This is a genomic window from Amycolatopsis sp. N2S4-7 (assembly GCF_058119595.1).
In genome coordinates this window covers 279,807-395,149 of record NZ_CP172299.1, presented here as the reverse complement: position 1 = coordinate 395,149, position 115,343 = coordinate 279,807, and the positions used below count along the sequence as shown (strand labels likewise).

Here is a 115,343-nt window from a genome sequence, read left to right as displayed (position 1 = left end):
TCGATCCTCGGCGGCCGGTTCGTGCACCGCTTCGGCCCGGGCCCGGTGGTCGCGCTCGGCGGGGTGTCCTTCGGGGCGGGCGTGCTGGTCTGGTTGCTGCGCATGGGTCCGGCGCCCGACTACCCGGCGTCGATGCTGCCGGGCCAGCTGCTGACGGGCATCGGGGTCGGGCTGATCCTGCCGAGCCTGTCGGGCGTCGTGGGCACGGTCCTCCCGGCGGCCCGCTGGGGCGCGGGTTCGTCGATGGTCAACACGATGCGCCAGATCGGCACGGTCCTCGGCACGGCGGTGCTGGTCGCGGTCTTCGCGGGAACCCCGGACCTGGCCGACTTCCGGCGGGGCTGGGCGGTGGTGCTGGCGACGGCGGTGGCGACCTCCGCCGGCGGCCTCCTGATCGCGGCGCGGCGCCGCACGGACCACTACGTGGAGCCCCAGGCCTCGTCCAGCGCCGCGAGCCCGGCGTCGATGCTCGTCAACGGGATCGAGCCGTAACCGAGGACCAGGCCCGGCCTTGGGGATCCGCCGCACAGGTCGGCCAGCGTCTGGACCGCCGCGCCGGCCGCGGCTGCCCGGGCCGCGACGGCTTCGAGGTCCGGGCCCTCCTCCGCCAGCGCGCACAGGTGCAGGCCGGCCGCCGAGGGCACCTGGTCCAGACGGCCGGCGAAAACCCTTTCCAGGGTCGCCGTGATGCGCTCGTGGCGTTCCGCGTACACCTTCGTCGCGCGGCGGATGTGGCGGGCGAACAGGCCTTCGTCGACGAACCGGGCCAGCGCCGCCTGGGCCGGCAGGTCGCCGTGCCAGTCCGACAGCTGCCGCGCGTGGCGCAAGGCGTCCCGCAGTGACGCCGGGGCGATCAGGAACCCCAGGCGCAGCATGGGAAGCAGCGTCTTCGAGAACGACCCGACGTACGCCACCCGCCCGCCGCGGTCCAGGCTCTGCAACGGCTCCAGCGGACGGTCGGAGAACCGGAACTCGCTGTCGTAGTCGTCTTCGACAACCACGGCGTCCGCGCGCGACGCCCACGCCAGCAGCGCGGTGCGCCGCGCCAGGGACATCGGCGTGCCGAGCGGGAACTGGTGGGACGGCGTGACGTACACCAGTTTCGTCCGCGGCGGCAGCGCGGCGACGTCGAGACCTTCGCCGTCCACCGGCACTCCGACGACTTCGGCGCCGTGGGACGCGAAGAGCAGCTTCGCCAGCCGGTAGCCGGGTTCTTCGACGGCCACCCGGTCGCCCGGCTCGAGCAGGACGCGGCAGAGCAGGTCGAGCGCCTGCTGCGCCCCCTGCGTGACGAGCACGTCGCCGGCGTCGGCGCGCACCGAGCGGGAGACGCCGACGTGCCGGGCGATCGCCGCGCGCAGGCCCGCGTGCCCGCCCGGGTCCCCGTAGTGCGTGAACCCCACGGCGTCCCGGAGTTCCCGCGAGAGCAGCCGCCGCCATGTCTCGAGGGGGAACAACCCGGCGTCGGGGATGCCGACGCGGAAGTCGTACACCGGCTCCTCCGCGGGCGCGGCGACGGCCGGCGGCAACGAGCGCCAGATCGCCTTGGGCCGCGGGCCCCGCGCCGAAGGAGCCTTGCGCGGCTTGGGCGCGGGCAACTCGGCGCAGACGTACGTGCCGGCGCCGACGCGCCCGGTGAGGAAGCCGTCGGCGGTGAGCCGGTCGTAGGCCACCGCGACGGTGTTGCGCGAAACGGCCAGGCGCCGCGCCAGCTCCCGCGTCGGCGGCAGCCGCTCCCCCGCCCGGAGCCTGCCGTCCAGCACGGCGTCACGCAGCTGCCGGTAGATCCGGACGCTGAGGTCGCCACGCCCGGCCAGGCTGACGTGGAAGTCCATCCCGTGAGCCTACATTGGCCCAATCCACAGAGTCATAATTGGATCTGGGATCGGGCCAAGTGCCGCCCTAACGTAGCTCGCATGACGGTGACGCTCGAACGCCCGAAGCCCCCGGCGAACCGGCGCCCCGGCCGCCTGCTCGCCGCCGCCCAGCTGACCGGCTCGCTCGGCGACGGCGCGTTCCTGACGTGCTCGGTGCTGTTCTTCACCCGGATCGTCGGGCTGACCCCGGCGCAGGTCGGGCTGGGTCTCACGCTCGGCTGGGCGGTCGGCTCCGTCGCCGGCGTGCCGCTCGGCCACCTCGCCGACCGCCACGGCGCGCGCGGCTCGGCCGTCGTGCTGGCCCTGGCGACGGGCGGGTCGATCCTGGCGTTCCTCTCCGTCCGCTCGCCGTTGCTGTTCGTCCTCGCCGCCTGCCTCTACGGCAGCTGCCAGACCGGGCTCGCCGCCGTCCGCCAGGCACTGCTGGCCGCGCTGGCCGATCCCGGGCGGCGGACGCGCGTCCGGGCGCACCTGCAGTCGGCGGGCAACGCCGGGCTCGCCGTCGGCGCCGGGCTGGGCGGGCTCGCGCTCTCGGCCGACACGGCTTCGGCGTACCTGACGGTCTTCGTGCTCGACGCGGCCGGTTTCGTCGTCACGGCGGCGCTGCTGCACGGTCTCCCGGCGGTCCCGCGGGCGGCGTCCCCGCGCACCGGCGAGCCGAAGCTGGCGGTGCTGCGCGACCGGCCGTACGCGCTGGTGACGCTGCTCAACGCGATCCTGTTGCTGCGCATGCCGCTGCTGAGCGTCGCGATCCCGCTGTGGATCGTCGAACGGACGGCCGCGCCGGGCTGGACGGTGTCCGCCCTGTTCGTGCTCAACACGGTCGTGGTGGTGCTGCTCCAGGTCCGCGTCGCGGGCCGGCTCGCGAGCATCGGCGCGGCGGCGCGGATGGTCCGCCGGTCCGGCGTGCTGCTGCTCGCCTCCTGCGTGGCCTTCGCGTTCGCGGCGTCGGGGACCTCGCCGTGGGTGGCGTTCGGGGTGCTCGTCGCCGGCGCGCTGGTGCAGGTGCTCGGCGAGATGCTGCAGTCGGCGGGATCGTGGGAGATCGGCTTCGCCCTCGCCCCGGCCGACCGGCAGGGGCAGTACCAGGGCTTCTTCGGCACGGGGACCTCGGTGGCGCGCGCGATCGGCCCGGTCCTGCTGAGCACGGTGGTCATCGGCTGGGGCCTGCCGGGCTGGCTCCTCATGGGCGCGCTCTTCGCGGCCGCGGGCTGGGCGATGGGCCCGGCGGTCCGCTGGGCCGCGGCGACGCGCTGAGGGCCTTCGGCGGTCCGCTGGGCCGGGACCGCCCGCGGCGGGCCCGGCTGCGCGCCGGGCCGCGACCGCCCGCTCAGGCCCGGCGGTGCGCCGGGCCACCGCCACCCGCTCAGCGCCCCACGGTGCCCTGCGCCCCGGCTGCCCGCTCAGCGCTCCGCGGCGCGCCGGGCCGCCGCCACCCGCTCAGCGCCCCAGGGTGCGCTGCGCCCCGGCTGCCTCCGCAACGCTCCACAGCGCGCCGGGCCACCGCCACCCGCTCAGCGCCCCACGGTGCGCCGCGCCCCGGCTGCCTCCTCAACGCTCCACGGCGCGCCGGGCCACCGCCACCCGCTCAGCGCCCCAGGGTGCGCTGCGCCCCGGCTGCCCGCTGAGCCCCATGTGGCGCGTTCGAGCCGGGCCGTTACTCGCTGGGCTGCGCCGCCGGGGCCTGGTGCAGCGTGAGGTCCGGTCCCGCGGCCGGGTCGGGGGCCCAGGCTCCGGACTCCGCCGTCCACGTCCGGCCGGCGAAGCTCACCTTGTCCACGCCCAGCGCCTCCGCCCGGCCCACCAGCCAGCTCGCGTACGTCCACCCCTGCGCCGCCGGGTGGGGGCCGCTCAGGCTCGTCGTGCCGAGTTCGCCGGACGCCGTCGTCGCCAGGTCGCCCGGTGCGGCCAGCGTCAGGTTGCGGCAGGTCAACGCGGCCGGGAACTGGCCGTTGAACGCCGCCGCCATGGCGCGGGACTGCGGCTCCCACTGCGCGTACGCGTCCGGGACGCCGGAGCGCTGGATCGCCTGCGCCGCCTCGGTGATCGGCAGGGTGTCCCAGTTCGGCAGCTTCTCCAGCTTCTCGTAGAACGCCGTCGCCGCGTAGACCGGGTCGCGCAGCTGCGCCACCGTCCCCCAGCCCTGGCTGGGCCGCTGCTGGAACAGCCCGACCGAGTCGCGGTCGCCGCCTTCGAGGTTGCGCAGCTTCGACTCCTGCAACGCCGTGGCCAGCGCGACCGTGGCCGCGTGCGGCGGCAGCCCCAGTTTCGTCCCGACGGCCGAGATCGTCGCGGCGTTGTTCATCTGCTCCGGGGTGAACGTGTACGCGGCCGCGTTCTCGCCCGGCAGCGCCACGGTGCAGCCCGGCGTCCGGACCGGGCTGCGCGTCAGCACCACCACCACGACGATCCCCGCCGTCAGCACGACGACCGCCCCCAGGAAGATGGCCACCTTCAGGCCACAACCACGCACCCTGTCTCCCGTCACCCGTTCGCACCAGTCTGCCCGAAACAGGGACGCGGCGGACCGGGCCGGGGTTCAGCGGCCGGCGCCGAGGAAGATCGGGTTGGTCATCGCCACCATCGCGTTCGGCACCGTCGTGTTCGGACCGCCGGACGGGCGCCGGACCTCGACCCGGACCCAGCGGCTGTAGCGGGGGTAGGTCGTCCACGTGACGGTCGCCGCGCCGGAGTCGCCGACGGTCTCGGTGTGCTCGGGGCCGAGCTGGTCGAGGAACGTGACCGTGGTGCCCGGCACGCCGCCGACGACGGCCCGCACGGTCACCGGGGTGCCGGTGCCCGCCGGGAGCCGGTCGCCGATGCCCGCGGTGGCGCCACCGCCGGAGACGGTGAAGTCGAGCTGCACGGCCGACGACTCGGCCAGCCACGACCGTCCCGCCTTCAGCCCGGCCAGGAGCTCCTGGCGGCGCAGCCGGTCGGCGAGGACGACGGTGTGCGGCAGCGCGACCCGCTGGTCCGGGTTGTGCGCGTCGGAGTCGCCGATCGCCGGGATGAACCGGCCGCCGCGCAGCAGGCCGTCCCAGTGGATGACGCTCGCTTCGTCGTCCTGGGTCCACGGGCCGTTCCACACCTCGACCAGGTCGGCGATCTCGTACGCGAACTCGTAGGTGCAGCCGAAGCAGTTGGCGAACGGGTGCGCGGCGGTGACCAGGCCGCCGGCCCGGTGCACCTGGTCGGTGAACCGGCGGAAGTCCCGCGGGTCGGCCGCGCGGTAGCGCCAGTCGATCCAGGTCCCGGCGGGCAGGCCGATGGCGGGCCAGTGCCCGGACCGCGTCGTCACCTCTTCGCCGTTGAGGATCAGCAGGTCGTCGGTCGCGTAGTCACCCCAGACGAGCTGCGAGCTCGACGTGTTGTGGTCGGTGGAGACGATGAAGTCGAGGCCGGCCGCGCGGGCGTCGGCGACCAGCTGCTCCGGGGTGCGGCGGCCGTCGGAGTGCACGGTGTGGAGGTGGCTGTCGCCGCGGTACCAGGCCCGGCCCTTTTCGCGGGCGGGCGCGGTCTCCGGCGCCGGGTTCGGCTGGAACGGCGCGCCGTCCGGGCCGAAGGTGAGCGTGATGTCCACCCGGTAGTTCAGGCCCTGCGGCGCGACGGTGTACGGGCCGAGAACGACGTGCCACCGGCCGGGCTTGATCGGCCCGGCGAGGTAGCCGGGCGTGGCCTCGGACGCGCTGATCGAGAACCGGTCGCGGAAGCCGCCGGACCAGCCGCGGAAGCCGCGGGCGTTGCCCAGGTCGTGGCCCTCGGGCCCGAACATGCCGATGTCGCAGGCGTTCCCGCGGGTGCCGGCGGGGACGGGCGGCTTGTCGTAGGAGTAGACGACGTCGATGCGGCGCACCCCGCGCGGGACGTCGACGGGCAGGTAGTACCAGTCCGGGACGTCCGGCCGGAACGTGCCGGAGACGGTCCGGGTCTGGCTGCCGGTGCCGCCCGGCTGGTCGGCGAACGCGACGCCGGGCAGCGTCCCCAAGGCCGCCCCAGCCGCCCCGGCCGCCGCCACCCCGCCCGCGCGCAGCAGCGTCCGCCGGCTGAAGTCCCCAGAACTCATGCGTACCTCCGCATCGAAAGACGACCCGACGCTAGGTCAGCAACGCGAACGCGGACAAGAACCGGCGGTGAACTTTCGACGGATCCTGATCAGGCCCTGGTCCGCAGCACCTTGGCGAGGGCGACGACGGCGACGGCGGCGGCCAGCCCGAGCCGCGTGACGTCGGTGGCGGGCACCCAGGCCACCCCGCCGTCCCGGAGGACGAAGGCGCCGGCGGGCCGGGCGAATACCCCGAACCCGGCGCCCTCCCGCACCGGCAGCGCGTCCGAGTCGCCGCCACCGCCACCACCGAACACGGCAGCGGCCGGGATGACGACGACGCCGTCGCGTTCCACCGGTTCGCCGTAGACGAGTTTCGCGGAGAAGAGCTCCCGCGCGGCCGCCGCCAAGTCCCCGAGCTTCATCGGGCCATCATGACCGCGCACCGGAGTCCGCGGCACCTCATGAACGGCGCACCCGGTTTTGTCGGTGGCCACCGGTAGCGTGGAAACCGGGGGCGGCGCCCATCGACCCCGGCGCCGGGTGTCCACAGTGGCCGGTTCCGGCTGACCGGTTCCCCACCCCGTCCGGGAATGGTTCACGGAATCGGTGCAGCCCTGAAAAAATTGCGCTGAAGGTGTGGCAAAAAGATGTATCCGAAAGTTTTCCCCACCTCGGCGCGTAGCGTCGAATCGCTCGAACAGGACATCCACGGGGAGGAACCATGGCACTGCTCAAGAACGGCGCGGTGACCGCACCACCGGGCGCACCGGCCGCGGCGCGGCCGTTGACCTCGGACGATCCGTTCGCTGCCGGCGGGATCGCCGCCGATCGCGGGGCGAACCGGTACGGCGTCTGTTCCATCGAGGACTTCCCGCCGGGAATCACCGACCTCTCCGCCACCCACGAGGACGCGGGCGGTTTCTACAATTACGTCAAACAGTTCGCGGCGCCGAACTTCTGGTACCAGGACGGCGGCGTGCTGTCCTGGATCTACGGCGAGCAGTACGACGACTGGCAGGGCACCTACGGCTTCGACGCCTGCGTCGCCGAGTACCACTCCGGCCACGGGACGATGGACGGCAACGGCGTCTTCTGGATGCCGATGGGCGGCACCTGGAGCGGGGCGGCGTGGGCGAGCTCCCCCGACATGCGGCTGGGCAACGAGGTCGCGCGCTACCTGTTCTTCTCCACCTGCCTGTCCCTGCGCATCGGCGACGGCAACAGCCCCATCCGCACGTGGGACGCGGCGAACCTGGGCCTGCGGATGATCTTCGGCTTCGAGACCACCAGCGTCGACAGCCCGCACTACGGCGCCTACTTCTTCACCAAGTGGAACGCCAACGGCCACAAGTTCAGCAAGGCGTGGCTGGACGCGTCGTGGGACATCGACCACCACCAGGCGCCGTCGGCCGTCGCGTGCGGGGCGACGCAGGCCGAGGCCCAGGACCGGCTGTGGAACGAAGGCACCTTCTCGACCGCCGCCGCGTCGAAGAACTACTGGTGGTGGACCTGGTACGACGCCGCCAAGAGCATCAGCCCGCCGCGGCTGGAGCTGCCGGACTCGCCGCGGACGGCCCGGTTCGCCCCGCACCGGCTCTCGCCGGCCCGCCTGAGCGAGCTGGCCGGGCACTACGGCGTCCGGCTCGACGGCGGGCTGCCCGAGGACGCTTTGGGCCCGCACGGCGTCGTGCTGGGGGCCGAACAGGGCGGGCCGCGGCTGAGCATCGACTCCCGCGGCGTCCGCGAGATCACCTTCGCCGACGCGGACGGCACCGGCCGGGACGCGCCGAGCGCCGCCGAAGCGGTCCGGATCGCCCAGGACGCCGTCGAGACGTTCGGCCTGGCCGACCGCGTCGACCTGGTCGCGGACAAGGTGCGCCACCAGTACCACGCGGGCGGCACGGCCGGCGAGGTCGCCGACCCGCGGGTGCGCGAGACCCACGTGGTGTTCACGCAGCTGGTCGACGGGCACCCGGTCGTCACGCCCGGCCTGGGCGAGGTCCGGGTGGGCATCGACGGCGCGGGCACGGTGACGACGATCGTCGACGCCACCCGCGAGGTCGAGCGGCTGACCGAGAGCGCGCCCACCGCACCGCCCTCGGCCCGCGAGGCCACCCGCTCGCCGTCCACTGTGGACGAAGCACTGGACGCGCCGCTGCAGCGTCTGCTGCGCCGGCTGGCCGCCGGCGGCCGCGTGCCCGCCGCAGTCCGCACGATCCCGGACTCGACGGCCGTCGGCTACGCGCTGCGCGGCGACGACGGGACGCACGTCGTCCGCCGGACCGTCGAGGTGGACTGCGGCGCGGGGCTCGCGAAGCGGTACGTCGTCGAGGCGCCCCTGCGCTGACGCGAGCCGGAACGGGCCGGCACCTCGTCGGGGGGGTACCGGCCCGTTCCCCGTCCCGCTCATCGACACATTCATCCGATGTATTCCCCTGTTTCCGCAGCAAATCGCCTGTCTAAGCCAGAAGTGCGCGTTGACATCTGATGTATGAGGTGTCAGCGTCGCCGTCATGGACTTCGGACGACGGGGCGCGGCCCTCGGCACCGCACTGCTCCTGCTGGGCGTCACCGTCGCCGCGCCCGCGGACGCCGCTCCCGGCCGGACTCTCGTCGTGGCCCCGGACGGCCACGGCGCCGCCTGCTCGGCACCCCGGCCGTGCGCGCTGGAAAGCGCTTCCCAGCGGCTCGCGAAAGAACGCGGCGACGTCACGGTCCTCCTGCGCGGCGGCACCTACCGCCTGACCAGGACCCTCGACCTGCCCCCGACCACGGCGAAGGTCGCGTTCCGCGCGGCCCCGGGCGAGACGCCCGTCCTCACCGGCGCCCGCCGCGTCACCGGGTTCACCCGCACCGACGCCGCGCGGAACGTCTACACGGCGAGCGTGCCCGCGGGCACCGACACCCGGCAGCTGTTCGTCGACGGCGTCCGCGCCGAACGCGCCCGCACCGCGCTCGACCCCGCGGCCTTCACGGTCACGGCGACCGGCTTCACCACCCCGGACCCGTCCTTCGCCGCACTGACGAACCAGCAGGACGTCGAGGTGGTGCGGGAGAACAAGTGGAAGCACCTGCGCTGCCCGCTGACGTCGATCACCCGCGACGGCACCGGATCCGCGCTCACCGTGCGGCCGGACTGCTGGCTCAACAACAACACCGCCGTCGTCAACCGGCAGTTCCCCTTCAACGGCAACGGGCTCCCGAAGCTCGACGGCGTCAGCTGGATCGAAAACGCGCCCGAGCTCCTCACCCGGCCCGGGCAGTGGTACCTCGACCGCGCGGCCGGGCGCCTGTCCTACATCCCGCTGCCCGGCCAGGACCCGGCGAAGGCCGACGTCGAGCTGCCCCTGCTGGAGACGCTCGTGAAAGCCGAGGGCACCCCCGGCCACCTGGCACCGGCCGACGACGACACGGCGGTCTACCACGGCGGCTGGACGACGTCCGCGAACCGTCGGCTGGGCGACTACCAGGACGGCGTGCACGTCACGAAGACCGCGGGCGCTTCGGTCAGCTACACCTTCACCGGCACCGGCCTCGACGTGCTGGCCGAGACGAACACCGACCAAGGCGCGTTCACCGCGACCGTCGACGGCGCGCCGGATCCGCGGCCGCTCACCGAAGCCGGGACCGTGCGGCTCGCGCAACAGGTCGTCTACGCGGTCAAGGACCTGCCGAAGGGCAGGCACACGGTGACGCTGACCAGCCGGAGCGACCGGTTCTTCCAGGTCGACGCCTTCGTCGTCGTCCCGGACGCGGTGCGGCCGGCGCACGACCTGAGCTTCAGCGGGCTCACGTTCACCGGGACGACGTGGACGCTGCCCTCCCGCGACGGCTACCTCGACAACCAGGCGGGCGTCCAGTGGGCGGCCGCCGCTCCGCACGCGCCGATCCGGCCACCCGCCGCCCTCGAAATCCACCGCGGCCGGGACGTCACGATCAGCGGCAGCACCTTCCGGCAGCTCGGCGGCGCCGGGCTCGCGCTCGCCGACGGCACGCAGAACGCCCGGGTCACGCGCAACACCGTCACCGACACCTCCGCGGGCGGCGTCGCGATCGGCGAGGTCGACGACTACTACCTCACCGACCCCGCCCGCATGACGCTGGACACGACCGTCGCGGACAACACGATCACGCGGGTCGGGCAGGACTACCACGACGCCGTCGGCATCTGGGCCGGACACGGCAGGCGCACCACCCTGGCGCACAACGAAATCGCCGAAACGCCCTATTCGGGCCTCTCGCTCGGGTGGGGCTGGGGCTGGGCGTCGCGGTGCGAACTGCAGGCCAAGCAGGGCCTGACCGCCTGCCGGCGCGGCACGATCTACTCCGGCGGCAACCGCATCCTCGGCAACGACATCCACGACGTGATGCGCACGCTGCTCGACGGCGGCCCCATCTACACCCTCGGCGGCCAGGACGGCGCCGCCGGATCGGTCACCGCGGGCAACTGGGTCCACGACGCACCCCACAACAACAACATGCTCTACCACGACGAAGGCAGTGCGTACTGGGACACCCACGACAACGTGGTGAGCAACCCGACCGGCCGCTGGGTGGGCATGTGGACGCCGACCATCCACGACATCACCGTCCACGGCAACTTCACCGACAACACCGTCGTGAAGAACCTCGGCACGAACGTCGTCATCAGCGACACGACCGTCGTGACCGGCGGAAACTGGCCCGACGCGGCGAAATCCGTGATGGCCGCGGCCGGGCCCCGCTGACCTCTTCGCCACGATCGGGTGTAAACCCGAGGTATCCGGGGCATCACCAAGGACCACTTGTGCTTCGAGGGGTAGTGCCCGTACCGAGGGGAGACCGCGATGACTTTCGACTTCGTCAGCCGCTGGCTGGGCCGGCATCGCGAACGCCCCGGCGTCACCGTGGACCTCTCCTGCGGCGGCCGCGTCACGCTGCGCGAGATCGACGGGCGGTCCGTGCTGGCCGTCACCACCGCGCCCGGCCCCGACGGCCGGTGCAGCGTCGCCGCCGTCCCGTTGTCGGAAGCCGAACGCCGCGAACTGGGTCAGGTGCTGGAGTCCGACGTCCTGCTGGCCTCCTGACCACTTCCCCGTCACCGGATGTTTCCCAGGCCGTAGGCTGCGCGGTGTGCTTTGTGGCAGACCTCGCGCGAAACCGGGCCCCGGCAGTGTGGCGCGGGTCGCTTTTTGTGGGGTTCCCACAACGCAGCCGCCTCGGCATGCGCCATGGCGGACATTGGTCTACCCGGCGGTAATCCAGCAGGGTGTAGACAGGTGCAGGCGACGCTCCGGACCAGGTGCGTCGCCTTCTGTGCGTGGGTACTTGGGAGGCTCAGCCGGTGTTCAGTCGTGTCGCCATCGTCAACCGCGGAGAGGCCGCGATGCGGCTCATCCACGCCGTCCGGGACCTGTCGGCGGAAACCGGGACGCGGATCGAGACGGTCGCCCTCTACACCGACGCGGACCGCACGGCGACCTTCGTCCGTGAGGCCGACCTGGCCTACGACCTGGGCCCGGCTTCGGCGCGCCCCTACCTCGACCTGGCCAAGCTGGAGCAGGCGCTGGTCGAGACGAAGGCCGACGCCGCGTGGGTCGGCTGGGGCTTCGTCGCCGAGGACCCGGCCTTCGCCGAGCTGTGCGAGAAGGTCGGCGTCACCTTCGTCGGGCCGAGCGCCGACGCCATGCGCAAGCTCGGCGACAAGATCGGCGCGAAGCTGATCGCCGAAGAGGTCGGCGTGCCGGTCGCGCCGTGGAGCCGCGGCGAGGTCGCCACCCTCGAAGACGCGCTGAGCGCCGGCGAGCGGATCGGCTACCCGCTGATGCTCAAGGCGACCGCGGGCGGCGGCGGGCGCGGCATCCGCAAGGTCTCCTCCGCCGGCGAGCTGGCCGACGCCTACGAGCGCACCAGCCAGGAGGCGCTGCGCGCGTTCGGCTCCGGCGTCGTGTTCCTGGAGCGCCTGGTCACCGGCGCCCGGCACGTCGAGGTCCAGGTGATCTCCGACGGCGCGACGGCGTGGGCGCTCGGCGTCCGCGACTGCTCGGTGCAGCGGCGCAACCAGAAGATCATCGAGGAGTCCGCCTCCCCCGTCCTGTCGCCGGCGCAGACCGCCGAGCTGAAGGCGTCGGCCGAGCGGCTCGCGGTGGCCGTCGGCTACCGCGGCGCGTGCACCGTCGAGTTCCTGTACCACCCCGGCGAGAAGCTCTTCGCCTTCCTCGAGGTCAACACCCGGCTGCAGGTCGAGCACCCGATCACCGAGATCACCACCGGCACCGACCTGGTCAAGCTGCAGCTGCACGTCGCCGGCGGCGGCAAGCTCGAAGGCGAGCAGCCGCTCGAGAGCGGCCACGCCGTCGAGGCGCGGCTCAACGCCGAAGACCCCGACCGCGACTTCGCCCCCTCCCCCGGCCGCATCGCGCGGCTGGCCCTGCCCGCCGGCCCCGGCATCCGCGTCGACACCGGCGTCAGCGAGGGCGACACGATCCCCGCCGACTTCGACTCGATGATCGCCAAGGTCATCGCCTACGGCCGCGACCGCGACGAGGCGCTGGGCCGGCTGCGCCGCGCGATGGCCGAGACCACCGTGATCATCGAAGGCGGCGCGACCAACAAGAGCTTCGTGCTCGACCTGCTCGCCCAGCCCGAGGTGATCGACGCGAGCGCCGACACCGGCTGGATCGACCGCGTCCGCGGCGAGGGCCGCCTGGTCACCCACCGGCACTCCGCGATCGCGCTCGCCGCGGCCGCCATCGAGGCCTACCAGGACGAGGAGGAGGTCTCCGTCCAGCGGCTGCTGGCCACCGCGCACGGCGGGCGCCCGCAGGTCCAGCACGAGACCCTCCGCCCGCTCGACCTCAAGCTCCGCGGCGTCGGCTACCGCGTCAGCGTGGCCCGCGCGGGCCGGACGCGCTTCCGCGTCGGCATCTCGGCCGGCGGCTCGGACGTGCACCACGCCGACGTCGAGATCGACCGGTTCGACGCCCACAGCGGCCGGATCCTGGTCAACGGGCGGCGCTTCCGCCTGATCTCGGCCACCCACGGCCCCATCCACCTCGTCGAGGTCGACGGTGTCACCCACCGCGTCAGCCGTGACGAGGGCGGCGTCGTCCGCTCCCCCGCGCCCGCGCTGGTGGTCGCGACGCCGCTGTCCGTCGGCGACGAGGTCGAGGCGAACGCGCCGATCCTCGTGCTGGAGAGCATGAAGATGGAGACGGTGCTGCGCGCGCCGTTCCGCGCCCGCGTCCGCGAATGCCCGGTTTCGGTCGGCAGCCAGGTCGAGACCGGCGCGCCGCTGATGCGTCTCGAACCGCTGGCCGACGGCGCCGAGGAAGAGGCCGCCGACAGCGGCGAGACGGTCGAGATCGACCTGCCGGCCGCGCCGGCCGGCGTGTCCGCGGCCGACCGCGTCGAACGCGGCCTCCAGGACCTGCGGAGCCTGCTGCTCGGCTTCGACGTCGACCCGGCCGAGCGCAAGCGGCTCCTGGCGGCCTACCTCGAGGCGCGGGCCGAGCTGGGCAACCGTGCGGTCGAAGGCGAGCGGGAACTGCTCACCGTCTTCGCCGACCTGTCCGAGCTGAGCCGGAACACCCCGGGCGGCGAGCTCGACGCCGAGCCGGAGGGCCCGGTGCACAGCCCGCGCGAGTTCTTCCACAGCTACCTGCAGAGCCTCGACGTCGAGCGCGCCGGCGTCACCGAGGGCTTCCAGGCGAAGCTGCGCCGCGTGCTCGCGCACTACGGGGTCGCCGACCTCGACCGCACGCCCGAGCTGGAGTCCGCGGTCTTCCGGATCTTCCTCGCGCAGCAGCGGATGACGGCCGACGTCGCCGTCGTCTCGGAGCTGCTGCGGCAGTGGCTGGCCGGGGCCCCGCCGGCGGAGTCGCTCGGCGAGCGCGCCGGGCTCACCTTGGAGCACCTGGTCGAGGCCACGCAGGTGCGCTTCCCCGCGGTGTCCGACCTGGCCCGCGGCGTCGTGTTCCGCTGGTTCGCCCAGCCGCTGCTGCGCCGCCACCGCGCCGAGGTCTACGCCGCCGTCCGCACCGAGCTGCGGTACCTCGACCAGAACCCGGACGCGCCGGACCGCGCGGACCGGATCCAGGCCATGATCACCGGCTCGCAGCCCCTGGTCCGGCTGATCGGGCAGCGGATCGGGCGGCCCGGCCGCGACCACGCGCCGCTGCTGGAGGTGCTGACCCGCCGGTACTACGGCAACCGACGGCTGTCCGGGGTCGCCGTGCGCGACGCCGGTGGCCACCGGTGGCTGACCGCCGGGCTGGACACCCCCGAAGGCGTGCTGCCGCTGGTCACCACCGCCGTCGACATCGCCGCCCTGCCCGGCGCCCTCCGCGCGCTCGGCGAAGTGGCCACCGAAGGCGTGGTCGCCGACCTGTACCTGCGCTGGGAGGACCAGCCGGACGTCGACGCGACCGCGGCGCGGCTCGCCACGCTGCTGGCCGAGCACCCGCTGCCGGAGAGCGTCCACCGGGTCGTGGTCACCGTGGCCGGCACCGGCGGCGCGGTGATGCACCACCACTTCACCTTCCGGCGCGACGGCGCGGGCTTCGCGGAGGACCGGCTGATCCGCGGCCTGCACCCGCAGATCGCACGGCGGCTGCAGCTGCAGCGGCTGCGCGAGTTCGACCTCACCCGGCTGCCGTCGGCGGACGAGGAGATCTACCTGTTCAAGGCCGTGGCGAAGTCCAACCCGGCCGACGAGCGGCTGATCGCGATGGGCCAGGTCCGCGACCTGACGCCGCTGCGCGAGGCCGACGGCCGGCTGGTGGCCCTGCCCGCCCTCGAGGACGCGGTCACCGCCTGCCTCGACGCGATCCGGAACATCCAGGCGCAGCGGCCGCAGAACAAGCGGTTCGACACCAACCGGATCATGATGTACGTCTGGCCGTCGACGGACCTGACCACCGAGGAACTGAACACGCTCGTCCACCGCATCCTGCCGACCTCGGTGGGTGCCGGGCTCGAGGAGGTCCAGTTCCTGGCCCGCCGGCGCACCGACGCGGACAAGCCGACCGAGCTCGCCGTCCGGATCACCTTCGACGCCGGGCACGGCGCGCGGCTGCACGTCGGAGCGCCCTCGACCGAGCCCGTGCAGCCCCTCGACGAGTACCGCCTGAAGGTGCTGCGCGCGGCCCGGCGCGGCACCGTCTACCCGTACGAGCTGACCGGCCTGCTGGCCGGGCCGGACGGCTCCTTCGTCGAACACGACCTGGACGAGTCCGGCGTGCTGGTCCCGGTGGACCGGCCGAAGGGCAAGAACACCGCGGCGATCGTCGCCGGCGTCGTGACGACGCGGACCGAGCGGCACCCCGAAGGCGTCACCCGCGTCGCGCTGCTCGGCGACCCGACGAAGGCGCTGGGCGCGCTGTCGGAGCCGGAGTGCTCGCGCGTGATCGCGGCGCTCGACCTGGCCGAGCGGATGCGGGTGCCGCTGGAGTGGTTCGCGGTGTCGGCGGGCGCGCGGATCTCGATGTCCTCGGGCACCGAGAACATGGACTGGGTCGCCGCGGCGCTCAAGCGGATCGTCACGTTCACCCAGGACGGCGGCGAGATCAACATCGTGGTCGGCGGGATCAACGTCGGCGCCCAGCCGTACTGGAACGCCGAAGCCACGATGCTCATGCACACCAAGGGCATCCTGGTGATGACGCCGGACTCGGCGATGGTGCTCACCGGCAAGCAGGCGCTGGACTTCTCCGGCGGCGTGTCGGCCGAGGACAACTTCGGCATCGGCGGCTACGACCGCGTCATGGGCCCCAACGGCCAGGCGCAGTACTGGGCGCCGAACCTCCCGGCCGCCCGCGACGTGCTGATGGCGCACTACGACCACACCTACGTCGTCCCGGGCGAGACCGGGCCGCGGAAGGCGGCCACGACCGACCCGGCCGGCCGCGACGTCTCGTCGTACCCGCACGCGATCGCCGGCAGCGACTTCACCACCGTCGGCGAGATCTTCTCGGCCGAGCACAACCCGGACCGCAAGAAGCCGTTCGACATCCGCACGGTGATGCGCGCGGTGTCCGACCAGGACCACCCGGTACTGGAACGCTGGGCGGGCATGGCCGACGCGGACACGTCGGCGGTCCAGGACGTGCACATCGGCGGGTGGCCGGTCTGCCTCGTCGGCATCGAGTCGCGCTCGGTGCCCCGCCGCGGCTTCCCGCCCACCGACGGGCCGGACACCTACACGGCGGGCACGCTGTTCCCGCGGTCGTCCAAGAAGACGGCGCGGGCGATCAACGCGGCGTCGGGCAACCGGCCGCTGGTCGTGCTCGCGAACCTCTCCGGCTTCGACGGGTCGCCGGAGTCGCTGCGGAAGCTGCAGCTGGAGTACGGCGCGGAGATCGGCCGGGCGATCGTCAACTTCGAGGGCCCGATCGTGTTCTGCGTGATCTCCCGCTACCACGGCGGCGCGTTCGTGGTGTTCTCCAAGGCGCTCAACCCGAACATGACGGTGCTGGCGCTGGAGGGCTCGTTCGCCTCGGTGCTGGGCGGCGCCCCGGCGGCGGCGGTGGTGTTCTCCGGCGAGGTGAACAACCGCACGGCCAACGACCCGCGGGTGACCGAGCTGCAGGCCCGGGTCGCGGCGGCCGGCGGCGCCGACCGTGCGGCGCTGAACGCCCGGCTCGCGGAGGTCCAGTCGTCGGTCCGGGCGGAGAAGGTCGGCGAGGTGGCCGCGGAGTTCGACCGGGTGCACAGCATCCAGCGCGCGGTCGAGGTGGGTTCGGTGGACGCGATCATCAGCGCGGCGGAGCTGCGGCCGCGGATCATCGAGGCCATCGAACACGGCCTGAAGAAGTAGTTCGCGACGGAAAACCGGGGCCGGTCACCGAGTGACCGGCCCCGGTCGTGTGCGCGCCACCTCCGGTCGTGCGAGCCCCGGGTACCCGATGCGGTGGCGCGGGGTGGTTTCGCGACTTTCGGGGGTGTGCCGGGTTTGTCCCGGGCCGACACACTGTGCGTGCCGGTTCGGTGACCGTGGGCTCGCGGTCCGCGCCGGTCGTCCATCCGTGCGGCCGTGAGGAGATCCCCCGATGGCGTCAAGGTCCCTGTCCCGGCTCGCGTGCGCGGCCACCGGTGTCCTGCTCACCACCGTGCTCGGCGGCACCGCCACCGCGCAGGCGGCGGACACGCCCGTGTTCTGGCGCGTGCCGGCCACCGCCGCGCAGGCGCAGGCGCTGACCGAAGCCGGCTACGACGTCGAAGAGGGCGACGCCGGCACCGTCAACGTCGTCGGCGGGCAGGCCGTCGCCGCGAAGCTGCGGGCGCTGGGTTACCGGCCGTCGTTCTTCGACACCGTCTACAAGGAACTCCCGGCCGCGCAGCCCAGCGCCGTCGCCGCCGACACCTTCTACGGCGGGTACCGCACCGTCACCGCGCACGAGAACCACCTCGCGCAGGTCGCCTCCGCGCACCCCGACCTGGCCACGAAGTACACGATCGGCCAGTCGTGGAAGAAGACGAAGGGCCAGGGCGGGCACGACATCCAGGCCATCTGCCTGACGAAGAAGCAGGCCGGCGACTGCACGCTGTCGACGACGTCGCCGAAGCCGAAGTTCTTCATCATGGGCCAGATCCACGCGCGCGAACTGTCCACCGGCGAGCTCGCCTGGCGCTGGATCGACTACCTCGCCGACGGCTACGCCACCGACGCCACCGCGAAGTCCATTCTGGACACCACCGAAGTGTGGGTGGTGCCGATCGCCAACCCCGACGGCGTCGACATCGTCGCCTCCGGCGGCAACTCGCCCAAGCTGCAGCGCAAGAACGCCGACAACTCCCGCGGCAGCTGCACCGGGACGAACATCGGCGTCGACCTCAACCGCAATTCCACCTTCAAGTGGGGCGGGGACTCCAACTCCGCCTGCTCCGAGACCTACCAGGGCGTGAGCGCCGGTTCCGAGCCCGAGGTCCAGGCGCTGGAGAAGCTCGCCCGCGCGATCTTCCCGGACCAGCGCGGCACCGGCGACAACGACCCGGCGCCGTCGACCGCCAAGGGCACGATGATCACGCTGCACAGCTACGGCAACGACATCATCATCCCGTGGGGCTTCACGCAGGCGACCTCGCCGAACGACGCCCAGTACCGCAGGCTCGGCGCGAAGTACTCGGCGTCGAACGGCTACCTCGTGGGCACGAACGAGGAGACCGTCGGCTACGACACGACCGGCACCACCGACGACTTCACCTACGGCGTGCTCGGCGTCGCCAGCGTGACGTTCGAGGTCGGCAGCTCGAGCGGCACCTGCGGCGGGTTCCTCCCGAAGTACACCTGCGTCGACAGCACCTTCTGGCCGAAGAACAAGGGTGCGTTCATCACCGCCGCCAAGGCCGCGGCGGCGCCGTACCAGCAGTGACCCGTCAGGGCCGGCAGGCGTAGATGCAGTTCTGCGGACGCGGGGAACCGAGCACGTCGACGTGCCGGAACCCCGCGTCCGCCAGCATTTCCGTCGCCTTTTCGGTGCCCCACACCGCCCCGAGGGCGGCGCCGCCCTCGGCGAGGGACGTCGTCGTGCAGTACATCAGGCTGATCGAGTAGCCCAGCGCGGCCAGCGGGTTGCCGACGTTCTTCTCCACGTGGCTGGAGAAGTTGGTGTCCACCATGAAGAACAGGCCGTCCGGCGCCAGCGCGCCGCGGATCCGGCGCAGCACGACGCCGGGGCGGTCCTGGTCGTGGATCGCGTCGAACGCGGTGATGACGTCGTACGGCGGGTCGGCGGTCAGCTCGGCGGCGTCCCCGACGGTGAACTCGGCGTTCGGCAGCCCGGCCGTGGTCTCCCGCGCCTGCTCGACGACGCTCGGGGTGATGTCCAGGCCGGTGAACCGCGACGCGGGGAACGCCCGGGCGGCGACCGCGATGGCGTTCCCGGTGCCGCAGCCCAGGTCGAGCACGCGCGCCCCGGCCGTCAGCCGCTCGTTGAGGCCGGGGACCGCGCCGAAGAAGCCGTCCACCAGGTGCTCGCGGTAGATGTGCTTCCAGCTGTCGCCGGTCTTCGCGCCCAGTGTCTCGAGGTGGGGCCCGTACGCCGACCTCGGGACGCCGCCGCCTTCGGCGAACGCGCGTTCCAGGTCGGGCAGGATGCCGGTGAACGCCGACAGCGTCAGCAGCGACGGCATCAGGTTCGACGCCGTCTCGCCGAGCAGGAACTTCGCGTGTTCCGGCGGGAAGGTGTACTCGCCCGCGTCGTAGGTGAAGACGCCACCGGTGACCATCGCACCCAGCCATTCGCGGACGTAACGCTCTTCGAGCCCGGCCCGTCCGGCGAGCCCGGCGCTGGTCGCGGGACCGCGGGCGGCGGCCGCGAAGAGCCCGGTGCGGTGCCCGACCCCGATCAGCATGGTGAGGGCGCTGCCGGTCATGGTCGCCGTCAGGTGCGCGGCGAAGTCCTTCTCTTCCATGCGATCCGACCTTACCGGCCGGTGCGGGCGGGCCGTCCGAAGTGGACGGCCCGCCCGCCGGGCGTCAGGCGTCCTCGTCCTCCAGGCCCGCGTCGGCGAGCACCGCGTAGACGCGGCGGCGGGCGTCGGCGAGGATCTTCTTCACCTCGGCGACCTGCGCTTCGGTACCGCTGTGGCCGACCTGGGCGGCGGCGCCGGACAGCTCCCCGAGTGCGTGCCAGAGTGCCGCGAACCGGTCGGCGCCGGGCTCCTCTTCCGGCTCGGCCCACAGCGCGGCGAATTCGGCCTCGCGGCCGGCGACGTGCTCGCGGCCCGCGTCGGTGAGCTCGGCGACCCGGCGGCCGCCCGTCTCGACCGTGTGGACCAGGCCCTCGTCCTCCAGCTGCTGCAGGATCGGGTAGACCGAGCCGGGGCTGGGCCGCCACCGGTCGTGGGTGCGGCGCCGGATCTCCTGCATCAGCTGGTAGCCGTGCCTCGGCTCCTCGGCCAGCAGGGCGAGCACGGCCGGGCGCACCGGACGGGCCGCGGGCCGCCCGCCGCGGAACTCGCGGACCCGCTGCCACGGTCCGCCGCCGCCCCAGCCGCCGGGGCCGCCGAACGATCCCGGGCCACCCGGGAAGCCGGGAAACCCGGGGAAGCCCCCGGGCCCACCCGGAACACCGGGGCCGCCCGGTGGCTGCGGCGGGTGGGGCGGGGGCGGCGGGAACCCGCCCGGCGGGCCGCCGCGCGCCAGCTCCGGGCCGCCGTCCCAGTCCTCGGAGCCGGGGAACCCGTGGTCATGACCCGGGTGGTGCCCGGCGGACCCGTGCCCGGGAAAACCCTGGTTGTGGCCCAGGTGGTCGTGCCCGGCGGACCCGTACCCGGGAAAACCCTGGTCGTGGCCCAGGTGGTCGTGTCCGGCGCGCCCGTGGTCGTGGCCCGGGTGGTGCCCCGCGGGCCCGTGGCCGAAGGGACCGCCGCCCCCGAATCCGGCGAACATCCGTCCTGCTCCCGCGCTCATCTCCATGCTCGGCTCCTTCACGTAGTCGTATCGGCGACATTCCCACGATATATCGCCGTTGGATCGACGGCAAGGCGGGGCCGTTCGCTGCCCCGCCTCAGCCGGACTTGACCGCCAAGGTCAGCAGCTCGGCGGCCGGACCCGCGAGCCGTCGCCCCGCCGGCCACACCGCCCGCAGCACCCGTCCCAGGTCGACGCCGTCCACGGCCACCGGCACCAGGCGGCGGCCCGCCACCTCCCGCACGACGTCGAGGTCGCTGATCACCGCGGGCCCGGCCCCGGCGATCACCGCGTTCCGCACCGCCGACGCCGAACCCAGCTCGAGCAGCGGCCGCACCGGCCCCGCGCCGGCCCGGCGCAACGCCGCCTCGACCGTCTCGCGGGTCCCCGACCCGGGCTCCCGCACGACGAGCGGCGTCGCGGCCAGCTCGGCGGCGGTGAGCGGACGGCGGCGCCGCGCCCAGGGGTGCCCGGGCGGCACCACGACGACGAGCCGGTCCACCGCCACGCGGCGGGTCGCCAGGCCCGGCCACGGCCCCGGCGACTCGACGAAGCCGAGGTCCACGCGGCCACGCGTGACGAGGTCGGCGACGTGCTCGGAGTTCACCACCTCGAGCCCGACGTAGGTGTCCGGCCCGGTCCGCTTGACCTCGCCGATCCAGGCTGGGACGAAGTGCTCGGCCAGCGTCATGCTCGCCGCGACCCGCAACTGCGCGCCGCGCTGGGTGCGCAGGGCCTCCGCCCCTGTGCGCAGGCCGTCCACTTCGGTCAGCACGCGGTGCGCCCAGCCGGCGATCACCCGGCCGTCCGGGGTCAGCGCGGAGCCGCGCCGGGTCCGGTCCACCAGGGACAGTCCCAGCTGACGTTCCAAAGTGGACAAGCGCTTGCTCGCCGACGGCTGCGCGATCCCGAGCGCCGCGGCCGCTTGGCCGATGCTGCCGAGGTCGTCGACCAATACCAGCAGGCGCAGCGAGTCGAGATCGGGTCCGGTCATAGCCTCAGTCTATGACCTCCGCCGTCATCGGCGGCTACCGGAAACCCCCGTCCGCGGCGACGCTGGAAGCATGGCACTGACGACGGTGAAACCCCTCCTCCCCGGCCTGGCGCTCACCGGGCTCGGGGTCGCCGCGGCCTACGCGCTGAGCTCGGCGTGGCCGGTGGCGGGCGCGCTGACCGTCGCCGTCGTGCTGGGCATCGTCGCCGGGAGCACGCCGTTCCTCGGCGACGAGCACCGCCGTGCCGTCGCGCGCGTGACGAAACGCCTGCTCCGCGCGGGTGTCGTCCTGCTCGGGCTCCAGCTCGCCCTGCCGGCGGTGCTCGCGCTCGGCCCCGGCACGCTCGCCGCCGTGGTGCTCACGGTGGCGGTCACCTTCCTCGGCACGCTCGGCCTCGGCCGGCTGGTCCGCGTGCCGCGCGGGCTCGCCGTGCTGGTCGCCACCGGGTTCTCGATCTGCGGCGCGTCGGCGATCGCGGCGATGGAGGGCGTCGTCGACCGCGAGGACTCCGACGTGGCGACCGCCGTCGCGCTCGTCACCTGCTACGGCAGTCTCGCCCTCGCCGTGCTCCCGCTGACCGCGCGGTGGCTCGGCCTCGACGCCGTGCGGACCGGCAGCTGGGCGGGGATCTCGGTGCACGAGGTCGCCCAGGTCGTCGCGGCCGCCGGCCCCGCGGGCGCCGCCGCGGTCGGGGTCGCGATCGTCGTGAAGCTCAGCCGCGTCGTCCTGCTCGCGCCGGTGGTCGCGCTCGTCGGCGCCACCGAACGCACCCGCCGCGGCGGGTGCACGCCGCTCGTGCCGCTGTTCGTCCTCGGCTTCCTCGCGATGGTCGCGCTCCGCAGCACGGGTCTGGTCCCGGCGTTCGTGCTCGACGTCGCGAAGACCGCATCGACCCTGCTGCTCGCCGGTGCGCTGTTCGGACTCGGCTGCGCCGTCCGGCTCGGCACGCTGCTGCGCGGCGGCGGCCGCGCGCTGCTCCTGGGTCTCCTGTCCACGCTTCTGGTGCTGGCGACGGGGTTCGGCACCCTGGCCGCGTTCACCTGAAATTCGCCTCCCGGCAAGGTATAGGTTGTTATACGCCGGGTTGTACGGGTCTTGTACGGGCCGGGTCGACGCTACTGCCGAGACGTAGGACGTAGAACGACCCGAGGGAGAATCGTGGAGATCACCCGGATCACCAGAAGCCTGCTGGCCGGGCTGCTGGGGTGCGCCGCCCTGGCCGTGCCCGCGGTAACCGGCGCCGCGACGGCGCAGGCCGACGTCGCCAGCACGTTGGTGTTCACCAAGAACACCGAAGGCCACGACTGTTACCGCATCCCCACCGTCGTCAAGGCCAACGACGGCGCGCTGCTCGCCTTCGCCGAAGGCCGCAACGGGGGCGCCAGTACCTGCAACGATCTCGGCGAGATCGACCTGGTGCTGAAGCGGTCGACCGACGGCGGCAAGACGTGGGGCGCCCTGCAGACCGTCATCAAGGCGAACGGCGACACGAAGGGGAACCCGGCGCCGATCGTCATCCCGGGCAGCAACCGGGTGGTGCTGCTGTCGACGATGCAGTGCTACACCAATCCCGACTGCGGCCGGATCCCGCGCGTGTCGATCAGCGAGGACAACGGGAAGACGTGGGGTGCGCCGAAGGTGCTGACCACGGAGCTCGGTTTCGCGAGCGCACCGGGCTGGCTGGCGACAGGGCCGTCGCACGGGATCGTGCTCACCCGCGGCGCCCACGCCGGGCGGCTCGTGGCCGGCATGAGCTACTCGAACGTCGGCGCGCTGGTCTACAGCGATGACAAGGGCACGACCTGGCACCGCGGGGCCACCGACCAGCCGGCGTCGAGCGCGATGAACCCGCAGGAGATCAGCGTCACCGAGCTGAAGGACGGGCGGATCTACGCCGCCGCCCGCAACCAGGCGAACGACGGCAACAAGTGCCTCGAAGGCGGCACGCGCAACCGCGCCTTCGCGATCAGCTCCGACGGCGGCGCGACGTTCAGCTCGAAGTTCGCCTTCGCCACCGACCTCGTCGCCCCGACCGTCGAGGGCTCGACGGCCCGGATGAGCGCCACGGACACCGGCGGCAAGTACAACCGGATCCTGTTCGCGGCACCGTCCACTTGCGACCGCCGCAAGGAGCTGCGGGTGCACTCGTCGTTCGACGAAGGCGCCAACTGGACGGGCACCGCGGGCAGCCTGCTCGTGTGGGACCAGGACGCGGCGTACTCCGACATGGTGCAGCTGTCCCAGTCGTCGGTCGGCGTGCTGTTCGAGGCGGGACCGGAGTTCCACGCGAACGACACGATCCGCTACGCGACGGTGACCGAAGCGGCCCTGGGCGCCCCGGCCTGCGGCGGCGGCTACAGCGTCATCGACTCGGCCCCGCTCGGCACGGCGGGCACGGTGTACTTGTCGTACAACGCCTCGAACGGCAAGAACTGCGTCAGCACGATGAAGAGCACCTCGGCCGGCACGGCCACGTCGACCTCGGCGTACCTGGAGGTCCAGGGCTCCGCGCGCACCACGGACTCGGGCTCGTTCTCGTACTTCGCGGGCCCGGTCACCGCGGCGGCCGCGGACAAGTGCGTCAAGTGGGGCGGCACCACCGGCACCGACGCGTACAACAGCGAGTTCGAGCACTGCAGCTGAATTGCGGGTCGTCACCTCCGCGGTGGCCGGGTCCCGGCCACCGCGGAGGTCGACTTCGTATTCCCGGGTGGCCGGCAGTTCCGCCGAGTCACCGATCCACGTCGCCGCGCAGGACCGCCCGGCCCGATGCCGGGCAGCGCTCCGTCGGCGAACGCAGCGACGCGGAACGGCCACGGCCGCTCGTCCCGTCCTTGGACCAGCCCACGGTGATGAGGACCCGACGCGCCTCCAGGGGCTCGATCAGTCCCGCGCCTCATCCACCGAATCTCGAGTCGTCGTTGCCGCCACCCCGATCGCACGGCTGACGTCCCAGTCCCGGCGCACTCCGGGGGTCCGTGGCGGCACCATGACCTCGCCGACACGGTTCGGGCCCCTCGGCCGGGCAGCGGACGACCGGTCCTCACCACCGGCGAGCCGGGCATCGGCAAGACGCGGCTCACTCTCTCGCAAATTCCTCGATGGCCCGCGCCACCGACACCGGAGTCGACTCGTCGCCAGGATCATCCATTCCGAGCAACGGGAGATCCAGCGCCACACTGGCCGATTCTCCGAACTCATCTCTCACCACCCTGAGAGACTGAAGAACGGCATGGTAAGCAGGGCTTACCTGCTCGAAGTCATCCCTGATCGACACTCCGCCACCCCGCTCGGTGACCGGACGGAAGGGTGGCACGACAATCCATGCCGGCAAGCCATCACCTCTCGAGTTGGGCAGGACCTGCGCCGCCTCCCTGTCCGGACGGCCACCGTAGCGGTCGAACGCCCAGACTCCGGACATCACGAGCACGTCGGCGCCGAGCGAGCGGCTGCTTCCGTTGACGAACTCGATCTCTTTCGAAGCGGGCAGCAACCTCGACCAGAGGTCCAGCGTCGACTGCCGGAGGGATGACACGTAAATCTTCATCTGCTTCCCTGCGGGATCGGCATGGAAGGAAGGATTCGCACTCGGCCGATCGTACTCATGGCATTTTCCCAGAGCGCGAATGCGTCGATTCCACCACCACCATCAGCCAGGTGCTCAATCCTGCTCTCCACCGGAATACGATCAGAACTGATCACGCCGCGCACCACCGTGTAAGGACCTTCCTCGGGGAAGGTCGCATGGGCGGTTCTACCATAGAGAGCCGCACCCTCCGGCGTTGAAGAGAAGTACTTCGACTCGATTCCGGGCGGATTCTGGAAACGCCGGGTGTCCATGATCTGCTTCAGCTCATCATCCTTCACGGCGCGGTAGACGTACTGCTCACCGTCTTTGAGCTTGCTTTCACCGCAGTTGTGGACCAGGACCGGCGTCTCTCCGGCCAACACATAGTACGTGTGCAGCTCGTCGATCGTCAGGTCGTACGTGACCTCCGTCGAGTGGTACGGCGTCACCTCCTCGACCGTCGCTTCGCCGCCGTCCGCGGTCTGCAGGTGGTCGCCCACCTGCAGATCCACCGCTTCGACGAACTTTCCCCGCGTCACGTCGTAGAACGGGTGGTGGTACGTCGTCGTCAGCGCCTCCGCCGATGCCGAGGCCGGCGCCGCACTCCCCGCCACCGCCGCCGCGGCGAGGGCCAGACCCGCGACAGCCCGGCGCACCCGGCTGGGCTTCACCTTCAGGTCCACGAAGTCGTGGTCCGTCTCCGTCACGATCGCCCGGTCGACCGGATGCGTCTCCAGCCCGGCCTTGCCCGGCTGCGAGTTCGCGACCCGGTCCCCCACCTTCACCGAAGAAATCGGCTTCGCGGAACCGTCCGCCAGCAGCACCTTCGTCCCGGCGGTGAAACTGTGGATCGGACACGCCGCCGGCTCCTCCGAGGAGCTGCGCCCCCGGGCCCGCAGACCACCCAACGCCCCGAACGCCGCTCCCCCGGCACCACCGGCCGCGGCACCCGCTCCGGCCGCCGACAGCGCGCCGCCCACCGAACAATCCCGGCCGCAGTTCAGCCCGTACCCGGCCAGCGCCGTCACGCCGCCGGTGACCGCTCCCGAACCCGCGCCGACCAACCCCTGCGTCGCCACCTCCGGCAGCACGCCGTTCAGCGCGTCCGACACCAGCTTGCCGCCCAGCGGGCCCGCCAGCCCCGCACCCAGCGCGCCACCCAGCGCACCCAGGCCCACCGCCTCCACGGCGCCACCCGCCGAGCAGTTGTGCGCCTTCGAGCAGTCCATCCCGTACGACACCGCGCCACCGACCGCGCCGCCGATGGCCGCGCAGCCGACCGCGCCGATGCCCAGCGTCGCCGCCGTGCAGGCCGCGCCGACCACCACGCCCGCCGCGATGCCCGCGATCGTCGACGCGTGGTCCTTCACGAACGTCGCCACGTGCGAGGCCGCCGACGCCGCCGCGTGGCCGACCGCCACCGCCGCCGACGCCACCGCGTGACCCACCGTCTTCGCCGCCGACACCGCCGCGTGCGCCACCGCCTTCGCCGCGTGCACCACCGCGTGGGCCGCCGTCTTCACGGCTTTCGCGACGACGTGGTACGCGGTTTTCACCACGTGGACCGCCGCGTGGTAGACGTGCTTCACGAACCGGACCGTGCGGTGGTAGGCGTTCTTCACCACCCGCACCGCCGCGTGGTAACCGTCCCGCACCACGTGGTAGGTCGCCACCGCCGCGTGCACCAGCGGCTGCACCACGTACGTGTTGAGCGCGTGCGCGGCCGGCTGGATCACCTGGTGGTAGACGAACGACGCCGCCGGGGCCACGACGTGACTGGTGAAGGCCGACCACGCGTCGCCCAGCCAGCCGTGCCCGGACGGGTCGGTGCCCGTCATCGGGTTGTCGTCGACGTAGACGAACTTGTTCGCCTCCATCGGGTTCGGCACCGGGCTGTTCGACACCGTGTCGCGGTTCATGAACTGCCCGACGGCCGGGTTGTACCAGCGCGCCGCCATGTTCACGTTCCCGGTCGGCTGGTCCGTCCAGCCCGACTGGTACCCCAGCTGACCCTTCGGGTTCGAAGAGGCCAGCACGTTCCCGAACGGGTCGTAGGACGTCGAGCCGGCCAGCGCCGGCCCGGTCGCGGTGAACGTGCCCACCACGTCGGTGTGCTGGTCCACGAAGGCGAACGCCCCCGTGCCGCCGGAGGCGATCCCGACCAGCCCGCCGCCCGGGTCGCGGCTGTAGGTCGACGTGCCGTCCGAGGCGATCGCGTTGCCCATGCCCGAGAAGGAGAACGTCGTCGCCGCGCCGGACGTGATCGTCGTGTCGGTCAGGTTCCGGCCCAGCGCGTCGTAGCCGAAGGCCTGCGTCCCCTGGACGGCCATCTGCCCGAAGGCGTCCGAAGAGGACACCAGCGTGCCGGTCGACGACGCCCGCTCCCGCAGCGTCCCCCGCGCGCTGTAGCTGTAGGTGTTCGCCCCGTCGGACGTCAGCTCGTTGCGCTCGTCGTAGGTGTAGGTCGACGAACCCACCCGGGTCCGGTTGCCCGCGGCGTCGTAGCCGTAGGCCACGGTGCTCGTGCCGTTGTTCCACGACGCCAGCCGGTCGGCCAGGTCGTAGGTGTAGGTGTTGGCCGCCGACCCGGCGAAGCCCGCGGTCGTCTTCGAGGTGAGGTTGCTGTTGCCGTCGTAGCCGTAGGTGACCGACGCGATCGCCGCTCCCCCGGCCGTCTTGAGCGCGTCGCCGGTCAGCCGGTGCAGGCCGTCGTAGGAGAACGTGCGGGCGTTGCCGGTGCCGTACTTCACCCCGCCGACCTGGTTGAGCGGGGTGTAGCTCAGGGTCTGCGTGCCGCCGGTGGCCGCGTCGGTGATGGTCGAGAGCCGGTCGGCGTTGTCGTAGCCGTAGGACGTGGTGCCCGCCGCGTCGGTGCGCGAGGTCATCAGCCCGTCGGTGTTGTAGGCGAACGACGACGAGCCCGCCGAGCCGCTCGCGGTGAGCAGCTCGCCGCGGTCGTTGTAGCCGAAGGTTTCGCTGGACGCCGCCTGGTGGTCCGAATGCCCCGCGGTCCCGGCTTCGGTGGTGGCGGCCGAGGTCAGCCGGCCACCGGGGTCGTAGCCGAAGGTCCGGGTCGCGGTCGCCGCGTCGGCGCCGCCACCGGACTGGCTGACGAAGTTCCCGTCGTCGTCGTAGCCCGCCGACACGGTCACCCCGCCCGGCTGGGTCTGCGTGACCGGGCGCCCCGCCGCGTCGTAGGCCGAGGTGTAGGTCCGGTCGGCGTCGGCGGTGTAGGCGGCCGTGGCCGGTTCGACCAGGGCCTCCGGCAGGTTCCACGGGTTGTAGCGGGTGATCGTCCGGCTGCCGCGGCCGTCGGTGAACCGGGTCCGGTTGCCCGCCGCGTCGTACCCGAACGTCGTGGTGATCGACGACGTCGCGGAGACGGGCTGGATCTCGCCGGCCAGCCGGTTCGCCGCGTCGTAGGTGAACGTCCGCGCGGTGCCGCGTCCGTCCACACTGGACGCCAGGCGCCCGCCGGCGTCGTAGGTCGCCGACGTCTGCTGGAGCACCGCGCCGGTCGCGTCCTTCCGGGTGACCTGCACCGGACGGCTCGACTGGTCGTAGGCCGTCACCGTCGAGGTGTTGTCGGCGGCGGTGACCGACGCCTTCTCGCCGAGGTAGCTGTACCCGTACCGGGTGGTGTTGCCCGCCGCGTCGGTGACCGACGTGGTCTCCCCGAGCGCGTTGTACCCGAAGGAGGTCACCGCGCCGCCCGGCGTCGTGGTGGACGCGAGGCGGGCGCCGCCCGGGTTGGTGGCGGAGGCGGCGTAGGAGTTCGTCGTGGTCGCGGTGAGCGTGCTCGGGTAGCGCTCGTAGACGGTCGAGGTCAGCGGCCGGGACAGGAAGTCGTAGGTCGCCTCCGTCCGGGCGCCGTTCGCGTCGACGACCGAGAGCCGGTCGCCGTTGGTGTCGAAGGTCGACACGGTCTTGGCACCGGACGGCTTGGTCACCTGGACCAGGTCGCCGAGCTGGTCGTAGCCGAGCCCCGTGACGTGGCCGAGCGGGTCCTTCTCCGAGACGACCTGGCCGATCTTGTCGTAGGTGCGCACGGTGGTCGCGGTGATCGGCGAGCCGCCGCCCGGCGGGGTGTAGTTCGGGTTGGTGACCGAGACGGGCTGTCCCGCCGCGTCGTAGACCGTCGTCACCTGGTTGCCGTCGGGGTCGACGGCCTCGACCGGTTCGCCGAAGGTGTTGTACCCGGTGGTGGTGACGGGGTGCACCGCGGTGGCCGGTCCGCCGTCGGTCTCGGTGTTCACCGTCGGCGCGGTGGTCACCGACGGCTGCCCGGCCTCGTCGCTGGCGTAGGACGTCGTGTTGCCGTTCGCGTCGGTCATCGACGTCGGCAGCCCGCGCTGGTCGACGGTCCAGGTCGTCGTCTCCGCCGGGGACGAGGCGGCGGTCCCGCCGTTGCGGCCGCCGTTGTAGACCGCCGCGATGTCGGCGGCCGGCAGCGCGCGCGAGTAGGCCTGGACGCTGTCGACCTGGCCGGTGGCGTAGTTGCCGTTGGCGCCGAGGTACCAGCCGTGGCCGATCGCCAGCGGGCCGCCCGAGGCCATCGGCGACGGGTCGGTCGTGCTCCCGGTCGCCGCGCCGTTGACGTACAGCGTCATGGCACCGGTGCCCGAGTCGTACACCCCCGCCAGGTGCGTCCACACCCCGGCCTGCGCGTCGGCCGACGACTCCGCGCGGTAGGCGGTCGCGTTGGACGCGTCGGTGCCGAACCGGGAGAACGACCACTTGTGGGTGCTCGGGTCGTACTCGAGGTAGAGGCCGCTCATCACGGCCCCCTTCTGGACCACGTACGTCTGGAACGCCGAGCCGAGCGTCGCCGGCTTGACCCAGGCGGACACGGTGTAGCTCGCCGCGGTGTTGAGCACGGGGCCGTTGGTCGCGATCTGCGAGCTGGTCCCGTCGAGGGTCGCGGCTCCTCCCGACCACGTGACGGCCGACGCCGAGGCCGTGTTGCCGGTCCCGGAGGAGTCGGTGACCGTGGTGCCGGAGGTCTGGTCCAGCCTCCACCAGCCGACCGGGTGCCCCGTGCCGTCGGCGGCGATGGACCGCGCGGTGAGCACGCCCATCGGGTCGTACGACGCGCTCACCGTGCGGCTGCGCCCCGAGGGGTCCGACTGGGTGCTCGTCGCGACCTTGTCGTCCGGTGTGTAGGACACCGAGGTGGTGCGCGCCGCGCCGCCCGGGTCGTCGACCGTCCGCGAGATCCGGCCCGCGGCGTCCACAGTGGACGAGGAGGTGTTCGCGCCGTTGCCGCTGACCGTGCCGACCAGGTCCCCGGCCGCGTCGTAGGTGCTCGACTCGGCGACGAAGGACTGCTGCCCGGTGGGGTCCTTCCGGGTCACCGTCGCGGTCAGCCCGTTGTCGGTGTAGGTGTAGGCGGTGACGTTGCCCATCGAGTCCGTTTCGGACGCGAGGCGCCCGGCCGGGTCGTAGGCGTTGGACTTCTGGGTCAGGAACTTCGCGGGCTGCGGGTCGGCGGGGCTGCCGGTGTACCAGACGCCCTGGGTGAGCAGCCGGCCCTCGCCGTCGTAGGTCCAGTCGGTCTCGGTGCCGGCCGGGTCGGTCTCGCTCTTCTTGTTGCCGTAGACGTCGTAGGTGTAGGTCGTGACGTAGCCGTTCGCGTCCGTGGTCGACGCGACCTGGCCCTTGTCGTTGTAGGTCGAGCTGGTCGTCCGGGCGGCGTCGCCGCCGGTGCCGTCCGCGACGGTCTGCGAAGTGAGGCCGCCGTCGGCGTCGTAGACGCTGGTCGTGACGGCGGTGTGCACCGCACCGGTGACCCGGTCGGTCACCGCCGGGTCGGTCTGCGAGACGATCTGGTCGTTCCCGTCGTAGCCGTACGACGTCACCAGCCCCGCCGGGAAGCTGTCGGAGACCGCCGTCTTCGTCAGCACCCGCCCGAGCGGGTCGTAGGTGAACCGCGTGAGCAGGCCGTCGGCGTTCGTCGTGCTCTCGACGTCACCGTTGTGCCGGTAGGAGATCCGGTTGACCGCGCCGCCGGGCGAGGTCGTCTTCACCGGCAGCCCGGCGGGCACGTTCCCCGAATCCGCCGCGGGGAACGCGGAAGTGCCGTCGCTGTAGGCGATCGTCGTGGTGCGCCCGTTCGGGAAGCCCGGGACCGGGGGCGTCGTCACCGTCGTGCGGTTGCCGGCCGCGTCGTAGCCGAAGGTCGTCAGGAAGGCGGGATCGGTAGCGCTCGAGGAGCGCGGATCCCGCGAGGTCAGCATCAGGTCGTTGCGCGCGTCGGCCGTCGTCAGCTGCGCGGTGGTGTCGTCCGGGAAGTACGTCGAGTACGACGTCGAGCACTTCTCGGCGGCCTGGTTCTGGCACGAGGTCTGCGAAACGACGTTGCCGCGCACGTCGTGCCCGACCGTGACCACGTTGCCGTTGGGGTCGGTGGTGGTGTGCAGGAAGCCCGAAGTGTCGTAGCCGTAGGTGGTCCGCTTCCCGTTCGTGTCCGTTTCGGACACCTTGTGGTTGCCCGCGGCCGGGTCGTACTGCTGGGACGCGGTCTTGCCCGCCGGGTCGGTGATGGTCGCCGTGGTGATCGGCGCCAGGCCCTGCGAGTTGCCCGCGGCGAGGAAGTGCTGCGCGACCTGGGCGGCGGTCAGGGCCGACCGGTAGTAGGCGACCTCGCCGAGGGACCCGCTGAAGTAGTTCCAGGTGGTCCCGGACGGCGCGGCCGGCCACCCGTTGCTGTTGAAGACCCCCGCGCCGGCGAAGTTCAGGGGGTCGTAGTTGCCGATCTGGCCGGACAGCGTGCCGACCTGCAGGCCGTCCAGGTAGAGCACCTGGCTGGTGTTCGCGCCGGACAGCACCACGTGGTGCCACTTGCCGTCGTTGACCTTGCCCGGTGAGGCCATGCCGGCGACGGTGGTGTCCCAGAAGTGCCCGTGCAGCTTGCCGTCCGTGCCGACGTACAGCACCGGCATCGCGTTGCCCGACGGGTTCGCGGCGCCGAGGGCCGAGGTCCCGGTCGAGAACAGCGTGCCGGCGGCGGTGGACGTCGTGGAGAACCACAGTTCCACCGACGCCGTGGCCGACGCGCTCACGAGGTGGTCGGGCAGCGTGACCCCGGCGACCGTGCCGGGGAACTTCGCCGCGGTCGAGTCGGTGAACGGGCCGGTCACCCCGAGCGTCGCGTTCGTGTAGGCCGACGGCCGGTAGTTCACTTCGCCCGCGGGCGAGGCCGTGCCGGGCGCGTCGCCGAACCGCTGGTAGAGCTCGGGTTGCGAGCCGAGCACGGCACCGCGGTAGACCTGGCTCGATCCGCTGGCCGCCAGCGGCGCGTATTTCCACGTGCCGCCGTTCTCGTCGCCGATCTGCGTGACCGCCTGGGAGACCGGGTCGTAGGAGACGGTCGTGTGCACCGCGCCGGACGGGCGGGTGATCGAGGTGAGCAGGCTCGCCTGCTGCTTGCCCGCCTGGTAGAGCGGCATCTCCTGGACGCCGGGCACGGACTTGTCCCAGATGCCGACGTCGGCGATCTGGCCGTTGAAGAACGTCGCGGTGCCGGGCTTGCCCTGGTTGACCTCGTCGGGCCACTGGTTGCCGAGGAAACCCGCGCCGATGAAGCGGTTCTGCGGACCCATCGGCACGATCGCGCCGATCGACGACCCGACGAACTGGCCGTCGAGGTACAGGCCCTGGCTGGTCGAGGAGTGCGTGAAGACGACGTGGTGCCACGCGTTGTCGTTGACCGGGTTGGCCGTGGTGATCGTCTTGTCCGTGGCACCGGTCCAGTACTCGCCGACCAGCTTGCCGTCGTTGCCGACGTACAGCGCCGGCGTGTACTGCGACGCCGGGCTCGTCGTCTCCGTCAGCGGCATGGTGCTGTAGGAGAACAGGACGCCGTTGGTGGCGGCGGTCTTGAACCACATCGACACCGACATCGTGTTCGGCGCGGCCGCGTCGGCCCGCGGCAGCTGCACGTACGACGACGTGCCGTTGAACCCGGCCGCCGTCGCCGCCGAGCCGGCGAGCGGTCCGGCCTGCCCGAGCGCGACGTCGTGGTAGGTGGCCGCGTCGGTGCCTTCGTTGGTCAGGACAGCGCTCGCGGCGGTCGTCCCGGTGGTCTCCGCCAGCGGCCAGAACGAGTGCGCGCCGAGGTCGAGGACGCTGGTGCGGTACGGCGAACCGGACGTGTAGCCGTAGCGGGTGCAGGCGGTCGTCGTGCCCGGCGGGCAGACGGCGGTGAGCTGGTCGCCGGTGTAGGCGTAGGTCCAGGTCAGCGGCGCGCCCGCGCTGAGGTCGTCGGTCGAGACCGACGCGACGTGCGGGCTCGTCGCGCCCGCCGGCGTGGTCCAGGTCAGGTGCAGGGCCCGCCCGGACACCGTGGACGTCAGCGCGGTGGCGTGCCCGCCCGACGCGGTGAGCGTCGCCGTCCGGCCGCTCGCGTCCGCGATGGACGAGAGCTGGTAGACGCCGGAGCCGAGCGCCTGCGTGAACGAGTAGACGGTGTCGTTCTTGTCCGTGAGGCTGTACCCGCCGGTGACCGACTTGAAGGTGGCGAACCGGCCGGACGGCGGCGAGAACGTGCCGTCGGCGTTCTTGCCGTACCCGACTTCGGAGCCGTCCGGGTAGGTCACCAGCACGCTCACGACCGCGCCGGAGCCGTCGAAGTCGTACTGCTCGGTCGCGCGCGCGTCGACCACGCTCGACCAGCCCGCGCCGAACGCCCCGGTGGAGCGCGGGTCGCGGGAGTTGTAGTTGCGCACCACCGAAAGCGCCGGCCCGACGGTGTGCACCTCCGCGTCGGTCGCCGACGTCGTGTAGTTGCCGATGCTCGGCTCGACCCCGTGCACGCCGGTGTTCTGCGACAGCGACGAGGTCACCAGCGGCTGGTCGACCGCGACGGTGAGCGGGTTCCACGGCGGGTCGGCCGAATAGGACGCGCCGTCGTAGGCCTGGACCGCCCAGTAGTAGGTCTGGTTGTACTTCAGCTTCCCGGCCGGCACCCGCCAGGTGCCCTCGTTGACCAGGCCGGAGTCGGCGAGGGTCGTGCCCGCCGCGTCGGCGACCTGGTAGCGGTACTTCAGCGCGCCGGGGCCGGCGTCGATGTCGTGGGCGGTGGCGAACAGGAACGGCACGAGGCTCGTGGTCGTCCCGCCGGCCCCGGGGAAGGCCGAGTCGACCACCGGCGGCACGTTCCCGCTCGTCGTCAGCGACAGCACCGGCTGGTAGCCGGCGTTCATCAGCCAGGAGTCGAACTGCTTCCAGTGCAGGGTGTCGTTCGTCGCCGCGTAGACCGCCAGGCCGTAGTCGGACGCCGATCCGTTGGCCCAGCCGGTGAACGTCGCCGTCGACAGCGGGACGCTCACCCAGTCGCCCACCGTCCGGTCGCCCGCGCGGTTGGCGCAGGCGTTGGGCACCGACGGGGTGACGTTGCCGATGCTCGCGCCGTAGGACGGCCCCGGGTAGGCGCTCACGCCGGACGGCGTCCACGCCTGCGTCACCGGGGCGACGTCGAAGCGTTCCGGGGTGCACGTCGACGCCCAGGTGTCGTACAGCTTCAGCGTCGCGGCGCTGACCGTGACCTGGGAGCCGTCGAGGTCCTTCGGGAACTGCAGGAACGTGTTCGCCGAGTCGGCGCCGGAGTTGTACGACCCGATCTTGACCGTCTTCTCCATCGAGTGGTCGCCGGGCGCGCCGATCTCGGCGTAGGTCGAGGACGGGGTGTCGGTGAAGGTCGGGTCGACGGTCACCGGGAACACCCGGGCCGGGTCGGCCAGCCACTTCGGGTCCAGGGTGACCTTCAGCGCCGGCTTGCCCGCCGCGGTGGTCAGCTCGTACCCGACGGCGTAGGTGGTGGCGGGGACCCCGGAGACCGGATCGACCTTCGCGTCGAAGGCGTAGCCGCGCGGGATGCGCTGCCGCATCGCGCCGGCGCCGTCGAGCAGGCTCACCGAGCCGTCGGTCTCGATCCGCGGGGTCAGCCCGTCGAGCGTCAGCGGGAACACCCACGAGCCGGGCGCCGCCGCCGAACGCAGGACGAGGGATTCCTTCAGCCCGGTGGTGGTGGGCTCGAGCGTGACGTCGGTGCCGGGGAGCGCGCCGGGGTAGGTCGCGGTGTGGCCGTCGACCCGGGGCGGGACCGCGCGGGCGCCTTCGAGCCCGTACGAGATCGTGTGCCCGCTGTCGACGGCCAGCTTGGCGAGGGCCGGGTCGGCCGCGTTGCCGGCGAAGTCGACGGAGAGGGAGTTGGCGGTTTCGTGCAGGCGGCCGTCCTGGCCGCCGCGCACGGACGTGTCGATCGGGCGCCAGCCCCAGGGGCCGTCCGCGAAGTTGACCGGGCCCCGCGTGTAGTCGCGGGTGACCGAGCCGTCGGCGTTGGTGAAGTAGTTCATCGTGGCCGTGGACTTCGCCGCGTCGCGGCGGCTCGTCGCGGGGTCGAAGCCCCGCGACGAGCCGCCGCTCGGCCGCTCGTCGCGGGGTCGAAGCCCCGCGACGAGCCGCCGCTCGGCCCCGGAGTCACCTTCGTGCGGTGACCGCCCTCGGCGGCCAGCTCCCCGGGTCCGGTGTCCGGGGCGTCCCCGGTGCCGCCGGTGGCACGGGTCGACGCGGTGCTCGCGTCGTGCCCCTTGCCGTCCGCGGTCCCGGTCGTCTGCCGCGGGGTCGCGCCCCAGTGCGGGGACCCGGAAACCAGCGAACCGAGCCACGAGCCCAGTTCCGCGAGCGGAAGGTGCCCCGGGGCGAGCTGAGCCGCGTCCGCCTGGCCGCTGCCGAGCGAAAGCCCCAGTCCCAAAAGGATGGAGGCAGCACAAATTCTCGCGGCGCGACGACGCACGGGTCCCCCTCGATGTCCATCCCCGACGAACGGCGGATGAGTTCACCACACCGCCGGTGGTCCGGAAAAGACTGCGAATCGACGAACTTTTGAGAGCTGGGGCACGGCAGATCCGTCGAAAAGCCGCCGAAAAGGACAAAGGAGGAGCAATTTTTCAGTGTCCGGCGGCGTGCGCGGCCTCCCGCACCGCTGCGGCGACGTCCTCGCGGACGTGACCGGTCACCCCCACGGGGGAGATGTTCGCCGCCGGACGGCCGGTCCCGCCGACGGTGACGAACCGGGTGGCGGGGTGCGCGCCCGCCTGCGCGAGCGCCACGGCGGTGCCCGGCTCCCCGACCGTGAGGATCACGTCACAGCGTCGCTGGACCAAGGAGTTCAGGTACGGGAGGAAGTTCGCCTCGGTCGCCGGCCCGGCCGCGGCGAGGTAGGAGACCTTGGTCCCGGTGTCGCCGGACGCGTCCTGCAGCCCCGCCCAGACCGGCGCGACGCCCGGCGCCGCCAAGCCCTGGCCCGCGGTGAGCAGGCACGCCGAGAAGTCGGCGTACACCCGCGCCCGGGCGGGCGGCAGGCCCGGCTCGTCGCCCGACGGCCACCACACCACGAGCGCGACCACACCCGCGACGGCGACCCCTGCCGCCGCGATCACCCACCCACGCCGCACGAGACCCCTCGTTCCCGCGCCCGGCTCCGGGCGCACCCCGGTTAGTGTGCCGGGAACCGGCCGGACGGCACGAGGGCGGGATGGCGGGTACGTCGGGTGAGGCTGCCCGCGAGCCCGGCCGGACAGCACGAGGTCCGGCTGTCCGCGGGCCCGGCCGGACAGCACGGGTCCAGCCGGCGCGCAGGCCCGGCACGACAGCGCAAGGTCCGGCTGTCCGCGGGCCCGGCCGGACAGCACGGGTCCGGCCGGCGCGCAGGCCCGGCACGAGGTCCGGCCGGCGCGCCGCCTCCCCCGAGGCGCGCGGCGAGGGGAACTCCGGTGGCACGCGCGCCTCCGAGCCGCGCAGGCCCCCACGCCAGGGCACCCGCGATCACCATCCCGATCCCCTGTGGACACCGGGGATTCCCGCCGTGGCAACAGAGCGCGTTACTTCGTGGCCGCCGGGGCCGTCGTCACCGCCGACTCGCCGAACCTGATTCCCTTGGCCTCCTTGCCGAGTGCGGTCAGGACCGCGACCGCGATCAGTCCCGGCACGACCGTCCACACGAGAGCCGAGGTGTAGCCGTGGGACTCCGCGATCGCCTGCTGGATCGGCAGGTTCAGCGCCGCCAGCAGGTTGCCCAGCTGGTAGGTCACGCCCGGGTAGAAGCCGCGGATGGCGTCCGGGGACATCTCCGTCAGGTGGGCCGGGATCACGCCCCACGCGCCCTGCACCATGATCTGCATCAGGAACGAGCCCAGCGCCAGCATCCCGGCGCCGTGGTCGAAGGCGAAGATCGGGATCACCGGCAGGCCGAGCACCGCCGCCGTCACGATCGTGCGGCGGCGGCCCAGCCGTTCGGACAGCGTGCCGAAGGTCAGGCCGCCGATGATGGCGCCGACGTTGTACAGCACCGCGATCCACGTGCTCGTCGACGCGCTGAGCCCGGCACCGCCGTTCTCGTGGGCCTTCAGGAAGCTCGGGTAGACGTCCTGGGTGCCGTGGCTCATCCAGTTGAACGCCGTCATCAGCAGGATCAGGTAGCCGAAGCGGCGGATCACCTTCGGGTTCAGCAGGATGTCCTTGACCGACGTCCGCGTCACCCGCAGCTTCTCCCGCGTCGTCTCCCAGACCTCCGATTCGCGGACCCGCGCCCGGATCAGCAGGCTGATCAGCGCCGGGAAGATGCTCAGCACGAAGATCCAGCGCCACTCGAGGCCGAGCGCCGAGTGGAACAGCAGGTACGCGAGCGCGGCCAGCAGGTACCCGATCGAATAGCCGACCTGCAGCAGGCCCGAGAAGAACCCGCGCCGCGCCACCGGGATCTTCTCCATCGCCAGCGCCGCGCCCAGGCCCCATTCGCCGCCCATGCCGATGCCGTACACGAACCGCAGGAGCAGCAGCACGGTGTAGTTCGGGGCGAACGCGCACAGCAGGCCGGCCACCGAGTACAGCAGGACGTCGGCCATCAGCGGGATCCGGCGGCCCACCCGGTCGGCCCACAGGCCGAACAGGAGAGCACCGACCGGCCGCATCACCAGCGTCGCGGTGGTGATGAACGCCAGCTGCGTCGCCGTCGCGCCGAACGACTTGTCCTTGGCGATGTCCGCGAGGACGAAGACGACGAGGAAGTAGTCGAAGGAGTCCATGCTCCAGCCGAGCAGCGCCGCGAGGAACGCGTTGCGCTGGTCGGCTGTAAGCGCTTTCTTAGCGGGTGCGGATGCCGCCTGCCGATCCGTCACGTTTGCCCCCGTCCCGTCGGTTTCTCACCGGAAGACCTCACCGACGGTGTAGCACCCACCACCCCGCCCGGGCAAGACCGGTCAGAGCGCGACGCGGGTGCGGACCCGGCGGCCGACGTCCCGGGCCCAGGCCTTGATCCGGTCCCAGTCGCGGAAGTCGCCGGCCCGCCGCCCCGACGCCATCAGCCGCGGGATCAGGCCGCGCACGGTCGCCGGGTCGAGCTTGCCGCCGAAGGTGGCGGTGCGCTCCGCGTCGATGCGCGCCGCCAGCAGCGCCACGTTCGCCGGCAGGCTGACCTGGTGCGTGGCCGCGCCGGGGCCGCACGGTCCGCTGTGGAACAGCCACACGGGACGCTCGGCGAGCGCCTGGGCGTTGCGCTCCAGCAGCCTGACCGCCTCCGGCCGCCACCGGTGGTAGTACAGGGCGCTGCCGACGACGACCGCGGCGTAGTGGCCGACCCCCGCGACGTCGGCCGCGTCGCGCACGTCCACGGTCAGGCCGGCTTCCCGGAGTTCGGTGGCGATGACCTCGGCGATCTGCCGGGTTCCGCCGTGACGCCCGGCGTAGGCGACGAGGACTGCGGTCATGCGTCCATTGTCGGCCTTCGCGGCCCGGGCTGCGCCGCGGGCCGCGAACGATCCGCCGAACGGGCGCTTCCACGCTGCTCTCGGTGACCGGCCGGCTCAGCCCGGCGGCAGGAACGCCGGCCGCTCCCCCGGATCGGGTGGGTCGTAGTAGCGGTGGAACACCGCGGTCTGGCCGCCGGACAGCGGCGGCACGATCCAGCTCCAGTCGGCCGGGCACCGGCGCCCGGCCCGCTCCTCGCGTTCCAGGTGGGACAGGAACCGCCGCGACTCGGTGTGGTGGTCGGCGATCGTCACCCCGGCCGCGTCGAAGGAGTGCTGCACCGCCAGCGTCAGCTCGACCAGCGCCCGGTCGCGCCACAGCGTGCGCTCGGTCGCCGTTTCCAGCCCCATCAGCTCGGCGACGACCGGCAGCAGGTCGTAGCGCTGTTCGTCGGCCAGGTTCCGCGCGCCGATCTCGGTGCCGAGGTACCAGCCGTTGAACGGCGTGGCGGGGTAGGTGACGCCGCCGATCTCCAGCGGCATGTTGCTGATCGCCGGCACCGCGTGCCAGCGCAGTCCCAGCCCGGCGAACCACCGGTGCTCGGGGTGGGTCAGCGGGACCTCCAGGACGGCGTCCGCGGGCAGCGTGAACAGCCGCGGATCGCCGGGCGTCGCCTCGACGACCAGCGGGAGGACGTCGAACGACCCCCTTCGCTCCGGGGGCCGCCAGCCGAGTCTTCGCACGTGCTCGGTGAAGTCGGCGTACCGCGGGTCGCCGAGGACCGAACCGTCTTCGAGGCGGTACCCGGCGTAGCGGATGAGCTGCTCGTTGTGCAGGCGCGGCCCCGGCTCGCCCGGGGCGTCCGGCGCGAAGACGGTGATCGTCGGGCGGATCCGCCCGCCGCGGGTGGCCTGGCGGAGGTGGGCGACGCACTCGCCGGCGATGGCGGCGGGCTCGGTGACCCGGCGCCGGTCGCGGATCCGCAGGCTGCGCCAGTACAGGCGGCCGATGCAGCGGGCCGAGTTCCGCCACGCGACGCGCGCGCCGAACGCCAGCTCGGCCGCGGTGTGCCGGTAGGTGCCCGTTCCGGCGATTTCCGCGCGGACCTGCGCGAGCCGCGTCTCGAGCCGGTCCCCCTCCTCGGCGGCGCCTTCGGCGAACATCAGGTGCAGGAATTCCTCCGCTTCCGCGGAATTGACCTCCTGCTTCCCCGAGACGCGCTGGCGGTAAAGCGGCGGCGGGGCCGTCACCCGCTCGGGCGTAACCGTCACCGCGCTACCCCACTCTCCGAAATCGTGCTTTGCATCCCGACGAAAAGGTGCACCGTTCCTCCGATGGTCGCCGACGACACGGCAGGCCGGAAGTTCCTGCGGCACAGGACCTCCGGCCAGGCCGGGGAGGATACCCCACGTCCCGCGGGACGCACTCCGCCGGACGGGAACGGCACGGCGGCCTTCCCCGCCATTTCGCCGCCGCCAGGGAAAAGCCCGGGAAAATAACTGCTACCACGCGTTATCCGGACATGGCTCAGCGCATTTCCCGTCAATCGATCACCGCGGACCGAGAAATTCGCGTGATCCTTTCTCGCCGGATCGCCTGCGTCTTTTCGTGGGTATTCGCCCAACGGCCTTCTCCGGCGGTGGTCACCCGTGTATGGGCGGCGCGGGCCGCGGCGTTAGAGTCGTTTCGTGCGCAAGATCCCCGTGGTTCTCGTCGCCGGGTTCCTCGGCGCGGGCAAGACGACGCTGCTCAACCACCTGCTCGCCAACCGCGAGGGCGCCCGGGTCGGCGTCGTGGTCAACGACTTCGGCAGCGTGAACGTCGACGCGCTCGCCGTCGCCGGCCAGGTCGACACGATGGTCTCGCTCGGCAACGGCTGCCTGTGCTGCGCCTGGGTGGACACAGCGGCGCGAAGCGCCTCCGATGAGGGTGGCGGCGGGGGCAAGGGCGGCGCGAGCGGGCTGGACGCGATGCTCGCCAAGCTGTCGAGCGCCGAGGCCGGCATCGACGTCATCGTCGTGGAGGCCAGCGGCATCGCCGAGCCGCGCGACCTGATCCGCCTGATGATCGCCAGCGAGAACCCGGACATCCGCTACGGCGGGCTGGCCGAGGTGGTCGACGCCGCCGAGTTCGAGGCGGCCCGCGAACGCCACCCCGAACTGGCCGACCACCTGCGGCTCGCCGACCTCGTGGTGCTGAACAAGGCCGACCGGGTGCCCGCCGAAGCACTCGCCAAGCTCACCGCGACCGTCGAAGAGCTGGCGCCGGGCCGCCCGCTGCTGGTCACCACCCACGGGCGCGTCGACCCGCGGCTGTTCTTCGACCCCGAGCCCCGCGGCGAGCGGGTGGGCCAGCTGACGTTCGACGACCTGCGCGAGGACCACGACCACTCCGACCACCTGCACGCGCGGTACGACACGGTCACCTTCGCCGCGGAGACGCCGTTGGCGCCGCGCGCGTTCGTCGAGTTCCTCGAGCGCCGTCCGGCGGGGCTGTACCGGATGAAGGGCCAGGCCGACTTCGGCGCGGGGTCGCGCTTCGGCCTGCACACCGTCGGCGGGTTCGTGCAGCTGGAGCGCTCGGCGTGGCCGCCGGGCGCGCCGCGGCGCACGGAGCTCGTGCTGATCGGCTCGGGCATCGACGCGGACGCCGCGCTGGCCGACCTGGGCCGGTGCGTGGCGCCGGACCCGTCGGTGGTCGACGAGCGCGGGCTGCTGCACATCCTCCGCTACCTGCCCGACGAGGCCTGACCGGCCCCGCCACGCCGAGGATCGGCAAATGCCGTCCCGTCCCGGCCGCCGCGACGGACACTGGCGGCCATGACGACCACCGCGGTGAGCGCACCACGCTGGTACCGGGTCGGCGTGCTGCCCGAAGACGTGCCCCAGGCGCACCTGATGACCCGCGCCGGCGACCTCCGCTACCGGCGTTCGGCCTGCGGCGAGCGGGAATCGCGCAGCTGGAAGCCGGTGGACCTGACCACGTCCGAGGTCGAGCCGTGCCCGGCGTGCGCCGCGACCCTGCCCGCGCCCCCGCCCGGCGTCCGGATCGCCGGTGGCGAGGACCGCGGTCAGCTCACGCTGGACCTGGAGATCCAAGCCTGAGGCGGCTTGCGCTGAACCTGGAGGTCCAAGCCTGAACCGGCTCCCGCTGGACCGGCGATCCAGGCCTAGAGCCGGGCGGGCCACCCGGGACCGATGGGCAACGGCCCGGCTACACCAGGACCTTCTCGTAGCAGACCGACTCCGGGTCCGCCTCGTGCGGCGGGAAGTTCGGCACCCGCCGGTAGCCCGCCCGCTCGTACAACCGCCTCGCCGCCGGCTGGCCACGGCCCGTCTCCAGCCTGAGCCGCACGCCGCCGCCGCGGCGGGCCAGCCGCTCGGACTCCGCCACCAGCGCGCCCGGCAGGGCGGCGTCCCGGACGCCCGGCGCCACGAACATCCGTTTCAGCTCGTACACGCCCGGCCCGACCGGTTCGACCGCGCAGCAGCCGATCGCCCGCTCGCCGTCGCGGGCGAGCAGGTAGCGGCTGCCCGGGTCCAGAGGCCCGGGCCGCGCGTCCGGCGGCAGGTCGTACGCGACGACCAGCTCGGCCGTCATCGCGGTCAGCAGCGCCAGCAGCAGCCCGTCGTCGGCCGGGCATTCGGCGACGGTGGCCACTTCACGCCTTCTTCGCCCGGCTCGGCGCGACGCGCGGCGGCTCGTTCGGCATCTTCGGGTAGACCGGCGGCCACGGCGCGTCCATCAGCCCGTTCGCCATGTCCGCTTCGGACATCTCCAGCAGCGGCTCGATCGACTGCGGCCGCTCCCCCGCGCCCGCCCAGGGATCGCCCCGCCCGGCGACCCGGGCCGGCACCGTGCTCAGCGTGAGCGCGTCGGGCTCGACGGTGTCCAGCTCGTCCCAGCCGATCGGCGTGGAGACCTGGCCGCCGACGCGGGGGCGCACGCACCAGGTGCCGAACACGGTCTTGTGCGGCGCGTTCTGGTTGAAGTCGACGAACACGCGCGAGCCGCGTTCCTCCTTCCACCACTGCGCGGTGATCTTCTCCGGGTGACGGCGTTCCAGCGCCCGCGCCAGCGCGACGGCCGCCGCCCGCACCTGGAAGCCGTCCCAGCGCGGTTCGAGCATCACGTACAGGTGCAGCCCGCGCGAGCCGGACGTCTTCAGGTGGCCTTCGATGCCGAGCCCGGCCAGGAATTCCTTCGTCAGCACCGCGGCCTCGCGCAGCTCGTCGAAGCCGATCCCGGGCGACGGGTCGAGGTCGACGCGCAGCTCGTCGGTGACCTCGGGGGTGTCGGCGAGGTAGGGCCAGACGTGGAAGCCGAGGCAGCCGAGGTTGACCGCCCACAGGATGTGGGCCAGGTCCTTGGCGACCAGCGCGTCGCTCGTGGTGCCGTTCGGCGTCGAGACGACCGTGGTGGTCAGCCACGGCGGCGCGCCCTTCGGCACGCGTTTCTGGTACCAGTTCTTGCCGCCCGCGCCGTCCGGGTAGCGCTCCAGCAGCAGCGGGCGCCCGCCGAGCCGGGCCAGCAGCGGCCCGGAGACCGCCCGGTAGTACTCGACGAGGTCGAGCTTCGTCTCGCCGCGTTCCGGGAAGTACACCTTGTCCGGGCTGCTGATCTTGACCTCGACGCCGTCGACGTCGAGCAGCACCGCCCCGCTCATCGCGCCTCCCCGAACAGCTTCGCGAGCTCGGCGGGGGGTGCCTCGTCGAGCTGGGCGTACGTGCAGGACTCCGGGGTGCGGTCGGGCCGGAACCGGACCAGCCGCCCGCCGTGCCGGAACCGGCCGCCCTGCAGGTGCTCGTAGCGCACCTCCGCGACCCACTCGGGACGCACGGGCTCCCACGAAAGGTCCTTCTGCGGCGCCCACCGGCTCATCGCGCCCGGTTGCCGCCCGGGCTCGGGCTCGTATTCGGCCCAGGTGCGCCACGGGTGGTTCTCGAGCGCGTTCTCGCGCAGCGGCGCCAGCTCCTCGACCAGCTCGGCGCGCCGCGCCTTGGTGAAGCTGCTGGCGACGCCGACGTGGTGGAGCACGCCCTCGTCGTCGAACAGCCCGAGCAGGAGCGAGCCGACGCCGGCGCCGTCCTTGTGCCAGCGGAACCCGGTGACGACGCAGTCGGCCGTGCGCTCGTGCTTGACCTTCAGCATGACGCGCTTGTCCTGCTCGTACGGCAGGTCGCCGGGCTTGGCCATGACGCCGTCGAAGCCCGCGCCCTCGAACCGGGTGAACCAGTCCTCGGCCTGCGCGGGATCCTCGCTCAGCGGGGTCAGGTGGACGCGCTGCAGGCCCCCGGCCCCGGTGGCGAGCACGCTCTCCAGCCGCCGGCGCCGCTCGCGGAAGGGCTCGCCCGTGAGGTCGTCGTCACCGAGGGCGAGCAGGTCGAAGGCGATGAAGCTGGCCGGCGTCTCCTCGGCGAGCTTGCGCACGCGCGAGGCCGCCGGGTGCAGCCGCAGCTGGAGGACCTCGAAGTCGAGCCCCTGGGGCGTGACCAGCACGATCTCGCCGTCCACGACGCAGCGCGGCGGCAGCGCGGCGGCCAGCAGCTCCACCAGCTCGGGGAAGTACCGGGTCAGCGGGCGGTCGTTGCGGGAGCCGAGCTCGACCTCGTCGCCGTCGCGGAACACGACGCAGCGGAAGCCGTCCCACTTGGGCTCGTACAGCAGCCCCGGCGTGCGGGGCACGTCGTGCACGGCCTTCGCGAGCATCGGCCGCACGGGCGGCATCACGGGCAGGTCCACGTCGGCGATCCTAAATGACCGGTACGACATTTCCCGGCGTGATACACACTCCTCCGTGACCTTCGAACGCCCCGAACCGCCGCTGACCGGGGGCGAGCGCGAAATGCTGCGCACGTTCCTCGACTTCCACCGCGCCACCCTCGCCATGAAGTGCGACGGACTGTCCGACGAGGACCTGCGCCGGGCCGCCAGCCCGCCCTCGACGCTGTCCCTGCTCGGTCTCGTCCGGCACATGGCCGAGGTCGAGCGCACCTGGTTCCGGCGGGTGATCAACGCCGAGGACGTCCCGCTGCGGTGGTCGGCCGAAGGGGACTTCCAGGCCGCCTACGACGCGAGCTCGTCGACGCGCGCGGAGGCGTTCGAGGCCTGGCAGGCCGAGGTCGAGCAGTCGCGCAAGATCGAAGAGGCGGCCGAGTCCCTGGACGTCACCGGACACCAGGCGCGCTGGGGCGAGGACGTCTCGCTGCGGCTGGTGATGCTGCACATGATCCACGAGTACGCCCGCCACAACGGCCACGCCGACTTCCTGCGGGAGGCCATCGACGGCGTCACGGGGGCCTAGTGGACCTGCTCGCCTGGTTGCGCGACTCCGACCCGGCCCTGCGCTGGCAGGTCGAGCGCGACCTCGCGGGCGAGCCGCCGGAGGTCTGGGAGGCAACGCGCGCCCGGATCGCGTCGGAGGGGTTCGGCGCGCGGCTGCTGGCGCTGCAGGACCCCGACGGCCGGTGGGCGGGCGGTGCGTTCTTCCCGGCGGGGTTCGCCTTCGACCGCATCGAAACCGAGGGCCAGCCGTGGACGGCGACGACGTGGTCGCTGAACTCCCTGCGCGAGTGGGGTCTCGACGCCTCGGCGCTGCACGGGACGGCCGAGCGGCTCGCCGCGCACTGCCGCTGGGAGTACGACGGCCTGCCCTACTGGGGCGGCGAGGTCGACTGCTGCATCAACGCCTGGACGCTGGCCAACGGGGTGTGGCTCGGCGCGGACGTCGCCGGCATCGCCGGGTGGTTCGTCACGCACCGGCTGCCCGACGGCGGCTGGAACTGCGCCTGGGCCGAGGGTTCGACGCGCTCGTCGGTCCACTCGACACTGAACTCCTTGAAGGGCCTGCTCGCCTACGAGACGGCGACCGGCGGCACCGGCGCGACACGCGAAGCCCGCCGCGCCGGTGAGGAGTACCTGCTCGAGCGCGGGCTGTTCCGCCGGTTGTCGACGGGTGAGCCGGTGGGGCCGTGGGTGACGGAGTTCGGCTACCCGTTCCGGTGGCGCTACGACGTGCTCAACGCGGCTTCGTACTTCCGCGACGCGGCCCGGCGGGACCCCCGGCTGGCGGAGGCGATCGAGCTGGTCCGCGCGGCCCGGCAGCCCGACGGCACCTGGCTGCAGTCGCGGCAGGACCCCGGCCGGGTGTGGTTCGAAGTGGACGTTCCGGCCGGGCGGCCGTCGAAGTGGCTGACGCTGTTCGCCACCCGCGTCCTGAACTGGTGGGACGCCTCCTAGAGCTCCGCCAGCAGCAGTCCGCTGCGCGGCTTCGGCGTGAAGTAGGTCGCTTTCCGCGGCATCCGGCGGCCGGTCGCGTGCACGGCCAGGACGTCGGCGTAGGCCACCGGCGCGAGCAGCACCACCGCGTCCGCGTCCGCCGGCACCGGGCGGCCGGCCGGGAGCGGGCGGACGCACGGCCCGTCGGGATCCACGCCGAGCGCGGCGGCGAAGAGGACCCGCTCCACGATCTCGTGGTCGATCACCGGTCCCGGCCCGTCCTGGCGCGGCAGCGGGACCCGCAGCACCGCCGAGCCCGCACGCACCACGGCCTCGCCGGTGACCGGCACCGCGTGCTCGTCGTAGCGGACGTCGAGGCCCGCCGCGGACCAGCGCCGCACCAGGTCTTCGGGGCCGAGGCCGGTGCCGGTGAGGACCCGGTGGATCGCGCCGATCTTCAGGGCCGGTCCCGCCGTGACCAGGGCGAGCAGGGCCCCGTGGCCGGCCGCCGCGGCCGCGGCCACGCGGTGGTTGCCGTCGGCGACCAGCAGCTCGGCGGCGGCGACCGCGGCCAGCAGCCGGGTCTGCAGCGGCCCGGCGGGCACCACCCACAGGTCGTGCCGCCGCCCGGCCGCGTCCGAAGTGGACAGATCGGGCAGGCCGAGTGCGGTGCAGGCCCGGGAGACCTCGTCGGTCAGCACGTCGCCGCCGGTCGCCGGGACGAGCAGCGCCGCGCTGGTCGCGCAGCCCAGCCCGGCCAGCACGGCGGCCCGCTCGGCCACGACGTCGGGGTAGACGTCCTCGGTGTGGCGGACGCGCGCGGCGCCTTCGTCGGTCACCGCCGCCGGGTCGACCAGGCAGAGCAGGCCCAGCGCCACGCCGTCCGGGCCCTCGATCCGGTAGGGCGCGACGATCTCGCGGACCGGCCGGTAGAACCGCTTGCGGAGCCGTTCGAGCACGGCGCGGGCGACCGGGACGGCGGCGGCCAGGTCGAGCCCGCGCGCCAGCGCCGCGGGTGTCCGGGCCGGGTGCTGCACGGCCAGGAGGCTGTCCGCGGCACCCGGCGCGGCCAGCGCGGTGATCACCCGGTCGGGTTCGGCGAACTCGTCGACGTCGGGGCCGGGGACCGCGTCGCGGACCACCCAGCCCCGCCCGATCGGCCGGATCCAGTCGTTCATCGGCCCCATCTTGCGCGAAGAGCACTGTGACGGAAAAACGCTGGGGTCCGGCGCCGCCCGGTGGAATGCTTAGGACTGCAAAGTAGTTGAGTCCGGTCATGACCGCCCCGAGGAGCACGCCGCCGATGACGACACCCGCCGCCACCAGCGTGAAAGGGGTCGGGTTCCGCTCCGAACGCGGCCCGGTGCTGGTCGCGGTCATGCTCAGCACCGCGCTCGTCGCGCTGGACAGCACCATCATCGCGACCGCCGTGCCGTCGGTCGTGCGCGACCTCGGCGGGTTTTCGCAGTTCCCGTGGCTGTTTTCGATCTACCTGCTCACCCAGGCCGTGACGGTGCCGCTCTACGGCAAGTTCGCCGACGTGCTCGGCCGCCGCCCGGTGATGTTCTTCGGCATCGCGGCGTTCCTCGTCGGCTCGGTCCTGTGCGGCGCCGCGTGGAGCATGCCGGTGCTGATCGCCGCCCGCGCGGTGCAGGGCATCGGGGCCGGGGCGATCCAGCCCATGTCGATGACGGTGATCGGCGACCTCTACACGGTCGAGGAGCGGGCCCGGGTGCAGGGCTACGTCGCGAGCGTCTGGGGCATCGCGTCAGTGGTCGGCCCGACGCTCGGCGGCGTGTTCGCCGAGTACCTGGACTGGCGGTGGATCTTCTTCATCAACCTGCCGCTGGGTGCCATCGCCGCGCTGATGCTGTTCCGCAACTTCGCCGAGCGGGTGGAGCGCAAGCCCCACAAGGTCGACTACACCGGCGCGGCGCTGCTCACCGTGGGCTGCTCGCTGGTGATCCTGGGCCTGCTCGAAGGCGGCGTGGCGTGGGCGTGGGGGTCGCTGCCGAGCGTGGCGATCTTCGTCGCGGGCGCGGCGATGCTGGTGGCGTTCGTGCTGGCGGAGAAGCGCGCGGCCGAGCCGGTGCTGCCGCTGTGGGTGTTCACCCGCCGGATCCTGGTGGGCGGCAACCTGGTGGCCGTGGTGGTGGGCGCGGTCCTGATGGGACTGACGTCGTACCTGCCGACGTACGCCCAGGGCGTCCTCGGCGCCGGCGCGCTGGTCGCCGGGTTCGCGGTGGCGGCGCTGACGGTCGGCTGGCCGATTTCGGCGTCCCTGGCGGGCAAGCTCTACCTCCGCATCGGCTTCCGCGACACGGCCTTGATCGGCAGCGTGTTCGTCATCGCGGGCGCCGTCCTGGTGGCCCTGCTCGACAGCGGGTCGTCGATCTGGTCGGCGGCGCTGGCGGCGTTCGTCCTGGGGCTGGGCCTCGGCCTGTCGTCGAGCCCGACGCTGGTGGCGGTCCAGTCGGTGGTGGGTTGGGACCGCCGGGGCGTGGTGACGGCGACGAACCTCTTCAGCAGGTCACTGGGCAGCGCCGTCGGCGCGGCGGTCTTCGGCGCGATCGCCAACGCGACCCTGGCGGCGCGGTTCGCTTCGCCGCCGGCGGAGGTGGCGGGGAAGCTGCCGCCTTCGGTGGACGCGACCAGCCTCGTGCTGGGCGGCCACACGGACCACTCCCCGGTGGCGACGTTCGTGCGGGGCGCGCTGGCGGACGCGACGCATTACGTGTTCGTGGGGTTGCTGGCGGTGGCGGTGCTTTCGGTGGTGGCGCTGCTGCTCATGCCGAGGAAGACGGAGCAGCTGGAGTTCTAGTTCTGGCTCTGCAGGGCCGGCGCGGATTCCCGGAGTGGCACCGGCCCCGTCCGGTAGCCCCGGGCGAGCTGGTCCTGGAGCCGGGCGTGCCGGAACTGGTAGACGGCGCCGACCTGACGCAGGACACCCCGCCGGCGGGCGTCCTCGAGGAATCCGACGAGCCGCCACGGAAGCCGCCCGGTCAGCGGCAGCCACCCCCTGCTCAGCACGAGCCAGCGGCCCCAGGCCCGGCCGGCCAGCAGGACGACCGCCGCGAACGGAAGCCCCACCATCGCTCCTGCCAGGCTTGCGGGTGCGCCGTCGGTGGCGACCGCCATGAAGACAAGGGTCATCCCCACCCCGAGCGTGGCCGCGTAGAGCGACGATCTCGCCAGCGCGTTCCGCCGGTCCGCGGCGAGCAGGAAGGCGGGATTCACCACCACCGCGACGTCGAACTCGACTTCGAACTTTTCCATCATCGTGAACAGCCCCGTGAGCAGGGCTGCCACGAGCCCGAAACTCGCGCCGATGACCGCCAGGTTGATGATCTTGTCGGCAATGGTGTAGTCATTCCGGAGGGCGAGGAGCTCCGCGGGAATCAGGCCGGGAATGAGCAGCGAAAGGGACCTCAAAGCCACACCGGCGACGAGGCCGATGGCCATGAACCGGACAAGACGCATCCGGGCGAAGTAGGTGAACAGGTGCCGGCTCTTCCTCGGTTCCGTTACGGCCACCGGCAGGCCAAGGGCGAATCCGAAGGCAACTACCGGAGGGCCGACCGGAACCAGGTTCGCCAGAGCCGCTTCCGGCCCTCGGGCGATGATCACCAGGCAGACCGCGGCGACCAGCCCGAGAAAGGCGCCGAGCATGGCGGACCTCACCCGGCATCGCGCCGTGAATCCGTTCACGCAACACAGGACGAGTGCACCCATGCCGGAAAGGGCCACCAGCATGAGCGAAGCCTCCGGCTCGAAGGGGCGCAGTGTGCTGCCGCTCCAGCCGATCGCCGCGTTGAAGTAGATCACGCACAAGCCCACGAGCAGGCTCCCGCCGATGACGAAACCCGATGAGACGAGGTACTTGGCTGCTTGCCCGTGGAGCGTGATGCGCACCCGGGACGGAGTGAGTTCGTCACCTGCGGACAGCTTGTTCATGAGAACGAAAATCGGTGTGATCGCGAGGCCCTGGGCGATCGCCGAGTTCAAGGGGATGTGCCCGCTGACGGACGAGAGCGAGACGGCGGCGCAGCCGATCAGGACGACCGGCCAGGTGCGCCGGGTGCCGACCCCGACGGCGGCCGAGAACCCGCACAGAGCCCCGAAGAGGAACGTCACCGTCCGGTCGCCCCGCGGAGGACCGTCACGAAAGAGCGCGTACACACTGCCCATGGCCATCAAGGCGAACAGGACCGCCGCCGTCACTGCTACGCCGAGCACGATTGCCCGGGTGCGGCGCGGGATCGACGAGCAGATCCGCCACCACGCCAGGTCCTGGCTGCCCGTCCGGTTCAGGTGGTCGGCCAGGAACCCCAGCCAGCGCTCCGCGCGAGCCGCGTCGAAGCGGCGTTCCCCGGCGTTCTCGTACAGCGCCGGCACGAAGCCCTGGAGCAGGTGCTCCTCGATGGCGAGCGTCGTGCCGAAGCGGTCTTCGTCCAGGAGGTCGGCAGGGTCGTGACCGGGGGTTTCGCTGTAGATGGCCCGGGCGAGGCCGACCATCAGCGGGGCTGACAGCACCTCGGCGAGGTTCGCCGCCGCCCGGGTCGGCGGCTGCTCGGCCAGGCGGCGGAGCACGGGCTCCCACAGCGGGGTGGCGCGCCCGTCGACCAGCCGGGTCCGGCGGGTCGTCGCCGGCAGGTAGCCGGCGAGGTCGCCGACCCCGAGGGGCGCGAGTTCCACCACCGCCGCCGCGGTCAGGACGTCGACGTTCTTCACGGCGGACGCGTATTCCTCGGGCCGGCTGGTCAGCAGCAGCGGCAGGCCCGTGCCGTTGAGCGCCTTCATCGCCAGCGGGTGCAGCCCGGCGGCGATCTCGTCGAAGCCGTCGAGCACCGGCAGGATCCGCCCGCTCCCCACCAGGTCGGCCGCCAGGGTGGCGCCGTTCGGTCCCGGGGCGGACAGGGCCGGGTGACTGTCGGCGAGCTGTCCGGCCAGCCAGTCGCGGAAGGGCGTCTTCGCCGGATCCCAGGACGCGAGGTTCACGATCACCGGAACCGGGTCGGCCCCGGTACGGCGGCCGAGCATCGCCAGCGCGAACCGGATGGCGAGGATGGTCTTCCCCGACCCCGCGCCGCCCAGGACGACCAGCCGGCCGGACGGGATCCGGCGGTAGGTGGCGACGATCGACCCGAGCGTGCCGGCCAGCTCGAGCGGGTCCCGATCGGCACCCGCCGGGTTCCCGCAGATGGCGGCCCAGTGGTCGATGAGGTCTTCGTCGGCGTTCGTCCACCGCACGGGCAGCGGCGCCGGGTCGTGGATCCGCCGGTTCTCCTCTTCGCGGGTCCACTGCACGGACACCGCGTCGGCCAGCCGGCCGGTGATCTCGTCCAGCGGACCCGGCGAACGATGCCCCAGCCGGCCCGCCCGCCCGGTCCGGTACCGGGAGATGTCCGAGATCAACCCGACGAGCTCGTCGGCGAAGATCGAGTACTCCTCGTCCTTGCTGCGGTAGTCCAGCCGCAGGTACTGGCACCGGGCCAGCCGGGCGATGTCCGGCGGGAGGTCGGTTTCGGCCGGCCGGCCGACGCCGTCGACGAGGATGGGGATGACGGAGGTGCCGCGGTCGAGCGCCAGCCGGATCTCGGCGCGGACCCAGTCCGCGGGCTCGTCGATGCGCCGTCGCCCGTTCTCGTCCTCCTTCAGCCAGTTCGGGCCGATCACGGCCAGCAGGATCTCGCAGTCGCCGACCTCACGCCGGATGGCCTCGGCGAAATCTTCGCCGAGGCTGATCGACCTGCTCGCGAAGAACACGTTGCCGGGCCCGAAGTACTCCCCCAGCTTGTCCGCGATGGTCCGCGCGGCCCACTCGCCGTCTTCGGTTCGATAGTTGACGAAGAGTCCGGTCATGCCCGTGTTACCGCGCCTTCGATGCTCCCGTTGCCGACGAGTCGGCGTGGACCTGGGTACAGCATCGGCAAGACGCGTCACGCTGTGTACTCAGTTTGACCCGGAGAAGGCGCGGGACCCTTGTCGATCCGGGAACTGTCCACTATCTGTCCGCTGTGGGCGTTCAGTTCTGCAGCGGCACCAGTTCGGTCGGGCCAGCTCGTCGCCACCAGGTCCGCCACCGGTACCCGGGACGGGAGCAGCTGGAGTTCTGACCGCCCGTCAGTGGTTGGCGCCGGAGCAGGCCGCGGCGTCCCGGTCGCAGACGGTCCAGCCGTGGACGGCGTGCCCGTAGTCGGACATGTCGAAGTCGACGTGCTCGATCCCGCCCGGGACGTCGGCCGTCAGGCCGATGGTCCCGATCGACCACGTGTAGGCCTTCTCCGCGCAGTAGTTGGTGCCGTGCAAGGGGTAGCGCTTGATCTCGGTCACGGTGGCCGAGCCCTGGCGGCCGGCGACCTGGAAGTTGATGCACTCGCCGCTGTTGACGAACAGCTTGACGTCGGACAGCGTCACGCTCTTCAGCGAGCTCGACCACCCGATCGCGCCCGAGAGCGATCCGGCCGTCGCCCCCGTGCCCGCGGCGTGCACCACCGCGACGGTGAACCTGGCGGGCCGGGCTTCGGCGGCACCGACACCGGCGGCGGCCAGTGCCGCCGAGATACCGAGGATCGTGGCGAGTCGGGCGAAGCGGCGCATCGCGGGGGTCCTTCCGGGTCCGGACTGGTCGCAGGCGAAACGCGCGCACCCGGTCACGGGTTGAGCCCTCGCCCGCGGCTCACCCGATCGGCTCAGTTCTGCAGCGGCACCAGTTCGCTCTGGAACTTCTCCAGGAACGCCTCGAAATCGCCGTGGCCCGGGCGGATCACGAACTTCGACAGGCCTGCCTCGATGTACTGCTCCACCAGCCGACGGGCTTCGGGCCAGCTCGTCGCCACCAGGTCCGCCACCGGCACCCCCGGACGGCGGCGTGCCGCCATCGCCGCCAGCTCGTCGGGGAGGCCCTTGTCCGCCACCAGGAGGCTCAGACCGAAGTGGTCCTCCTCGATTTCGCGCCCCGCCTCGGCCGCGGCGGCCTGGATCGCGATGCGGGCCTCACGCGCCTGGGACGGCGTGTGGAAACTGCCCAGCCAGCCGTCCGCCAGGCGGCCCGTGCGGCGCAGGGCCGCGGGGGCCGAGCCGCCGAGCCAGACGTCCAGGCGCTTGGCCGGGCGCGGGCCGAGCCGGACTTCGGACACCTGGAAGAACTCGCCGTCGAACGACACCGATTCCTCCTCCAGGAGGCGGCGCAGCAGCACCAGCGACTCGTCGAACACCGCGGCGCGGCGGCCCGCCGGGACGGGGAACAGGTCGTGCTCGGCGGCGCGCGCCGGGCGGAGGCCGAAGACCGGCAGCACCCGCTTCGGCGCCAGGCCGGCCAGCGTGAGCAGCTGTTTCGCGACCAGCACCGGGTGCCGCCCGGGCAGGATCGCGACGCCCGTGCCGACCTTCAGCTTCGAGGTCCGCGCCAGCGCGTGCGTCATGCCGATCATCGGGTCGACTTCCGGGGAGTAGACCAGTTCGGACAGCCACAGCGAGTCCACCCCGGCCGATTCCAGGCGTTCGGCCAGCCCGGCGAACTCCTCAGGCCCGGTTCCCGCCGCCGGCGCGACGCCCAGCCTGATCTTCAGCACGGTTCCTCCCAGGGGTCTTTCCGGGGGCAACGCGCCGGGAGGCCAGGAATTCCTCAGGCGGTCGCGTCGATGACCCGGGTCAGCACGCCGTGGAGGGCCTCCAGTTCGGAGACGTCCATGCCGAGCGTCTCGACCACCTTGTACGGGATCTTCTCGGCCTCCGCGCGCAACGCCCGGCCGGACTCCGTCAGCTCCACCGTCAGCTGGCGCTCGTCCGAACGGCTCCGGGCGCGCGTGACGTACCCCAGTGCCTCCAGCCGCTTGAGCAGCGGGGACAGCGTCGCCGGCTCGTGGCGCAGGGACGCGCCGAGGTCCTTGACCGACCGCGGCGACCGCTCCCACAGCGCCAGCATCACCAGGTACTGCGGGTGGGTCAGGCCGTAGGGCTCCAGCAGCGGCCGGTAGATCGCGATCACGCTGCGCGAAGCCACCGACAGCGCGAAGCACACCTGCCGGTCCAGCTTCAGCGGGTCTTCACCCAGGTCGATCATGTCCCGATCCTAACGTGGCCTGACAGACACTAACGATTAGTGCACTAAGTATTAGTGTACTATCGAACTCATGGAACGACCGAGTGTGCTCCGCTGGTCCGGTTACGCCGTGGGCGTGCGCCTCCCCGAGCGCTACAACGACTGGGCGTTGCACGACGCGACGTCGAAGCACTGGCGGGCCCGGTACGTGCTCCAGCGGTCGGTCGGCATCGTCCCGCTGTGCGCCGTCTGGCTGCTGCTGCCGGGTTCGATCTGGCTGCGGCTCTCGCTGGTCCTGATGGCCGCGCTCGTGGCGTACTTCTATTCGTGCGCGTACATGGAGGAGAGCGTCGAGCACCGGCTCGGCCGGCAGGGCTTCCCGCACAACACCGGACGCCGCCTCCGCGCCGAGGCCGCCGAAGCGAAGAACGCCGAAGCGACCGCCCGCTACCTCGCGCGCTACCGGACGTCGTCGGAGGGTTAGCTACAGTCGGGGACGATGAGACGCAAGCTCCGGCCGCCGATCCCGCCCCGCCACGGGCTCGAGCCCGCCCGGCTCAAACTGCCCGCCGAGGGCGAGTGGCCGACGCTGCTGGCGCACCTCGTCGACCGGCTGCCGCGGGTGGCGCCGGACCGCATCGAGCAGATGCTGCGCGAGGAGCTCATCCACGGCGCCGACGGCCCGCTCGGCGTCGACACGCCGTTCGAGCCCGGCTCGTTCGTCTGGTTCCACCGCGACCTGCCGGACGAGGTGCCGGTGCCGTTCGCGATCGACGTCGTGCACCGGGACGAGCACCTGCTCGTCGTCGACAAGCCGCACTTCCTGGCGACCATCCCCCGCGGCCGGCACATCCTCGAGACGGCGCTGGTGCGGCTGCGGCGCGACCTCGGCCTGCCGCACCTGTCCCCCGCCCACCGGCTCGACCGCGTCACCGCGGGACTGGTGATGTTCGTGATCACGCCGGAGCTGCGCGGGAAGTACCAGACGCTGTTCCGGGACCGGAAGGTGCACAAGGAGTACGAGGCGATCGCGCCGCACGACCCGGCCCTGGACCTGCCGCGGACCGTCCGGAGCCGGATCGTCAAGGAACGCGGGGTGCTGGCCGCGCAGGAGGTGCCCGGCCCGCCGAACGCCGAAACCTACGTCGAGCTGCTCGAACACCGCGCCGGGCTGGGGCGGTACCGGCTGGCGCCCTCGACCGGCCGGACGCACCAGCTGCGCGTGCACCTGAGCGGCCTCGGCGTGCCGATCCTCGGCGACGACTTCTACCCGCAGCTGCGGGAGAAGCCCCTCGGCGACTTCACGAAACCGTTGCAGCTGCTGGCCAAGGTCCTCGACTTCGACGACCCGCTCACCGGGGCGCACCGCCGGTTCACCAGCGGCCGGCGGCTCTCCGCCTGGGACGGCCCCGGCGCCTGGGCGGCGCCCCCGGCGTCCACCGGGGGCGCCGCGGGCGTCACTTGTGCCAGAACCTGATCCCGCTCCACTGCACGGTGATCGGTCCCGCGCCGCTGGACGTGCGGTAGCTGCCGAACTTGTCGTAGTAGCTGCCGCTCGCGCTCGAGATCGTCTGCTTCAGCGAGCCGTTGAGGTACACCTTGTGCGAGCTGCCGACCTGGTTGATCGTGTTGACCCGCACCGACGTGCCGACGGTCGCGCCGCTGCCCAGCGTCGCCCCGCCTTCGACGGCGTACATCCGGCCGCCCTTTTCGACGGCCAGCATGAAGTAGGGCCCGGCGTCGGAGCCGTCCCGGAACGTCTGCTTCAAGCTGATCCGGGAGCCGGTCATGCTGGTGATCTTGAAGGAACCCTCGAACTGGTGGGTACCGCCGGTGTAGGTGGTGTAGCGGCGTTCCGCGCGCTGGTCACCGCTGCCGGTCGAGCAGGTGAGCCGGAAGGTGAGCCCGGAGATCTGGCCGCACCCCCGCTCCTGTTCGGCGTAACCCGGCGAATCCGAGATCCACGGACCCGTCCCGACCTGGGCGTTCGCCACCGGGGCGAAGGCCGCGAGCCCCGCCACGACCGCCGCGAGCACGCCCGCACCGCGAAGTCTGCGCACCGTCCAACCTCCTGTGCTACTCGGGGCGGCGGTAGCGGGACAACAGGTCCAGACCTTTGTCCGGCGTGGCAGTGACTGTACGAGCCCGGGCCGTCACAGACAAGAGCAGCCGAAGTTTCCCCGGGGTCCGTGTCGAATCCGGCCGCTCCCGTTCGACACACTGGCGAAGGCAAGCCCGAGCACGAGGAGCACCCGCATGCGCACCCTGATCTCCACCTCGTTCGTCTCCCTCGACGGCGTCGTCGAAGCCCCCGGCGGGGAGCCCGGCTACCGCAACGCGGGCTGGACGTTCAAGGACATCGAGTTCGACCCGGCCGCCTACGCGATCAAGGGCGCCGAGCAGGAGGAAGCCACGGCCCTGATGATGGGCCGGGTCAGCTACGAGGCGTTCGCGCCGGTCTGGCCGGGCATGACGGTCGAATTCGCCGGCTACAACGCGATGCCGAAGTACGTCGTGTCGACCACCCTGACCGAGACGGACCTGGTCGGCAACTGGGGCGAGACCACCATCCTGCGGTCGCTGGACGAGGTCGCCGCGCTCAAGGAGACCGAGGGCGGGCCGATCATCGTCAACGGCAGCGCGACCCTGAACCGCGGCCTGGCCGACGCGGGCCTGATCGACCGCTACCACCTGCTGGTCTTCCCCGTGCTGCTCGGCGCCGGCAAGCGGCTGTTCAGCGACGCCGACAAGGACAAGCAGAACCTGAAGCTCGTCGAGAGCGAGGCCTACGGCAACGGCGTCCAGAAGCTGGTCTACGAATTCGTGCGCTGACCGGGTCGCGGGTCCGGCCGGTCCCGCGATGGTTCACGTAGAACATCTGTTCGAACATCGTGTACGGTCGGACCCATGACGACCCCGGCACTGCAGGCATCGCTGTTCGGCGAGTCCGGCCCCGTCACGCTGCACGCGCTGGCGCCCGGCCGGACCGCACTCGGCTCCGGCGCGTGGATCGACGTGCAGCCCGGCTGGCTCGAGGGCGCCGACGAGGTGTTCGCCGAGCTCGTCACCGGCGTCCCGTGGCAGGCGGAACGGCGCCGGATGTACGACCGGGTCGTCGACGTCCCGCGGCTGCTGTGCTTCTACCGCGAAGCGGCGCCGCTCCCCCACCCCGTGCTGGCCGAGGCCCGCGACGCGCTCAGCGAGCACTACGCCGCCGAGCTCGGCGAGCCGTTCCGCACGGCGGGGCTGTGCTACTACCGCGACGGCCGCGACAGCGTCGCCTGGCACGGCGACACCATCGGCCGCGGCAGCACCGAGGACACGATGGTCGCGATCGTCTCGGTGGGCGCGGCGCGCCAGCTGGCCCTGCGCCCCCGCGGTGGCGGCGAGTCCCACCGCTACGCCCTCGGCCACGGGGACCTCATCGTGATGGGCGGGTCGTGCCAGCGCACGTGGGAACACGCGATCCCCAAGACGAACCGGGCGGCCGGGCCGCGGATCAGCATCCAGTTCCGGCCGCGCGGGGTCCGCTGACCATCCGCGATTGACGGCTCGGATACCCCTGAGGATGGCGGGTGCCCGCTCTCGGCGAACCACCGCAGTTCACCCGCCTGCGGCCCACGCGCGCCGCACGCTCGTCGACGGCGCAGGCGGTGGGTTCGACCGCCGGAGTCCGGCCCGCGCGCGAGACGGACCAGGACCTCGTGGCCGGCTCGGCATCGTGCTGCACGGGGACGAGGCCGGGCTCGGCGCGCCCGGAGAGGAAACGGTGAGCCTCGTGGCGGTGGCCGCACCGGAGGGCACCGCGGTCAGTCGACCAGGACCGGGAGTTCGTCCAGTCCGTACACAATGGACACCTTGCGGAAGGAGAGTTCCTCCTCCGGCACCGCCAGCCGCAGGTTGGGGAAGCGGCGGACCAGGGCCGGGTAGGCCGTGCGGAGCTCCATGCGGGCCAGTTCCGCGCCGATGCAACGGTGGATGCCGTAGCTGAACGCCAGGTGCGACGTCGGCTCGCGGGTGGCGTCGAACGTGTCCATGTCCGGGCCCAGCTTCGGGTCCCGGTCGGCGGCCGACAGCGACACCAGCACGATGTCGCCCTCGGCGATGTGGACCCCGCCGATCTCCATGTCCTGCTTGGCGAACCGCGGGAACGCCATCTGCACGACCGTCAGGTAGCGCAGCAGCTCCTCGACGAAGCGGTGCACGGACTCGTCGTCGCCGCGGACGGCGTCGAACGCCTTTTCGTCGCGCAGCAGCACCAGCGCGCCGAGGGCGAGCATGCTCGCCGTGGTCTCGAGGCCGCCGGTGAGCACGCCGTCGGCCAGGCCGGCCAGCTCGCGGTCGTCGATCTCGTCGCCGTGCTCCTTGATCAGCATGCCGAGCAGGCCGTCGCCGGGCTCTTCGCGCTGCTTCTTGACGATGTCGAGCAGGTAGGTCAGCGACTCGGACATCGCGCCGAGCGAAGCGCCGGCGCCGCCGAAGAGGTCGAACCGGGCGGTGCTCAGCCGCTGGAATTCTTCGCGGTCCTCATAGGACACGCCCAGCAGCTCGCAGATGGTCAGCGACGGGATCGGCAGCGCGAAGGCCTGCCACAGGTCCACCGGGCCCTCGGCCGCGGCCATCGCGTCGAGCTGTCCGGCGACGATCTCGTCGATGCGCGGGGTCAGCCGGTTGAGCCGGCGCATGGTGAACTCCGGCGTGAGCAGCTTCCGCAGCCGGGTGTGCACCGGCGGGTCCGCGAAGCCGAGCCCGCCCGGGTTCTGGTCGGCGGTCACCCCGGCGTTGCCCACGAGGTTGGTGAAGTCGCTGGAGAACTCGGTCACCTTGCCGAGCACGGCCTTCGCCTCGTCGTAACCGGTGACCAGCCAGGCGTTCATCCCGAACGGCAGGTCGAGCTTGTCGATCGGGGCGGCGGCCCGCCGCGCGCCGATCTCGGCGACCGGGTCGAGGCCGTCCCGCTTCAGCGGCACCAGCGCCGAATCGGGCAGGAAGGACGACATCTTCTCGAGGTCGAAGCCCTTCTTCGACTGGCGGGCGAGGTACCGTCGCCCGACCCAGCCCAGGACCCGTGAGCGGAGACTCCCCATGCGTCCGACACTACCGCACTAGCCCGATCGGGTGACGAGCGGCGAGACGGGCTTCACCTCCGCGGCGGCAGCTCCCGGTTCCCGGTGATCAGCCCGTGCTCGCTCGTGACGTAGTGGAAGTACGGCCGGCCCAGGTCGTCGGTGCCGGTGAAGAGCGTCTTCGACCGGCCGTCGGCTTCGGTGTTGACGCCGTTCGTGCGGGCCAGCACGCCGGACGAGCTCAGCCACTCCCGCGACGCGCGCACCGGCCGCCACGACCGGCCGTCGCCGGTGAGGTCGCCGAGGACCTTCGTCATCTCCGCCGAGCCGGAGATCCGCAGGTTCTGGTCGTCGGTGATGTTCGCGGTGGCGTCGGTGGTCAGCGGGTAGGACCACGTGTGCCGGTCCGCCGACCGCACCCGCCCGTCCACTGTGGACATCGACGTCTGCTGCCCGGAGTCGTTCTGCACGACGTGCTGGGTGAAGCCGCCGCCGGTGACGTCGTCGCTGTTGCGGTAGTCGCGGGTGCGTTCGACGCGGGTGGCCACGCGGCCGGCGGAGGTGTCGACGTAGCCGGCGGTGACGTCGTGCCGCTTCGCCGTGACAGTCACGTTCACGCCACCTTCGATGTCCTTCACCGTCGTCTGCCGGACCGGGGCGGCGGCGACGTCGGCCTGGGTCAGGGCGCCCGATGTCCGCGACGCGTTTTTGTCGGTGTAGAGCAGGAGCGTCGGGACGACGGTGAATTCGCCGCCGATGTCCGGGAAGGAGAAGGAGATGTCGTGCGCGCCGCCGTCCACGAGGCGGCCCGCGAACGGCGTGACGTCGTAGGTTTCGGCGTGCAGGCTGAAGGTGTCGATCGCCACGATCGGCCGCCACAGCTGCGGCACGATCCCGCCGGAGTAGATGTGCGGGAACGTGAACGCGCTGCCGGCGGCGGTTCCGTCGATGGCGAAGTCCGCCTCGCGGTAGGGCCCCTTCCCGCAGAGTCCCGCCGCCGGGTACCTCGCCGACACCTCGTCGGGCACGTCGTCGAACCACTGCTCGTCGCAGGCGTGCCCTTCGAGCGTCACCTCGAGGTAGGCGCGCGTGATGTTGCGCGGCAGGTCCTTCGCGGTGAAGTGCACGGTGGGCGCCGCGGGGGTCGCGTCGGCGTGGCCGAACCCGGCGACGTGGTCCGCGGTCTCGGGCACCGGGTGCTTCCGGTCGGCCTGGTAGTAGGTGAGCGTCACGGTCTGCGCGTAGACGCCGGTGTAGATCGGCGAGTTGTAGTTCTCGATGCCGCCGTGGAACGGCTGGGGCGTGCGCAGCAGCGCGGAGTACGGCGTGAGGTCCTTGTCGACGTGGTAGGTGATCGGGCGCCGGCCCTCCCCGCTGGGCTCTTCGGTGGTCCCCCACCAGACCTCCGTGCCGCCGATCCGCAGGTCGCCGATCCGGTCGTACTGGCGGCCGGCGACGGTCACCGTCTGGTCCATGACGACCTTCGCCCACGGGCCGGGGCAGGCCTTCGGCGGGGCGAGCGTGCCTTCGTAGAACTGCGGGGTGCCGTCGGCGGCGTTGGAGCGGAAACCGTCGGCGAGGGTGACGGTGCAGTGCGGGGTGGCGGGCCGTGTCACGGCGGGCGCGGCGGTCACCGGATCGTCGGTGTCGCCCTCCACGACGGGCGAGGCCGAGGCGACCGCCCCGGACAGCACCCACGTCAGCACCAGTGACAGGACGATCGTGAAGATCCGCACCCGGACTCCTCCCAGCGGCCAAGCTCACCCGGCTCGGAGCCTAGCGGCGCGATCATGCGACTATCGGCGGGAATCCGTCTCTGAAACGTTTCAGACCATGGTAGGCTCACGCCTTCTCAGCGAGGGGGTGCGGTGGTCGGCATCAAGGACGTCGCGAAGCGGGCGGGCGTCTCGATCGGCACGGTGTCCAATGTGGTCAACCGGCCGCACGTGGTCGCGGCGGCGACCCGCAACCGGGTGCTGGCGGTGATCGAGGAGCTGGGCTACGTCCGCGACGAATCGGCCCGGCAGCTGCGCGCCGGCCGGAGCCGGATCCTGGGGCTGCTGGTCCTCGACCTCGGCAACCCGTTCTTCGTCGACGTCGCCCGCGGCGCCGAGCAGGCCGCGCACGCCGAGGGCGTCAACGTCATCACGTGCAACAGCAGCCAGCGGTCCGACCTCGAGGCGTCGTACCTGGCGATGTTCGCCGAGCAGCGGGTCCGCGGCGTGCTGCTGAGCCCGGTCGCGACGTCCGGCGAAGCCCTGCGCGCGTTCCGGCGCAGCGGCACGCCGTACGTGTTCGTCGACCGCAAGGCCCCGGCGTCGGAGGCGAGCTCGGTGGCGGTGGACGACATCGCGGGCGGCGCGCTGGCGGCCCGGCACCTGCTGGAGACCGGCCACCACCGGATCGCGTTCGTCAACGGCCCGGCAATCCTCACCCAGTGCCGCGACCGCGAGCAGGGCGTCCGCACGGCGCTTTCGGGGTCGGCCGCGGAGCTGACCGTGCTCGAGGCGATCGGCCTGGACGTCTCCTCGGGCCGCGACGCGGGCGCCCGCCTGCTCGGCATGAGCCCCCGCCCGACGGCGGTGTTCTGCGCGAACGACCTGCTCGCCCTGGGCGTGCTGCAGGCGATGGTGGGCGCGGGCATCCGCGTCCCGGACGAGATGGCGATCATCGGCTACGACGACATCGAGTTCGCCGGAGCGGCGGCGGTCCCCCTGACGTCGGTCCGCCAGCCGGCCCGCCGCCTCGGCCGCACGGCGGCGGAGCTGCTGCTGGCGGAAACGGCGGACACGAAGGCCGAGCACCGGGCGGTGGTGTTCACCCCGGAGCTGGTCGTCCGCGAGTCGACCCGGGTGCGCCGCTGACCCCACCGGACCGGTGGGGTCAGCGAAATCAACGCATTCACCGGTTGGACGCGATGAAGTAGATGACGATACCGATCAACGCGAGCACTTCCGACAGCACGAAGGTCGAATAGCCGATGGTCTGCAGTTTCCCCCGCATTTCCGGTTGCCGGGCGGTGGCGTTGACGACGGCGGCGAAAATGAGGCCGACGCCGATTCCGGGGCCGATCGCGCCGAGTCCGTACCCGATCGCGGCGAGCCCCGGGTTGAGGTTGACCGATTGGGCGACAACGGTGTCGTTCATGGACATTCCCCTTCACATCGGTCCACGCGCACGTTCGCGTGGAGGTGCGTTCGGTGGATCTCGCCAGGCAGAGAAATCGCCGGGATGGGAATTCGGGAACCGATCGGTCCGGACACCGGAAGGATATCATCGGAATATGCGCCCGCGACGGTTCGCGCCGATTTCGGGACCTAAGGCCCGGGCCACCCGGGACCATTGGTCCCCGGCCCGGCCGGGCGCGCGCCGGAAAACCGGTTGGGCTTCGGCGGGTCGTTTGGCAGGCTAACGATCATGAGGAGCAGATGGGTGCGGCTGCAGGCCGTGGCGGTGTCCGGTTCGTCCGCCGAAGGCCTGATGCTGGCGGCCCTGCCCCTGCTCGCGGTGTCGATCACCACCGATCCGCGCGAGGTCTCGCTGGTCAACATCGCCGGGCAGGCGCCGTGGCTGCTGCTGTCGCTGTTCGCCGGGGTGCTCATCGACCGGGTGCGGCGGACCGCCGTGCTCGCGTGGGCGTACGCGGTGCAGGCCGGCGCCGCGCTGGTGCTCGCCGCGGTCGCGTCGGCCGGGCTGCTCAGCCTGCCCGTGCTGCTGGTCGTCGCCTTCGTCGTCACCTCCGCGCAGGTCCTCGGGGACGGCGCCAGCGGCGCGCTCGTGCCCGAGCTGGTCGAACCCGGCCGGCTCGCCGCCGCCAACGCGCGGCTCACGGTGATCGACCGGGGTGTCGTGCAGTTCGTCGTGCCGCCGCTGACCGGGTTCCTCGTCGTGGTCACCGCCGGGGCGCCCGCGTGGCTGGCCGCCGCGTGCGCGCTGGTCGCGCTGGTGCTGGCGCGCCGGATCCCGTCGGAGTCCGTCGTCGCGGCGACAACCCATCCGCTGCGGGACCTGTCCGCCGGGCTCACGCACCTGGTGCGGACGCCGCTGCTGCGGTCGATCACGATCAACGTCGCGCTCGGGTCGTTCGCCGCGAGCGCCGGGAACTCGATGTTCGTCCTCTACGCCACGCAGATCCTGCACGTGGGTTCGGTGGGCTACGGCCTGCTGCTGGCCTGCCTCGCGGTCGGCTGGGTGGCGTCGTCGTTCGTGGTGCAGCGGATCGTCGACCGGCTCGGGTACTCGTGGTCGATGCGGGGCGCGCAGGGCCTCGGCGCGGTGGCGCCGCTGCTGCTGGCGGTGCTGCCGCCGTGGCCGCCGCTGATCGGGGTGGTGCTGGTGTTCCTGACCTCGACGGTGCTGGTCTGGAACGTCTGCTCGCAGTCCAGCCGCCAGCGCTTCACCCCGGCGCCGCTGCTGGGCCGGGTGCTGACCAGCCACCGGGCGCTGGCCTGGGGCCTGACCCCGCTCGGCGCACTGACCGGCGGGCTGGTCGCGGCCCACTGGAGCCTGCGGGGCGTCTGGCTGGTGGTCGCGGCGATCCAGGCCCTGAGCGCGGTCCTCGTGTGGTTCCAGCTCTCCCCCGCAGCCTTCCGCCGCACCGAAGAACTGGCGGCCGCCGCCGCGGGTTGACGGGGAGGTTCGCCGCTTCGGGCGCGAGGGGGCCTCCTTCCGGCGCCGGCTCCGGCTTGATGCCGGGTGGCGGGCCGGGTCGGGGCACCGGCTTGATGCCGGGTGGCGGGCCGGGTCGGGGCACCGGCTCGCCACCCGGACGTCTAGCCGCCCAGGGCCAGCGCCACCGCGCCCAGCAGCGCCGCGTCCTGGTCGAAGCGGGCCGATACCAGCTCCGGGGGGAACGGCACCGCGTGGGCCAGCCGGTCCGCCAGGGCCGGGAGGAGCACGTCCGCCGAGCGGACCAGGCCGCCGCCGACCGCGATGCGCTGGGGGTCCAGGGCGATCGCCAGGTTGGCCACGTGCATCGACAGCTCGTCGAGCGCCGCCGTCACCAGTTCCTTCGCCTCGACGTTCTCCTTGGCCAGGGCGAACAACTCCCCGGCGGTGACCGGGCGGCCGAGCAGAGTGCTCGCCCGGCCGCCCAGCCCACGCCCACCGACGGCTTCTTCGAGCGGCGCCGCTCCGCTCGCGAAACCCTCGGTGTCCTGCGGCGAGAGCAGGTTGTACCCGATCTCGCCCGCAGCTCCGTTGGCGCCGGTCAGCACCCGGCCGCCGACCAGCACCGCCGCCGCGATGCCGGTGCCCAGGGACAGGAACACCGCCGGGTCGGCCCCCGCCAGCGCGCCCCACCGCCATTCCGCCAGCGCCGCGGCCTTCGCGTCCGTGCCCACCGAAATCGGCACGTCCGGGAACTCCGCGGCCACCAGCTCGGCCAGGTGCAGCTGCTCCCAGCCCGGCACGTTCGGCGCGAGGAGGATCTCCTCCGGCAGCACGATCCCCGGGCTGACGACGCCGATGGCGGTCGGCGCCGCGCCCGACTCGGCCAGGAGCGCCTGGGCTCCGGCGAGCGCGCGCACCACCACCTGCTCGGCCCCCGCCTGCGCGTCGGTGTCCAGCCGGCGCGTCGCCAGCAGGTTTCCGTCGCGGTCGGCGAGCCCCAGCGCCACCTTCGTGCCGCCGAAGTCGATCCCGAGAACCCGTTCGCCCGTCACTCCCTGAACCCCTCGATCTGCGGCGCGACGGCCGCGTCCCCGTGGTGGCCGTGCCCGCCGGCCGCACCCACCACGATCCGGCCGGTGTTGAACCCGTCGACGCTGATCACCGGGGCAGCGCCGCGCAGGTCGGACGCCTGGTAGGTGACGGTCAGCGTCTGCGACTGGCCCGGCCACAGCGTGATGTCGTTGTCGTCCCAGGTCGCGTTCGCGAGCTGGTTGTCCCCCGGTCCTTCGTGCCCGTCCGGCGTGCCGCGCCGGACGTCGGCCCGGAGGAAGAACGCCGCCCCCGGCGTCTTCGACGTGTTGGTCACCGTGACCGTGGTGACGTTCTCCCGGCCGCTCGAGCGCGTCGACGCCACCACGCCGACCTGCGACTTCGGCAGGTTCTGCAGGGCCTGCAGGTCGCTGTACTGCGACAGCGTCGCCTGCGGGTTGCCGAGCGTCTTGCCCCAGTCGACGACGTCCTTCTGCGTGGAGAGCCAGTAGACGTTCCGGTCGACGACCTTCCCGCCCTGCTTCACCTGCAGCTCGACGAAGTAGACCTGCGCGGGCGCCGGGGCCTTCGTCTCGGCGGGCACCTTCGGCTTCAGGACCCCGGTGCGCACACCCTGCGAACCCAGCGAGATCCCGGACGCGGTCCGGTCGTCGAGGACCTTGCCCGCGGTGTCGAGCACGCGGGCCTGGACCGAAAGCCCGGACTGCGTGGCCGCCCCGAGGTTGTCCAGGGTGACGGAGCCGTTGTCGTAGCCGTAGATCGCGTGCAACGGCTTGTTCGCCTTCTTCGCGCCGAAGTACGCGCCGGCCTGGTCGCCGTCGTCGTTGTAGAGCGACCACAGCAGCGTCGGCCAGCCCTTGTTCAGCTGCCAGTACACGACACCGGTCGCCGGGTTGTCCTTGTCCGTCGAGTGGTGCAGGAACGCCTCGAACTGCGAGCGGGTGTTCTCGTAGTTCGCGATGTTCGCCAGGTCCACATAGGACTTCAGGGAGCTCCACCTGCCGTACCGCCGGGTGATCGACTGGTCCAGCGTGTACAGCGTGCCGAAGGCGTAACCGCCGTGGCCGGGCTCGAAGTTGGCGTGGTACTGGTTGTACGCCGGGTCCTGCCACAGCTTCGCCTGCTCGGCGGGCGACAGGAACCGCTTGATCGAATCGAGCGTCGGCACGGTGTGCCCGGCGCTCTGCTCGCTCGCGAAGCCCCACGAACCGCCCGCGTTGGTGCGCGACGAGTCGTCGGCGTCGAAGTGCGAGGTGTCGTACCAGTAGGACGGCGGGACCCAGTCGTACGGGCCTTCCTTCTCGCCGGACTGGCCCAGCGTCGGCGTGCTCTTGTACTCGGCCGAGGCGATCACCGGCACCTGGAAGTCGGCTTCCTGGAACGCCTTGAGCGTCTCGGACTCCTGGCGCGGCACCGGCTCGTTGTCGCTCCAGCCGTAGTTGAAGACGCTCGGGTGGTTCCGCTCCAGCTGCGCGATCGTGTACGCCGAGTCGTGCATGATCCGGTAGTCGCGCTCGGTCAGCTTCGAGGCGTCCTCGGGCTGCCAGGCGTCACAGCACAGGAACCCGCCGATCACCAGCAGGCCGGCGCGGTCGGCCTGGTCGTAGAAGTCCTGCGGCATGTCGTGGCCTTCGAGCCGGACGCCGGAGAGGCCCAGGTTCTTGATCAGCGCGATCTGGTGCGCGGTGTCGGCGGAGTCGTAGCGCAGGAACAGGTCCGGCGCGAAGCCGCCGCCCCGGAACACGAAGTCCTTGCCGTTGATCGTGAACTGCCGTGCGCCCTCGGGCAGCGGCGCCGACTTCCCGACCAGGCGCGAAGTCACCGTGCGGATGCCGAAGGTGCTCTTGGACGACGTCGACAGCGTGCCGTCCTGCGAGACCGCGGTGGTCAGCGTGTACAGCGGCTGGGCGCCCATCGAGTACGGCCACCACACCTGCGGCTTCACGATCTTCACCGGCGCGAACGCCACCGTCCGCTTGGTGTTCGCGGGGATCGTCACCCGCTGCCGGACGACAACCGGCGCGCCCGAGGGCGGGGTGACCGTCGCGGCGACGTCGCCGGTCTGCGCGGTGGCCGCGTTGTTGGTGACGTCCACCTTCACCGTCAGCTTCGAGCTGGACAGGTCCGGCGCGTTGTCCTGCACGACGTGCGCGTTGTCGCCGGTGAGCGCGCCGGAGACCTGCAGGGTCGGCGGGAACTGGATGCCGGTGTTGTTGTCCGGCGGGATCTGGCCCCAGTCGACCTGGTCGAGGGTGTACATCTTCAGCGGGTCGTTGGGGTAGACCTTGATCGCCAGGGTGTTGCGCCCCGGCTTCACCAGCTTCGTGACGTCGAAGGTGTGCCCGGCGAACGCGCCGCTCACGACGTCCTTCGTGGCGACGAGCTTGCCGTTCACCCAGACGTCGCCCTCGCCGACGATGCCCGGGATGGTCAGCTTCGCGTGCTGGCCCGGCCGGAAGTCCGGGGTGAAGTCGGTGCGGTACCACCACGGGTCGGAGAACGGCTTGGTGACGACGGGCCCGAGCTTGTCGACGTACCCGAAGCACTTGCGCATGTTGTCGGAGTAGAAGACGTTGGGGCACTTGCCGTTCTGCACCAGGGCGTTGATCTCGGTGCCGGGCGCGCCCGCGTCGTCCGGCTCGACCGGCAGCCAGCCGCGGGTGGCGTACCCGGGCGTGGAGACCTTGTCGCCGCCGTCCGGCACGCTCGCGGTGGTCAGGACCTGCCAGCCCTGCGTGCCGATCGTGGTGAGGCCGTGCGGCTTCGCCACGGCCTGGACCTCCTGCGCGGCGGCGGGTCCGGCGACGCTGAGCACCCCCGGGACGAGGAGCAGCGCGGCGAGCGCCGCGAGCTTCTTGGTCATGCCTGAACCCCTTCCGGGTCGGAGGCGAAGGCCTCCTTGATCTCCTTCGGTCCGAACGGCCAGGTGCGCTCGGCCTTGGCGTAGACGAGGTACGCGAGGGCGCCGACCACGATCCAGCCCACCGACAGCCCCATGGAGAGCCAGTCGGCCGAGACGTAGATGTAGACCCACCCGACGAGCGCGATGAGCGTCGGCACCGGGTAGAGCCACTGGCGGTACGGCCGCCGCAGCTCCGGTTGCCGCCGCCGCAGCACGACGATCGCGGCGACCTGGGCCAGCGACTGGATGATGACCAGCGTCGCGACCGCCGCGTTGATCACCGTGGTCAGGGTGAACAGGGAGCCGAGGACGGTGATGGCGCCCATGGTGAGCACGCCCGCGGTGGGCAGGTGCAGCTTCGGGTGCAGCTTGCCGAACATCGGCAGGAACACCTTGTCGCGCGCGGCTTCGAACGGCACGCGCGAGCCGCCGAGCAGGCCGGCGAACACCGACCCGATCGCGGCGATCACGATGAGCACGGTGATCGCCTTCGCGACGCCGGTGCCCCACACCTGCTCCAGCACCGACGAAGCGACCGACTTCGCTTCCTTCAGCTGCTCCAGCGGGATCGAGCCGAGCACGCCGACCTGCAGCAGGAAGTACAGGCCCATGATGCCGAGGATCGAGAAGATGATCGACCGCGGCAGGGTCCGGCCGGGCGTGCGCACCTCGCCGCCGAGGTAGGCGGAGGTGTTGTAGCCGAGGTAGTCGTAGATGGCGATGATCAGGCCGGCGCCGAGGCCGCCCCAGAACGTGCCCGTACCGGCGGAGCTGAACGCGCCCGGCGTGAAGGCGAACGCCTGCGCCGCGCTGAAGTGCGAGAACGCCGCGACGATCGTCGTCAGCACGGCGGCCAGCATGACCACGAACAGCACGGTGGTGAGCTTGGAGATCTGGCCGATCTTGCGGAACAGCGCCAGGATGATCACGAGCGTGATGGCGACGCCGATGATCTTCCCGAGCGGCGTGGTGCCGTTGTCGTCGGTGACGCCGGGGACCAGGTAGCCGAGGTACTGGACGAGGCCGATGATGCCGGTCGACATGATCAGCGGGATGAACAGCACCGCGCTCCACACGAACAGGAACGGCATCAGCCGCCCGGTGCGGTACTGGAACGCTTCGCGCAGGTAGAGGTAGGTCCCGCCGGCACCCGGCATCGCGGCGCCGAGCTCGGCCCAGATGAGCCCGTCGGCCAGCGCGACGATCGCCCCGATGATCCAGCCGAACATCGCCTGCGGCCCGCCCATGGTGGCGACCATGGCGGGGATCGTGACGAACGGGCCGATACCGCACATCTGGGTCATGTTGATCGCGGTGGCCTGCAGCGGGCCGATCTTGCGCTCAAGGGCGGGCGGTTCCCCTGAACGAGTGGGTGAACTCACGACGTGCCTCCGACTAGTAGTTAGTAAAGTTTCTTAACATAGAACGGGCGGGGTCGAAAGGGTTCCGCGGGTAAACTTGCGGCAACACAGGAGGAGCGGGTGGGACCAATCGGACCGCAGGTCGGAACTCCGGCGAGCATGCGGGCGCTCAACCAGCGCCTGGTGCTGGAGCGGCTGCGCGCGCACGGCGAGGCGACGCGGCCCCGGATCGCGGCCGACACCGGGCTGTCGAAACCCACCGTGGGACAGGCGCTGCTGGACCTCGAGCAGCACGGATTGGTCCGAACCACCGGCCGGAGCCTCGCCGGTCCCGGCCGCGCGGCGGTCGTCTACCAGGCCGCGCCGGACGCGGGGCACGTCGTGGGCGTCGACATCGGACGGCGCGTCATCCGGGTCGCCGTCGCCGATCTCGAAGGCAGCATCGTCGCGCGGCTCGACGAGCCCAACCGGTGCCGCTCGGCGAGCGCGCTGGTGCGCACCGTGAGCGAATCCGTCGCCCGCGCGGTCTCCTCCGCGGGGTTGGGCCCGCACGAAGTCGTCGCGACGGTGGTCGGCACGCCCGGTGTCCCCGACCCGGCGACCGGGACCGTGCACCGCGCGCCCAACCTGCCGGGCTGGGAGCGGCGCGGGCTGCTGCACGAGCTCGTCTCGACGCTGGCGGTCGCCGGCTCGGACGTCGTGGTGGAGAACGACGCGAACCTGTGCGCGGTCGGCGAGCACGCGCTCGGCGCGGCGCTCGGCGTCGACGTGCTGGTGTGCCTGACCGTCGGCACCGGGATCGGGATGGGCCTGCTGGTGGACGGCAGGCTGTTCCGGGGCGCGCACGGCGCGGCGGGCGAGATCGCCGACCTGCCGTACGGCCCGCTCCCGGCGGGCGCGGCGGCGCGCCGCCCGGGCCCGGTGGAGACGGCGGCGGCGGGCCAGGCGGTGGTCGAAGCGGCCCGTTCACTCGGTCTGGCGAAGGCGCGGTCGGCGAAGGACGTCTTCCGGCTGGCTCGGGCGGGCGACGAACTCGCCCTGCGCGTGGTCGAGGACGAAGCGGAGAAGCTGGCGTACGTGGTTGCAGCGGTGACGGCGGTGCTGGACCCCCGCCTGATCGTCCTGGGCGGCGGCATCGGCGGCAACGCCGACCTCCTGGCCGCCCCGATGCGCCGGGCCCTGGCCGCGACGATCCCGGCGGTCCCGGAGATCGTGGCCGGCCAGCTCGGCGAGGACGCGGTCCTGGCGGGAGCCATCGCGACGGCCCTGGCCACGGCCCGCGACCTGGTGTTCGACCGCCGGGGCCTCCGCCGCGCGGCAGGCGAGGCCTAGCAGGGAGCCAGCCGCAGCGACGGGCTTCGGGGACACCGGCCGGACGTTCTAGTCCGAGGGGCCGCGCAGGGTCAGCACCACCCGCAGCACGTACTCGACGGCCGTCGGGAAGGTGGCGCCGCGCAGTTCGCCGCGGTCGGCGAGGTTGCGGGAGGCGAACTCGAGCTCCCGCTCCGGTCCGCCCCGCCGGACGACCAGCGCGGCGATCTCCTCGAAGTCGAGGTCCGGGTGGTCCAGGCGCGTCAGGGCGAACTCGACGATCAGTTCCTCCGCCGTCATGTCCGCTCCTCCCGACAGCTCCAGCGTACCGGCGGCCAGGGCCGTTCGGCCCGTTCCGGTCCCGTCCTCGCCGGGACCGGCGAGGACCTTCGACTCCGAACAACCGCCGCCTCGCGAACGACATTCCCGGTGACAGACCCCCTACCGCGGATGGTGACCCATGTTCAGCTTGGCGCCGAGTACTTCGACCGCGACCCGGCAGGCGAAACGGCTGGCCCGCCGGGCCGAGGAGCTCGTCCAGCGGACGTTGACCGGCGTGGGCGCCCGGCAGTCCGAGAGCCGGATCTCGACCGACGCCCAGGCGTACTGGCGCGAGCCGGCCGGTGACCGGTGGCGCGCCGACTCCCACTGGCGGGACGCCTCGGTGTTCCACGACAACGACCTGTGGTCGCGCATCGGCCGCGAGCACCTCGAGCTGTTCGAGCGCGGCGCGCGGATGGCCGGCTTCACCCGGCCCTGGAACCGGATCGTCGACTGGGGCTGCGGGGGCGGCGCGAACGCGGTCCGGTTCGCCCCGCGCGCCCTGGAGTACATCGGCGTCGACATCTCCCCCGACACGTTGCGCGAGTGCGAGCGAGAGGTCGCCGCCGCGTGCGACACGCCCTTCACGCCGGTCTCGATCGACGTCGACGAGCCGGAAGCGGCGCTGGGGCGGATCGGGGAGCCGTGTGACGTCTTCCTCTGCTTCTACGTCTTCGAGCTGATCCCCACCCCCGAGTACGGCGAGCGCCTGCTCCGCATCGCCTCGCGGCTGCTCGCCCCGGGCGGGCTGGCCCTGATCCAGATCAAGTACGACCCGGGCAGCTGGTGGACCCGGCCGCGGCGCCGCGGCTACCGGTCCGGGCTCGCCGAGATGACGACCTACCCGATCGCGGCCTTCTGGGAGCTCGCCACGCGCTGCGGCCTGACGCCCGCGGCCGTGCAGCTCGTGCCGCGCAACGAGCTCGACAAGAACTACGCCTACTTCTTCCTGACCAAGTCCTGAGCCGGGCCACCGGCCGCCCGCGCGGGCGGCCGGTGAGCGAGCTCACCTGCATTACTGTACCGTCCAGACGGTATAGTAACGGGCATGACGACGACCTACCTCCAGCCGGTGAACCAGCGACGGCGTTGGGCCGCGTTGGGCGTGCTGGTCGGCGCCGTGCTCCTGCTCGCGGTCGACGGGACCGTGCTCTACCTGGCCGTGCCGTCGCTCACGCGGGAGCTCGCGCCGACGGCCACCGAAATCCTCTGGATCGGCGACGTCTACTCGCTCGCCCTGGCGGGCCTGCTGGTCACGGCCGGGAACCTCGCCGACCGCTTCGGCCGCAAGAAGGTGCTGCTCCTCGGCACGGCCGCGTTCGGGCTCGCCTCCGCACTGGCCGCCTTCTCCCCCACCGCGGGCGTGCTCGTCCTCGCGCGGCTGCTGCTCGGCGTCGCGGGCGCGACGATCATGCCGTCGACGCTGTCGCTCATCCGCACCCTGTTCCCGGACCCGCGCGAGCGCACCCGCGCCATCGCGATCTGGTCGGCCGGATCCGGCGGCGGCATCGCGCTCGGCCCGCTCGTCGGCGGGACCCTGCTGGAGCACTACTGGTGGGGCTCGGTGTTCCTGATCAACGTGCCGATCGTCGTCGTCTTCCTGATCACCGGCGCTCTGCTGCTGCCCGAGTCGCGCGATCCGCACCCGGGCCGCTTCGACCTGCTCTCGGCCGGCCTGTCGCTGGCCGCGATCGTCCCGCTGGTCTACGCGGTCAAGCACGCCGTGAGCGCCGGGATCGACGGGCAGGTGGCGGCCGCGGCCGCGCTCGGGTTGGCCTCGGGCGTGCTGTTCGTCCGCCGTCAGCGGCGGGCGGCCGATCCGCTGATCGACGTCACGCTGTTCCGCAACGGGGCCTTCAGCGGCGCCGTCCTCGCGAGCTTCGTCGCGGTCTTCGCGTTGATGGGCCTGCTGTTCTTCTTCTCCCAGTACCTGCAGCTGGTCCGCGGCTTCCCGCCGCTGCGGGCCGGGTTCGCGGAGATGCCGGCGACGCTGGCCTCGATCGCCGTCGTGGCCGCGGTCGGCGTGGTCACCCGGCGGCTCGGCCGGGGCCGGGCCGTCGCGGCGGGGCTCGCCGTCGCCGCGCTGGGGCTGGCGCTGGTCGCGGTCGCCGAGCGGGCGCCGCAGTACTGGTGGCTGGGCCTGACGCTGGTGCCGGTCGGGCTCGGGGTCGGCCTGGCACTGACGCTCACCGTCGACTCGGTGCTCTCGGCAGTTCCGCGGGACAAGGCGGGTGCGGCGTCGGCGATCTCCGAAACCGCGTACGAACTCGGGGCGGCGCTGGGCATCGCGATCCTCGGCTCGGTGGTCACCGTCGTCTACCGCGCGCTCCTGCCGCCGGCCGGCCCCGAGGTGCGCGACTCCCTCGCCGCCGCGGTGGCGGTGCTCGACCCGGGGTCTGACCTCGCCCGTGCCGCCCGGGAGGCGTTCACCGGCGCCATGCAGATCACGTCGCTCGCGGCGGCCGCCGTCACCGCCGTCGCCGCGGTGATCGCCTGGCGTACGATTCCGTCCGGAAAGGACTTCCCAATGGGGATTGTCAAGTCACGCAGCCGCCGGGATCGGGGGTGAAGCGTGGTAGCGGGAGTCGTCGCGGAGCATGGCCCACAAGACGTTGAGGCGTCGGCGGGCGAGGCAGAGCAGGGCCTGCTCATGTCGTTTGCCTTCGGCTCGTTTGCGTTGGTGGTAGGCCTTCGAGGTGGGACAGGCCGGCAAACTGGCCATGGCGGCGAGGTAGCAGGACCTGAGCAGGCCTCGGTGGTAGCGGCGAGGCCGTCGCAGGTTGCCGTGAACACGACCGGAGTCTCGAGGTACGGGCGCGAGTCCGGCGTAACCGGCGAGACGGTCCGCCGACCCGAACGCGGTCATCCCACCACCGGTGGCGGCGAGGAACTCCGCAGCAAGGGTCGGCCCGAACCCAGGCAGGGTGAGAATCGCTTCGGCGTGGCGGTGCCGGCGAAATCGTTCCTCGATCATCGCGTCGATCTCTGCGATTTCGGTGTTGAGGGCGATCACCCCCTCGGCCAGACGTTCGACCATCGCAGCGGCCAGTTTCTGCCCAGGCAGCGTGGTGTGCTGCGCTGCGGCGGCCTCGATCGCTCTGCGCGCACCCGTGTCGGCGTTGCGGACCTTGCGGTGCCGCAGCCAGTGGACCAGACGTTGCTCGCCCAGCCGCCGGATCGACTCGGGGGTCTGGTAGCCGGTCAGCAGCAACAAGTGCCCTTTGCGGGACAAGTCGAGGCTGCGCTCCAGCACGGGAAAATACTCCAGCAGCCGGTGCCGGATCCGGTTGATCCGGCGAGTGCGGTCACAGACCAAATCGGTGCGCCGGTTGGTCAAAGTCCTCAGATCGACCGAGATCTCATCCCCCGCACGCAGCGGGCCGAGATCACGGCGGACACGAGCCTGATCGGCGATGACGAACGCGTCTTTGGCATCGGTCTTGCCCTCCCCTCGGTAGGTTCCAGCGGCGCGGTGGACCTTCAGCCCGGTGATGTAGACCAGCGCCTGGTCGTGGTTGACCAAGAGCCCGATCAGCAACGCAGCACCGCCGCAGTTGAGATCACCACGCAGTGGTGGTGCTCCTTGCCGATGTCCACGCCGGCCCGGATCCGGGGCACGACCACCTCCACGGGGACTCGGGCGGCCAAGTCCTTTCAGCCTTCACCACCGGCGCGACCATGCAAGCCATACCTGAGCCCCAGGGCCCACCGATCCTACGAATGACCAGATCAGACCCAACGAAGAAGGGAGGACTGAGCATGCCTCGCAAAGCCGGGCGCGGCCCGGAAGAAACGCGCCGGGCGCTGCTCGACGCGGCCGGGAGCGTCATCCGCACGCGCGGGGCCGCGGCGTCCCTCGACGACATCGCCAAGGCGGCCGGGGTGTCGAAAGGCGGGCTGCTGTACCACTTCCCCGCCAAGGACGCGTTGGTGCGCACGCTCGCGCAGGACCTCCTCGACACCTTCCGCGCCGAGGTGCAGGCGGCGCTCGACCCCGCCGACACGCTCCCGGGCCGGCTCACCCGCGCGTACGTCCGCGCGTCGCTGGACACCTCCTACGACGAGGTCGCCGTCCGCGAGAACATCGCCCTGATCGCGCAGCTGATCTCGATCCCCGAAATCGCGGAGATCGCCCGCGCGGACGCCGAGCGCTGGGATCGCGAACTCCACGCCGACGGCCTCCCGGACCACGTGGTCACGCTGGTGGTCGCCGCGGCGGACGGCGCGAGCACGGCGCCGCTGTGGGGTGCGGGCATCGACGTCGCGGCCGCGCGGAAGCTGGAACGGCAGCTGCTGGACCTGACCCTGGACACCTGACCCCGGAGACGGCCCGGCAGGCCTCCTGTCAACCCGCCGAAGGTGTTGGTAAATCACCACTTTCCCGGCCCTACGTTAGTCGGCTCCGGCGAAGGCGGCTTCCGGGTAAATTCTCGACAGCGCGCGCAAATCCGGCAAATCCCCGTCCCCCACGAGGAGTCTTCCGATGTCGAGGAAGTTCGCCCTGGCCGGCGCTGTCGCGCTCGCCCTGACCATGACCCCGCTCGCCGCGGGGACCGCGTCGGCCGCCACCGAGCAGGAAGCCGCCGTCACCACGGTGTACTACAGCACCGCCAGCGCGCCGACGTTCCGCTCGGTGATCAACGCCGGTGCCGCCAACTGGAACCGCAGCGTCACCAACGTCAGGCTGGTCGAGCGCAACTCCGGCGCGAGCCTGCGCTACACCGAGGGCAACGACCCCCGCGGCTCCTACGCTTCGACCAACGGGCACGGCAGCGGCACCATCTTCATCGACTACACCCAGGCCCGCCAGTACAACCCGACCCGCATCGCGGCGCACGAGACCGGTCACGCCCTCGGGCTGCCGGACCACTACTCGGGCCCGTGCTCGGAGCTGATGTCGGGTGGCGGCCCCGGCCCGTCCTGCACCAACGCGGTCCCGAACGCGACCGAGCGTGCGCGGGTGAACTCGCTGTGGGCCAACGGCCTCGTCGCGACCGGCGCGTCCGAACGCGTTTACGAAACCGTGTACGGCTTCTGAGCCCGCTGAGCGTGGCCCGGGCTCCGGTCCGGGCCACGTTCGTGCGCGGCGCCGAGAGCGGCCGTGAAGCCCGCCGGCACGATCACGTCGTCGCGGCCGAGGTCGTGCACGCTCTTCTTGCCCAGCGCCAGCAACGTCGAGTCGATCCCGTTGCGCAGGACGTCGAGGACGTTCTCCACGCCCGCCTGGCCGTCCGCCGCCAGGCCCCACAGGTAGGCGCGGCCGATCAGCACCGCCCGCGCGCCGAGGGCGAGGGCCTTCACCACGTCGCTGCCGCGGCGGATGCCGCCGTCCAGCAGGACCTCCACTTCCTCGCCGACCGCGTCCGCGATCGCCGGGAGGGCGCGGATCGTCGCCGGCGTGCCGTCGAGGTTGTTGCCGCCGTGGTTGGACACCGAGATCGCGCTGACGCCGGCGTCGACCGCGCGGCGGGCCTCGTCGACCCGGATGACGCCCTTGAGCAGGAACGGCCCGTCCCACTGCGCGCGCAGCCAGGCCACGTCCTCCCACGACGGCGGCGGTGTCTGCATCCACTGGCTGTACGCGCCGAAGAACGTCGGCGCCACCTCGCCCGGGGCGACCATGTTCGGCACGCTCAGGTCGGGCAGCCGCCGCGTCTTCACGTAGTCCAGCAGCCAGCGCGGGTGCGTGAGGCCCTCGGGCGCGAACCGCAGCAGCTCGCGGGCGGTGAGCCGCTCGGGGATGTGCGGGCTGCCCCAGTCGCGGCTGTGGGAAAACGACCAGTCGAGCGTCAGGATGATGCCGACGGCGCCGGCCGTGCGGGCGCGCTCGAGGCGCCGCAGGATGTCGTCGCGGGTGCCGGTCCAGTAGATCTGGAAGTACGTGGCCGGGTTGGCGGCGACGACGTCCTCGATCGGCTTGCTGCCGAAGGAACTCAGGCCCACCGACGTCCCGCGCGCGGCGGCGGCCCGGGCGACGGCGACCTCGCCGTCGGGGTGCACGGCCTGCACCCCGGTCGGCGAAATGAGCACCGGCAGCGCGACGTCGCGGCCGAGCACGTGCGTGCCGAGCTCGCGTCCGGCGTGGTGCCCGGCCGTGCGCGGCGCGAACCGCAGCTCGTCGAATGCGCTCAGGTTGTCGGCCAGGGTGAGGCCCTTCTCCGAACCGGCGATCAGGGCGGAGTAGACGGACCGGGGCAACCGCTTCTTCGCGCGCCGCTGGGCTTCGGCGACGGACTCGAACCAGGTGCTCATGGTGTTCCCTTCGAATCGAACCGCAGCAGGCGCCGCGCGACGGCCGGGCGGACCGGCTCGAGCGTGCGGTGGGTGAGGCAGCCGGCCCACACGCCGGCGCCGTAGGCGAAGTCGTCGGCGATCGCCGCCGCGGTGTAGCGGACGGGATCCAGCTCCGGACCCCGGCTCGCCCACGCGGTCAGCGGCGGGCCGAGCAGCAGCGACGCCACGGCGGCGCGCCGTCCCCACCCGCGCGGGATCAGCAGGGCGGCCAGGACCGGCGCCGCGAACTGCGTGCCGTAGCGGCCACAGCCGAGCCAGGTCTGGTGGACGGCGGTCGCCATCGCGCGGACCACGCCGTCGGCGGGGATGTCGTGCTCGCGCAGCGTCCGGACCATGGCGCCCACCGAGCCGCCGAACACCAGCGCGGCGAGCAGCGGGCGCCGGGTGAGCAGCGCGGCGACGGTCAGCGTGGGCCACGGGTGCAGCGCCAGCGGGGCCAGCGCACCCGGATGCCGCTTCGCGAGCGGCGCGGCGGACGTGCCGTACCGGACCCGGCGGCCCAGGATTCCGCGCCACGTCTCGGGTTCGTGGTGGCCGACGTGGACGTCCGGGGCGTAGCGGATCCGGAAACCGGCCGCGTGCAGCCGCCAGACGAGGTCGACGTCCTCACCGACGCGCAGGGCCGGGTCGAACGCGCCGGCCTCGGTCACCGCGCTCCGGCGGACGACGAGCGCGGCGGTCGGCACGTAGGACGTCCGGGTGCCCGGCGCAACGCGGGCGGGCCGGTCGCCGAGGTCGAGACTGCTCGTGGCGCGTGCGTAGCGGCCCGCCGCGGTGTCCGGCGCGAGGGCACGCACGCGGGGCGCGACCGCGGCGACGAGCGGGTCGGCGAAGTGCGCGGCGAGCCGTCCGGCCCAGCCGGGTGTGGGTTCGCAGTCGCTGTCCAGGAACGCGACCAGTGCGGTGGAAACGTGGTCCAGGGCGGTGTTGCGCGCGGCCCCGGGGCCGCCGTTGACGTCGCGGCGCACCAGTTTCGCGCCGTGCGCGGCGGCCACGGCGGCGATCGCGGCGGGGTCGCGTGAGCCGTCGTCGACGACGAGGACGGGGTGGCGGCCGTCGAGCCCGGCGAGGCAGCGCGCCAGCGGCCCGGGCCGGTCGAGGACCGGGACGACCACGGTGAGCTCGGCGGGCCCGGCCGGCTCGGGCGGCACGGGGTGGGCGAGCCCGGCGTCGGTGAGGCGGCGGGCGAGCACCCCGGCCGCGGCCGAGGTGACCGGGCCGGCGGTGAGTTCCGCCCAGGCTTCGCGCCCGGCCGCGGTCAGGCGCAGGACGCGGGCCGGCGAGCCGCCGAACAGCAGGTCGGCCGTCAGCTGCCGGGTGTCCCGGTCGGGTTCGAGGCGGAACCCGGCGGGCAGGGCGGTCACAGGGCCAGCCCGCCGTCCACCGGCACGACCGCGCCGGTCATCGCGCCGCTGTCCGGGCCGGCCAGGAACGCCAGCACCGAGGCGACTTCCGCGGGGTCGAGCAGCCGCCCGACCGGTTGCTGGGCGGCGAACGCGGCCGCCTCGGGCAGGGCGTAGAGCCGCGCGCTCTCGGCGAGGATCGGGGTGTCGGTGGAGCCCGGACTGACCGCGTTGGCGGTCACGCCGCTGTCGCCCAGTTCCGCTCCGAGCGCGCGGATCAGCCCGGCGACGCCCGCTTTCGCGGCGCAGTAGGCGGCGAGCATCGGCAGGCCGCGGGTGGCGGCGGCCGAGGCGACGGCGAGGAACCGCCCGGACCGCGGCCGCGGCCGGCGCAGCAGGGCGGGCACGGCGGCGCGGGCGAGGTGGACCACCCCGGTCAGGTTCACCTCGAGCACGGCCCGTTCCTGCTCGGGCGGGACTTCCCACAGCGGCACGCCCCCGGCGACGACGCCCGCGGCCGCGACGGCGACGTCGAGGCCGCCCCACCGCCGTTCCGCCTCGGCCACGGCGGCGGCCAGCGCCGCGGGGTCCCGCACGTCGGCGACGAACGCCTCGACCCCCGGCCGGTCGGCGACCGCGGCCAGTTCGGCTTCGCTGCCCAGGGGATACGGGAGGGCGGGGTCGTCGGCGGCGACGTCGACCGCGAGCACGGTGTACCCCTGGCTCGCCAGGCGAAGAACGGTCGCGGCGCCGATCCCGCGGGCCGCCCCGGTGACGAGGGCCGTGCGCGTCGTCACGCGAGCCGCCCATGGTCCACCGGGGACAGCGAGCCGCCCGTCGGTTCAGGCCTCGTGCGCGCGCTCCAGGCGTCCACCTGGGACACCAGGGCGGCGGTCAGCTCGTCCAGCAGCGCCGTGCCCTCCGCCGCCGTCGCGGCGGTCGGGTCGCCGAGGACGCCCGTCGCCGTGACCACCCCGACTCCGCCGTCGCGCAGCAGGGGCAGCAGCTCGCCGAGCGGGCGCCGGTCCCCCGCGACGGCCCGGTCCATCCGGACGCGGCCCGGCCGCAACGCCAGCTGCAGCGCCGTTTCCGGCCGTCCGGCGTGCGGGTCGCCGGTCCAGCGGGGCTGGTACACCTCGACGTCCCGGGACTCCGCCCGCAGCCGCGCGACCGCGCGGGCGACCGGTCCGGCGTTGCCGCCGTGGGCGGAGACGAACAGCAGCCGCCGGAACGTTTCGGCCGCCGAGCGGCCCAGCTCCACCAGCAGGAGCTCGGTCGCCGCCTGCCCGATCGACAGCGTCCCGGCGAACCCGGCGTGCTCGCCGCTGGAGCCGTACGCCACGGCGGGCGCCACCAGGACGTCGGGGCGGGTTCCGGCCAGCCGGGCGCAGAGCGCGAGCGCGATGTCGGTGTCCGTCGTCAGCGGCAGGTGAGGGCCGTGCTGCTCGGTCGCGCCGACCGGCACGGCCAGGATCGCCCCGGCCGCCGCCCGCTCCGCGACGTCCGGCCAGGCCAGGTCCGCGAGCCGCACGGTCAGCGCCCGAACCCGGACAGCGGGTTCTCGTCGCAGGCCCGCTGCGGCGGCCGCCGCATCCCGATGGTGACCGGGACGGGACGCCGCCGGTGGGAGTGGTCGAGTGACGGCTTCGGGACGCTGGTGACGCCGGCCAGCGCCAGTTCCCCGTGGCCGCGCACGCATTCGGGGTCCGGCCCGTCGAGCGGCAGGCCGGTGAAGAACTTCGCCGCCATGCAGCCGCCACGGCAGGCGTCGAACGCCGAACACGCCGTGCACGCGCCGCCGCTCTGCGGGCTGCGCAGCTCGGTGAACAGCTCGGATTCGCGCCACACGCGGGTGAACCCGCCGCCGTCGCGGACGTTGCCGGCGAGGAAGGTGTCGTGGATGGCGAACGGGCAGGCGTAGACGTCGCCGACCGGGTCGACCAGGCACACCACCCGCCCGGCACCGCACAGGTTCAGCCCGGGCAGCCCGCCGTCGCCGTAGCCGGCGAGGTGGAAGAACGAGTCGCCGGTGAGGACGTTCTCCCCGTGCGCCACGAGCCAGTCGTACAGTTCCCGCTGCTGGGCGGCGGTGGGGTGCAGTTCGTCCCAGGTGTCGGCGCCGCGGCCGGACGGGCGCAGGCGGGTGAGCCGCAGCTGGGCGCGGTAGCGGTCCGCGAGGGCCTTGAACGCGTCGAGCTGGCCGACGTTGTGGCGCGTCATGACCACGGAGATCTTGAAGTTCTCGCAGCCCGCGCCGGCGAGGTGGTCCATGGCGCGGATCGCGGTGGCGTACGAGCCGGGCCCGCGGACGTGGTCGTTGACCTCGGCGGTGGCGCCGTCGAGGGAGATCTGGACGTCGACGTAGTCGCTCGCGGCCAGTCTTTTCGCGACGTCCGGCGTGATCTTGACGCCGTTGGTGGAGAACTTGACCCCGACGTGGTGCTCGGTCGCGTAGCCGACGAGCTCCCAGAAGTCCGGGCGCACGGTGGGTTCGCCGCCGCCGATGTTGACGTAGAACACCTGCATCCGCTCGAACTCGTCGATCAGGGCCCGGCACTCCGCTGTGGACAGTTCGCGCGGGTCCCGCCGTCCCGAGGAGGAAAGGCAGTGCACGCACGAGAGGTTGCAGGCGTAGGTCAGTTCCCAGGTGAGGCAGATGGGCGCGTCGAGGCCGTATTGGAATTCGTCCACCAAGGACACTAGGCCCTCCTCGGCCGGATCATCCGCGACGCGGCGAGCGAGGCCAGCGCGGCGCGGTAGCGGGGCAGTTCGGGCGCCCCGACCCCCGCACCGGCGCAGGCGGCGCGGGCGGTCGGGTGCTCGTCCAGGGACCGGACGACGGTCAGCAGGGCCGGGCTCTTGAGGAACGACAGGCGGCGGGTGCCGAAGTGGTAGAGCAGGGCCCCGAACCGCTCGGGCCGGATCGACACCCGGTCGTCCAGCCGCCAGGCCGTGTCCAGGTCGAACGGGACGGCGTCAGTAGACACCGCACATCCCGTCGATCGAGACCTCCTCGACCAGCAGGTCTTCGGCCACCACGGTTTCCTCGACGGGCTCTTCGGCGATCTTCTCGGTCATCGTGACTCCTTCGGCACGTCGACGGGTTTTCGGCACACTGTGACGAATATCGAGCAGAGTAATGTCACGCGGTGTCGGAAACAACCCCCGGAAAGGCGACGGCACCCGGATGACCGAACGCACCCCCGCAGCCCGCCGCGGCCGGCCACCGGGCACGAGCGCCCGCGAGCTGGAGGTCATCGCCCTGCGCCTGTTCACCGAGCGGGGCTTCCACGAGACGACGGTCGACGACATCGCCGCGGCCGCCGGCGTCAGCCGCCGCACGTTCTTCCGGTACTACGACGCGAAGTCCGACGTCCTGTGGAACGAGTTCGACACCGAGGTCGAGACGATCACCAAGCTGCTCGCCGCGGCGTCCGCCGACCTGCCGGTGCTGGACGCCGTCCGCGAGGCGGTCATCGCGGCGAACCACTACCGCGCCGAGGACGTCCCGGAGCTGCGGATGCGGATGAACCTGGTCAGCTCGGTCCCGGAACTGGCCGCGAGCGCGACGCGGCACTACGACGCCTGGGAGCGCGCGGTCAGCGCCTACGTCGGCGAGCGGACCGGCCGGCCGGCGGACGCGCTCTACCCGCTGGCGGTGGGCCGCGCGGTGCTGGCGACGTGCCGAGCGGCGTACGAGCGCTGGTCGGCGCGGGCGGACGCGGACCTGACGGTGTACCTGGACGCGGCACTGCGCGCCCTGGCGACCGGCTTCGCGGACCCGGGCATCGCCGAGCCCGGCGCCTGACCGGCGTTCAGCCGCGAACGGGTTCCCCGGCGGGGTCCTCGCTCACCGGTTCGGCGAGCCGCCAGCCGCCGCGGCGGAGGACCAGCGCGTAGTAGCCCGTCGCCAGCAGCACGATCGCCGCCGTGACCAGCAGGCTGGGCCGGCCCACCACCGGGTCGAGCGCGTTCTGGTACCCCACGAACACCAGCGCCGCCAAGGCCACCACGGGCGCCACCGGGAACCACGGCATCCGGTACCGCGCGTGGGCGGTCGCGCCGGTGCGGCGGCCGAGGATCGCGCCGACGCAGAGGGCGGCGTAGACCACCACGATCGACGTGCTGGTGACCACCAGCAGCACCCGCGGCTCGGCGAAGCACAGCAGCGCGGCCACCACCCCGGTGCCCGCGGTGGCCACCCACGGCGTGCCGAAGCGGGGGTGGACCGCGGCGAGCGCCCGGTTGACCGGGCCGGGCCAGGCGCGGTCGCGGCCGCTGCTGAACACCAGCCGCGAGCCGATCAGCACGATCGCCAGCACGGCGTTCACGATCGCCAGCGCGACCGCGAGGCTGAGCACGGTGTCGAGCGTGCTGCCGCCGCGGGCGGAGACGAAGGCGGACAACATGTTCTCGGCGCCGAACAGCCCGCCGAGGTCGGGCGCGCCCAGCAGCACCGCCGTCACCGGGACCAGCTCGGCGACCACGGTGATGCCCAGCGCGAGGAGGATCGCCTTGGCGATGCCGCGGGACGCGTCCTGGGTCTCCTCGCCGAAGTACACCGCCGAGCCGTAGCCGTTGTAGGCGAACGTCGCCACCGACGTCGCGATCGCGATGGTGCCGAGGGTCGCCGGGCTCCCGTCGGCCGCCACCGGGTGGGCGAGCAGGTCGGTGAACGGGCGCGCCGAGTGGACCAGGCCGAGCGCGCTGACCACCACGAGCGCGAGGATTTCGATCGCGAGGAAGACGCCGGTGACCCACGCGTTGAGCTTGACGTCGAACACGCCGACCGCAGCGGCCAGCACGCAGGTCACGGCGGCGACCGCCGGCCCGGGGAGGCCGGGCAGCAGCACCCCCAGGTAGGTGCCGACGCCGAGCGCGATCACCGCGACGATGAGCACCTGGGTGATGATCATCAGGCCCAGCACGGCGAAACCCGGGAGCCGGCCCAGCGTGCGCGCCACGATCGCGTACTCGCCACCGGCGAGCGGGAACGCCGACGCGAGCTCGGCGTAGACGAACGCCATGAACACCCCGACCACCGCCGCGGCCGCGAAGCTCAGGAACGCGCCGGTGCCGGCGCCGGCGAGCACCCCCGGCGCGATGACGAACACCGACGACGCCGGGCTGATCGCCGAGAGCGTGATGAGCAGGGTGCCGAGGGTGCGCAGGCCGCGGCGCAGCGGAGGGGTGGTCACCAGCGGGCCTCCAGTTCTCTGAAGCTCCTTCGAAAAACCAGGTGACCACGGATCAAAGGCTCTCCAGGTCACCAAGTCAAGGCCTTGTTTTTTTCGAAGATCCTTCGAAGAATGGCGGCATGGCACGACCGAGCAGGGCCCCCGAGCGGCGGGCCGAGCTGATCGCGGTGGCGCGGCGCGCCGTCGTCGAACGCGGTGTCCTCGACCTGCGGCTGCGGGACATCGCCGACGGCGCCGGCCTGTCGTCGGGCTCGGTGCTCTACTACTTCCCCACCCTGGCCGACCTGCTCCAGGAGGTGCAGCGGGAAGCCGTCGAGCGCTTCTGCACCACCCGCGAACAGGCGGCGCGGAGCGGGACCCCGCGGGAACGGCTCCTCGCGACGATCCGCAGCGGCCTGCCCACCGGCCCGGACGACGAACTGTGCGTGCTGCTCTACGAACTCGGCACGATCGCGCGCCGCGACCCGGTGTACGCCGCCCGGCACATCGCGCTGTTCGAACGGCAGGCCGGGATCTACGCCGGCATCCTGGAAGCCGGCGCGGCGACCGGTGAATTCACCCTCGCCGCCGACGCGGTGGCGATCGCGCGGAACCTGGTCGCCCTCGAGGACGGCTACGGCCTGCACCTCACCCAGGCCGTCCCGACGCTCGACCGGGCCACCGCCGAAGCGATGCTGCTCTCGTTCGCCCGCACGGCCACCGCCTGCGCCCTGGAGGACCCGGCATGACCCGCGCCCGCGACCTGGGCGTCCCGCTGCCCGGCCGGCCCGGCCCGCACAACGCCCTCACCGACGTCCCCGGCGTCGAAGTCGGCTACACGACCCTGGTCGAGGGCGAGTCGGTGCGCACCGGCGTCACCGCCGTGCTCCCCCGCGGCCGCGCCGGGTTCGCCGTGCCGTGCGCGGCAGGCACGTTCTCCCTCAACGGGAACGGCGAGATGACGGGCACGGCGTGGCTCGCCGAGACCGGGTCGCTGACGCTGCCCGTGCTGATCACCAACACCCACGCCGTCGGAGCGTGCCACCGCGGGGTGATCGACTGGGTGGTGCGCGAACGTCCCGACGTCGCGGCGGAGTGGCTGCTGCCGGTGGTCGCCGAGACCTGGGACGGCTACCTCAACGACATCAACGCCCCGGCGATCCACAGTGGACACGCCGGCGCGGCCATCGACGCGGCCCGCGGGGGCGCGCTCGAGGAGGGCTCGGTCGGCGGCGGCACCGGGATGACGTGCTACGGCTTCAAGGGCGGCACCGGCACGGCGTCCCGGCTCGTGGCCCACGGCGCGGACGAGTACGCGGTGGGTGCGCTGGTGCAGGCGAACTTCGGCAGCCGCCGCGAACTGACGGTCGCGGGCGAAGCCGTGGGTTCCCTGCTGGCGGCGGACAACCCGATGGCGGAATGGGCGGCGGCGCCGGCCGGCGCGGGCTCGGTGATCGTCGTCGTCGGGACGGACGCGCCGCTGTTGCCGGGCCAGTGCGCGGCGCTCGCCCGGCGCGTCCCGCTCGGCCTGGCCCGCACCGGCACGACGGGCTCGCACTTCTCCGGTGACCTGTTCCTCGCGTTCAGCACGGCGAACCCGGGCGCGCTCACCAGCACGTTCCCCCGCACGGCGGAGGCCGAATACGAAAGCCTGCGGTTCGTGCCGTGGGGCCGGATCGACCCGTTCCTGGAGGCGGTGGTGCAGGTCGTCGAGGAGGCGGTGCTCAACGCGCTGGCCGGGAACCGTGAGATGACCGGCCACCGGGGGCGCCGGGTGCCCGGCCTGCCGGTGGAGCACTGGCTGGGCTGACCCCCTCCGGGAGGATCTGGGTGATCATCCCGATGCCGCGCGGCGACGCCGTCAATACGTTGGTCCCATGCGAAAAACCCTCATCGCCGGGCTTTCCGGCGTCCTGCTGCTGACCGCGCTGCCCGCCGCGGCGGCCGCGACCGTCCCGGTCCGGTTCGCCCTGCCCGCGCCGACCGGGCCCTATGCCGTCGGCAGCACCGAACTGCACCTCGTCGACCACGCGCGCCCGGACCCGTGGGTCGCGGGCACGACCCGGGAGCTGATGGTGACCGTCCGGTACCCGGCGCGGCCCGGCGGCGGCCCCCGGACGCCCTATCTGCCTCCGGGTGCCGCGAAGATCGTGGCCGAGGAGGACGCGCGCCAGCTCGGCCTCGCCGCGGACCGGCTCGACTACACGTTTCCGACGCACGCCCGCACCGGCGCCACCGCGGCGGGCGGCCGACGGCCCGTCGTGCTCTACTCGCCCAGCGCGAAGTACCCCCGGTCGGTCGGCACGGCGCAGCTGGAGCAGCTCGCGAGCGAGGGCTACGTGACGGTGGCGATCGACCACACGCACGAGCCGGCGGCGGTGGAGTTCCCCGGCGGCCGCGTGGAACGGCGGGTGCTGCCGTCCGGGCCCGACGCCGGCCGGCGGCTGATCGCCACGCGGGTGGCGGACACCCGGTTCGTCCTGGACTCGCTGGAAACCCTGAGCCGGGACGGCACGCGCCTTCCGGCCGGGCTCTCGCTCGACCTTTCGCGCGCCGGCATGTTCGGCCACTCCGCCGGCGGGTTCACGACCGGCGAGACGATGGTCTCGGACCGGCGCATCGACGCGGGCGCCGACCTCGACGGCAGCATGGCGTACTCCCTGTCGACCCGGGACTTCGGCCGCGCGGCGGACGAAGGACTGGACCAGCCGTTCCTCCTCCTGAGCGCGGGCGACCACAGCGCCGCGTCCGATGAGTCGTGGCAGGAGTTCCTGAGCCACCAGCGCGGTCCGGTCCGCCAGTTCCACCTCGCCGACGGCGAGCACTTCAGCTACACGGACTACCAGGCCCTCCTCCCCCAGCTCGGCCTCGACCCGGTGGCACTGGCGCCGTTCATCGGGACCGTGGACGCGGGCCGGAGCGTCGCCACGCAACGGGCGTATCTCAGCGCTTTCTTCGACTGCTACCTGCTGCACCGGTAATCGTTTCCGGCCACCATGAAGGCGCCCCCCACGGCCGGTCAGCTCACGACGATCCGGTCGATGTCCGGTGCCCAGCCCGACGGGTTGCCGAGGCGGATCGTGTTCGCGCCCGCGGCCAGGTTCAGCGTCACCTGCACCGAGCCGACGGTGTCCCAGCCGCCCGTGGCGGGCGTGGCGACGGAAACCGCGGCTCCGCCGTTGACGCTCACCGTCAGCGAACGCGCCTCGCCTGACGCGGAGAAGATCGTCACCGGGTGCGCGCCGGCGGTGGCGTCGACCCCGGTGAACTGCAGGTAGTTCGCCGGGCCACCGCCGACGTAGCCGGCCAGGGCCCCGCCGGAGAAGGTCCGCACGGCGGCCTGCCCGCCCAAGGTGCCGGACTCGGCCTCGTACGACGTCCCGGCGGGCGCGGTCCCGAGCCGCCAGTACACCGTGTACCGCTGGTGGTGGGTGGCGTGGAACGGCAGCAACGTCACCGGGCCCGTGCTCGCCGTTCCGGTGCAGCGCAACGGGTTCGCGGGATCCTGCACCAGGGTCGCCGTCTGCAACGTCGGCAGCGCGCTGAGGTTCGTCGAGCCGTACTGGCCCGCGAGCACGATGGCACCGTACTTGGCCGCGCCGACACCGGCGTCGTCGTTGGCCCGCGGGAAGGTCAGCGACGCCGGGAGCGCCACGTCGACGACGTCGCCGGAGGCCCAGGTCCGGTCGATCGTGAAGTACGTCCCGGGCGTGGCCGTGCCCTGGGCGACGCCGTTGACCTTCACAGTCGCCCCCGACGTCCAGCGCGGGATGCGGACCTTCAGCGCGATGTGCCCCGAGCCGGTGATCGTCAGCTTCGTGCTCGACGACGCCGGGAACGTCGTGTCCTGCTTCACCGTGATCCCCCGGCCCGGCCAGGTCAGCACCGAAGCCAGGAACAGGTTCACGTACAGCGTCTCGCCGCTGAAGAAGTAGACGCTGTCGGCGAACTTCGTCTGCGACTCCATGCCCGTGCCGTGGTCGCAGGTGAAGTCGTCGTAGTCGTTGGCGTAGGTCTTGATGCCACCGGCGCGCAACGGCGTGTAGTACGTGACGAACCCGTGGCCCGAGTTCGGGTCCTGCTCGCCGAGGATCTGGTTGAACAGCGCCGATTCGTAGTAGTCCAGGTACTCGGGCGCCGGGTTGGTGAAGAACAGCTGCCGGGTCAGCTTGAGCATGCTGTAGGTGTTGCAGACCTCGCACGTGGTGTCCGACAGCCGGCTCGCGAGCGCGTCGGGTGCCTGGAAGTACTCGCCGTCGGAGTTGCCGCCGATCACGTACGTGTGGTGGTCGAGGACGATGCGCCAGAAGTTCACGGCGATGTCGCGGTAGCGGGTCGTCCCGGTGGCGTGGTACTCGCGGAGCGCGCCGAGGACCTTCGGGATCTGGGTGTTGGCGTGGAACCCGGCCAGCCGGTCCTGGTTCGCCGCGAGGGGGTCGAGGATCTGCGCGTGGTCGAAGCGCTGCGCCGTGGTGAGATGACCGGGGTCGCCGGTCACCTGGTACAGGTTGGCCAGCACCTCCGGCATCCCGCCGAACTCGGTCCGCAGCACCTGCTGCATCCGGTCGTAGGACAGCGGATCGGTGCGGGCCTTCGTCCACGCCGCCTTGCGCAGCAGCACGTCCAAGGCCTGCTGGTTGCCCGCCAGGAGGTACTGGTCGAGCAGCCCGGCCATGATCTTGTGCAGCGTGTAGTACGGCGCCCAGACCGACTGGCCGCTCTCGAGCCGGTCGAAGAAGGTCTCCGGGAACGCCGAGAGGTACCCGGCGCGGAAACTGCGTCCCGGCGCGGCCGCCTGGCACGCGGCCAGCGCGTCGACCAGGGAGTCGCCCTTGGTCTTGTACGTGGTGTCGCCGGTGTTCGCGTACGCCTGCGCCAGCCCCGACAGCAGGTGGCCGGTCGAGTGGCCGCGCAGTTCCGTGGTGGGGCTTTCCCAGCCACCGCACGGCTGGGCCGAGCTGGCGAGCCCGGCGTTGGTCCGGAACGTGTGCAGCAGGCGGTCGGCGTCGACGAACCGGAAGTACGCCAGCTGCCGGTTCGTGTTGTCGAGGAACGGGCCGGCCTGCAGCCGCACCGCGCCGAGCGGGAACGGGAACACCGAGACGCCGATGTCCGGCCGGGTGGCCGCGCCGGCGGTGCCGGCGAACGCCGGGGTGAGGGCCGCGCTCGCCGAGAGCGCGCCCACGGCTTTGAGCAGCAGGCGGCGGTCGAAGGTGGGTTCACGCATCATCGAGCCCTTCGCTGGGGCGGGGTGCGCCGCGGGCGCGGCGCACCCCGGGGAGGTTCAGCTCGCGAGGTTGATGGTCACCGTGGCCGAGCTCGCGGTGACCGTGTGCGTGGCGGAGTTGTAGGTCCCCCCGCTCACCGAGTTCACGCCGGTCGAGAAGAACACCGGCAGCTGGATGGCGACCGCGCCGCCGGGCGGGTTGCCCGACAGCGTCACCGTGACGACGCGCGCGCCGCTGGAGCCGCTCACCGCGAGGGAAACCCCGTAGGTGGACCGGCTGCCCGAGACGACGTCGTAGGTGTTGGTCAGGTTGCCCACCGACACCGTCTGACCGGGCGCGATCCACGCGTTCGGCACGCCGCGGCCGATGTAGAGCGGCCGGGTGAAGGTGTACGGCCCGGACCCGCTCGACGCCAGGCCCTCGGCCACCAGCGACTCCAGCAGGCCCTGCTGCTGCCCGGCGATCGGCCAGGCGTACGGGCACGCGCCGAACTGCGGGCCGGCGTGGCTGCCGATCCACGGGTTGGCCGTGCTCGGCCCGCTGCCGTTGGCCTCCCACCACGCGTTCGGGCCGCCGGTGGTCGTCTTGAGCTGCCAGGCGTAGCTGGTGATCGGCAGGTCCCGGTAGGTGTTCGAGAACAGCCCGTCGGAGGAGTACGACGTGTTGTACGCGGTCGAATAGCCGGTGAACGCGCCGAACGTCGGGAACGGGTACCCGTTGGCGGACAGCCGGTTGAAGCCCCACTGGTACATCCGGTCGATCTGCCCGGGGTCACCCATGATCCCGGTCAGCGCGCCGCCGGACAGCATCGTCGACCACTGGTTCTGGCCGACCCACCCCGGCGACGCCCAGTTCGCGTCGTTGAAGGTGCCGCAGCGGTTCGCGCTGTTCGGCTTGTCCACCTCGCACGGCAGGTAGGAGAAGCCGTTCGCGGACTGGTTGCGGCCCACCACGGTGTTCAACGCGTTCAGCAACGACGTGTAGGCACCGTCGGCCCACGTCGCCTCGGCGTTCTGGCCGAGCTTCGTCGCGATGTACTTGTACGACGCCAGCATCTGCAACGCCGAGAAGTTGCTGAACAGCCAGCGCCCGGTCGAGTCGTTGTCGAAGTTGGCCCGCAGCGTGCCGTCGGAGGCGAGCTGCGCCGGGTACTTGACGCGGGCGATCGTGTACAGGCTCGGGCCCCACGGCGACGAACCGCTCGCGTCGTCGTGGAAGTACCGGCCGACGAACGCCGTGTCGTTCGTCTTGGCCAGGTAGGTCGCCCACGCGCCGGTGGTCTTCCAGACGCCGTCCCAGTACCAGTTGGCGCCGACCTCGTCCCAGTTGTCCTGTTCGGAGATCCGCGCGGTGAGCAGCAGGTTCCGCGCGTCCCGGAAGTCGCCGGTCTCGAACTTGGCGGTCAGCTCGCCGGGCACGTCGTGGTTGAGGATCCAGTTGTAGTTGTTGGCGCCGGAGAACTGCGCCTTGCCCACCTGCATGATCAGGTTGTAGACGGTGCCGGCCTTGTAGGCGTTCGCCATCGCGGTGCCCGGGTTCGCCAGGCCGCCGGTGTTGGGCAGGGTGGTGTTCGGCAGGCTGAACGTGTTCGTCTCGGCCAGCCGCGCGTTCCAGTAGGACGCCATCTGGCCGTAGGCGGTGTCGTAGTTCGGCGCGTTCGCCGAGAGCGTCGTGCCGGTCGGCAGCGCGACGCCGGACCCGAAGTCGTCCACCGCCACCACGAAGTCGTGGTTGCTGGTCTGTCCCGCGGCGACGGTGTCCAACCCGGACGAAGTGAGCCGGACCAGGCCCGGGCCCGAGCCGCCCGGCGGGACCGTCACCGGCGACGAACCGTTGTTCCTGATCGACACCCGCGTGTAGACGAGCATGAACGACGTGCCGTTGACGGTGACCTTGTCGGCGAAGTTCTTGATGGTGATCCCGACGCTGCCCGAGGTGCGGCTCGTCGTCATCGCCGGCAGGTAGCCGTTGTCTTCGGTCCACTGCACCGACTGCGCGCCGGGGTTCCCGCCGTAGGTGTACGCGCCGAACGAGTACATCCCGCCGCACAGGCCGTTGTACGTCGTGTTCACGCCGCGGGCGAAGAACGAACCGGACAGGTAGGTCGAGACGGGCCAGTGGTTGCCGTCCCAGCCGATCGCCGTGGTGTTCTGGAAGCCCTGGCCGTACGGGTCGTTCGGCGTGGGGAAGTTGGTGCCGTACGACCGCGGCAGCCCGGAGTTCTTGCACGCGTTCGGGGCCAGGTTCGGGATGCCCTGGTAGGCGTCGGACGTGCCGGGGGTGTAGCCGGGCACGCGCCAGGCGCTCGCGCTCGAACACGGCAGCTGGACGAGCGCGTCGTTCGCCGGGGTGATGCACTTGCCCGAGCTGACGGCGACGACGTCGAAGGTGTTCGTCCCGACCGGCTGCAGCCGGAACTGCTGGTTCGTCTCCCCGTGGCACGTGTACTGGATCACCGCGGCGTTGTCCGCGGGGGAAGCGCCGTAGATGTCCACACAGCTGCCGGAGGTGAACGTGCCGATCGTGTAGGCGTCCCCGGAAGCCGGGGTGAACGTGAACGACTGCCCGGCACCGGAGGTGCAGGCCGCCTGGGTCAGCTGCGCGGCACTGGTGCCGTCGGGCACCGTGGCACAGTTCCCGCTGCCCTGGTTGACCATCGTGCTGGTGAAGGTGGTCGCGGCACCGGCCGGGGCCACCACGAAGAATCCGGCCGCCAGCGAGGCGGCGGTGAGCAGGACTGGACGTCTCATCGGGGTCTCCAAGCTCAGAACAGGAAGGAGCCGTACGGGCCGTTGAGGATCGCGGTCTTCTGACTCTGGTCGAAGTGCGTGTTCGGGTAGTCGTAGAACGACGCCGACATCGGCGTCCCGTCGGTCGACGTCGAGTCCGGCAGGCCGAACGCGTGGCCCAGTTCGTGCACCATGCCGCCGTACCAGCGGTTCATCGGGCCGTTGAGCCCGGCCGCGCCGTCGGCGTCGTGCTGGCACAGGATCACCCAGCCGCCGCCTCCGCCGCCGCCCGCGCCCTGGCCTTCGGCGATGACCTCGCCGACGTTGATCCAGCGGCTGTCCGGGGCCTTCACGTCGAACCGGCGCAGCAGTTCCTGCTGCATGTTGAACACGGCCCACCAGTAGCGGTCGCTGCCGTTCGGGGTGTTCTCGTACCAGCTCTTCACGTGCTCACCGGTGACCACCTGGACGACGGGGTCGGCGAGCCGGAACGTCTTGCCGAGTTCCTGGCCGTAGTACCGCTGGGCCTCGCGCAGGACGTTCGCGATGCCGTCCGGGTAACGCTGGTCGTAGGGCACGTCGGACGGCCGCAGCAGCCACACCCGCACGGTCTTCTCCGCCGGGTTCGGCGTACCGCCGCCGGTCGGGTACCCGGCCAGCCGCCACCCCCGGCTCGCGGCGCTCGTGCAGGGCAGCTGCACGAGTCCGGTGCCGGCCGAAGGGCTGTCCCCGGCCGGGGCGACGCACTTGCCCGAGGCGGCGGAGACGAGGGCGAACGCGGTGCCGGCCGCCTGCAGCCGGAACTGCTGGTTCGTCCCGGAGTGGCAGGCGTACTGGATCACCGGCGCGCCGTCCGAAGCGGACGCACCGGAGATGTCCAGGCAGCTGCCGGCGGTGAAGGTGGCGACGGTGTAGACGTCCCCGGACCCCGGGGTGAACCGGAACGCCTGGCCGGCCGCCGAGGTGCACCCCGACTGGGTCAGCTGGACCGCACTGGTGCCGCCGGGAACAGTGGCGCAGTTCCCGTTGGCCTGGTTGACGACCGTGCTGGTGAAGGCGGCCGCGGCCAGGGCGCTGCTCGCGGACAGCACCGAGAGCAGGCCGGCCACGAGGCACAGCACCACGGAGGCAGCCAGCCGCATCACGCCACGGTTGTGCCGGAATACCACAGGACGCGTCATCGGGTCCTCGCAATCTTCGGTTGTCAGCGTTGACAGTGACGGCTGGGTGCGCTCCCGGTGCCGTTCGGGGAAATCAGGTGAGCTGGAGGTAGCCGAGTTCGGCGTAGCCCGTGCCACCGGCGAAGAAGGGCGCGCCCTTGGCCAGGCGGATCGTGTGGTAGCCCGCGTGCAGGTTCACGGACGTCGAGACGGTGGACCCGAACCGGCCCCACCCGGCGATCGGCGGATAGCCGATCGCCGACCAGCCGCCACCGTGGCAGGCCAGGCCCTGGGTGGCCGTCGCTCCGGTGCCGTTCGCGTAGCCGATGGTCATCGTGTAGGCCCGCGCGCTCGGCACGTTCACGACGAAGTCGACGTAGCTGTCGCTGCGCGGGTCGCCGCTGTTGTCGATGCGGCCGACGTACCCGCCGTTGGACGCGCTGCCGCCCGCCAGCCGCTGCGCGCGGTACACCGACGCGTTCTCGGCCTCGTACCGCTGCTGATAGGCGGGTACGCCGGTCACCGGCTCGACGACCAGGTGGTACGCGCGCGTGGTGTCGTAGGAGGCGAACCCGTCCAAGCCGGTCTGCGCGGGCGGGGTCGTGGTCACCATGGATCCGGCCAGGTCGCCGTACCACTGGTAGTGCCACCACGTGCCGGTCGGCTGGGTGTTGTTCACGACGAGCCCGTCGACGGTCCCGTACTCGTAGTTCGCCACGCGCCCCGGGACGTCGACCTCGTCGGTCCACGCGTACTCGTTGATGAAGATCTGCCGCGGGCCGATGCCGAGCGACGCCTCCGCCGAGCGGTACGCGGCGACGTCGGCCGCGATCGCGCCGCTGCTGTGGTTCAGCTCGTGCCAGACGACGAGGTCCGGCAGGGTGTTCGTGCTCTTCGCGGTGGGCAGGAACGCCCGCATCCGGGTGGCGTCCCAGCCCGCGTAGCCGGGCCCGGCGACCGGCGAGACGGTGTCGCGGGTCCGGATCCGCTGGCCGGTCCGCGCCCAGCCGGCGTCGAAGTCACCGGCCTTCGCGGTGTCCCAGGTCCAGTCGGGCTCGTTCCAGATCTCCCAGGCCGCCACGTTGCTCACGAACGTGGCGCCCGGCCGCTGCGCGACCATGGTGTCCGCTTTGGCCGGCCAGTCTTCCCAGCTGACCCACCGATACGGGAAGTCCGGGTGGCTGTCCGGCATCCGGATCACCTGGGCGGCGCCGACCCGGTCGGCCTGCGGGGCGATCTTGAGCGCGTCCCCGCCGGGCGGCTGGCCGTTGGGCTGCTGCCCGACGCCCGGCGGGGGCTGGGTGAGGGTGTTCAGCTTGAGCGGCAGCAGGGCCGGGGCGGCCGGCCGGTCGTTCTCGGCCAGCGCGTAGAGGCCACCGGCGGCGGCGTGCGTGACCGGCCGGAACGGCGCGGCGGCGTCGACCACCAGCGTGTGGCCGGCGGCTTCCGCCGGTGCCGCGAGGTGGGCGGCGGCCGCCGCCGTGACGAGCCCGAGAGTGCGTCGTGTCCGTGGTGACATCGGGACCTCGATGGGCTGGGGGGACGGGGGTCACCTCGTGGTGGCGACCGGGATCCAGACCCGCATCGGGCCGGGTTCCCGGTTGCCCCACAGGAAGTACGGGATCGCGGTCAGCTCGACCGGCCCGGCGTCCGCGGCCTCCGCGGCACCGGCCGGGTACAGCTCGTCCGACCCGGCTGCCTCGACGCGGCCGCGCGCGGTGAGGGTCACGGGCACCTCGGGCAGCCGTCCGGCGGAGAGGGGGGCGGCCGGGTCGATCCGCACGTCCTCCAGGGTGACCCCGGCGGGCAGGTCGGCCTGTTCCAGGCAGTAGACGAGCGGCCCGCGCGTCACCGCGACGCAGCCGCGCACGGCGTCGATCCGGGAGTGGGGCCGGACGACGCGGGCGGGCATCGGCAGGTCCAGGGTCACCGTGGCGCCGGCGGACCAGTCGCGGCGCACCTCCGTGTAACCGTCGCGGACTGCGGCGGGTGCGCCGTCGACCAGGGCGCCCTCCGCCCAGCCGGGGATCCGCAGGGCGAGCATGAGCGGCGTCGTGGTGGTCACGGTCAGCTCGATCCGGCCGTCCCACGGGTACCGGGTGCGGGTGACGACGTGGACCTCGGCACCGTCCACAGTGGTGTGCAGCTCACCGTCGGCGTACAGGTGCACCTGGAGCCCGCCGGGGTCGGTGGTGGCCACGTAGCCGGACAGGGACGCGACGAGCCGGGCGAGGTTGGGCGGGCAGCAGGCGCACGAGTACCACGGCAGGCGCTGCGACGGCGCGTCCTCGTGCGAGCCGTCGTGGCCGGTGCGCAGGTGCAGCGGGTTGGAGTAGAAGAAGTGGGTGCCGTCCAGCGCGGTCGAGCCGGCGATCGCGTTGTACAGCGCGCGTTCCATCTCGTCGGCGTACCGGCCCTCGCCGGTGGCCAGCAGCATCCGCCAGTTCCACTGGAAGCTCGCGATCGCGGCGCAGGTCTCGCCGTACGCCCGGTCGGGCGGCAGCTCGTACGGGTCGCCGAACGCTTCGTCGCGGTGCCGGGAACCCTGCGCGCCGGTCAGGTAGGTCTTGGCGCCGAACGCGTCGGCCCACAGCCGGCGGGCGGCTTCCAGGAGCTCGTCGTCGCGGGTCTCGACGGCGACGTCCACCACGCCGGCGAGCAGGTAGAGCTGGCGCACGACGTGGCCGGCGACCTCGTCGGCCTCGCGCACGGGCACGTGGTCCTGCAGGTACCGCGAGCCGAACCGCTCACCGTTGAGGAGGCCGCGTCCGCGCAGGTCGAGGAACCGGCGGGCCAGGTCGAGGTACGGCCGGTGCCCGGTCACCCGGTAGAGCTCGACCAGCGCGGTCTCGATCTCGGGGTGCCCGTCGACGTCGTCGACACCGCCGACCGGCCCGAAGCGCTCCACGATCAGGTCCGCGAACCGCCGGGCGACGGTGACGAGCTGGGCGCCCACCCCGGCCCGCGCCGCCGCGACGGCCGCCTGGATCAGGTGGCCCGCGCAGTAGAGCTCGTGGCTCCAGTGCAGCTCCCGCCACCGCAGCCCGGGCTTGTCGACGGTGAAGTAGGAGTTCAGGTAGCCGTCGTCCTCCTGCGCCTTGGCCACCAGCGCGGCGGTCGTGTCGAGGAACGCCCGCAGCTCGGCGTCGTCCGGGTCGCGGCCGAGCTGCCAGGCGGCGGCTTCCAGGGTCTTGTAGACGTCGGAGTCGGCGAACCACATGTTGCGGTGGTCGCCGTCGACCTCGCCGGTGACGCGGCGGAGGTTGTCCAGCGCGCCGGCGGTGTCGAGGTGCTCGACGCAGTGCGGCAGGGTCCGGCTCGCGTTGCGCGCCTGCCAGCCGCCGAGCAGGCTGCCCGGCGCGAAGGTGACGGCGCCGAGGAAGAGCGGCCGCAGCGCCGACCTCGCGGCGGGCGTGGGGTGGACGGGCCCGAGGATGCGTTCGGTCATCGAGGTGCTCCTGTCTCAGCCCTTGAGGGCTCCCGAAGTGAAGCCGCGGACGTAGTACCGCTGCAGGACGAGGAAGACCGCCACGCACGGCAGGGCGGAGACCACCACACCCGCTTGCAGGGCCCCGAAGTCGACCGAGCCGAGGCTGCCGGACTGGAGGTTGAACAGCGCGACCGGCAGGGTGAACTTCTCGCCGTCGGTGAGGAAGATCAGCGGCGCGACGAACTCGTTCCACGCCGCCAGGAACGAGAACAGCGCGATGGTGACGATGCCGGGGAGCACCCCGCGCAGCAGCACCCGCCGCAGGGCGCCGCCGACCGAGCAGCCGTCGATCAGCGCCGCCTCCTCGAGCTCCACGGGCAGCGCTTCGAAGGAGTTGCGCATCATGAACAGGCCGAACGGCAGCTGGAGCACGGCCATCACCAGGCCCAGCCCGATCAGCGAGTTCTGCAGGCCGAGCCAGCCGAGCAGGATGTACAGCGGCACCAGGATCGTCGTGTAGGGCACCATCAGGATGGCCAGGGTGACCAGGAACAGCACGTTGCGCCCGGGGAAGGCGAGCCGGGCCATCGCGTAGCCGCCGAGGGTGGTCGCCACGACGGTGACGGCCACCGCGACCAGGGCGACCACGGTCGTGTTGAGCAGGTAGGTGCCGAGGCCGCTGCCGTAGTCGGCGAGCCGCCGGTAGTTGGCGGTCCCGGCGTCCCCGGCCTCGCGCCCGGTCAGTGACGAATACAGCGTCCACAGCAGGGGAAGCAGGAACAGCACGGCCAAGGCCGCGCTCGTGACGTGCCGGCCCGCGGCCCGGAGCCGGTTCACTTGCCCTCCCGGCGGATCAGCCGCAGCTGGGCGACGTTGAGCACGATCAGCACGGCGAGCGTCGCCACCGAGACCGCGGCCGCCCGGCCGAGGTCCTGCGACAGGAACGCTTCGCGGTAGATGTCGATGACGACGGTGGCGGTGTCGTGGCGGCCGCCGGTGAGGATGAAGAACTGGTCGAACGCCAGCAGCGAACCGGTCAGGGACAGCACCATCGCGAGCGCGAGCGTCGGGCGCAGCAGCGGCAGCGTCACCCGCCACAGGATCTGCCACCGGTTCGCGCCGTCGATGCGCGCGGCCTCGTACAGCGCCGGGTCGATGCCCTGCAGGCCGGTCATCAGGATGAGCATGTAGAACCCGGCGAACCGCCAGGTGATCATCCCGACCGTCGAGCCGAGCGCGTTGCCGCCCGAGCCGAGCCAGTCCACCCGGCCGAGGCCGAGGAAGCCCACGAGGTGGTTCAGCGCCGAGGAGTCGGTGTTGAACAGCCCGTAGAACAGCAGGCTGGTCGAGGCGAGCCCGACCGCGCTGGGCAGGAAGAAGACGGTGCGGACGACACCGGTGCCGGGCCGGTCGTGCTGCACCAGCAGCGCCAGCCCGAAGGCGACGAGGCTGAGCACGACGGTGGTCACCAGCGTGTACTTGAGCGTGAACCCCACCGCCCGCAGGAACAGGGGGTCGCCCAGCGCGTCGTAGTTCTCGACGCCGTTGGGCGCGGACGCGCCGACGAGCGGCCAGTGGCTGACCGACATCCACAGCATCAGCCCGAGCGGGATGACGAAGAAGACGGCGACCAGCACGGCCATCGGGGCGGCGTAGGCGATCCCCAGCCGGCGCCGTCCCCGGGCGATCGAGCCGCGGCGGCGGCGGGGGGCCGGCGCCGCGGTCTCCGGCGCCGGTACCCGCGAGGACAACAGCGACACCATCGTCAGCTGCCGCTGGAGAGGGACTCGGTGACGGCCGCGTTGTGCTGTTTCAGGATCGAGCCGACGTCACCGCCGCCGAAGACCGCGTCGATCACCGTCGCCGTCCAGGGACCGTTGGTGTCGTTGAACGTCTTGCCGAAGTTGACCGAGATCGGCGTCTGCCCCTCGCTCGCGAGCCGGTTGAACACGCCGAGGCGCGGGTCCTGCTTGGCGTAGGTGTTGCCGGCCAGGTCCGAGCGGACGGTGATGTTCTTGCTCTTCGCGACGACGTCGACCTGCGCCTGGTCGGACAGCGTCCAGGAGATGAAGTCCCACGCGGCCGCGGCGTGCTGGCTGTTGCTGCCGACGCCGACGACGTCCCCGCCGACGAACGACGAGCTGCCGCCGGTCAGGCCGGGGATCGGCGCGACGCCGACCTGGAGGTCCGGCCCTTCCTTCATGCCCTGCAACGCCGTCGCGCCCATCGGCTGGATGCCGATCTTGCCGTCGAGGAACGGCTGGGTCCAGGTGGGCCCGGACTCGTTCTTCGCCGACGCGGGCACGACGCCGTCGGTGTAGAGCTGCCGCAGCAAGGAGTACACCTGCGCGGCCTTCGGGTCGTCGAGGGTGGCGGCGGTGCCCTGGTCGTTGAGCACCGTGCCGCCGGAGGCCCAGATCATCGGCCAGCTGGTGAACAGCTGGCAGCCCGGGCAGGCACCGCCGAAGAAGTAGCCCTTGACGTCGCCGCCGAGCGCGGCGATCCTGCGGGCGGCCGCGGCGAGTTCGTCCAGGGTGGCCGGTGGCTTCGCCGGGTCCAGGCCGGCGCGGGTGAACAGGACCTTGTTGTAGAAGACCGCGGACAGGTCGATGTCGTGCGGCACCGCGTAGAGCTTGCCGTCGTGGGTGGCCGCCTTGACGTGCGCCGGCGCGAGGGTGCCCTTGAACGGCAGCTGGTCCACGCGGGCGGTGAGGTCGAGGAAGAGCCCCTTGGCCGCGTAGTTGGGCGCGTAGACGACGTCGGCGGCCAGGAGGTCCGGCAGCTGCTTCGCGCCCGCGGCCGTGCCGACCTTCTGCTGGTAGGAGTCGGCTGGGAAGACCGTCAGCTTCACCTTGTTCTGGTGGCTCGCGTTGTAGGCGTCGATCAGCGTCTGGCTGAAGGTGGCCGTGGGCGACCGGGTCCACATGGTGATCGTGGTGCCGTCGTCCACGCTCGCGGTGTCCCCCGCCGCCGCGCCGGACGGGCCGCTCTGGCAGGCCGCGAGGACGAGCACGCCGGCGACCGTGGCCGCGGCACGCCCCCACCGTGCCCTGGTTCGGATGTGCGAAGTCATCGACTCTCCTCTCGGGAGGCCGCCGCCTGCGGGTGTCGGGGAGGCAACCGAGGAAAATTAGGAAACCGGTTGCCGAACCAAGCTAGGCCGTCCGTCACCGGCAAGTCAAGGCTTGATACTCGCAGTCAGCGGCGTTACTTTTGGTCAGCGGCGACCGGCGGAGGTACTGTGCCACTCATGCCACCGCGGAAAATTTCGGAAACTCCCGGAAACCTCGCCAAGCCGGCCACGATCAGCGAGGTCGCCCTGCTGGCCGGCGTCTCGGTCGGCACCGCGTCGAAGGCGCTCAACGGCCGCGGGTCGCTGCGCGCGGAGACCCGGCAGCGGGTGCTGTCCGCGGCCGAGCAGCTGGGCTTCCAGGCGAACCGGGCGGCCGTGACGCTGAACTCCGGGCGGACCTACACGGTCGGCATGATCACCACCGACACCATCGGCCGGTTCAGCATCCCGCTCATGATGGGCGCGGAGGACGCCCTCGGCGCCGGCGAGATGTCGGTCTTCCTCTGCGACGCCCGCGACAACCCGATCCGCGAGCAGTACTACCTGCGCACCCTGCTGTCCCGCCGGGTCGACGGCATCATCGTCACCGGCCGCCGGACCAAGTCCCGGGCGCCGATCGGCGCGGGGCTGCCCATCCCCGTGGTGTACGCCTTCATCAGCTCCACCGACCCGCACGACTGTTCCGTCGTGCCGGACGAGGCGGGCGGCGCCCGCAAGGCCGTCGAGCACCTGCTGGCCACCGGACGGCGCCGGGTCGCCCACATCACCGGCCCCGAGCGGCACCACTCGGCGACGGTGCGCGCCGACGCGGCCGCCGAACGGCTCGGCGAGGCCGGGCTCGACCTGGCCGGCGCCCCGATGTTCGGCGAGTGGAGCGAGGCGTGGGGCCGGCAGGCGGCGCGGATGCTGCTCGGCGCCGGGACCGCCTTCGACGCCGTGTTCTGCGGCAGCGACCAGATCGCCCGCGGCGTCGCCGACGCCGTGGGCGCGGCGGGCCGCCGCGTGCCCGAAGACGTCGCCCTGGTCGGCTTCGACAACTGGGACGTGATGGCGCTGGCCTGCCAGCCGCCGCTGACGAGCGTCGACATGGAGCTGGAGGCGCTCGGCCGGACCGCCGCCGAGATGCTGCTGGCGGCGATCAACGGCGAGCCCTCCCCCGGCCGGCACACCCGGCCGTGCCGGCTGGTGATCCGGGATTCGACCGCCTGAGTCACCGCCGGGTCCACTGCTGGTTGGCCCCACCGCCGCAGGCCCAGAGGATGATCTTCGTGCCGTTCGCGGTGCCCGCGCCGCTGGCGTCCAGGCACAGGCCGGACACCGCGTTCGTGACGGTCCCGTTCGCGTTGACCGCCCACTGCTGGTTGCGCTGGCCGTTGCAGTCCCAGACGACCACGGACGTGCCGTTCGCCGTCCCGCTGTCGTAGGCGTCGAGGCACTTCGTGCCGTTGACGACGAGCTGCCCGCGCACCGGCACCCAGGTCTGGTTCGGCCCCGCGGCGCAGTCCCACAGCTGCGCCTGGACGCCGTTGGCGATGCTGTTGTCGTCCACGTCGAGGCAGCGTCCTGATTGGACACCCGTCAGCTGGACGCCGTCGCTCCCGGGCAGCGGCAGGATCGAGACGCCGGTGAGCTGCGGCGGGGTGCCCGAGAACGTCAGGGCGTTGCTGTTGCCCTTGCCCAGGGAGACCACGGCCGAGACGGATTTCACGGCTCCGCCCGTCGACGGGAAGGCGACGACGGTCGGCTGCTGGCCGTTCACGGCGAGGGCGGCCGTCTGCGCGGTGGTCGCGCGGTAGCCGAAGGTCGCGACCGCCAGGCCGGTGGCGGCCGCGGTGATCCCGGTGAACCGCGAGCCGTCGGCCGGGTAGCTCGCCGACGCGGCGTCGGTGCCCTGGACGGTCAGCAGCACCGAGTCGTTGGGCGGGACGTTCACGCTGTAGCCCGTGCCGAAGGTGCCGGCATCCTGGGCGCCCCAGAGGTTCCGCACCTTCGCCGGGGCCGCGGCCAGGCCGAGGTCGGCCCACCTCGCCGTCATCGTCGCCGCCGACGACGTCCGGTTCAGCAGCAGCACCGCGCGCTTGCCGGAGCCGCTGAGGACCTTGCCGTAGACCTGGCGCCCGGCGGCGTCCTCGGCGACCTTCACCCCCTGCAGGCCCCGCGGGTCCTGGTCGACGGCGATGACTTCACGGTTCTTCAGGACGGCCGCCGTCTCGGCGCTCATCGTCGCGAGGTTGTTGCCCGCCAGCAGCGGCGCCCCGGAGACCGCCCACATGGCCAGCTCGGTCCGGCCCTGCGCGGCGGTCAGCCCGGGCATGCCCACGGTGAGCATGTCGGGGTCGTTGACGTACCCCGTGTGCTGCGACACGGGGTGCTGCGCCTGGTCGAAGTTGGTCAGCGCCTGCGGCAGGGTCGCGGCCTGGCCGTAGTAGATGATGTCCGTGCTGGTCCGCCACATCGGGGCCGTGCCGGCGCCCCAGTTCCACGGGTTCTTCTTGCCCCAGTCGCAGATCGAGAGCACCAGCTCGCGCCCGGTCTGCGCGGCCGCGGCCCGGTTGGCGTCGCTGATCGCCCGGTAGGTGCTCTCCGGGTCGAGGCCCTCGGCGTCGCCGCCGCACCAGTCGACCTTGACGAAGTCGAAGCCCCACCGCTGGAACTGCAGCATGTCCTGCAGGTAGTGGCCTTCGCTGCCGGAGCCGGGCGCCGCGGGCCGCCCGGTCGGGTAGTAGTAGCCGCAGCCGTCCCGCCCGGCGTCGGTGTAGATGCCCGCCTTCAGCCCCTTGCCGTGCAGGTAGTCCGCGATCGCCTTCATGCCGCCGGGCCATTCGGCGGTGTCCACGGTGATGTTCCCGGCGCTGTCCCGGGTGCCCTGCCACCAGCCTTCGTCGATGTTGACGTAGCTGTAGCCGGCGGCCTTCAGCCCCGACGTCACGAGCGCGTCGGCCTGCGCCTTGATGACGTTGTAGTCGATCTTGGCGGCGAAGGTGTTCCACGACGCCCAGCCCATCGCCGGCGGGGGTGCCGCGACCTCCGGCACGGCCGGGCTCGCCTCGGCGATCCCCGTTCCCGGGACGGCTGCTCCGGCGATCAGCAGGAGCGCGGACAACAACCCGCGGCGCAGCTTCATGGCGTGGCTCCGACTTCGTCGTCGAAAACGATCGAATATGTTAGCGTTAACATTCGGTGGTACGGATGAATTGTTGACTTCCGGGAGATCCCCGTCAAGCGGCGGTCGGCGGAACTTCGGTCACTTGGCCGTTTTCAGCAGGATCACGACGAGGCCGAACACGACCAGCCCGGCGACGAGCAGGAGCTGCTTGCCCCACGGCAGCCGGGTCCGGCGCACGGCCAGCAGCGAGAACACCGCCATCTCGGCGACGAGCACGCCCACGCTCACCCGGAGGGCGACCGGGAACGGGACGACGCCGAGCGCCCCGGCGACGAGGGCGATCGCCGGCAGCACGGCCGCTTCGAGGATCTGGCCGCTCGCGCGCAGCAGCAGCCGGACGTCGACGCGTTCGCCGTCGCCCTCGTGGAGGGCGAGGTGGGAGAGGTACTCGGCGAACAGGCTCGCCGCCCAGATGCCGCCGGTGGCGATCACCAGGTCGAGCACCGCGGCCCACGGGCTCGCGGCCCCGGCGAGCACGAGCAGCGTGCTGAGGCAGGTGATGCCGCCGTAGACCCGTTCGCGCAGCAGCAACGCCCGGTACTCGGAAGTGCGCGCCGGTGGCGCGTCCGGAGTGGTCACGAGGGGTGATTCTGGCTCCGGACGCGCCCCGCGGCTACCGGGGGTCGGCGCCGGGTTCGCCGTCGGCGATGACGAAGCTCGCCCGGGTCGACACCGGGGCACCCGGCCGGGAGACGTGGTCGACGACGCGGTAGTCGGCCGTCCACTCGGCCCGGGTGACGACGTTGCGGACGTAGCCGCGCTTGCGGTTGACGAACTTCAGGTGCGGGTTTTCCCGCAGCTGCACCGCGTCGCCGGCGTTCTGGTCGACGCCGTCGCCCCCCGAGGTGATCGACGTGCCGACGAGTTCGGTGCCCACGGTCGCCGAGGCGGGGTTCGCGAAGTCGGCCTTGATGTCGGCGACGTAGCTCGCGTGGACGTCGCCGGTGATCACCACCGGGTTGCTCGCCCGGGCCAGGTGGTCGCGCACGAGGTCGCGCTCGGCCGGGTAGCTGTCCCAGGCGTCGTCGCTGAAGCTCGTCCCCGGGCCGGCCGTGAAGTCGCGCGCGGAGAAGAACACCTGCTGGGCCAGGATGTTCCACCGGGCGGTCCGCCCGGCCAGATTGCGCAGCAGCCACTCCTTCTGCGCCTGCCCGAGGATCGTGCGGTCCGGGTCGAGCCGCTGCTCGGGCGTCACCTCCTGGTCGTCGCGGAACTGGCGGGTGTCGAGCAGGTGCAGGTCGGCCAGGTCGCCGAACGTCAGCCGCCGGTGGATCCGGATGTCGGGGCCCACCGGACGCTGGGCGCGCCGCAGCGGCATGTGCTCGAAGTAGGCCTGGAACGCGGCCGCGCGGCGCTGCCGGAACACCGCCGGGTCCTGGTCGGGTTCGGTGTCGGGCTGGGAGATGTCCCCCGCCCAGTTGTTCTCCACCTCGTGGTCGTCGAACACGACCGCCCACGGGAAGGCGGCGTGGGCGGCCTGCAGGTCCGGGTCGCTCTTGTACTGGGCGAGGCGCGTGCGGTAGTCGGCCAGGGTCCAGGTCTCCGCGGCCGGCGCGTGGCCCCGGCCGATCGTGCCCTGCGCGCCGCCCTCGTAGATGTAGTCGCCGAGGAACGCGACCAGGTCGAGGTCCTCCTCCGCCAGGTGCCGGTAGGCGGTGTAGTACCCCTCGGGGTAGTTCTGGCAGCTGGCGAAGGCGAACGCGAACCGGCCCGTCCGCGCGCCCGGCCGCGGCGCGGTCTTCGTCCGGCCGACCGGGCTCAGCTCCCGCCCGGTCCGGAAGCGGTAGAAGTACTCCGCGCCGGGCCGCAGCCCGGGCACCTCGACGTGCACCGCGTGCGCCGATTCCGGGCGGGCGAGTTCCGCACCGGCCGCGACGACCCGGTGGAACCGCTCGTCCTCGGCGACCTGCCAGCTCACCGGGACCGGCCGGGCGGGCATCCCGCCGCCGGCCGCCAGTGGCTCGGGCGCGAGCCGCGTCCACAGCACCACGCCGCCGGGCAGCGGGTCGCCGGAGGCCACGCCCAGGGTGAACGGCGCCCGGACCGGCGCGGACCCGGCGCCTTCGGCCGCCGCGGCGGGGATCCCGGACAGGGCGGCGGCGCCGAGCGCGGCCGTGCCCGCCAGGAGGACCTGCCGGCGCGACGGCGCCGGACCCGCGGCAGCGTCGAGTGGACCAGCCATGTGTCACCTCTTCCGAAAGGACCGTTTCCTTCCGCGAGGGCGAAAGGCCCGCAAACGCTAAATTCGGCAGATGACCACCGTCCGACGTCGTGATGACCCGATGGTGTACACCCGGATTAGCTATCGGAAGACTGGTTCGACACCCACAGTTCGTCCCAGACGCGCCGGGTAGGCCGTTATACACCCGCCCGGGGAGCACGCTAGCCTCAGGCCGTGGGTGATGAGGACGTCAAGCAGTTCAACGTGTACCTGCCGGTCGGCTTGATCCGGCGGGTCAAGCACCACGCCGTGGAAGCGGAGCTCTCGCTTTCGGCGCTGGTCGCCGAGGCGTTGCGCGCCTACCTCGACCACCCCCGTGACCCCGCACCCGAAGAGGAGAGCTGACATGACGACCGAGGGCATCGAGGCCGTGTACCTGACGACCCACAACTGGGGCAAGGCGGCCAAGTTCTTCCAGTCGCTGGGGTTCGAGCTGGAGTTCGCGACCGACCACAACTCCGGCCAGCTCCGCGCCGGCGACGGTCCCTACCTGTTCATCGCCGAGGTGCCCGAGTCCGAGGAGCCCCGCACGCAGGTCGTGTTCAAGGTTCCCGGCGGCTTCGAGGCCGACGACATCGTCGAGGTCGTCAGCCCCTTCGAAGAGACCCACTTCGGCACGCGCGAGATGACGGTCCGCGACCCCGACGGCCGGACCTGGAGCCTGCAGGCCCCGAAGGCGGGCTGACGGGGGCGGTCAGGAAGGCAGCCGGACCAGGAACGCGCGCAGCATCGCCTTGAGCTGCTCGAGCAGCCCGGCCGCGTCCGCGGGGTCGCCGCGGAACGCTTCCTGGATGACCGCGTCCGCGGCGAGGAACGCCGTGCGGCACGCGGTCGCCGCCTCGGCGTCGTCGCGCAGCAGGTGCTGGGCGACGAGGATGCGGTGGACGCCGGTGGCCATGACGCGTTTGTGCGCGAGGTCGGCTTCGCGCGTCCCGTCGGTGAGCCCGCGGCCGAACCACAGGGCCCGGAAGCCCGGTTCGGCCTGGTAGAGCCCGGCGAAGGCGTCGACGAGCAGGCCGACCGGGTCGTCCCACGCCTCCTGGGCCGCCCGCGCGGCGAAGGAGTCCATCAGGTCTTCCAGCCGGGCGAGGTAGACGTCGGCCAGTGCTTCGGTGATGGCGTCCCGGTCCGGCAGGTACTGGTAGAGCGCGCCCACGGACACGCCGGCCTCGGCGGCGACCCGGGTCGTCGTCAGCGCCTCGACGCCTTCCTCGGCGAGCAGCCGGTCCGCGGCCGCCAGCACCCGGGCCAGCTTCTGCCGCGAGCGCGCCTGACGCGGCACCCGGCGCAGCCGGACCCCCGCTTCGATCGGGTCCGGCCCGGTCATCGCGCTCCCAACCTGAACGTGACTTTGATTCGCTTTTATCCTAGCCTCGCTCCATGGTGGTGGGGAGTTCGGTTCTCGACGAGGCGCGGCGGGCCGTGGCCAGGGCCTGTCACGGCCTGGCCGGCGAGGGCCTGCTGATCGGGACGGCGGGCAACGTCAGCGTCCGGACGGGCGAGCACGTGGCGGTGACCGCGACGGGCGTGGTGCTGGGCCGGGCCACGCCGTACGACGTGACCGTCGTCGACCTGGACGGCGAGGTGGTCGCCGGGGAGCTGACGCCGACGTCGGAGCTGGAACTGCACCTGGGGATCTACCGGCGCTACGGCGCGGGCGCCGTGGTGCACACCCACTCCCCGCAGGCCACCGCGGTCTCCCTGGTGCTCGACGAACTGCCGTGCGTGCACTACCAGCAGCTCGCGCTCGGCGGCGCGATCCGGGTCGCGCCGTTCGCCGTGTTCGGGTCGCCCGAGCTGGCCGCCGGGACCCTCGCGGCGCTCGACGGCAAGGCGGCGGCCCTGCTGGCCAACCACGGCGCGATCGCCCACGGCCCGACGCTCGAGGCCGCGGTGGACAACGCGCTGCTCCTGGAGTGGGCCTGCGGCCTGTACGTCCGGGCCGCGACGCTCGGCGCGCCACGCGTGCTGGACCCGCAGCAGCAGGACGCCGTCGTCGCGGCCGCCGTCCAGCGCGGCTACGGCCGGCCCAGGCCCCTCGACGAGGACCTCGCCTGATTGCAGCTTTCCTGCACCTGCTTCCCTTGACTTGACGATTTCCTGCATTCAGGATGCGTCTCGTGCAGATCGAAGGCAAGGGATCCGAACTCGACCGGCGCATCGTCGCGGCGCTGCAGCTCAACGGCCGGGCGTCGTGGGGCGCCATCGCGCGGCACGTCGGCGCGAGCGAATCCACCGTCCTCCGGCGCGCCGCGCAGCTCACCGACAGCGGCCGGCTGCGGGTGATCGGCGTCGTCGACGTGCTGCGGTGCGGCCTCGGCGTGCCGGTGCTCGCGCGGCTGCGGTGCCGCCCGGGCACGGCGGCCGGCGTCGCCGAAGCGCTCGCCGCGCGGCCCGAAGTGCGCTACGCGACCGTCCTGGCGGGCAGTGCCGACTGCTCCGCCGAGTTCGTCCTGCCCTCCTACGGCGACGTCGCGCACCTGCAGCGAGGTGGCTTCCCCGGCGCCGGCGACGTCCACGACGCCGAGACCTTCGCCGTCATGCGCACGTTCACCTCCAACCACGACTGGGACTCCGGCGAGCTGAGCGCCGAGGCGGTGTCCGAGCTGCGCGGCGGCGACGTCCGGCCGTTCGAGGAACAGCACTGGGAACGCCCGCCCGAGCAGCTGGGTGAGCTGGACCTGGCCATCTGTGCGGCGCTCGGCGAGGACGGGCGGCTGCCGTTCAAAGAGGTGTCCCGGCAGGTCGGCACCAGCGAGTCCACCGTCGCCCGCCGCGTCGACTCCCTCGTGCGCCGCGGCTGCCTGCGCTTCCGGACGCTCGCCGAGCCGGCCATGTTCGGCTTCGCGCTGGAGTTCATGCTCTGGCTCTCGGTGCTGCCCGGCGAGCTGGACCGGGCCGGGCAGCAGCTCGCCGCCCACCCCGGCACGAAGTACCTGAGCGCCACCACCGGCCGGTTCAACCTCGTCGGCCAGATCGTCCTGCGCCACTACGGCGAGCTGTACCGCCACACCACCGACGTCGTCGGCGCGCTGCCCGGGCTCCGGGAGGCCGACGTGACCCTGCAGGTTTCGACGCTCAAGCGCGCGTGGGCCCCGACGCCCGCCGCCGGCCGGGAGGACGCATGACCGGACAACCCTGGCGCTGGGACGAAGCGACGTGGCGCGGGCACGTCGAGCACGTCCGGGCGGGCCGCCCGCTGCGCCCGGCGGCGTGGCCCGGCGGCGCGAAGGTCGCGGTGGCCCTGTCCTTCGACTCCGACCACGAGACCCCCGCGCTGCGCGACGGCGAAGTCCTGCCCGGCAAGCTCGCCCAGGGCGAGTACGGCGCCCGCGTCGGCGTGCCCCGCATCCTCCAGCTGCTGCGGCGCTACGAGGCGCCCGCGTCGTTCTTCGTGCCCGCCGTGTCGGCGCTGCTGCACGACGGCGAGGTCAAGTCCTATGTGGACGCCGGGCACGAGGTGGCGCTGCACGGCTGGATCCACGAACGCAACACCGCGCTCACCGAGACCGAGGAACGCGACCTGGCGTTCCGGGCCGCCGACGTCCTCGAACGCCTCACGGGCACCCGGCCGGTCGGCATCCGGACGCCGTCGTGGGACTTCTCCGCGCACACCCTCGCCATCACCCGCGAGCTCGGCCTGCGGTACGACTCGTCGCTGATGGCCGACGACGACTGCTACGAGCTGCTGGAGCACGGCGAACCCACCGGCGTCGTCGAGCTGCCGGTGGAGTGGATCCGCGACGACGCGCCGTACTTCATGATGGACCGGTTCGCGGCGCTGCGGCCCTACACCCCGCCGCGCGGCGTGCTCTCGATCTGGCGCGACGAGTTCGACGCCGCCTACGCCGACGGCGGGATCTTCCAGCTCACGATGCACCCGCACATCATCGGGCACCGCTCACGGCTCGCGATCCTGGCCGAGCTCCTCGACCACATCACCGGCCACGACGGCGTCTGGTTCGCCACGCACGCGCAGATCGTCGACCACGTCCTGGCGGAGGCGTCATGACCACTGCGGACACCACCGCCGTCTCGCACCGGCTGACGGCGCGGCAGCGCAAGGCGATCGTCGCCGGCGCCGTCGGCAACACCGTGGAGTGGGTCGACTGGGCCGTCTACGCGACCTTCGCCCCGGTCTTCGCCGGGCAGTTCTTCGCCGGGGGCACCGAAACGACGGCGCTGCTGTCGACGTTGGCCGTGTTCGCCGTCGGGTTCGTCATGCGCCCCGTCGGGGGCGCGGTGCTCGGCGCGTACGCCGACCGCCGGGGCCGCAAGAAGGGCCTCACCCTGACCATCTCGCTGATGGCCGGGGCGTCGATCGTCATCGCGCTGTGCCCGACGTACGCGCAGATCGGCGTGCTCGCCCCGATCGTGCTGCTGCTCGCCCGGCTCGTGCAGGGCTTCTCCGCGGGCGGCGAGTTCGGCTCGTCCTCGGCGTTCCTCATCGAGTCGGCCGCGCCCGGGCGGCGCGCGTTCGCCGGTTCGTGGCAGCAGGTGTCGGTCGGCCTGGGTTCGCTGCTCGCCTCGCTGATGGGCACGATCTTCAACTCGACGCTGTCCGACGCCGACCTGCACGGCTGGGGCTGGCGGCTCGCGTTCGGCCTCGCCGGGCTGCTCGGCCTGGTCGGCCTCTGGCTGCGCGTGTCGGTGCAGGAGACCGAGGCGTTCACCCGGCTGGCCGGGACGCCGCGGCGCAACCCGCTGGTCGCGATGCTGCGCGACCACCCGGGTGCCGCGCTGCGCGTCGCCGGGGTGACCATCGCCGGGACGCTGATCTACTACGTGTGGGTCTCGTACATGCCGGCGTACGCGCACCTGGCCACCGGCATCCCGCTCAAGACGGCGCTGCTGGCCAACACCCTCGCCATGGTCGTGTTCATCGCGCTGCTGCCGTTCGGCGGCCTGCTGTCCGACAGGCTCGGGCGCAAGGCGACGATGACGGTGTTCGCCGGTGGCTTCGTGGTGTTCGCGTGGCCGGCGTTCCACTTCCTGGCCAACGGGTTCTGGAGCGTGTTCGTCATCGAGCTGATCGGGCTCGTCCTGATCGTCGGCTACTCGGCGAACTGCGCGGTGATCATGGCCGAGCAGTTCCCGGCCGAGGTCCGCACCACCGGCATCGGGCTGCCGTACGCCCTCGCCGTGGCGCTCTTCGGCGGCACCGCGCCCTACGTCACGACCTGGCTCAACGCGAACCACCTCGGCCACCTCGTGTGGGTCTACGTGGCGGCCGCCGCGCTGATCGGCGTCGCGGTCTACCTCACCATGCCCGAGACGAAGGGGACGGAACTGTAGTGCGGACCGTGCTCGTCACCGGCGCCGGCGGCGGCATCGGCGCCGCCGTCGCGGACCGCTTCGCCGCCGCGGGCGACCGCGTCGTCCTGTCCGACCTCCGCCCCGCCGAACTGTCCACAGTGGCCTCCCGGCTCGGCCCGGAGGTGCGCGAACTCCCGGGCGACCTCGCCGACGTCTCGTTCGCCGAAGGGCTCGTCGAGCGCGCCGGGCCGGTCGACGTGCTCGTCAACGCCGCCGGGATCTACCCGGCCACTCCCCTGCTGGAGATGACCGCGGCGGTCTGGGACCGCGTGCAGGACGTCAACGTGCGGGCCGCGCTGCTGACGACCGTCGCGTTCGGCCGGGCGCACGCGGCCGCCGGGACCCCCGGCGCGGTCGTCAACATCTCCTCCGGCGCGGCCACCCGGGCCCGTCCCGGCGCCGCGCACTACGCGACGTCGAAGGCCGCGCTGGAGATGGTCACGAAGGCCTGCGCGGTGGAACTCGGCCCGCACGGCATCCGCGTGAACGCCGTCAGTCCCGGCTTCGTCACCGTCGACAGCGAGGCCAACCCGGTCACCGAGGCGTACGCGGCGGCCGTCTCGGTGAACCCGCTCGGCCGGCGCGGCGAACCGCGCGAGATCGCCGATGCGGTGTTCTGGCTCGCCGGCCCCGAGGCGGCCTGGATCACCGGCGCGGTCCTGCGCGTCGACGGCGGGTCGACCGCGGGCGCGGCCGGGCTGCCGCTGCACTGGACCGGGGAAACCCCCGTGCAGCAAGGGAAGGAAGCCCATGGTTGACCGGCGCTCCTACACGGTGGTCGGCGGTGGTGCGATCGGCGGGACGATCGCCTTCCACCTCGCTCGGGCCGGGCACCCGGTGTCCATAGTGGACGCCGACGCCGCGCACGTCGCCGCGCTCACCGGGCGCGGCCTGACCCTGCGGCGCCCCGGCGGCGACGAGACGGTCAAGCTGCCCGCGTTCGTGCCCGAGGACGCTCCGCCGACGCTCGGCCGGGTGCTCCTGGCGGTCAAGGCCCAGGCCACCGGGGCCGTGCTGGAGTGGTTGACGCCGCGGCTGGCGGACGACGGCTTCGTCGTGTCGCTGCAGAACGGGCTGAACGAGCCGCTGATCGCCTCCCACGTCGGTCCGGAACGGACGGTCGGGGCGTTCGTGAACCTGTTCGCCGACGTCGTCGAACCCGGCGTTGTGCGGGACGGCGGCCCCGGCGCGCTCGTCGTCGGCGAACCGGACGGCCGGATCACCGGCCGCGTCGAGGAAGTCGTCGCCGACCTGCAGGCCTGGGGCCCGGCGAAGGCGACCGCCAACGTCGAGGGCTATCTGTGGGCGAAGCTCGGCTTCGGCGCGATGCTCACCACGACGGCCCTGGCCGACGCGCCGATGGCCGACCTCATCGACCGGCACCGCCCGTTGATGCACGCCCTGACGGCCGAGGTGTTCGCCGCGGCCGGCGACCGGGTCCTGGAGGCGTTCGACCAGTTCGACCCGGCGGCCTACCTGCCGGGCGCGGCCGGCCGCGAGGAGGCGACCGACCGGCTGGTCGCCTGGCTGCGGACCCAGCCGAAGGACCGCAGCGGCATCTGGCGGGACATCGCCGTCCGGCACCGCCCGGTCGAGGTGCACGAGCACTACGCGCCGGTGCTCGCGGCGGCCCGGGTGCCGCTGCTGCGGGCGGTGCTGGCGCGGTTGCGCGACGTCGAGACCGGCGCCGTCCCGATGTCCGAGAACCACCTGACCGAACTGGAGCGAGCGCTGTGATCCGCGAACTGCACGAGTGGGTGTCGGCCCACCGCGACGACCTCCTGGCCGACCTCGCCGCCTACGTCGGCATCGAAACACCCAGCGACGACAAGGCCGCCCTGGACCGCGGGCTGTCCTGGGTGGACGGCTGGCTGCGGTCCCGCCTGGGCCCGCCCGCGGCCGTCCGGGACGTCGGCGGCGGGCGGTACGGCGACGTCAAGGTCTACGACTTCGCCGGGACCGGCGCGCCGGTGCTGCTGCTGTGCCACTACGACACGGTGTGGCCGCTCGGCACGCTCGCCGGGTGGCCGTTCACGGTGGACGGCGACCGCGCGACCGGGCCGGGGATCTTCGACATGAAGTCCGGGCTGGTCCACGCCGTGTGGGCGCTGCGCGCGCTCGACGCGGCCGGGCTGCCGCGCCCGGCCGTGCGGCTGGTCCTCAACGGCGACGAGGAGATCGGCAGCCCGGCCTCCCGGCCGGTGATCGAGGAGGCCGCCGCGGGCACCCGCGCGACGCTGGTGTTCGAGGCGAGCGCCGACGGCGCGGTGAAGACCGCCCGCAAGGGCGTCGGGCTGTTCAAGGTGCACGCGAAGGGCGTCGAAGCCCACGCCGGCCTCGACCCGGCGAAGGGCGCGAGCGATCGACGAGCTGGCGCGGGCGGTGCTGGCGCTGCACGCACTGTCCTCACCGGACACCGGCACGACGGTGAACGTCGGCGTGATCTCCGGCGGAACCCGGCAGAACGTGATCGCGGGCGCGGCTTCGGGCGAAATCGACGTCCGCGTGGCGAGCGAGGCGGAGGCCACCCGCGTCGACACCGCGTTGGCGGCCCTTTCGGCCCGCGACCCGCGCGCGACGATCACGGTGGAGGGAGGCTGGAACCGGCCGGTGATGGAGCGCTCCGAGCCGATCGCCGAGCTGTACGGCCTGGCCCGCGAACTGGCGGCCGAACTCGGGGTGACGCTGCACGAGTGCTCGGTGGGCGGAGCCAGCGACGGCAACTTCGTGGCAGCACTGGGTCACCCGGTCCTGGACGGCTTCGGCGCGGTGGGTGACGGTGCGCACGCGCGGCACGAACACATCAGCGTCGCGGGGATGCTGGAACGGACGGCCCTCGCCGCCGCACTCCTGCACCGGCTCGGCAGCGGCGGAAAGTAGGTCGCGCCGCGCCGTCCCGGCCGATTACCCTGCCCCGGCGGGGAAACGACATGGAGTGGATCAGGGGTAGATCGCCCGGCTCGGGACCGGGAGGGCGCGGGTTCGAGTCCCGCCTCCATGTCCACCCCCGCACCTTGGAGTAGTTCAGCAGGCAGAACACCCGGCTGTTCTCCGGGAAGGCGCAGGTTCGACTCCTGCCTCCAAGTCTCGTTTTCCACCAGGGGGAGGGTCCATGGCGCACGAAGCGTCGCCCGGTTACGCCTACGGGCAGCTCGAACGAGCGCTGCGCACCGCGGCGTCCGCCGAGGACGGCGAAACCCGCCGTCGTGCCCGGGCGAAGGCCGGGCGGTGGCAGGACGTCCTCGACGGCATGGCCGACGGCACTCTCCGCGCCGGGTCGCGGACGCCGGTCGCGGACACCCCGGCGTGGGTGACCCTCGAGGTCGCGCACGGCGGGTTCGCCACCGGCCGGTACCTCGCCGAGGTCCCGGTGCGCCCGGACGAGCTCCCCGCCGGCGCGCCGGCCACCACCGAGCGCGAGGAGCTCAACCTCTGGTACCTCACCGACGCCGGGCTCGCCGCCCTGCGTGCCGCACTGGCCACCGAGGCCTACCGGATCGCGGTTCCCGAGGACGCCGCGCTGCCGGTCGTCGCCTGGCTGCTCGACCACGGGCACGCCGAAGCGGCGCTCGACCTGGTCGCCGAGCTGCGCCCGCTGCTGCACCGGCTGCGCCTGGCCCCGCCCCCGGGCGCGGCGCCCCGGCCGGCCGGGGCACTGGTGCGGCTGAGCACCGTCGGCGAGGTCCGCGAGAACCTGCGTTCGGCGGCACCGAAGCCCGCGATCGCGGCCATGCTCGAGACCCTGCGGATCTGGCACCCGTTGTTCGACCGGCTGGTCGCCCTCTGGGCCGAGACGGTCGACGGCGACCTGCCGCGGCTGACCGGGACCACCGTCACCGGCGGCTGGCCGTGCCGGACGTGGCCGGCCGGCTGGACGCAGCGGCGCGCGCGGTGGCTCGCCGACTACGAAGCCGCGAGTGCGCGGCACACCGCGTCGACCGCCCACCGGCACCCGAAGAGCAACTTCGCCCGGCTGCGCCGCGCGCTGCTGGCCTGCGAGCACGACAGCACCCGCCTCACCGGCCGGGACGTCGGCTGGATCCGCCGTGCCCTCGCCAACACGGTCACCAAGCACGGCGAGCCGGGCTCGCAGCGGCGGGCCGCGCTGCGGTCCGGGCAGGCGGAAGTGGCCGCGCGGCCGACGTACGCCGAGCTCGCGGCCGTGCTGGCCGTGCGGCTCGACGACTACCCCGCCGACGGCGGCCTCCCCGCGCTCGACCCGATCGCCGCGGAAACCGGCTCGGGGCACGCCATCCCGGCGCACCTGGTCGCGAAGGTGGCGCGGGCGCTGGAGGCACCGATCGGGGAACTGGTCGCCCGCGACGTCATCACGTCCGCCGACGTGCTGGCGACGGTCCTGCCGCAGATCACCGCGCAGCTGCTGGCGGCGAACTTCGAGGACGATGCCCTGGCCGCGCTCTACGCGCAGACCTACGCGGCCTTCCGGCGGCGTCGCGGGCTGCTGCTGCTCGACCTCGAGCACCAGATCCGGCTCGAGGAACTGCCGTGGGTCCGGGCGCTCGAGCCGTTCCGGGTGCGCCGTCCCGACGCCGCCCGGGCGGCCCGCCAGACGCTGACGCAGACGGTGCTGCTGGCCCTCGGCTCGTTCCCGCAGGCGATCCTGCCGAACACGCTGGTCCGCGAGCTCGGCGCGCTGGCGAAGCAGGCGGGGCTGCCGATGCCGCTGGTGGAGGAGGTCGCGGCCGACATCTTCATGGGCACGTTCACCCCGAAGTGGCGCACCGCCGCGGCGGTCACGAGCCAGGTCATGGCGGGCACGCTCTACGCCCGGTACTACGACCTGCCGGCGTGGCCGCCGCCGGAGGCCCCGCGCTCGCGCTGGGCCCGCGCCCTGGGCCACCGGACGGCCGACGACTTCGCGGCGGTCTGCACGGCCCGGGCGGCCGAAGCCCGTAACGGCCGCTCCGGTTTCGTCGCGGCCAACGGCACGGTGCTCGAGCAGAGCCAGATCCTCACCACGCACAACCTGGCGGTGCTGGTCGAGGCTTTGGACCTGCGGCCCCGGCTGCGTGAGGCGGGGCCGGGGCTGGCCGGGGAGGTGTTCGCGTGGGTGGTGCGCCGCCTGGCGATGCGGGTGAACCACCACCACGAGGGCCGGCAGCGGATCAAGAACATCGCCTACGCCTGGCGGCAGGCGATCTTCTTCTTGAGCTTCTGTACCCCGGCCGAGCAGCAGGAGGCGGTGGACCGGCTCGGCGAGCTGGTGACGGAAGCGGGTTTGGAGGACCGCTTCGGCCCGGCGGTGACGGGCTTGGCCCACACGGTCGCGGGCGGCCGTTTCAAGCCGGACGGCCGGGTCGCGGGCGAACCGGGGCGACGGCTCCTCGGCTGGACGACCGGGCCGCACTGGTGCCTGCCGGAAAGCCGGTAGGGGTACCGGCTCACGCACCCCAAGGTGGCGATGGGTGCGCCCAACGCACCCCACGCGGCGTTCGGTGCGCCCCACGCACCCCACGCGGCGTTCGGTGCGCCCCACGCACCCCACGCACCCCACGCGGCGTTCGGTGCGCCCAACGCACCCCACGCGGCGTTCGGCGCGCCCAACGCACCCCACGCGGCGTTCGGTGCGCCCAACGCACCCCACGCGGCGTTCGGCGCATCCCACGCATCGAACGCCACGTTGGGGCGCTCTGCCCGAAGCGCGCCAACGTGGGCGAGCCAACGGAAACCGGCCC

90 protein-coding genes, 2 tRNA genes and 1 pseudogene (1 of these 93 only partly in view) are annotated in these 115,343 nt (G+C 72.5%); 43 read left to right on the top strand and 50 right to left on the bottom strand.

Translation table 11 applies throughout. The features are described from left to right. Positions 1-492, top strand: the 3' end of a protein-coding gene (locus ACH54P_RS01805) for an MFS transporter (RefSeq protein WP_489910536.1). 942 nt of this gene lie to the left of the window's left edge; 492 of the gene's 1,434 nt are visible here — the last part of the coding sequence; its start codon lies beyond the left edge, outside the window; it ends in the stop codon at positions 490-492. Here ACH54P_RS01805 and pdxR read toward each other — a convergent pair. Further along, positions 420-1,835 carry a MocR-like pyridoxine biosynthesis transcription factor PdxR gene (gene pdxR, locus ACH54P_RS01800; protein WP_489910535.1) on the bottom strand — a complete coding sequence of 472 codons (1,416 nt, stop codon included), beginning with the start codon at positions 1,833-1,835 and terminating at the stop codon, positions 420-422. The two genes, ACH54P_RS01805 and pdxR, sit on opposite strands and share 73 nt — an antisense overlap. An 81-nt stretch (positions 1,836-1,916) precedes the next feature. Between pdxR and ACH54P_RS01795 the strand changes: the two genes are divergently transcribed. Continuing rightward, complete coding sequence (locus tag ACH54P_RS01795; RefSeq protein WP_489910534.1) at positions 1,917-3,134, top strand: MFS transporter; 1,218 nt, start codon at positions 1,917-1,919, stop codon at positions 3,132-3,134. A 400-nt stretch (positions 3,135-3,534) separates the two neighbouring features. Here ACH54P_RS01795 and ACH54P_RS01790 read toward each other — a convergent pair whose 3' ends face one another. From ACH54P_RS01790 to ACH54P_RS01780, 3 genes are all read right to left on the bottom strand, one after another. After that, positions 3,535-4,365, bottom strand: coding sequence for a hypothetical protein (locus tag ACH54P_RS01790; RefSeq protein ID WP_489910533.1), 831 nt, complete (start codon positions 4,363-4,365; stop codon positions 3,535-3,537). A 51-nt stretch (positions 4,366-4,416) separates the two neighbouring features. Next, entirely contained in the window at positions 4,417-5,943 is a 1,527-nt protein-coding gene (locus tag ACH54P_RS01785) for a CehA/McbA family metallohydrolase (RefSeq protein WP_489910532.1), read from the bottom strand. An 89-nt stretch (positions 5,944-6,032) separates the two neighbouring features. After that, positions 6,033-6,347 carry a hypothetical protein gene (locus ACH54P_RS01780; protein WP_489910531.1) on the bottom strand — a complete coding sequence of 105 codons (315 nt, stop codon included), beginning with the start codon at positions 6,345-6,347 and terminating at the stop codon, positions 6,033-6,035. 299 nt (positions 6,348-6,646) lie between these two features. Between ACH54P_RS01780 and ACH54P_RS01775 the strand changes: the two genes are divergently transcribed. The 5 genes from ACH54P_RS01775 (at position 6,647) to ACH54P_RS01755 (ending at position 18,275) form a co-directional block, all read left to right on the top strand. Next, on the top strand, positions 6,647-8,272 hold the full coding sequence (locus ACH54P_RS01775; protein ID WP_489910530.1) for a DUF6345 domain-containing protein: 1,626 nt from the start codon (positions 6,647-6,649) through the stop codon (positions 8,270-8,272). A 166-nt stretch (positions 8,273-8,438) separates the two neighbouring features. Beyond that, complete coding sequence (locus ACH54P_RS01770) at positions 8,439-10,652, top strand: hypothetical protein (RefSeq protein ID WP_489910529.1); 2,214 nt, start codon at positions 8,439-8,441, stop codon at positions 10,650-10,652. Positions 10,653-10,751: 99 nt separating this feature from the next. Beyond that, complete coding sequence (locus tag ACH54P_RS01765) at positions 10,752-10,991, top strand: hypothetical protein (protein WP_489910528.1); 240 nt, start codon at positions 10,752-10,754, stop codon at positions 10,989-10,991. Positions 10,992-11,248: 257 nt separating this feature from the next. Next, the gene (locus ACH54P_RS01760) at positions 11,249-16,720 is read left to right on the top strand and encodes an ATP-binding protein (RefSeq protein ID WP_489910527.1); all 5,472 of its coding nucleotides are present in this window, start codon (positions 11,249-11,251) and stop codon (positions 16,718-16,720) included. 232 nt (positions 16,721-16,952) lie between these two features. After that, positions 16,953-18,275 carry a M14 family zinc carboxypeptidase gene (locus ACH54P_RS01755; protein ID WP_489910526.1) on the top strand — a complete coding sequence of 441 codons (1,323 nt, stop codon included), beginning with the start codon at positions 16,953-16,955 and terminating at the stop codon, positions 18,273-18,275. A 4-nt stretch (positions 18,276-18,279) separates the two neighbouring features. On the opposite strand, the gene ACH54P_RS01750 is transcribed toward ACH54P_RS01755, so the two are convergent. The 3 genes from ACH54P_RS01750 to ACH54P_RS01740 form a co-directional block, all read right to left on the bottom strand. Further along, entirely contained in the window at positions 18,280-19,317 is a 1,038-nt protein-coding gene (locus tag ACH54P_RS01750; RefSeq protein ID WP_489910525.1) for a class I SAM-dependent methyltransferase, read from the bottom strand. A 64-nt stretch (positions 19,318-19,381) separates the two neighbouring features. Then, on the bottom strand, positions 19,382-20,323 hold the full coding sequence (locus ACH54P_RS01745) for a PadR family transcriptional regulator (RefSeq protein WP_489910524.1): 942 nt from the start codon (positions 20,321-20,323) through the stop codon (positions 19,382-19,384). Between the two features lie 91 nt (positions 20,324-20,414). After that, on the bottom strand, positions 20,415-21,311 hold the full coding sequence (locus ACH54P_RS01740) for a LysR family transcriptional regulator (RefSeq protein WP_489910523.1): 897 nt from the start codon (positions 21,309-21,311) through the stop codon (positions 20,415-20,417). A gap of 70 nt (positions 21,312-21,381) precedes the next feature. On the opposite strand from ACH54P_RS01740, the gene ACH54P_RS01735 reads away from it, so the two are divergent. Together ACH54P_RS01735 and ACH54P_RS01730 are read left to right on the top strand one after the other, a co-directional pair. After that, entirely contained in the window at positions 21,382-22,356 is a 975-nt protein-coding gene (locus ACH54P_RS01735) for a YeiH family protein (protein WP_489910522.1), read from the top strand. A 114-nt stretch (positions 22,357-22,470) separates the two neighbouring features. Next, positions 22,471-23,955 (top strand): sialidase family protein, encoded by a 1,485-nt coding sequence (locus ACH54P_RS01730; protein ID WP_489910521.1) that lies wholly within the window; start codon positions 22,471-22,473, stop codon positions 23,953-23,955. Between the two features lie 436 nt (positions 23,956-24,391). Here ACH54P_RS01730 and ACH54P_RS01725 read toward each other — a convergent pair whose 3' ends face one another. The 6 genes from ACH54P_RS01725 to ACH54P_RS01700 form a co-directional block, all read right to left on the bottom strand. After that, positions 24,392-24,859, bottom strand: a complete 468-nt coding sequence (locus ACH54P_RS01725; RefSeq protein ID WP_489910520.1) for a hypothetical protein — start codon at positions 24,857-24,859, stop codon at positions 24,392-24,394. Continuing rightward, entirely contained in the window at positions 24,856-35,235 is a 10,380-nt protein-coding gene (locus tag ACH54P_RS01720; RefSeq protein ID WP_489910519.1) for a LamG-like jellyroll fold domain-containing protein, read from the bottom strand. Before ACH54P_RS01720 ends, ACH54P_RS01725 begins: the two co-directional genes overlap by 4 nt. Before the next feature lie 594 nt (positions 35,236-35,829). Next, positions 35,830-36,336 carry a hypothetical protein gene (locus ACH54P_RS01715; protein WP_489910518.1) on the bottom strand — a complete coding sequence of 169 codons (507 nt, stop codon included), beginning with the start codon at positions 36,334-36,336 and terminating at the stop codon, positions 35,830-35,832. Positions 36,337-36,762: 426 nt separating this feature from the next. Next, positions 36,763-38,058 (bottom strand): MFS transporter, encoded by a 1,296-nt coding sequence (locus tag ACH54P_RS01710; protein WP_489910517.1) that lies wholly within the window; start codon positions 38,056-38,058, stop codon positions 36,763-36,765. Between the two features lie 81 nt (positions 38,059-38,139). Then, a complete protein-coding gene (locus tag ACH54P_RS01705; RefSeq protein ID WP_489910516.1) occupies positions 38,140-38,646 on the bottom strand; it encodes a flavodoxin domain-containing protein in 507 nt (168 codons plus the stop codon). Between the two features lie 96 nt (positions 38,647-38,742). Continuing rightward, positions 38,743-39,876 (bottom strand): nitric oxide synthase oxygenase, encoded by a 1,134-nt coding sequence (locus ACH54P_RS01700; RefSeq protein WP_489917085.1) that lies wholly within the window; start codon positions 39,874-39,876, stop codon positions 38,743-38,745. A 438-nt stretch (positions 39,877-40,314) separates the two neighbouring features. Between ACH54P_RS01700 and ACH54P_RS01695 the strand changes: the two genes are divergently transcribed. Then, positions 40,315-41,376, top strand: a complete 1,062-nt coding sequence (locus ACH54P_RS01695; protein WP_489910515.1) for a CobW family GTP-binding protein — start codon at positions 40,315-40,317, stop codon at positions 41,374-41,376. Positions 41,377-41,445: 69 nt separating this feature from the next. Beyond that, entirely contained in the window at positions 41,446-41,730 is a 285-nt protein-coding gene (locus ACH54P_RS01690) for a hypothetical protein (RefSeq protein ID WP_489910514.1), read from the top strand. Positions 41,731-41,839: 109 nt separating this feature from the next. On the opposite strand, the gene ACH54P_RS01685 is transcribed toward ACH54P_RS01690, so the two are convergent. The 3 genes from ACH54P_RS01685 to ACH54P_RS01675 are packed head-to-tail and all read right to left on the bottom strand — an operon-like array spanning position 41,840 to position 44,368. Further along, complete coding sequence (locus ACH54P_RS01685) at positions 41,840-42,286, bottom strand: GNAT family N-acetyltransferase (RefSeq protein WP_489910513.1); 447 nt, start codon at positions 42,284-42,286, stop codon at positions 41,840-41,842. A gap of 1 nt (position 42,287) precedes the next feature. Continuing rightward, positions 42,288-43,292: a non-homologous end-joining DNA ligase gene (gene ligD, locus ACH54P_RS01680; protein ID WP_489910512.1), complete on the bottom strand. Its 1,005-nt coding sequence runs from the start codon at positions 43,290-43,292 to the stop codon at positions 42,288-42,290. Continuing rightward, positions 43,289-44,368, bottom strand: coding sequence for an ATP-dependent DNA ligase (locus ACH54P_RS01675; protein ID WP_489910511.1), 1,080 nt, complete (start codon positions 44,366-44,368; stop codon positions 43,289-43,291). The genes ligD and ACH54P_RS01675 overlap by 4 nt, the downstream gene beginning before the upstream one ends. Positions 44,369-44,423: 55 nt before the next feature. Between ACH54P_RS01675 and ACH54P_RS01670 the strand changes: the two genes are divergently transcribed. Then, entirely contained in the window at positions 44,424-44,930 is a 507-nt protein-coding gene (locus ACH54P_RS01670) for a DinB family protein (protein WP_489910510.1), read from the top strand. Then, positions 44,930-45,865: a squalene cyclase gene (locus ACH54P_RS01665; RefSeq protein WP_489910509.1), complete on the top strand. Its 936-nt coding sequence runs from the start codon at positions 44,930-44,932 to the stop codon at positions 45,863-45,865. Before ACH54P_RS01670 ends, ACH54P_RS01665 begins: the two co-directional genes overlap by 1 nt. Here the strand turns inward: ACH54P_RS01665 and ACH54P_RS01660 are convergent. Beyond that, complete coding sequence (locus ACH54P_RS01660; protein ID WP_489910508.1) at positions 45,862-47,022, bottom strand: DUF1015 family protein; 1,161 nt, start codon at positions 47,020-47,022, stop codon at positions 45,862-45,864. The two genes, ACH54P_RS01665 and ACH54P_RS01660, sit on opposite strands and share 4 nt — an antisense overlap. A gap of 125 nt (positions 47,023-47,147) precedes the next feature. Between ACH54P_RS01660 and ACH54P_RS01655 the strand changes: the two genes are divergently transcribed. After that, entirely contained in the window at positions 47,148-48,665 is a 1,518-nt protein-coding gene (locus ACH54P_RS01655; protein ID WP_489910507.1) for an MDR family MFS transporter, read from the top strand. Here the strand turns inward: ACH54P_RS01655 and ACH54P_RS01650 are convergent. The 4 genes from ACH54P_RS01650 to ACH54P_RS01635 all read right to left on the bottom strand — a co-directional run bounded on the left by ACH54P_RS01650 (position 48,662) and on the right by ACH54P_RS01635 (position 53,909). After that, positions 48,662-51,706 (bottom strand): TIR domain-containing protein, encoded by a 3,045-nt coding sequence (locus tag ACH54P_RS01650; RefSeq protein ID WP_489910506.1) that lies wholly within the window; start codon positions 51,704-51,706, stop codon positions 48,662-48,664. The two genes, ACH54P_RS01655 and ACH54P_RS01650, sit on opposite strands and share 4 nt — an antisense overlap. A gap of 261 nt (positions 51,707-51,967) precedes the next feature. Then, positions 51,968-52,444: a hypothetical protein gene (locus tag ACH54P_RS01645; RefSeq protein ID WP_489910505.1), complete on the bottom strand. Its 477-nt coding sequence runs from the start codon at positions 52,442-52,444 to the stop codon at positions 51,968-51,970. 92 nt (positions 52,445-52,536) lie between these two features. Further along, a complete protein-coding gene (locus ACH54P_RS01640; RefSeq protein WP_489910504.1) occupies positions 52,537-53,418 on the bottom strand; it encodes a TIGR03854 family LLM class F420-dependent oxidoreductase in 882 nt (293 codons plus the stop codon). A 53-nt stretch (positions 53,419-53,471) separates the two neighbouring features. Further along, entirely contained in the window at positions 53,472-53,909 is a 438-nt protein-coding gene (locus tag ACH54P_RS01635; protein ID WP_489910503.1) for a MarR family winged helix-turn-helix transcriptional regulator, read from the bottom strand. 85 nt (positions 53,910-53,994) lie between these two features. On the opposite strand from ACH54P_RS01635, the gene ACH54P_RS01630 reads away from it, so the two are divergent. Both ACH54P_RS01630 and ACH54P_RS01625 read left to right on the top strand, forming a co-directional pair. Next, positions 53,995-54,372, top strand: coding sequence for a DUF5313 domain-containing protein (locus tag ACH54P_RS01630; RefSeq protein WP_489917083.1), 378 nt, complete (start codon positions 53,995-53,997; stop codon positions 54,370-54,372). Positions 54,373-54,387: 15 nt separating this feature from the next. Next, on the top strand, positions 54,388-55,365 hold the full coding sequence (locus ACH54P_RS01625) for an RluA family pseudouridine synthase (protein WP_489910502.1): 978 nt from the start codon (positions 54,388-54,390) through the stop codon (positions 55,363-55,365). Here ACH54P_RS01625 and ACH54P_RS01620 read toward each other — a convergent pair. Then, complete coding sequence (locus ACH54P_RS01620) at positions 55,346-55,924, bottom strand: hypothetical protein (protein WP_489917081.1); 579 nt, start codon at positions 55,922-55,924, stop codon at positions 55,346-55,348. The two genes, ACH54P_RS01625 and ACH54P_RS01620, sit on opposite strands and share 20 nt — an antisense overlap. Before the next feature lie 220 nt (positions 55,925-56,144). Here ACH54P_RS01620 and ACH54P_RS01615 point away from each other — a divergent pair, with 220 nt between their 5' ends. Together ACH54P_RS01615 and ACH54P_RS01610 are read left to right on the top strand one after the other, a co-directional pair. Continuing rightward, positions 56,145-56,720: a dihydrofolate reductase family protein gene (locus tag ACH54P_RS01615; protein ID WP_489910501.1), complete on the top strand. Its 576-nt coding sequence runs from the start codon at positions 56,145-56,147 to the stop codon at positions 56,718-56,720. A 75-nt stretch (positions 56,721-56,795) separates the two neighbouring features. Continuing rightward, complete coding sequence (locus ACH54P_RS01610; RefSeq protein WP_489910500.1) at positions 56,796-57,422, top strand: alpha-ketoglutarate-dependent dioxygenase AlkB; 627 nt, start codon at positions 56,796-56,798, stop codon at positions 57,420-57,422. A gap of 275 nt (positions 57,423-57,697) precedes the next feature. On the opposite strand, the gene ACH54P_RS01605 is transcribed toward ACH54P_RS01610, so the two are convergent. Both ACH54P_RS01605 and ACH54P_RS01600 read right to left on the bottom strand, forming a co-directional pair. Further along, positions 57,698-58,975 carry a cytochrome P450 gene (locus ACH54P_RS01605; protein WP_489910499.1) on the bottom strand — a complete coding sequence of 426 codons (1,278 nt, stop codon included), beginning with the start codon at positions 58,973-58,975 and terminating at the stop codon, positions 57,698-57,700. A 53-nt stretch (positions 58,976-59,028) separates the two neighbouring features. Continuing rightward, complete coding sequence (locus ACH54P_RS01600; RefSeq protein ID WP_489910498.1) at positions 59,029-60,690, bottom strand: peptide-N4-asparagine amidase; 1,662 nt, start codon at positions 60,688-60,690, stop codon at positions 59,029-59,031. Positions 60,691-60,822: 132 nt separating this feature from the next. Between ACH54P_RS01600 and ACH54P_RS01595 the strand changes: the two genes are divergently transcribed. Continuing rightward, the gene (locus ACH54P_RS01595; RefSeq protein WP_489910497.1) at positions 60,823-61,818 is read left to right on the top strand and encodes a LacI family DNA-binding transcriptional regulator; all 996 of its coding nucleotides are present in this window, start codon (positions 60,823-60,825) and stop codon (positions 61,816-61,818) included. Between the two features lie 37 nt (positions 61,819-61,855). On the opposite strand, the gene ACH54P_RS01590 is transcribed toward ACH54P_RS01595, so the two are convergent. Beyond that, positions 61,856-62,101 (bottom strand): ATP F0F1 synthase subunit C, encoded by a 246-nt coding sequence (locus ACH54P_RS01590; RefSeq protein WP_489910496.1) that lies wholly within the window; start codon positions 62,099-62,101, stop codon positions 61,856-61,858. A 270-nt stretch (positions 62,102-62,371) separates the two neighbouring features. On the opposite strand from ACH54P_RS01590, the gene ACH54P_RS01585 reads away from it, so the two are divergent. Further along, positions 62,372-63,583 (top strand): MFS transporter, encoded by a 1,212-nt coding sequence (locus ACH54P_RS01585; protein ID WP_489910495.1) that lies wholly within the window; start codon positions 62,372-62,374, stop codon positions 63,581-63,583. Positions 63,584-63,726: 143 nt separating this feature from the next. Here the strand turns inward: ACH54P_RS01585 and ACH54P_RS01580 are convergent, their stop codons facing one another. The 3 genes from ACH54P_RS01580 to ACH54P_RS01570 are packed head-to-tail and all read right to left on the bottom strand — an operon-like array spanning position 63,727 to position 68,899. After that, positions 63,727-64,617, bottom strand: coding sequence for an ROK family protein (locus ACH54P_RS01580; RefSeq protein WP_489910494.1), 891 nt, complete (start codon positions 64,615-64,617; stop codon positions 63,727-63,729). Then, positions 64,614-67,478, bottom strand: coding sequence for a glycosyl hydrolase 2 galactose-binding domain-containing protein (locus tag ACH54P_RS01575; RefSeq protein ID WP_489910493.1), 2,865 nt, complete (start codon positions 67,476-67,478; stop codon positions 64,614-64,616). Before ACH54P_RS01575 ends, ACH54P_RS01580 begins: the two co-directional genes overlap by 4 nt. Further along, positions 67,475-68,899: an APC family permease gene (locus tag ACH54P_RS01570; protein ID WP_489910492.1), complete on the bottom strand. Its 1,425-nt coding sequence runs from the start codon at positions 68,897-68,899 to the stop codon at positions 67,475-67,477. Before ACH54P_RS01570 ends, ACH54P_RS01575 begins: the two co-directional genes overlap by 4 nt. Positions 68,900-69,037: 138 nt before the next feature. On the opposite strand from ACH54P_RS01570, the gene ACH54P_RS01565 reads away from it, so the two are divergent. Beyond that, positions 69,038-70,210: an ROK family protein gene (locus tag ACH54P_RS01565; RefSeq protein ID WP_489917079.1), complete on the top strand. Its 1,173-nt coding sequence runs from the start codon at positions 69,038-69,040 to the stop codon at positions 70,208-70,210. Between the two features lie 48 nt (positions 70,211-70,258). Here the strand turns inward: ACH54P_RS01565 and ACH54P_RS01560 are convergent, their stop codons facing one another. Beyond that, positions 70,259-70,489, bottom strand: a complete 231-nt coding sequence (locus ACH54P_RS01560) for a hypothetical protein (protein WP_489910491.1) — start codon at positions 70,487-70,489, stop codon at positions 70,259-70,261. 160 nt (positions 70,490-70,649) lie between these two features. Here ACH54P_RS01560 and ACH54P_RS01555 point away from each other — a divergent pair, with 160 nt between their 5' ends. Both ACH54P_RS01555 and ACH54P_RS01550 read left to right on the top strand, forming a co-directional pair. Continuing rightward, positions 70,650-71,474, top strand: a complete 825-nt coding sequence (locus tag ACH54P_RS01555; protein WP_489910490.1) for a class I SAM-dependent methyltransferase — start codon at positions 70,650-70,652, stop codon at positions 71,472-71,474. 84 nt (positions 71,475-71,558) lie between these two features. Further along, positions 71,559-73,079: an MFS transporter gene (locus ACH54P_RS01550; protein WP_489910489.1), complete on the top strand. Its 1,521-nt coding sequence runs from the start codon at positions 71,559-71,561 to the stop codon at positions 73,077-73,079. Here ACH54P_RS01550 and ACH54P_RS01545 read toward each other — a convergent pair. Beyond that, positions 73,053-74,048 carry an IS110 family RNA-guided transposase gene (locus ACH54P_RS01545; protein ID WP_489910488.1) on the bottom strand — a complete coding sequence of 332 codons (996 nt, stop codon included), beginning with the start codon at positions 74,046-74,048 and terminating at the stop codon, positions 73,053-73,055. The genes ACH54P_RS01550 and ACH54P_RS01545 overlap by 27 nt on opposite strands. A 221-nt stretch (positions 74,049-74,269) precedes the next feature. Here ACH54P_RS01545 and ACH54P_RS01540 point away from each other — a divergent pair, with 221 nt between their 5' ends. Together ACH54P_RS01540 and ACH54P_RS01535 are read left to right on the top strand one after the other, a co-directional pair. After that, positions 74,270-74,827 carry a TetR/AcrR family transcriptional regulator gene (locus ACH54P_RS01540; RefSeq protein ID WP_489910487.1) on the top strand — a complete coding sequence of 186 codons (558 nt, stop codon included), beginning with the start codon at positions 74,270-74,272 and terminating at the stop codon, positions 74,825-74,827. A 166-nt stretch (positions 74,828-74,993) separates the two neighbouring features. Then, positions 74,994-75,548, top strand: coding sequence for a snapalysin family zinc-dependent metalloprotease (locus ACH54P_RS01535; protein WP_489910486.1), 555 nt, complete (start codon positions 74,994-74,996; stop codon positions 75,546-75,548). Here ACH54P_RS01535 and mftD read toward each other — a convergent pair. Genes mftD through mftA form a run of 7 tightly spaced genes read right to left on the bottom strand, consistent with a single transcriptional unit; the run spans position 75,524 to position 81,225 of the window. Beyond that, complete coding sequence (gene mftD, locus ACH54P_RS01530) at positions 75,524-76,762, bottom strand: pre-mycofactocin synthase MftD (RefSeq protein WP_489910485.1); 1,239 nt, start codon at positions 76,760-76,762, stop codon at positions 75,524-75,526. The genes ACH54P_RS01535 and mftD overlap by 25 nt on opposite strands. After that, positions 76,759-78,168, bottom strand: a complete 1,410-nt coding sequence (gene mftF / locus ACH54P_RS01525; protein WP_489910484.1) for a mycofactocin biosynthesis glycosyltransferase MftF — start codon at positions 78,166-78,168, stop codon at positions 76,759-76,761. The genes mftD and mftF overlap by 4 nt, the downstream gene beginning before the upstream one ends. Next, positions 78,165-78,944 carry a mycofactocin-coupled SDR family oxidoreductase gene (locus ACH54P_RS01520; RefSeq protein ID WP_489910483.1) on the bottom strand — a complete coding sequence of 260 codons (780 nt, stop codon included), beginning with the start codon at positions 78,942-78,944 and terminating at the stop codon, positions 78,165-78,167. Before ACH54P_RS01520 ends, mftF begins: the two co-directional genes overlap by 4 nt. Continuing rightward, entirely contained in the window at positions 78,941-79,678 is a 738-nt protein-coding gene (gene mftE, locus ACH54P_RS01515) for a mycofactocin biosynthesis peptidyl-dipeptidase MftE (RefSeq protein WP_489910482.1), read from the bottom strand. The genes ACH54P_RS01520 and mftE overlap by 4 nt, the downstream gene beginning before the upstream one ends. Positions 79,679-79,680: 2 nt before the next feature. Beyond that, positions 79,681-80,847 (bottom strand): mycofactocin radical SAM maturase, encoded by a 1,167-nt coding sequence (gene mftC / locus ACH54P_RS01510; protein WP_489910481.1) that lies wholly within the window; start codon positions 80,845-80,847, stop codon positions 79,681-79,683. Continuing rightward, on the bottom strand, positions 80,847-81,134 hold the full coding sequence (gene mftB, locus ACH54P_RS01505; protein WP_489910480.1) for a mycofactocin biosynthesis chaperone MftB: 288 nt from the start codon (positions 81,132-81,134) through the stop codon (positions 80,847-80,849). Before mftB ends, mftC begins: the two co-directional genes overlap by 1 nt. Further along, positions 81,124-81,225 (bottom strand): mycofactocin precursor MftA, encoded by a 102-nt coding sequence (mftA, locus tag ACH54P_RS01500; RefSeq protein WP_489910479.1) that lies wholly within the window; start codon positions 81,223-81,225, stop codon positions 81,124-81,126. The genes mftB and mftA overlap by 11 nt, the downstream gene beginning before the upstream one ends. 109 nt (positions 81,226-81,334) lie before the next feature. Between mftA and mftR the strand changes: the two genes are divergently transcribed. Then, positions 81,335-81,955: a mycofactocin system transcriptional regulator MftR gene (mftR, locus tag ACH54P_RS01495; RefSeq protein WP_489910478.1), complete on the top strand. Its 621-nt coding sequence runs from the start codon at positions 81,335-81,337 to the stop codon at positions 81,953-81,955. A 7-nt stretch (positions 81,956-81,962) separates the two neighbouring features. Here the strand turns inward: mftR and ACH54P_RS01490 are convergent, their stop codons facing one another. Beyond that, on the bottom strand, positions 81,963-83,345 hold the full coding sequence (locus ACH54P_RS01490) for an APC family permease (RefSeq protein ID WP_489910477.1): 1,383 nt from the start codon (positions 83,343-83,345) through the stop codon (positions 81,963-81,965). 119 nt (positions 83,346-83,464) lie between these two features. Between ACH54P_RS01490 and ACH54P_RS01485 the strand changes: the two genes are divergently transcribed. The 3 genes from ACH54P_RS01485 (at position 83,465) to ACH54P_RS01475 (ending at position 86,305) form a co-directional block, all read left to right on the top strand. After that, on the top strand, positions 83,465-84,073 hold the full coding sequence (locus tag ACH54P_RS01485) for a TetR/AcrR family transcriptional regulator (RefSeq protein ID WP_489910476.1): 609 nt from the start codon (positions 83,465-83,467) through the stop codon (positions 84,071-84,073). Beyond that, positions 84,070-85,134, top strand: a complete 1,065-nt coding sequence (locus ACH54P_RS01480) for a DmpA family aminopeptidase (RefSeq protein WP_489910475.1) — start codon at positions 84,070-84,072, stop codon at positions 85,132-85,134. Before ACH54P_RS01485 ends, ACH54P_RS01480 begins: the two co-directional genes overlap by 4 nt. Positions 85,135-85,201: 67 nt before the next feature. After that, positions 85,202-86,305, top strand: coding sequence for an alpha/beta hydrolase family protein (locus tag ACH54P_RS01475; RefSeq protein WP_489910474.1), 1,104 nt, complete (start codon positions 85,202-85,204; stop codon positions 86,303-86,305). A 38-nt stretch (positions 86,306-86,343) separates the two neighbouring features. Here the strand turns inward: ACH54P_RS01475 and ACH54P_RS01470 are convergent, their stop codons facing one another. The 8 genes from ACH54P_RS01470 to ACH54P_RS01435 all read right to left on the bottom strand — a co-directional run bounded on the left by ACH54P_RS01470 (position 86,344) and on the right by ACH54P_RS01435 (position 98,944). Then, a complete protein-coding gene (locus tag ACH54P_RS01470) occupies positions 86,344-88,551 on the bottom strand; it encodes a beta-L-arabinofuranosidase domain-containing protein (protein WP_489910473.1) in 2,208 nt (735 codons plus the stop codon). Between the two features lie 57 nt (positions 88,552-88,608). Further along, a complete protein-coding gene (locus ACH54P_RS01465) occupies positions 88,609-91,302 on the bottom strand; it encodes an RICIN domain-containing protein (protein ID WP_489910472.1) in 2,694 nt (897 codons plus the stop codon). A 14-nt stretch (positions 91,303-91,316) separates the two neighbouring features. Next, a complete protein-coding gene (locus ACH54P_RS01460) occupies positions 91,317-92,423 on the bottom strand; it encodes an RICIN domain-containing protein (protein WP_489910471.1) in 1,107 nt (368 codons plus the stop codon). A gap of 112 nt (positions 92,424-92,535) precedes the next feature. After that, the gene (locus ACH54P_RS01455) at positions 92,536-93,960 is read right to left on the bottom strand and encodes a carbohydrate-binding protein (RefSeq protein WP_489910470.1); all 1,425 of its coding nucleotides are present in this window, start codon (positions 93,958-93,960) and stop codon (positions 92,536-92,538) included. A gap of 30 nt (positions 93,961-93,990) precedes the next feature. Beyond that, on the bottom strand, positions 93,991-95,889 hold the full coding sequence (locus ACH54P_RS01450; protein WP_489910469.1) for a glycoside hydrolase family 127 protein: 1,899 nt from the start codon (positions 95,887-95,889) through the stop codon (positions 93,991-93,993). 15 nt (positions 95,890-95,904) lie between these two features. Next, positions 95,905-96,708, bottom strand: a complete 804-nt coding sequence (locus ACH54P_RS01445; RefSeq protein ID WP_489910468.1) for a carbohydrate ABC transporter permease — start codon at positions 96,706-96,708, stop codon at positions 95,905-95,907. Next, on the bottom strand, positions 96,705-97,634 hold the full coding sequence (locus ACH54P_RS01440) for a carbohydrate ABC transporter permease (protein WP_489910467.1): 930 nt from the start codon (positions 97,632-97,634) through the stop codon (positions 96,705-96,707). Before ACH54P_RS01440 ends, ACH54P_RS01445 begins: the two co-directional genes overlap by 4 nt. Positions 97,635-97,636: 2 nt before the next feature. Further along, a complete protein-coding gene (locus tag ACH54P_RS01435) occupies positions 97,637-98,944 on the bottom strand; it encodes an ABC transporter substrate-binding protein (protein WP_489910466.1) in 1,308 nt (435 codons plus the stop codon). A gap of 177 nt (positions 98,945-99,121) precedes the next feature. Between ACH54P_RS01435 and ACH54P_RS01430 the strand changes: the two genes are divergently transcribed. After that, positions 99,122-100,153 (top strand): LacI family DNA-binding transcriptional regulator, encoded by a 1,032-nt coding sequence (locus ACH54P_RS01430; RefSeq protein WP_489910465.1) that lies wholly within the window; start codon positions 99,122-99,124, stop codon positions 100,151-100,153. Position 100,154: 1 nt separating this feature from the next. Here ACH54P_RS01430 and ACH54P_RS01425 read toward each other — a convergent pair whose 3' ends face one another. The 3 genes from ACH54P_RS01425 to ACH54P_RS01415 form a co-directional block, all read right to left on the bottom strand. Beyond that, positions 100,155-102,068 (bottom strand): glycoside hydrolase family 27 protein, encoded by a 1,914-nt coding sequence (locus tag ACH54P_RS01425; protein ID WP_489910464.1) that lies wholly within the window; start codon positions 102,066-102,068, stop codon positions 100,155-100,157. Between the two features lie 120 nt (positions 102,069-102,188). After that, entirely contained in the window at positions 102,189-102,689 is a 501-nt protein-coding gene (locus tag ACH54P_RS01420) for a hypothetical protein (RefSeq protein ID WP_489910463.1), read from the bottom strand. A gap of 34 nt (positions 102,690-102,723) precedes the next feature. Beyond that, positions 102,724-104,292 (bottom strand): alkaline phosphatase D family protein, encoded by a 1,569-nt coding sequence (locus tag ACH54P_RS01415; RefSeq protein WP_489910462.1) that lies wholly within the window; start codon positions 104,290-104,292, stop codon positions 102,724-102,726. 213 nt (positions 104,293-104,505) lie between these two features. Here ACH54P_RS01415 and ACH54P_RS01410 point away from each other — a divergent pair, with 213 nt between their 5' ends. Further along, the gene (locus ACH54P_RS01410; protein ID WP_489910461.1) at positions 104,506-104,676 is read left to right on the top strand and encodes a CopG family transcriptional regulator; all 171 of its coding nucleotides are present in this window, start codon (positions 104,506-104,508) and stop codon (positions 104,674-104,676) included. Between the two features lies 1 nt (position 104,677). Beyond that, positions 104,678-105,016, top strand: coding sequence for a VOC family protein (locus ACH54P_RS01405; RefSeq protein WP_489910460.1), 339 nt, complete (start codon positions 104,678-104,680; stop codon positions 105,014-105,016). A 9-nt stretch (positions 105,017-105,025) separates the two neighbouring features. Here the strand turns inward: ACH54P_RS01405 and ACH54P_RS01400 are convergent, their stop codons facing one another. Beyond that, a complete protein-coding gene (locus ACH54P_RS01400) occupies positions 105,026-105,658 on the bottom strand; it encodes a TetR/AcrR family transcriptional regulator (protein WP_489910459.1) in 633 nt (210 codons plus the stop codon). A gap of 53 nt (positions 105,659-105,711) precedes the next feature. On the opposite strand from ACH54P_RS01400, the gene ACH54P_RS01395 reads away from it, so the two are divergent. The 11 genes and pseudogenes from ACH54P_RS01395 to ACH54P_RS01345 all read left to right on the top strand — a co-directional run bounded on the left by ACH54P_RS01395 (position 105,712) and on the right by ACH54P_RS01345 (position 115,039). Then, on the top strand, positions 105,712-106,389 hold the full coding sequence (locus tag ACH54P_RS01395; RefSeq protein ID WP_489910458.1) for a class II aldolase/adducin family protein: 678 nt from the start codon (positions 105,712-105,714) through the stop codon (positions 106,387-106,389). 62 nt (positions 106,390-106,451) lie between these two features. Beyond that, positions 106,452-107,459 (top strand): Lrp/AsnC family transcriptional regulator, encoded by a 1,008-nt coding sequence (locus tag ACH54P_RS01390; protein WP_489910457.1) that lies wholly within the window; start codon positions 106,452-106,454, stop codon positions 107,457-107,459. After that, on the top strand, positions 107,456-108,343 hold the full coding sequence (locus ACH54P_RS01385; RefSeq protein WP_489910456.1) for a polysaccharide deacetylase family protein: 888 nt from the start codon (positions 107,456-107,458) through the stop codon (positions 108,341-108,343). Before ACH54P_RS01390 ends, ACH54P_RS01385 begins: the two co-directional genes overlap by 4 nt. After that, the gene (locus tag ACH54P_RS01380; RefSeq protein WP_489910455.1) at positions 108,340-109,626 is read left to right on the top strand and encodes an MFS transporter; all 1,287 of its coding nucleotides are present in this window, start codon (positions 108,340-108,342) and stop codon (positions 109,624-109,626) included. The genes ACH54P_RS01385 and ACH54P_RS01380 overlap by 4 nt, the downstream gene beginning before the upstream one ends. Beyond that, positions 109,626-110,405, top strand: a complete 780-nt coding sequence (locus ACH54P_RS01375) for an SDR family NAD(P)-dependent oxidoreductase (protein ID WP_489910454.1) — start codon at positions 109,626-109,628, stop codon at positions 110,403-110,405. Before ACH54P_RS01380 ends, ACH54P_RS01375 begins: the two co-directional genes overlap by 1 nt. After that, on the top strand, positions 110,398-111,384 hold the full coding sequence (locus ACH54P_RS01370) for a ketopantoate reductase family protein (RefSeq protein ID WP_489910453.1): 987 nt from the start codon (positions 110,398-110,400) through the stop codon (positions 111,382-111,384). The genes ACH54P_RS01375 and ACH54P_RS01370 overlap by 8 nt, the downstream gene beginning before the upstream one ends. Beyond that, positions 111,381-111,863, top strand: a pseudogene (locus ACH54P_RS01365) (M20/M25/M40 family metallo-hydrolase); the annotation flags it as partial. The gene ACH54P_RS01370 and the pseudogene ACH54P_RS01365, both read left to right, overlap by 4 nt. Positions 111,864-112,029: 166 nt before the next feature. Next, positions 112,030-112,527 (top strand): M20/M25/M40 family metallo-hydrolase, encoded by a 498-nt coding sequence (locus ACH54P_RS01360; protein ID WP_489910452.1) that lies wholly within the window; start codon positions 112,030-112,032, stop codon positions 112,525-112,527. A gap of 49 nt (positions 112,528-112,576) precedes the next feature. After that, positions 112,577-112,651, top strand: a tRNA-Pro gene (locus ACH54P_RS01355). Between the two features lie 9 nt (positions 112,652-112,660). Then, positions 112,661-112,733 (top strand) — tRNA-Asn (locus ACH54P_RS01350). Positions 112,734-112,759: 26 nt separating this feature from the next. Further along, entirely contained in the window at positions 112,760-115,039 is a 2,280-nt protein-coding gene (locus ACH54P_RS01345; protein WP_489910451.1) for a hypothetical protein, read from the top strand. The last annotated feature ends 304 nt before the right edge of the window (positions 115,040-115,343 follow it).

Excerpts from the sequence above, each read along its gene's own strand:
- pdxR (WP_489910535.1), bottom strand. The coding sequence starts at position 1,835 with ATGGACTTCCACGTCAGCCTGGCCGGGCGTGGCGACCTCAGCGTCCGG.
- ACH54P_RS01795 (WP_489910534.1), top strand. The coding sequence starts at position 1,917 with ATGACGGTGACGCTCGAACGCCCGAAGCCCCCGGCGAACCGGCGCCCC.
- ACH54P_RS01785 (WP_489910532.1), bottom strand. The coding sequence starts at position 5,943 with ATGAGTTCTGGGGACTTCAGCCGGCGGACGCTGCTGCGCGCGGGCGGG.
- ACH54P_RS01780 (WP_489910531.1), bottom strand. The coding sequence starts at position 6,347 with ATGAAGCTCGGGGACTTGGCGGCGGCCGCGCGGGAGCTCTTCTCCGCG.
- ACH54P_RS01775 (WP_489910530.1), top strand. The coding sequence starts at position 6,647 with ATGGCACTGCTCAAGAACGGCGCGGTGACCGCACCACCGGGCGCACCG.
- ACH54P_RS01770 (WP_489910529.1), top strand. The coding sequence starts at position 8,439 with ATGGACTTCGGACGACGGGGCGCGGCCCTCGGCACCGCACTGCTCCTG.
- ACH54P_RS01765 (WP_489910528.1), top strand. The coding sequence starts at position 10,752 with ATGACTTTCGACTTCGTCAGCCGCTGGCTGGGCCGGCATCGCGAACGC.
- ACH54P_RS01755 (WP_489910526.1), top strand. The coding sequence starts at position 16,953 with ATGGCGTCAAGGTCCCTGTCCCGGCTCGCGTGCGCGGCCACCGGTGTC.
- ACH54P_RS01750 (WP_489910525.1), bottom strand. The coding sequence starts at position 19,317 with ATGGAAGAGAAGGACTTCGCCGCGCACCTGACGGCGACCATGACCGGC.
- ACH54P_RS01745 (WP_489910524.1), bottom strand. The coding sequence starts at position 20,323 with ATGGAGATGAGCGCGGGAGCAGGACGGATGTTCGCCGGATTCGGGGGC.
- ACH54P_RS01740 (WP_489910523.1), bottom strand. The coding sequence starts at position 21,311 with ATGACCGGACCCGATCTCGACTCGCTGCGCCTGCTGGTATTGGTCGAC.
- ACH54P_RS01735 (WP_489910522.1), top strand. The coding sequence starts at position 21,382 with ATGGCACTGACGACGGTGAAACCCCTCCTCCCCGGCCTGGCGCTCACC.
- ACH54P_RS01725 (WP_489910520.1), bottom strand. The coding sequence starts at position 24,859 with ATGAAGATTTACGTGTCATCCCTCCGGCAGTCGACGCTGGACCTCTGG.
- ACH54P_RS01720 (WP_489910519.1), bottom strand. The coding sequence starts at position 35,235 with ATGAACTACTTCACCAACGCCGACGGCTCGGTCACCCGCGACTACACG.
- ACH54P_RS01705 (WP_489910516.1), bottom strand. The coding sequence starts at position 38,646 with ATGACCGCAGTCCTCGTCGCCTACGCCGGGCGTCACGGCGGAACCCGG.
- ACH54P_RS01690 (WP_489910514.1), top strand. The coding sequence starts at position 41,446 with ATGACGACCACCGCGGTGAGCGCACCACGCTGGTACCGGGTCGGCGTG.
- ligD (WP_489910512.1), bottom strand. The coding sequence starts at position 43,292 with ATGAGCGGGGCGGTGCTGCTCGACGTCGACGGCGTCGAGGTCAAGATC.
- ACH54P_RS01660 (WP_489910508.1), bottom strand. The coding sequence starts at position 47,022 with ATGAACGACTGGATCCGGCCGATCGGGCGGGGCTGGGTGGTCCGCGAC.
- ACH54P_RS01655 (WP_489910507.1), top strand. The coding sequence starts at position 47,148 with ATGACGACACCCGCCGCCACCAGCGTGAAAGGGGTCGGGTTCCGCTCC.
- ACH54P_RS01650 (WP_489910506.1), bottom strand. The coding sequence starts at position 51,706 with ATGACCGGACTCTTCGTCAACTATCGAACCGAAGACGGCGAGTGGGCC.
- ACH54P_RS01645 (WP_489910505.1), bottom strand. The coding sequence starts at position 52,444 with ATGCGCCGCTTCGCCCGACTCGCCACGATCCTCGGTATCTCGGCGGCA.
- ACH54P_RS01635 (WP_489910503.1), bottom strand. The coding sequence starts at position 53,909 with ATGATCGACCTGGGTGAAGACCCGCTGAAGCTGGACCGGCAGGTGTGC.
- ACH54P_RS01625 (WP_489910502.1), top strand. The coding sequence starts at position 54,388 with ATGAGACGCAAGCTCCGGCCGCCGATCCCGCCCCGCCACGGGCTCGAG.
- ACH54P_RS01615 (WP_489910501.1), top strand. The coding sequence starts at position 56,145 with ATGCGCACCCTGATCTCCACCTCGTTCGTCTCCCTCGACGGCGTCGTC.
- ACH54P_RS01610 (WP_489910500.1), top strand. The coding sequence starts at position 56,796 with ATGACGACCCCGGCACTGCAGGCATCGCTGTTCGGCGAGTCCGGCCCC.
- ACH54P_RS01605 (WP_489910499.1), bottom strand. The coding sequence starts at position 58,975 with ATGGGGAGTCTCCGCTCACGGGTCCTGGGCTGGGTCGGGCGACGGTAC.
- ACH54P_RS01590 (WP_489910496.1), bottom strand. The coding sequence starts at position 62,101 with ATGAACGACACCGTTGTCGCCCAATCGGTCAACCTCAACCCGGGGCTC.
- ACH54P_RS01585 (WP_489910495.1), top strand. The coding sequence starts at position 62,372 with ATGAGGAGCAGATGGGTGCGGCTGCAGGCCGTGGCGGTGTCCGGTTCG.
- ACH54P_RS01575 (WP_489910493.1), bottom strand. The coding sequence starts at position 67,478 with ATGACCAAGAAGCTCGCGGCGCTCGCCGCGCTGCTCCTCGTCCCGGGG.
- ACH54P_RS01565 (WP_489917079.1), top strand. The coding sequence starts at position 69,038 with ATGCGGGCGCTCAACCAGCGCCTGGTGCTGGAGCGGCTGCGCGCGCAC.
- ACH54P_RS01560 (WP_489910491.1), bottom strand. The coding sequence starts at position 70,489 with ATGACGGCGGAGGAACTGATCGTCGAGTTCGCCCTGACGCGCCTGGAC.
- ACH54P_RS01555 (WP_489910490.1), top strand. The coding sequence starts at position 70,650 with ATGTTCAGCTTGGCGCCGAGTACTTCGACCGCGACCCGGCAGGCGAAA.
- ACH54P_RS01550 (WP_489910489.1), top strand. The coding sequence starts at position 71,559 with ATGACGACGACCTACCTCCAGCCGGTGAACCAGCGACGGCGTTGGGCC.
- ACH54P_RS01540 (WP_489910487.1), top strand. The coding sequence starts at position 74,270 with ATGCCTCGCAAAGCCGGGCGCGGCCCGGAAGAAACGCGCCGGGCGCTG.
- ACH54P_RS01535 (WP_489910486.1), top strand. The coding sequence starts at position 74,994 with ATGTCGAGGAAGTTCGCCCTGGCCGGCGCTGTCGCGCTCGCCCTGACC.
- mftD (WP_489910485.1), bottom strand. The coding sequence starts at position 76,762 with ATGAGCACCTGGTTCGAGTCCGTCGCCGAAGCCCAGCGGCGCGCGAAG.
- mftA (WP_489910479.1), bottom strand. The coding sequence starts at position 81,225 with ATGACCGAGAAGATCGCCGAAGAGCCCGTCGAGGAAACCGTGGTGGCC.
- mftR (WP_489910478.1), top strand. The coding sequence starts at position 81,335 with ATGACCGAACGCACCCCCGCAGCCCGCCGCGGCCGGCCACCGGGCACG.
- ACH54P_RS01485 (WP_489910476.1), top strand. The coding sequence starts at position 83,465 with ATGGCACGACCGAGCAGGGCCCCCGAGCGGCGGGCCGAGCTGATCGCG.
- ACH54P_RS01480 (WP_489910475.1), top strand. The coding sequence starts at position 84,070 with ATGACCCGCGCCCGCGACCTGGGCGTCCCGCTGCCCGGCCGGCCCGGC.
- ACH54P_RS01475 (WP_489910474.1), top strand. The coding sequence starts at position 85,202 with ATGCGAAAAACCCTCATCGCCGGGCTTTCCGGCGTCCTGCTGCTGACC.
- ACH54P_RS01470 (WP_489910473.1), bottom strand. The coding sequence starts at position 88,551 with ATGCGTGAACCCACCTTCGACCGCCGCCTGCTGCTCAAAGCCGTGGGC.
- ACH54P_RS01465 (WP_489910472.1), bottom strand. The coding sequence starts at position 91,302 with ATGAGACGTCCAGTCCTGCTCACCGCCGCCTCGCTGGCGGCCGGATTC.
- ACH54P_RS01460 (WP_489910471.1), bottom strand. The coding sequence starts at position 92,423 with ATGCGGCTGGCTGCCTCCGTGGTGCTGTGCCTCGTGGCCGGCCTGCTC.
- ACH54P_RS01455 (WP_489910470.1), bottom strand. The coding sequence starts at position 93,960 with ATGTCACCACGGACACGACGCACTCTCGGGCTCGTCACGGCGGCGGCC.
- ACH54P_RS01450 (WP_489910469.1), bottom strand. The coding sequence starts at position 95,889 with ATGACCGAACGCATCCTCGGGCCCGTCCACCCCACGCCCGCCGCGAGG.
- ACH54P_RS01440 (WP_489910467.1), bottom strand. The coding sequence starts at position 97,634 with ATGGTGTCGCTGTTGTCCTCGCGGGTACCGGCGCCGGAGACCGCGGCG.
- ACH54P_RS01435 (WP_489910466.1), bottom strand. The coding sequence starts at position 98,944 with ATGACTTCGCACATCCGAACCAGGGCACGGTGGGGGCGTGCCGCGGCC.
- ACH54P_RS01430 (WP_489910465.1), top strand. The coding sequence starts at position 99,122 with ATGCCACCGCGGAAAATTTCGGAAACTCCCGGAAACCTCGCCAAGCCG.
- ACH54P_RS01425 (WP_489910464.1), bottom strand. The coding sequence starts at position 102,068 with ATGAAGCTGCGCCGCGGGTTGTTGTCCGCGCTCCTGCTGATCGCCGGA.
- ACH54P_RS01415 (WP_489910462.1), bottom strand. The coding sequence starts at position 104,292 with ATGGCTGGTCCACTCGACGCTGCCGCGGGTCCGGCGCCGTCGCGCCGG.
- ACH54P_RS01405 (WP_489910460.1), top strand. The coding sequence starts at position 104,678 with ATGACGACCGAGGGCATCGAGGCCGTGTACCTGACGACCCACAACTGG.
- ACH54P_RS01400 (WP_489910459.1), bottom strand. The coding sequence starts at position 105,658 with ATGACCGGGCCGGACCCGATCGAAGCGGGGGTCCGGCTGCGCCGGGTG.
- ACH54P_RS01395 (WP_489910458.1), top strand. The coding sequence starts at position 105,712 with ATGGTGGTGGGGAGTTCGGTTCTCGACGAGGCGCGGCGGGCCGTGGCC.
- ACH54P_RS01385 (WP_489910456.1), top strand. The coding sequence starts at position 107,456 with ATGACCGGACAACCCTGGCGCTGGGACGAAGCGACGTGGCGCGGGCAC.
- ACH54P_RS01380 (WP_489910455.1), top strand. The coding sequence starts at position 108,340 with ATGACCACTGCGGACACCACCGCCGTCTCGCACCGGCTGACGGCGCGG.
- ACH54P_RS01370 (WP_489910453.1), top strand. The coding sequence starts at position 110,398 with ATGGTTGACCGGCGCTCCTACACGGTGGTCGGCGGTGGTGCGATCGGC.
- ACH54P_RS01345 (WP_489910451.1), top strand. The coding sequence starts at position 112,760 with ATGGCGCACGAAGCGTCGCCCGGTTACGCCTACGGGCAGCTCGAACGA.